Raw genomic sequence first — 113,309 nt, 5'->3', positions numbered from 1 at the left:
ACGGCCATGTCGACGTACTCGGCTACGTTGGCGCCTACACCTTCGCCCAGCACCTGCAACAGCGCTTGCCCAAGTACGAGAAGCACTTCAAGAACTACGCCAAGGTCGAGCAGGTCGACTGGCGCCTGCTGGCAGCCATCGGCTACCAGGAATCGATGTGGCAGCCGGAAGTCACCTCCAAGACCGGCGTACGCGGCCTGATGATGCTGACCCAGCGCACCGCCCGGGCCATGGGCGTGTCCAACCGCCTGGACCCTAGGCAGAGCATCCAGGGCGGCGCCAAGTACTTCATGAAGATCAAGGAAGAGCTTGACGACAGCATCAAGGAGCCGGACCGCACTTGGTTTGCCCTTGCCGCCTACAATGTCGGTGGCGGCCACCTGGAAGACGCCCGCATCCTGGCCAGGCGCGAAAAGCTAAACCCGAACAAGTGGCTGGACGTGAAGAAGATGCTGCCGCGGCTGGCTCAGAAGCAGTGGTACCGGCAGACCAAGTACGGCTATGCCCGTGGTGGCGAGCCGGTGCATTTCGTGGCCAACATCCGCCGTTACTACGACATCCTCACCTGGGTGACCCAGCCGCAGCTCGAAGGCCAGGTGGCCGAGGGCAACCTGCATGTGCCCGGGGTCAACAAGGACAAGCCAGCGGATAAGTCGTCGCCGATGTAAGCCAGTAGGTCTCTTCGCGGGTAAACCCGCGCCTACAAGAATTGCGCAGAGCCTGAGCGGGCTTGCCCGCGAAGCGGCCGGTGCAGCTCAAGCCTTGGCCCGGCGGGCCTTGAAGAAGTCGCTGAGGATCTGCCCGCACTCTTGCGCCAGCACCCCGCCCTCCACCATCACCCGGTGATTGAGAAAGCCTTGGCCAAAGAACTGCCCTTGGCTCTGCACGATCCCCGCCTTGGGTTCCAGCGCGCCAAACACCACGCGCATCACCCGCGAATGCACGATCAGCCCCGCACACATGCTGCACGGCTCCAGGGTCACATACAGAGTGCTGCCGGGTAGCCGGTAGTTGCTGGCCGACCTGGCTGCCGCCCTGATCGCCACCATCTCGGCGTGCGCGCTGGGGTCACTGTCGATGATCGGTCGGTTGAACCCCTGGCCGATCACCTGCCCATGCTGCACCAGCACAGCCCCCACCGGCACCTCGCCCAGCGCCGCGCCTTCGGCGGCCAAGGCCAGCGCCAGACGCATGAATTCCTGATCGCGGCTGCGATCGATGATCTGCGGGCGCATCAGACCACCGCGATCGCGGCCATCAGGCCGGTTTCCATATGGTCGATGACGTGGCAGTGAAACATCCACGTCCCAGGGTTATCCGCCACCAGCGCTACCTGGGCGCGCTCGTTCTTGCCCAGCAAGTAGGTGTCGGTGAACCACGGTTCCTTGATGTCGTGACGGTTGGAGGCGATCACCTTGAAGCTCATGCCATGCAAGTGGATCGGGTGCTGGTACTGGGTCATGTTCTTAAGCTCGAAGATGTAGCTCTTGCCCTTCTGCAACGTGGCGATGGGCCGGTCGGCACAGGTCTTGTCGGTAATATCCCAGGCCTGGCCGTTGATCTGCCACAAGCTCGGCGGTTTGCCCGCATCAGTGGTGACAGAGACACTGGCCGCCCACTCGAAATTGAAGTTCAGCTTTTCGGCATTCTCCAGGTCGGGCTCGGCGATCGGGTTGGGCGGCAACGCTGGCGGCCAGTCACTCGGCGCGTCGTTGCTGGCCACCGAACGCAGGGTGCCCAGGCGCACGAAACCGTCGCGCAGGGAGATATCCTCACCCGCCTCGGGAATGCGGATGGCCAGACAGATACGCATGCCCGGGCCTAACCAGTACTCATCCAGCGCACGCGGAGTCACCGGGTTGCCGTCGAGGGCATAGATTCTCGCCTCGCAATTGCCTTTGAGGTTGAGGCGGTAGGTCCAGGTGTTGTCCAGGTTCAGCAGGCGCACCCGCACCACCTGGCCGGCCGGTAGCTCGGTGATCGAGTCGGCCTGGCCGTTGATGGTGATCAACCGCCCGGCAGTGCCGTTGCGCGCGGCCTCGCGCGGGATGCTGAAAGGCAGCCATGCGCCCTGCTCGTCCACATGCCAGTTCTTCAGGCTCAGCGTGCGCTCATGCTGGAACCCAGTGGGCTCACGCTCCTCGACGATCAGCGGCCCGACCAGACCGCGGCCTAGCTCCTCGGAGCTGCTGACATGGGGGTGATACCAATAGCTGCCGGCGTCCGGCACGCGGAACTTGTAATCGAAGTATTCACCTGGTTTGACCGGCAATTGCGAAACGTATGGCACACCATCCATCTCCAGCGGCAGGCGGATGCCGTGCCAGTGGATGGTGGTTTCAACCGGCAGGTGATTGATGAAACGCACCCGCAACCAGGTGCCTTGGCGGACTCGCAGTTCCGTCCCTGGTGCTGAAGGGCCAAAGGCCCAGGCCTCGGTCTTGAACCCCGGCACCAGCTCCACTTCCAGTGGGGCGGCGATCAGCTCGTAGTCGTGCCCGGCATTCTCGTCCTCGACCTTGCCCAGCCAGTAGCGCACCGCGCCTCCGGCGCCCAGGCCTACCACAACCAAGCCAGTAAGGCCTTTGAGCATTTGTCGACGGGTAAAGGACATCGGTGCGGGTACCTCGTTTCTGCGCAATCAGTCTGCCAGCAGGGGCTGGCGATGAAGGGCGAATACGATACACCTGCATTTGCGAAAGATTAAGTGAAGTCTTGTCGCACGACCGGTTATTGGCCGCGATCGCCAGTGGCAACCCGCTCCCCCTCGGTACCAAACCAACGCCCTGGGGCTGACTTGCCGGATTCAGGGCGGGCTGCTTAAGTCTAAAAACGGGGTGCGCAGGTGCTGGCCTTCTGCCCGCCTATCGCTTCAGACAAGACGCCTGCTCTTTGAATGCGAAGGTAGACAGCATGTGGCACAAAAACTCATTACTGCATATCTCGCTCCTGCTCGCTGCAGGCCTGCTGCTGGCACCGAAGATCATCCTGATCGAGTTTTTCTCCCATCGATGGGTGGAGACGGGTATTTTCGATATTGCCCTGTACTTGCTTCAAGACGTGCTGCTTGTGGTCGCCCTCTATGTGATTGCCGCCAACACCATTACCAGAAACAAATTCAACTTCTATCTGTTGAGCATCGCCTCAGGCGCCTTGCTGCTGTTCCTGCTGGTGGACATGCGTGTTCGGGAGCTATGGCTGAAGCCACTGGACTGGCAACTGATAAGCTACAGCCTGCAAAACGCAAGCAACCTGACCTCCGGGGCCGAGGTGTTTCTCAAGCAAGCGGCCGGTTTCGGGCACACATTCAGGTTCATTGTCTTTGTGCTTTTTCTGGCTTACCTGGCGACCTGGTCTTTCGCTGGGCTGGCAACCTGCATCGCTTATAAAGAACAGCGCACCCGCACAGTAAAGAAAAGACAACACCTCTGGGCGTCACTGCTGGTGATCGGCGCCCTGCTCTTCGGCTCCATCCATGCCAAAGATGCGCGCTATCACCTGAACGAAAACATTGTCATCAGCCCGCTGGTCACGACACTCAGAAACACCACTTCCTTGACCGCAGCTCCGCATAGACCGCCCCTGCCATTCGAACAACCCGCCTACCCGCTGACCAACGTCAACGAAATCCGAAAACTTCAATCTCACCCCACGCCAGACTTCAAGAACCTGGTCTTCATCGTTCTGGAGTCGGTGCGCTGGAACAGCGTTTTTGCTCCCGGCATCAAAACCGCCGAGCGGTACCCCACCTTCGATAAGCTCGCTCGGGAGGGCATGCTCTTCAAAGCGTACGTCTCAGTGCCTCACTCGTCCAAAGGCTACCACGCGATCCTGACGGGGCTGCATGCCTACCCAGACATTGAAATCAAAGAGGCCATGTACCTGCTACAACCCAGCGTCATCCATGAGCTGAAGAACAGGAAAAACATGGAAGCCGTCGCCTTCAGCTCGCTGTACCTGCAGTTCGAAAACATGGAGGGCTTCCTGAAATCCATCGGTGTGTCGAATGCTTACGCAGTTTCGGAGCTCATTCCCGCCGAGAGTCGCTCACGAAATGCCAGTAGCTTCGGTGAAAGTGATGAACAGCTGTTTTCGTCCAGCATCTCTTACCTGGAAAACATCAAAAAGAATGGCAAAGGTTTCATCGCGCTCTACTTCCCAAGCGCAGCCCACTACCCCTACCAATGCAGCCAAGGCCCCCCATTACGGAGCGAGCTGGAAAAGTATGAAGACTGCATAGCCAAAACAGACAGCGTGCTGGGTGAAATGCTGACATCCTTCGACAAGCAAGGCCTTCTGGACTCGACATTATTCGTGCTCGTGGGTGACCACGGTGAGTCATTTGGTGAGCACGGTCTGTTCATTCACAACGCGTCCATGCACGAAGAGGAAGTGAGCGTACCCCTGATTTTCTGGAGTAATGGAAAGTCACTGCCCAAACCCGCCTCAACCACCAGTCACCACATCGATATTGCGCCCACGGTTGCCGATTTTTTTGATGTGACCGAATCCCCCCTCTCTGTACAAGGCATCAGCTTGTTGAGGGAACAGGGGAAACGCACATTCTTCATGTCCACGTTCTTTGACCAACTGGCGTCAGCCTTGGTGGAGCACCCGTACAAATACATATACGAATTCAGTTCGGACACCCTGACTAAATACAATCTTGAGGATGACCCGCAGGAAAAGCACCCGCAACGCGTGGAGGGTGATGAGTTCATCGCAGTGAGGAGCAGGCTGCTTTCCTATAACGCCTACCAGAAAGCGCTATTTGCCAGAAAGCCAGAAGAATAAGCAATCTGAACGAACAAGAACCAGAAAGCCCGCAATCATGCGGGCTTTCTGGTGTATCCGTCCTGCGGGTGCCAGCCTGAGCTGGCTACCCGATCACTCCCACTCGATAGTGGCAGGTGGCTTGCTCGACACGTCGTAGGTAACGCGCGAGATACCGTCGATTTCGTTGATGATACGACCGCTGACGGTTTCCAGCAGCTCGTACGGCAGGTGTGCCCAACGCGCGGTCATGAAGTCCACTGTCTCGACGGCACGCAGGGCCACGACCCAGGCGTAGCGACGGCCGTCGCCGACGACGCCGACCGACTTGACCGGCTGGAACACCACGAACGCCTGGCTGGTCTTGTGGTACCAGTCGGCCTTGCGCAGTTCTTCGATGAAGATGTGGTCGGCGCGACGCAGGATGTCGGCGTATTCCTTCTTCACTTCACCGAGGATACGCACACCCAGGCCAGGGCCCGGGAACGGGTGGCGGTAGACCATGTCGTACGGCAGGCCCAGCTCCAGGCCGATCTTGCGCACTTCGTCCTTGAACAGTTCACGCAGCGGCTCGACCAGCTTGAGGTTCATCTCCTCCGGCAGGCCGCCGACGTTGTGGTGCGACTTGATCACGTGGGCCTTGCCGCTCTTGGCGCCAGCCGACTCGATCACGTCCGGGTAGATGGTGCCCTGGGCGAGGAACTGGATGTTTTCCAGCTTGCTGGCTTCGGCATCGAACACGTCGATGAAGGTGCGGCCGATGATCTTGCGCTTCTTCTCCGGGTCGGCTTCGCCGGCCAGGTTGTCGAGGAACTGCTTTTCAGCGTCGGCGCGGATCACCTTGACGCCCATGTTCTCTTTGAACATGGCCATCACCTGGTCGCCTTCGTGCAGGCGCAGCAGGCCGTTGTCGACGAATACGCAGGTCAGCTGGTCGCCGATGGCACGGTGCAGCAGCGCGGCAACCACCGAGCTGTCGACGCCGCCGGACAGGCCCAGCAGAACGTTGGCCGAACCGACTTGCGCACGCACCTGGGCGATGGCGTCTTCAACGATGTTGGACGCCGTCCACAGGGCTTCACAGCCGCAGATGTCCTGCACGAAACGGGACAGGATGCGACCACCTTGCTTGGTGTGGGTCACTTCCGGGTGGAACTGCACGCCGTAGTAGCCGCGGGCGTCGTCGTACATCCCGGCGATCGGGCAGCTTGGGGTGCTGGCCAGAATGCTGAAGTTGGAAGGCATCTGGGTGACCTTGTCACCGTGGCTCATCCACACGTCCAGGCCCAGCACGCCATCGTCGTCAACGTGGTCTTCGATGCCATCGAGCAGGCGGCTCTTGCCGACAACGTCCACGCGGGCATAGCCGAACTCACGCAGGTCGGAACCTTCTACCTTGCCGCCCATCTGCTCGGCCATGGTCTGCATGCCGTAGCAGATACCCAGCACAGGCACATTCAGGTCAAACACAGCCTGCGGAGCGCGCGGGCTGTTGGCCTCGTGGACCGACTCGGGGCCGCCGGCGAGGATGATGCCGCGCGGGTTGAATTCGCGGATCGCTTCATCGTCCATGTCGAACGGGTGCAGTTCGCAGTACACGCCGATTTCGCGCACGCGGCGGGCGATCAGCTGGGTGTACTGGGAACCGAAATCGAGGATCAGGATGCGGTGAGCGTGAATGTCGAGGGCCATGACTCAATCTCGTCAGTGGAAATCGGAAACGACGCGGGGCTGTCATGACAGCCCCGCTTTATGTAGTAGCTGGAAGCCTCAGCCTACGCGGTAGTTAGGGGCTTCTTTGGTGATTTGCACGTCGTGCACGTGGGACTCGGCCATGCCGGCACCGGTGATACGCACGAACTCCGGCTTGGTGCGCATTTCTTCGATGGTTGCGCTGCCGGTGTAGCCCATGGACGAACGCAGGCCGCCCATCAGCTGGTGGATGATCGCGGCCAGGGCGCCTTTGTAAGGAACGCGGCCTTCGATGCCTTCCGGCACCAGCTTCTCGGCGCCGGCCGAGGAGTCCTGGAAGTAACGGTCGGACGAGCCCTGCGCCTGCGCCATGGCACCCAGCGAGCCCATGCCGCGGTAAGCCTTGTAGGAACGGCCCTGGAACAGTTCGACTTCACCCGGGGCCTCTTCGGTACCGGCGAACATCGAGCCCATCATCACGCAGGACGCACCGGCAACGATGGCCTTGGACAGGTCGCCGGAGAAGCGGATACCGCCGTCAGCGATCAGTGGCACGCCAGTGCCTTCCAGTGCTGCGGCGACGTTGGCGATGGCGCTGATTTGCGGCACGCCGACACCGGCAACGATACGGGTGGTGCAGATAGAGCCAGGGCCGATACCGACCTTGACCGCATCGGCACCCGCTTCGGCCAGGGCCTTGGCGGCAGCGCCGGTGGCGATGTTGCCGCCGATCACCTGCACTTGCGGGTAGGTTTCTTTCACCCAGCGTACGCGGTCGATCACACCTTTGGAGTGGCCGTGGGCAGTGTCGACGACGACGACATCAACGCCAGCCGCCACCAGGGCAGCAACGCGCTCGCCGGTGTCCTTGCCGGTGCCGACGGCGGCGCCGACGCGCAGACGACCCTGGTCGTCCTTGCTGGCCAGCGGGTAAGCCTTGGCCTTTTCGATGTCCTTGACGGTCATCATGCCCTTGAGGTTGAACTTGTCGTCAACGATCAGGACTTTTTCCAGGCGATGCTTGTGCAGCAGCTCGCGAACTTCGTTCTTGTCGGCGCCTTCGCGGACGGTGACCAGACGCTCTTTCGGCGTCATCACGTCGCGGACCTTGGCGTCCAGGCGATTTTCGAAGCGCACGTCACGGGAGGTGACGATGCCGACCAGGTCGCCGTTGGCCAGTACTGGCACACCGGAGATGTTGTTCAGGCGGGTCAGCTCGAACAGGTCGCGCACAGTGGCATCAGCGTCGATGGTGATCGGGTCCTTGACCACGCCAGCCTCGAACTTCTTGACCTTGCGCACTTCGCCGGCCTGTTGTTCGATGGTCATGTTCTTGTGGATGATGCCGATACCGCCTTCCTGAGCCATGGCAATGGCCAGACGCGCTTCGGTCACGGTATCCATGGCAGCGGAAACCAGCGGAATGTTCAGCTCGATGCCACGGGTCAAACGGGTCTTGAGACTGACTTCATTGGGCAGTACCTCGGAATAGCCAGGTACAAGGAGGATATCGTCGAAGGTCAGGGCTTCTTGGCTGATACGCAGCATCGCGGGGGCTCCCGGGCGGGAAAAATGGAAGCGCGCCATTATACTCATGCATGGCGCGCCGCTCAATGCAAAATAAGGGCCTTCGGTCAGGCTTGTGGCAGTTTTACCTGCACCACGGCCACTGGCTGGTCGAGCCAGTCGGCGAAGCTGTCGAGAAAGGCCTGGGTGAACCCGGCCTCGCCCCAGTTGTTGAAGATGAACCCCAGGTTGGAAAAGGCACATGGCTGCAGGTAAATGAAGCCATTGATGTCATCTTCGAAGCCGCACAGCGGGCAGGTAAAGTTGTCGCTCACCGCCGGCATCCACTCTTCCAGGCTTTCGAACAACGGCTCACCCACCTCGCGCCGGCACTCCGGGCAACCGGCTTCTTCGAGGAAGCCTTCGGTGGGGGTATAGATGCAGCGCTTGAGCATCACTTCCAGGCCGTTGACCGGCTCGCCGAAGGGCAGTTTTTCCGGGTGCAGGGCCACTTTGCGCGCCCCTGCCGCCAAGGCATGGCCCATGCGGTTGCCGGTGCGACCGCAGGTGGTCAGTTGCTCCTCGACGACTTTTTCGCGCACCAGCCAGCGCAGGATGGCGCGGGAGCGGGCTTCATGCACCGGGACGGTAGACAGCTTTGGAACGATGATGCTCTGGGTGTTCATGAACGGGACAAGCCTGAAAAACGCCGGTGATGACGCAATTCTACCGCTCAGGCGCTCAGGTAGCGACCAATCAGCGCCAGGCCGCTGGCCAGCACCAGCCAGGTGACCAGCCGTACGAACGCTTCGCGGGACAACCGGTTGGTCAACCGACGCCCTACCCAAAGGCCAATGAACATGACAGGCAGCAGGCAGGCGGCGAGCAGCAGCAGGCTTTGCTCGGCATAGACACCGGCGATCAGGAACAGCGACAGACGCACTATCGTACTGCAGCTGATCAGCGCGCTCTGGGTGGCGCGTACCTGTTCCTTCACCTCCAGCCGTGCACTCAGGTAAAGGGCATAAAGAAATCCACCGCTGCCGAACAAAGCCCCGAACAACCCGCCTGCCGTGCCCATCGGCACCGCCCAGAAGCCGGACAGGCTGGCTGGCCTCACTTTCACTGCCAGCCCGTAAAGTGCATAGGCGGTCACGAATAGCCCCATCAACAGCAGCAACAGGTCGGACTTCAGTTGCAGCAGGAACACCACGCCCAACGTACAACCCAAGGCCATGAAGGGCAGCAGCCGCAGCAATTCACTGCGTACCACATCCCGGCGTGACGGCAGCAGGTTGCCGAACGCGGCCACGAAATCCAGCAGCACCAGCAACGGGATGATGCGTGACAACGGCATGAAGTGAATCAGCACCGGCCCCGCCACCAGTGCAGTACCAAAGCCGGCGATGCCGAAGACGATGTAGGCCGCGGCAATGGCGAACAGGATCGGCAGCCAGTCAAGGCCGGAAAACGACAGTTGGGCAAGCATGGCAGCAGTTCCTGGGAAGACAGGCAAAGGTTAGCCAGCCATGAGCCATGCCGACTAATATGCCTTTATCCCCTAAGCCATCTCGAAAAGGCATGACATGACGTCGATCCGACAGTTGCGTTACTTCGTGGAGATCGCCGAGTGCGGCAGTTTCAGCAGTGCAGCCGAGCGACTGTACGTCGCCCAGTCGGCCCTTAGCCGGCAGATCAAGGAGCTGGAGCAGCAACTGGGCACGCCGCTGTTCGAACGCACGGCGCGCCTGCCTCGCCTGACGCTGGCCGGTCAGGCCTTTCTTGAACGGGCGCGACGCTTGCTGGCTGACCTGGCACAGGCTGAGCGGGTTACCCGTGACATTGGCCAAGGGTTGCAAGGCAGCTTGCGCCTGAACCATTCCAGCACCGTGCCGCTGACCGGCGGGCTTCTGGCTCGCCTGGGGAACTACCTGAAGCACAACCCAGGGGTTTCGCTGGAGATTGCGCAGCAGTCATCGGAAGCACAGCTGGAAGGCATTGCTGCCGGACGGCTGGATATCGGCCTGTTACGCTTGCCGGTGCTGCGCCAGCATGAAGGCGTGGTGCTGCATGAATTGTTCGACGAACCCTTGTTGCTGGCGGTCGCCGCTGGACACCCCTTGGCGGGTACTCAGCACGTGCAACTGGAGCAACTGAAGGAAGAACGCTTCATTTCCATCCCGCACCGGGATCGCGGTGGTTTGAGCTACTTGTCTGCCTCGTTGTGCATGGAGGCAGGATTCTTCCCGAAGGCGGCGCAGGTACTGTCGCGCAAGACCACGCAATTGCAGCTGATACAGGCGGGGTTTGGGGTGGCGTTGTTGCCAGCGTGCATGCGGCAGATCGCACCCGCTTCGGTCAGTTTCGTGGCGCTGCAAGGGGATTGCCAGAGCACAGTGGCGCTGGCCTGTCGCCGCGATGCGGGGCAGATAGCCAGGCAGTTCGTAACGGCCCTGCAGGGCTGAACCTTGTTCTTCGCCGGTGCACCCGCTCCAACAGGGCCCGGGACAGACAACCGGGGCCGATGTCATTTATGATGCCTGCCATGATCAAAGACCCTTTCGAACGACTCGGGCTGGACCGCGAGGTCCTTACCGTCAGCCAACTCAACGGCCGCGCCCGCGTGCTGCTGGAAGACGTTTTCCGCAGTGTGTGGGTGGAAGGCGAAATCTCCAATCTCGCCCGCCCGGCGTCCGGCCACATGTACTTCACCCTCAAGGACAGCGGCGCCCAGGTGCGTTGCGCGTTGTTCCGGCAGAACGCCACGCGGGTACGCCAGGCGCTGCGCGACGGCCTGGCGGTGCGGGTGCGTGGCAAGGTTTCGCTGTTCGAGGGGCGTGGCGACTACCAACTGATTCTCGACACCGTCGAGCCAGCCGGTGATGGCGCGCTGCGCCTGGCTTTCGAGGCCCTGAAGGAAAAGCTCGGTGCCGAGGGGCTGTTCAGCACCGAACGGAAGAAGCCGCTGCCGGCTCACCCGCAGCGCATCGGCATCATCACCTCGCCCACTGGCGCGGTGATCCGCGACATCATCAGCGTGTTCGGCCGCCGCGCGCCGCAGGTGGAGCTGAACCTGATCCCTACAGCGGTACAGGGTCGCGAAGCCATCGCGCAGATCGTACGCGCCATCCGCCTGGCCGACAGCCTCGGCTTCGATGCGCTGATCCTGGCGCGTGGTGGTGGTTCGCTGGAAGACCTGTGGTGTTTCAACGAGGAAGCCGTGGCGCGTGCCGTGGCCGCCTGCGTCACGCCAATTGTCAGCGCCGTGGGCCATGAAACCGACGTGTCGATCAGCGACTTCGTGGCTGACGTGCGCGCGCCCACCCCGTCGGCTGCCGCCGAGCTGCTGGCCCCTGACAACAGCGGCCTTCGGCAACGCCTGGATGGCCTGCAACGGCGCCTGCTACTGCGCATGCAGAACCGCCTGACCCACGACCGCCTGCGCCTGGAATCACTCACCCGGCGCCTGCGTCACCCAGGCGAGCGTTTGCGCCAGCAGGCCCAACGCCTGGACGACCTGGACATGCGCCTGCGCCGCGCGTTCATGCTCAACCTCAACCAGCGCCGCGAACGCCTGGCACGCCTGGACGCCCGCCTGGCCGCGCAGCATCCGGGGCGTAACCTGAAGCTGCTGAACCAGCGCCTGGACAGCCTGGCCGAGCGCCTGCCACGGGCCATGCGCGAGGTGCTCAAGGACCGTCGCCAGCGGTTCCAGGCCCAGCTGCAGACACTGCAGGTGGTCAGTCCGCTGGCCACCCTGGCCCGCGGATACAGCATTTTGCTGGATGAACAAGGCCAGGCCATTCGCAGCGCCGAACAGACCCGCAACGGCCAACGCCTGACCGCCCGCCTGAACGAAGGCGAGCTGCTGGTGCGGGTCGAAGACAACCACCTGACCCCGGTCACCCTCTCATTACTGGACTGACACATGCCCCGCATGCTCGCGCCCCTGCTTGCCCTTTCCCTGCTGCTGCTGGCCGGCGGCGCCCAGGGCAGCTACATCACCCGCACACTGAACAAACCGGTACCCGGCGGTGTGGCAGTCGTCGACCTGGGCCCCGCCGCCAACGCACCCAGCGCCCGTTTCGACGGCAAGCCGGTGCTGGTGGTGAAGGAGCAGGACAACTGGCTGGCCATCGTCGGCATCCCGCTGACCCAGAAGCCCGGCACTGCAGTGCTGAACCAGGGCGGGCGCACCTTGCCTTTCAGCGTAGGCAGCAAGAAGTACCCTGAGCAGCGCATCACCCTGAAGAACACTCGCCAGGTCAACCCGAACCCGGCCGACCTCAAGCGCATCGATCGCGAGCTGGCCGAGCAGATCAAGGCCTACCGCAGCTTCAGCCCGAACCTGCCGAGCAACCTGATTCTCGACAAGCCGGTCAACGGCCCGCTGTCGAGCAAGTTCGGCGTGCGCCGCTTCTTCAATGGCGAAGAACGCAACCCGCATGCCGGGCTGGACTTTGCGGTACCGGCGGGCACGCCGATCAAGACACCCGCCAATGGCAAAGTGATTCTGCTGGGGGATTATTTCTTCAACGGCCGCACGGTGTTCGTCGACCATGGGCAGGGCTTCATCAGCATGTTCTGCCACATGTCGAAGATCGATGTGCAGGTCGGGCAGCAACTGCGTCGTGGCGAGGTGGTCGGGCGCGTGGGCTCGACCGGGCGGGCGACCGGGCCGCATATGCACTGGAACGTCAGCCTGAACGATGCGCGGGTGGACCCGGCGATTTTCATTGGCGCGTTCCAGCCCTGAACGTTGCGCTGCCTGGGCCGGCCCATTCGCGGGTAAACCCGCTCCTACAAGGGGCCGCGTACCTGTAGGAGCGGGTTTACCCGCGAATGGGCCAGCACTGCTGGCATTAATTCGATTGTGTTGCGCCATCGAAAAATACCGCGCAAAAGCAACGAAGCACTCAGCCAAATAAAGCCATAAAATCTCGCTTAATGGCTTTTTTTAAGCATTCCTCTCAATTTTTCCCGAACGCTTGCCATCCCCCACCCCACTGGTTAAGTTTGAAGGCATGAAAACCTTCAGCACCCTCATCCTGCTCCGACAACATCGCAGCCTCTGCCTGGTCAGCGCCCGACTACCAGGCTGAATCGCGTCGCCTCGCCTCTTCATATCGTTATCGCTCGGCAGGCCCGATCTCGGCCGCACACAAAAGGATTGCTTCCATGACCATGCTCAAAGACCCTTCGAAGAAGTACCGCGCTTTCCCGACCATCGACCTGCCTGACCGTACCTGGCCGTCGAAGACCATCACCCAGGCACCTATCTGGTGCAGCTCCGACCTGCGTGATGGCAACCAGTCGCTGATCGAGCCGATGGACTCGGAGAAGAAACTGCGCTTCTGGAAGACCTTGGTGCAGGTTGGCGTGAAGGAGATCGAAGCCTCGTTCCCGTCTGCCTCGCAAACCGATTTCGACTTCGTGCGCACCCTGATCGAGGACGGCCACATCCCGGATGACACCACCATCCAGGTGCTCACCCAGGCACGTGAAGACCTGATTGCCCGCACCTTCGAGTCGCTGCGTGGTGCGAAGAAGGCCATCGTCCACCTGTACAACGCCACCAGCCCGTCGTTCCGCCGCATCGTCTTCAATCAGGACAAGCAAGGCGTGAAGGACATCGCGGTGAACGCGGCCAAACTGTTCGTCAAGTACGCCGCCCAGCAGCCGGAAACCCAGTGGACCTTCCAGTACTCGCCAGAAACCTTCAGCGCCACTGAAATGGAGTTCGCCAAGGAAGTCTGTGACGCGGTCATCGAGGTGTGGAACCCTACCCCTGAACACAAGATCATCCTCAACCTGCCGGCCACCGTGGAAGTGTCCACGCCAAATATCTACGCCGACCAGATCGAGTGGTTCTGCCGCAACATCAGCCGCCGCGACAGCGTGATCATCAGCCTGCACTGCCACAACGACCGTGGCACCGGTATCGCTGCCACCGAACTGGGCCTCATGGCCGGCGCCGACCGTACCGAAGGCTGCCTGTTCGGCAACGGCGAGCGTACCGGTAACGTCGACCTGGTGACTTTGGCTCTGAACCTCTACACCCAGGGCATCGACCCGTTGCTGGACTTCTCCGACATCGACGGCGTGCGCAAGGTGGTCGAAGAGTGCAACCAGTTGCCGGTACACCCACGTCACCCGTATGTGGGCGACCTGGTCCATACCGCGTTCTCCGGCTCGCACCAGGACGCCATCCGCAAGGGCTTCGCCAAGCAGCAGGATGGGGAACTGTGGGAGGTGCCTTACCTGCCAATCGACCCGGCCGACATCGGCCGCAGCTACGAAGCGGTAATCCGCGTCAACAGCCAGTCGGGCAAAGGCGGTATCACCTACCTGCTCGAGCAGGAATATGGCATCAGCCTGCCGCGTCGCATGCAGATCGAATTCAGCCAGGTGGTGCAGGGTGAGACCGACCGCCTGGGCCTGGAAATGACCGCCCAGCAGATCTACAGCCTGCTGCACAAGGAGTACCTCCAGGCCAACGCGCCATACGCACTGGTCAGCCATCGCCTGCAGGAAGAAAACGGCCACAGCGCCGTGGAAGTGGAAGTTGCCGGTGAAGGCGAAACCACCCTGCACTGGCGCGGCAAGGGCAACGGCGCCCTGGAAGCACTGGTGGCCGGCCTGCCGGTTGCCGTAGAGATCATGGACTACAACGAGCACGCCATTGGCGCTGGCACCAATGCCAAGGCCGCGGCCTACATTGAACTGCGTGTAGCCGGTGGCCGTCCGGTGCATGGCGTGGGTATCGATGAGAACATCACCACGGCCAGCTTCAAGGCCCTGTTCAGCGCGCTGAACCGCTCGCTGAGCCAGCAGGAAGCCAAGGCGGCCTGAAGCCTGGAATGAGGAATGAGAAAGCCCGCATCGTTTGATGCGGGCTTTTTTTGTGGGCCTGGACTGGCCTTTTCGCGGGTAAACCCGCTCCTACAAAGGCCTGCGCCCAATCACCAGTGTGTGTCCACCACCGATCAGGTGTAGGAGCGGGTTTACCCGCGAATACGGAGGCCACGGCAACGGTGAACGGCCAGGGATATTGGCCCGCAGACCCGGCCCATTCGCGGGTAAACCCGCTCCTGCAACGGCCTGTGTCCAACCCCCCGGTGCGTCCACCGCAGATCAGTGTGTAGGAGCGGGTTTACCCGCGAAAAGGCCAGCACAACCAATGCAAATATCCCAGGCAAAAAAAAGGGGCGCCGACCAAGCGCCCCACAAGCCGTAAAGCACACAACTGATTCAGTTGGCGTCCAGCAGCGCCATCGCCTCAGCACTGCACGCTTCGATCCGCGCCCAGTCACCGTTCTTGATCCAACTGCTGTCGAGCATCCAGGTCCCCCCCACGCACATCACGTTTGGCAGTGCCATGTAGTTGCGCACGTTGGCCGGGTTTACACCGCCGGTGGGACAAAAACGAATATCGCCGAATGGGCCACCAAAGGCCTTGATCGCCGCTACGCCGCCACTGATCTCCGCCGGGAACAACTTGAACCGGCGGTAACCCAAGGCATAGCCCATCATGATTTCGGACGGCGTACTGATGCCCGGCAACAGCGGAATTTCACTGTCCACGCCCGCTTCGAGAATGTCCTGGGTAATGCCTGGAGTAACGACGAACTGCGCGCCCGCAGCTTCAACCGCTGCGAACATGCTGCGGTCGAGCACGGTACCGGCACCGACACACAGCTCCGGGCGCTGCTCACGCAGCACCTGAATGGCCTTGAGGCCATGCTGGGAGCGCAGGGTCACTTCCAGGGTACGGATGCCGCCAGCGGCCAGGGCATCAGCCAGCGGCAGGATGTCTTCCTCACGAGCAATGGTGATTACCGGCAGGATGCGCGCCTTTTTGCAAATGGCGTCGATCCGCGCGGCTTTATCAGCCATCGAGAGCTTGGGCTGTGGGCGTTCAAGGGTGGTCATGACTGTGGATCCTTGGCTCATGGGCACCAGTAGATGTCCAGGGGGTCGTGAAGAAAAGCGCGAATCGGCATTTCAGTAAGGTCGTTGCCCGCCAGCGCGGCGCGCAGGGTAGCGAGTTTGCTCTGGCCTTGCACAGACAGCGCGATGAAGGCAGCACTGGCCAACAGCGAACGGGTCATCGACAGGCGCTGGTGCGGCACGCTCGGCGCCAGCAACGGCAGGCAGCGGCGTGGGCCGGCCGAGTCCAGGCCTGCTTCCAGGTTGGGACTGGCGGGGAACAGCGAGGCGGTATGGCCATCATCGCCCATGCCCAGCACCAGCACGTCGATCGGCGGTAGCTCGGCCAAGGCCTGATCAGCCTTGAGCGCAGCGGCATCAAGGTTCTCCGCCTGCTGGTACAGGCCAACGAAGCGGGCCTTGGCCGCTTCGCCCTTCAACAGGTGGCGGGCCAGCAGGCCGGCATTGCTGTCGGCGTGCTCCACCGGCACCCAGCGCTCATCAGCCGGGCTGACGATGACCTTGGCCCAGTCCAGGCGCTCGCTGGCCAGCTTCTCCAGGAACGGCACCGGGCTGCGACCGCCAGACAACACCACACAGGCCTGCCCCTTGGCGGCAATCGCAGTACGCAGGCGCTCAGCCACATCATGAGCCAAGGTCACGGACAGTGCCTTGGCATCCGCCAGTTCATGAGCCTTCACGGCCGCTGGCAGTTTCAATTCAGATATCCCCATACCACGCCCTCCCATCGCGTGTGATCAGTGCAATCGAGCTCATCGGCCCCCAGGAGCCCGCCGCGTATGGCTTGGGCGCGTCGCCCGCATTACGCCAACCGGCGATCAACTGGTCGCACCACTTCCAGGCATACTCGATTTCGTCCTTGCGCACGAACAGGTTCTGGTTGCCACGCATCACTTCGAGCAACAGCCGCTCGTAGGCATCCGGAATTCTTGCACTGCGCCAGGCATCGGAAAAATTCAGCTGCAATGGGCCACTGCGCAGTTGCATGCCCTTGTCCAGGCCCTGCTCCTTGGTCATCACCCGTAAAGAAATGCCTTCGTCCGGTTGCAGGCGGATGATCAGCTTGTTACCGATCTGCAAACGCTGTTCCGGGGCGAAGATGTAGTGCGGCGTTTCCTTGAAGTGAATGACGATCTGCGACAGTTTTTGCGGCATGCGCTTGCCGGTTCGCAGGTAGAACGGCACGCCCGACCAGCGCCAGTTACGGATGTCGGCGCGCAGGGCGACGAAGGTTTCGGTGTCGCTCTGGGCGTTGGCGTTGTCTTCTTCCAGGTAACCGGGCACCGGCTTGCCTTCGCTGTAGCCGGCAATGTACTGGCCGCGCACCACACTGGTGCTCAGGCCGTCGCCGGTGATCGGTGCCAGGGCCTTGAGCACTTTCACCTTCTCGTCACGGATGGCATCGGCAGACAGTTCGCTGGGCGGGTCCATGGCGATCAGGCACAGCAACTGCAGCAGGTGGTTCTGGATCATGTCGCGCAGCTGGCCGGCCTTGTCGAAATAGCCCCAACGGCCCTCGATACCGACCTTTTCCGCCACGGTAATCTCCACATGGGAGATGGAATTCTGGTTCCACTGGGTTTCGAACAGGCTATTGGCGAAGCGCAGGGCAATCAGGCTCTGCACCGTCTCTTTGCCCAGGTAGTGGTCGATGCGGTAGACCCGGCTTTCAGGGAAGAACCGCGCCACGGCATCGTTGACCCGGCGCGACGACTCCAGGTCGTGGCCAATAGGTTTCTCGAGCACTACCCGGGTGCGCGCAGCCAGCCCGACCTTGTCGAGGTTTTCGCAGATGGCCCCATACACCGCCGCCGCCGTGGCGAAGTAGGCGATCAGCGGCAGCTCACCCGGCAGTTGCTCGGCAAGGGCCTGATAGCCCTCGGGCTGAAGGAAGTCCAGATGCTGGTAACTCAGGCGGGCGAGGAAGCGACCCAGCGCGGCAGGCTCGATATCTGCCTCGGGCACGTGCCGGCGCAGGTGGGCTTCGATGCTGTCCAGGTGCTCCTGCGCACTGCCGGCCTCGCGGGCCAGGGCCAGCAGGCGGGTGTCCGGGTGCAACAGGTTGGCCCGGTCGAGCTGGTAGAGCGCAGGAAACAGCTTGCGCAATGCCAGGTCGCCGAGGGCGCCAAACAGGGCAAAGGTGCAAGGTTCGACACTGATTGCAGCCATGATGTTGGTTCTTTCCTAAAGTTGGTCTAGGAATACCGCTTTCACACACGGTTTTCAAGGGATAATGTAGTAAAAACCACAACATTACACACTAGTGTTACAGACAAGTGGTACGCCAACCGCACCGACAGTACGATAGACGACCGTGCAAAAAGCCTGCTGATCCCACAGCCGGCTGTCTTCCCGACCCAAGGACACACCCATGGACCGCGTGCGAAACCTCCTGGAACAGATCCAGGGCCGCCTCGACGAGCTGAACAAGGCCGAACGCAAAGTCGCCGAAGTCATCCTGCTCAACCCGCAACAAGCCACCCGTTTCAGCATCGCTGCGCTGGCCCAGGCGGCCAAGGTCAGCGAACCGACCGTCAACCGCTTCTGCCGCTCGTTCGGCGTCAGCGGCTACCCCGAACTCAAGCTGCAACTGGCGCAGAGCCTGGCCAGTGGTGCCGCCTATGTCAGCCGCGCGGTGGAGGCCGACGATGACCCGGCCGCCTACACCCAGAAAATCTTCGCCAGCGCCATCGCCTCGCTTGACAGCGCCTGCCAGCAACTGGACCCGCAGCAGGTCAGCCGCGCCGTGGACATGATGATCCAGGCCCGACAGATCCACTTCTTCGGCCTCGGAGCCTCGGCCCCGGTGGCCCTGGATGCGCAGCACAAGTTCTTCCGCTTCAACCTGGCCGTGTCGGCCCACGCCGATGTACTGATGCAGCGCATGCTGGCCTCGGTCGCCCACACCGGCGATCTGTTCGTGATCATTTCCTACACCGGGCGCACCCGCGAACTGGTCGAAGTGGCGCGCGTGGCGCGTGAAAACGGCGCTTCGGTACTGGGCCTGACCGCCGCAGGCTCGCCACTGGCCAATGCCTGCAGCCTGAGCCTGCACATCCCGCTGCCGGAAGATACCGACATCTACATGCCGATGACCTCGCGGATCATCCAGCTGACCGTGCTCGATGTGCTGGCCACCGGCATGACCCTGCGCCGCGGCGTGGACTTCCAGCCCCACCTGCGCAAGATCAAGGAAAGCCTCAACGCCAGCCGCTACCCGATCGAGGACGACGAACTCAATTGAGCCGGTGCGCCTGCAAACGTAGGTGCGCACGTTGCCCAGGCGCCAGGCTCAGGCCTTCGCCACTGCCGCTGGTCGCCTCGACGCAGACAAAACGCTGCGACTCGCGGCCAGTCACCCCCATCAGCGGGCGATTGCCAGGGTGCCAGACCACGGTGTCGTCGCTGTCACCGGTGTCGATGCACAGCTCGCGCTGCCAGGCCGGGTCCTGCAATTGCACCCGTGGCGTACCGGGGTAGACCTTCTGACAGCCGCCCTTGAGCTTCAGCGCGCCATCTTCACGGCAAGCCTGGCGGTTGAGGCGGTCGTAGCCTTCAATGTCTTCCAGCCCGGACAGCGCTATCTCGGACACATCACTGATGCGCCAGTACGCCAGCAGCGCATGGCTCAGCTGGCAGGGTTCGCTGTCCTGATGTTCGGTGCTCAGGCTCAGTTCCATACGGCTACCTAGCCGGGCATGCAAGTCGACCTGCCAGTCGCACAGGTCCAGCCGCCATTTCAGGGTCACGCCCTCCTCGTCCTCACGGCTGTCCACCAGTTTCCAGTCCAGCAGCCGCGCCCAGCCATGGTCCGGCCACAGGTCTTCGCTGGGGTGACAGCCATACCAGGGCCAGCACACCGGTACGCCACCGCGGATCGCCCCCACCTGCGGCCACTGTTCGGCGCACCACAGCCACGGCCGTTCACCCGCCGGTTGAAAGTGCAGCAACTGCGCGCCCTGGCGGCTGAACACCGCCTGGCAACGGGGATGATCGATGATCAGCACATCGCGCTGCTGGTAACGCTCCCATTCGAATGTCGGCCGTGGCCGCTGCGAGGAAAAGAAGCGATGGAGCGGATGTTCGGGCATGGTTCAGAGCTCTTGTTGTTCGAGATAGCGCTGTCTCGGCCTATCCCGGACACCCACTGCAGACCAGTGGGTGCCGGGAACCGAAAATGGATTGGCGTAAATTTACAACAAGTGCCCTCAGAATGACGACTGAATCTTCAAGCCAGCGACCAGCGCGTTATCCACCTCGTCCACCCCGCCCGGGCTCTTGATGTACTGCAGGTTGGGCCGCACGGTCAGCCAGTTGGTAACGTGGAAGCCGTAGTAGAGCTCTGCGTTGTACTCGGTGCGCTGCAGCGGCACGAAACCAGGGTTGTCGTAATCGTTGATGCCGCCCTGGCCGTTGAGCAACTCGGCGCGCTTCTTCACGTCGTCATTCACATGAATACGCGCCACACCGAAGCCGATGTCATCCTTGGGCCGAGCGTCGAAAGCGCCTTTGTAGACCAACCCCACCTGCTGGTAGTTGTCGACCACGTTGGTGGCCTTGTCATGCACGGTGAAGTTGGCGAACAGGCTGAGGCCACGGTTGACGTCGCCGCCGTGGGCGGTGACCTGCTGCTGCGCCACCACCCACCATCCGTGCTTGCTGGAGTGCGACTTGAAGGCTTCACCTGTCAGCGCCTGCGGGTTGCCGTTGACGTCGTCGAACACATCGTCAGCCTTGGCCGTGCTGTAGTAGTAACCCAGGCGGTACTCGCCCGGCAGGCCATTGACCTTGGGCGACCACACCGCTTCCACCGGCAAGATCGCACCCTTGGTACCACTGCCGCTGAGCTTGAAGCCGTTGCCGGTTTCCAGGTTGGAAGGGTTCTGCTCGAAGGCCCCGACCTGTACGAAGAACTCCGGGGTGATGTTGTACTTCACCCGCAGCGCCCACTGGCTGACCGGCCAGTTGTACCAGATGCCGCCCACCCAGTTGCCCACCTGCGAGCCGCAGAAGGCCAGGTTCTGGAAGTCGCAAGGGAAGCTGTTGAAGTCCTCGCCCTCGCCAAAGCGGCCAAATTTCACGTCCAGTGCGCCGTCGAAGTACTTCTGCTTGATCCACATCTGGGTCAGGCGCCAGGTCTGGCCACGGCCCCACACCTCCTGCACCGAGCTGAACTGCCCGGCGCGCGGGTCGCTGATGCGGTCGTTGGACAGGTTGCGACCGCTTCGCTCGGTGATTGCCAGCTTGAACTCGGCATCATGCCAGCCCAGTATCTTCTGCAAGTCCAGATGCGCGCCGAGGGCGAACTGGTCGCTGTAGCGTGCGGTCTTGTCGTCGTTGTAGCCGCCATGCAGGTTGCCAGCCACCTCGCCCACATAATCGAGGGTGAAGTCATAGCCCTTGTCCAGCAGCTCGGTCCGGGTGCCGCCCCAGTCGCCGGTCATCCATTTTGATTCGCTGGAAAAAGCCTCGGCAGCCTGTGTACCGCTGCTGCCTACAAGTGCAAGCAAGGCCAACGATCCCAGTGTATTGATGCGTTTGCGCTGTTCCATCCCTTTGCGTCCTCTTTTTTCTTATTGATGGTGTAGACGAGTCAACGGCCTTTGAAGTGAGCCACGTTGTCCTTTGCAGTTGCGCCAGTGCTGGCCAGGTGCAGGCGCTCGCCATTGTCGGCGTCGAACAGCAGCACCCGGGCCGGGTCGAATTGCAGGTTGAGGGTGTCACCCACCCGGCACACCACATCCGGTGCAAGGCGGCAGCACACTTTTGTCTGGTTGAGCGTGACGAACACCAGCAGGTCCGGCCCGGTGGGCTCTGTGACCTGCACCTCGGCGCGGATACCCGGCAAACCATTGCCATCAGCAGCGCCCAGGGCGATCTGCTCAGGGCGGATGCCGAGGATGATCTCGCGCCCCTCCAGCTCGTCAGCAGCCAGCCCCAAAGGCAGCTCGCAGCGTGCCTGGCCGCTGTCGAGCATCGCCAGCAAGCGGCCATCGTGCCTGGCCAGACGCACCGGAATGAAGTTCATCGGCGGCGAACCAATGAAGCTGGCCACGAACTGGTTGGCCGGGTCGTTGTAGATCTGCTGCGGGGTGCCGAACTGCTGGATGATGCCGTCCTTCATCACCGCCACCTTGTCGCCCAGGGTCATGGCCTCGATCTGGTCATGGGTGACGTACACCGTGGTGGTCTTCAGGCGCTGGTGCATCAACTTCATTTCGGTGCGCATTTCGACCCGCAGCTTGGCATCGAGGTTGGACAGGGGTTCATCGAACAGGTAGATCTTGGGTCGCCGCGCCAGTGCCCGGCCCATGGCCACGCGCTGCTGCTGGCCGCCGGACAGCTGCGCCGGCTTGCGCGCCAGCAAGTGTTCGATCTGCAGCAACTTGGCCACCCGCGCCACTTCCTCGTCGATGGCGGCCTGGGGCAGCTTGCGGATCTTCAGGCCGAACTCGATGTTCTCGCGCACACTCATGGTGGGGTACAGCGCATAGGACTGGAACACCATGGCGATATCGCGGTCCTTGGGGCTCATGCCGCTGACGTCCTGCTCGTCGATGAGGATGGCGCCGCCGGTGATCTGCTCCAGGCCGGCGATACAGTTCATCAGGGTCGACTTGCCGCAGCCCGACGGCCCCACCAGGATCAGGAACTCGCCATCCTTGATCGACAGCTGGATGTCCTTGAGGGTGTCCGGCAGGCCGCTGCCGTAGGTTTTGTTCACATTGCGAAGTTCGAGCGTTGCCATGGCTTACCCCTTGACCGCGCCGGCCGTCAGCCCGCGCACGAAATATTTGCCTGCCACCACATAGACCAGCAGGGTTGGCAGGCCAGCGATCATCGCTGCCGCCATGTCGACGTTGTATTCCTTGGCCCCGGTGCTGGTATTGACCAGATTGTTCAGGGCTACGGTGATCGGTTGCGAATCGCCGCTGGAGAACACCACGCCGAACAGGAAGTCGTTCCAGATCTGGGTGAACTGCCAGATCAGGCAGACCATGATGATCGGCGTGGACATCGGCAGGATGATGCGGCGGAAGATGGTGAAGAACCCGGCACCGTCCAACCGTGCGGCCTTGACCAGCGCGTCGGGGATGCTCACGTAGAAGTTGCGGAAGAACAGCGTGGTGAAGGCCAGGCCGTAGACCACATGCACCAGCACCAGGCCGCTGGTGGTGCTGGCCAGGCCAAGCTTGCCGAGGGTGAACGAGGCCGGCAGCAGCACGGTCTGGAACGGCAGGAAGCAGCCGAACAGCAGCAGGCCGAAGAACAGTTGCGAACCCCGAAAGCGCCACATCGACAGCACATAGCCGTTCAGTGCACCGATAGCGGTGGAGATCAACACCGCTGGCACGGTGATCATGATCGAGTTCCAGAAGTAACCGCTGACCGCTGCCCAGGCCTTGGCCCAGCCTATGCCGGTAATCACCGCAGGCCAGCTCAGCAGGTTGCCGGTGCTGATGTCTTCGGGGGTCTTGAAGCTGGTCAGCAGCATCACCACCAGCGGCACCAGATACAGCAGCACGGCGATCAGCAACACGGCATGGATGGCCATACGGCTGAGGCTGAGCACCGGCTTGTCGACAGGACTATGCATGGCGTTTGCTCCGCAGCTCCGAGTACAGGTAAGGCACGAGGATCGCCAGGATCGCCCCGAGCATGAGGATGGCGCTGGCCGAGCCTATGCCCATCTGGCCGCGGCTGAAGGTGAACGAATACATGAACATTGCTGGCAGGTCGGACGAGTAACCCGGGCCGCCGGCCGTCATTGCCGCCACCAGGTCGAAGCTCTTGATGGCAATGTGCGAGAGGATCATCAGCGCGCTGAAGAACACTGGGCGCAGGCTGGGCAGCACTACAGTCCAGTAGATGCGCGGCAAGCTGGCACCGTCGATCTGTGCGGCGCGGATGATCGATTGGTCAACGCCGCGCAGGCCGGCGAGGAACATGGCCATGATAAAGCCCGAGGCCTGCCACACGGCGGCGATCACCAGGCAGTACACGACCCGGTCAGGGTCGATCAGCCAGTCCAGGCGAAAGCCCTCCCAGCCCCAGTCACGCAACAGCTTGTCCAGGCCCATACCGGGGTTGAGCAGCCATTTCCACGCGGTGCCGGTGACGATCATCGACAACGCCATGGGGTACAGGTAAATGGTGCGAATGAAGCCCTCACGGCGGATGCGCTGGTCCAGCAGCACCGCCAGCAACACACCGATGGCCAGGCTGATGGCGATGAACAGGCCGCCGAACAGAAGCAGGTTCTTGCTCGCCACCCACCAGCGGTCGTTGTCGAACAGACGGGCGTATTGCGCAAGGCCCGCCCACTTGTAGGTGGGCAGAAAGGTCGAGGTAGTGAAGGACAACACGAAGGTCCAGAGGATGTAGCCGTAGAAGCCCACCAGCACGATGAACATGCTGGGTGCCAGCACCAGCTTGGGCAGCCAGCGCTGAAGCGCGTCCAGGGGTGAGGCCCGCAGTTGGGCGGTGGTCGTAGTCATGTCTTGGATCCCGAGGTAGTGGCGGTGCTGCGCACCGCTTCGCGGGCAAGCCCGCTCCCACAGGTCCGGCGTCATGACCAGGAACAGTGGTGAGCAGGGCCCATCTGGGAGCGGGCGTGCCCGCGAACAGCCGTTACTGGGCAGCCTTGATCGCCGCCGCCAGCTTCTTCGCCGCATCGGCCGGGTCGGCCTTGGGGTCGTTGATGTAGTTGGTCACCACATCGAAGAACGCGCCCTGCACGGCCAGCGTGGTGGCCATGTTGTGCGCCATGCTCGGTTGCAGGCCGCCAGTTTTGGCGTCGGCCAGGAAGTCCTTGGCAGAGGTTTGAGCACAGGCATCGAAACCATACTTGCCCATGTCGGCAAGCATGTCGTTGCGTACCGGGATCGAGCCCTTGTTGGTGCTGAAGACCTTCTGGAAGTCCTCACCCAGCACCTTGCGGGCGATGTCCTGCTGGCCAGCAGAGGTGCCAGCGTTGTTCTGCTTGAACACCACCAGCGAGTCGATGTTGTACAGGAAAGCCTTGTCGGTGCCGGGGAACGGCACGCACTGGTAATCCTTGCCGGCGGTTTTCTTCGCCAGGGTCCATTCGCTCTTGGCCCAGTCGCCCATGATCTGCATGCCGGCCTTGCCGTTGATGACCTTGGCGGCTTCCAGGTTCCAGTCCTGGCCCTTGCCGTCCGGGTCCATGTAGGTGGCGACCTTCTTCAGCTCGGTCAGCGCCTTGACCATGTCCGGGCCGGTCAGGGCCGTGTTGTCGAGGTCGACCAAGGCCTTCCTGTAGCCATCGACGCCCATCACCGACAGCACCACGCTTTCGAACACGGTGCTGTCCTGCCAGGGTTGGCCACCATGGGCGAGCGGGATGAAACCGGCAGCCTTGAGCTTGTCGGCGGCGGCGTAGAATTCGTCGAGGGTGGCGGGCGCCTTGTCGATGCCGGCCTTCTTGAACACTTCGGGGTTGATCCACAGCCAGTTGATGCGGTGGATGTTCACCGGTACGGCAACGTAGTCACCGTCGTACTTCACGGTGTCGGCCACTTTCTTGTCGAGCAGCGAGTCCCACTTTTCGTCCTTGGCCACATCCTTGAGCACATCGGTGTCGAGCAAGCCGGTGGCCGCCCAGTCCTGGATGTCGGGGCCTTTGATCTGCGCGACACCGGGCGGATTGCCTGCGACGGCGCGGCTCTTCAGCACGGTCATGGCCGTGGCACCACCGCCACCGGCGACGGCGCCGTCCTTCCAGATGAAGCCGTCTTTTTCGACCTGGGCCTTGAGCACATCGACCGCCGCTTTTTCACCACCGGAGGTCCACCAGTGCACCACTTCGACGCTGCCTTTGGCGTCAGCAGCCTGGGCACCCAGGGGGATCAAGGAGGCAAAAGAAATTGCGGCAGCGAAACGGAGCGTGGAATTCATCGAGGCACCTTTCTTGTTGTTATGCCATGCAAGTCGATCGCTTGCGTTGCATGAAGTCTAAACAGCGCGCTCGCCTCGTCAGGTAACGAAGCGATGCGTGAATGTCATCGTTTGGTTACATTGCCGCCCAGGTTGCTGGCCAAGCTGGGTGCCAGGGGCAAACCTGGCAACAGCAGCGCCTGGTAGGCGTGATAGAGGTCGGGCTTGCCCGGCCAGAGGGTGCCCGCCGGTTGATTGTGCGCATCGAGTTCGTGGTGCCAGCTGCCGCCGACGGGGTCGATGAAATGATTGGCGATAAAGCCCCAGCAGCAGCGGTACCACTGTTCGTAATGCGCCTCGCCGGTGCGTTGCAACAGGGCTGCCGCAGCGGCGCAGGCCTCGGCGTGCACCCAGTGCAGTCGTGCATGCACCACCGGGCGATCAGCCCAGTCCAGCGTATAGACGAAACCCGGGGCGCCATCGACGCCCCAGGCCTGTTGGCAGGCCGTGTCGAACAATGCGCGGGCACTGTCCGGCAACCATTGCGGGGCGTACAGGCCGGCCCGTTCAAGGCTGGCTTCCAGGTGCAGCAGCAACCGCGCCCACTCCAGCGCATGCCCGGGTGTAGTGCCATAAGGCCGGAAGGGGTCGGCCGGGTGTTCGAGGTTGTAATCCGGCATCGGCTGCCAATGGGGATCGAAATGTTCGATCACCCGATAACTGTTGGCGGCAGCATGGCCATGGATGATGCGTTCGGCAATGCGCAGGGCGCGTTGCAGCCACAGGCCGTTGCCGGTGGCATCTGCCAAGGCCAGAAAGGCCTCGGTCGCGTGCATGTTGCTGTTGGCGCCCCGGTACGGCTCGGGGAGCTGCCAGGCGCGGGAGAAGGTTTCCCGCAGGGCACCTTCTTCTTCGCTCCAGAAATGCGCTTCGATCACCTGGGTTGCGTCTGCCAGTAGCGTGCTAGCGTCGACAGCGCCCGCCACCGCTGCTGAGCTGGCGGCCAGAGCGACGAAGGCATGCAGGTAGGCCGCCTTGCCGCTATCGTCGTGGCCGTCGGGGTGGGCGAACCAACCGCCGTGGGTGGCATCCTGCATGGCACCACGCAGTGCTGCCACACCGTGCTCGGCATAGGCCAGGCTGCCAGGAATGCCCTGCAGGTGGGCCAAGGCGAAGCAATGGGTCATGCGGGCGGTGTTCATGGTTTCGGCACGGGCACCGGGGGCGAGTTGCCCGTTGGCATCCAGGTTACCGAAACCGTCGGGTAGTTTCGCGGCCTTGGCAAAGGCCAGCAAGCGCTGTGCTTCGGCCAGGCGCCAAGCGTGGTGGGCCGGGGCATTGAGCCAACTGTTAACGGACAGGTTGAGGGGGGTCATGGGCCAGCTTGATCCTTGCCAGTCTTTTGCGAATTCTAGCCAGTGGGGTCATGGCGGATGTCACGAAGGACGGCGGGATTGTCACCGGGCAGTGACATTTCGGGTGGCTGTACGGGCCTCTTCGCGGGTGAACCCGCTCCCACAAAGACCGCACAGCCTTCCAAGTTTACGCTGTACCTGTGGGAGCGGGCTTGCCCGCGAAGAGGCCCGCACAGGCCCCCAAAAAACTCAATCCATACCCCGCGGCAGATAGAGGGTCACCCGCAGCCCGCCCTCGCGCAGGTTCAGCAAGCTCACCTCCCCCCCATGGCTATGGGCGATGTTGCGCGCAATGCCCAACCCCAGCCCATACCCCTGCTGCTGCCCGGCCAGACGGAAATGCGGCTCGAACACCTGTTCCAGCTGCTGCTGCGGTACCCCGGGCCCCTGGTCATCCACCTGCAGCACAAAGCCCTCCGCCCCGTCGATGATGCGCAGCCGCGCCCGTTCGCCGTACTTGATGGCGTTGTCGATCAGGTTGCCGATGCAGCGACGCAATGCCAGCGGCTTGCCCGGGTAAGGCGCCAGCGCCTGGCCCTCGACGGTGATGCGACCATCGCCCAGGTAAGGCTCGACCAGAATCTCCAGCACCTGATTAAGGTCGACCGGCTCGATGTTTTCGTGGATGTCGGTGTCCTTTACACACTGCAAGGCGCCTTTGACCAGCAACTCCAGCTCATCCAGATCCTGACTGAACTTGGCCTGAAGGCGCTCGTCCTCCAGCAGTTCCACACGCAGACGCAGGCGGGTGATCGGCGTGCGCAGGTCATGGGAAATGGCGCTGAACAGCTGACTGCGTTCGGTCAGGTAGCGGCTGATTCGCTCTCGCATACTGTTGAACGCCCGGCTAACCTCGACCACTTCACTGCCACCCGCTTCAGCCAACGGCGCCACATCGGCGCCCAGCGACATTTCCCGCGCGGCCCGCGCCAGCCGTTTGAGCGGCCAGCTTTGCCAATGCACCAGCAAGCCGATGAACAGCAGCAGCAAGGTTGTGGTGAGCACGATGAAACCGATCTGCTGCCGTGGCAGGCGTTCGGCCTCCAGGCTGGTATAGGGTTCGGGCAGCAGCGAGGCGATGTACAACCACTCACCCTCACCCAAGCGGATCTGCGTCACCAATACCGGCGGGTTGAGTGGCTCCAGGGTCAGCGAGTAATGCGCCCAGGAGCGGGGCAGCTCGTCGAGCTTCAGGCCACTGTTGAAGATACGCAGGTCGTCGGGGGCGACGAACGCCACGGAAACTTCCATCTGCGAACCCAGGCGCTCGTGCAGCACCTGCTGGAACACATCGATCACTGCCTGCTTGCGTGGGGTGACAGGCAGTACCGGCATGTCCAGCGGCCTGGCATTGAGTGACACGAAAAAACGTGTGCCACCCATGCTGCGCAACTGGTCGAGCACCATGGGCCGATAGGCGACCGGCAGCGAGCGGAAATAACTGACACTCGCGCTCATCGAATGGGCCAGGCTGCTGGCGCTGGCACGCAGGCCCTGCAACTGGCTGGCACGCAACTGGGCAACCCAGATGATGCTCGACAAGCCCTGGGCCAGCAGCACCACCATCAGGGTCAGCAGCAGCATGCGCCCCAGCAAGGAGCGTGGCAGCAGGCGCCAGCGCCGCTCAGGGAGCACTGCAGACATGCGCCGCCAACAAGTAGCCACTGCCTCGCACGGTGCGAATCAGCCGGGGAGGTTTGTCGATATCGCGCAGGCGCTGGCGCAGACGGCTGACCGCCATGTCGACGATACGGTCCAGCGGCATCGGTTCGCGGCCACGGGTGGCGTTGCCGATGGTGTCGCGGTCGAGAATCTGCTGCGGATGGTCGAGGAACAGCTTGAGCAGGGCGAAGTCGGCACCGGAAAGAATCACCTCTTCGCCGTCGTGATGGAACAGGCGGTGGCTGACCGTGTCCAGGCGCCAGTCGTCGAAGGCCAGCACGGCGCTGCCCGGCGCCGTCTGGCCGAACTCGGTGCGGCGCAACAAAGCCTTGATTCGCGCTTGCAGTTCGCGGGGGCTGAACGGCTTGCCCAGATAGTCATCAGCGCCCAGTTCCAGGCCAATGACCCGGTCAGCCTCGTCGGAGCTGGCGGTGAGCATGATGATAGGTACGCGCGCCTGGCGTGGGTGCTGGCGTACCCAGCGGCACAAGCTGAAGCCGTCTTCGTCGGGCAACATGACGTCAAGAATGACCAGGTCGCAGGGCGTGGTTTCCAGCGCACGGCGAAAGCCCTTGCCGTCAGCCTCGGCATGCACCTGGAAGCCGGAGCGGCTCAGGTAGGTTTGCAGCAGTTCACGGATTTCCTGGTCGTCGTCGACCATCAGGATCGATTTGCCGGCAGTGCTCAAGGTGGTCCTTCCTCTTGTTGATTACAGGTCTTTTTGCCTGCTGTCGGGTATTGCCATCGGGGCCGCCAAGTGGCCCCATCAGTGATCCAACGCCTGCTGCAACGCTACACCGGCCCCCTCCAACCCGGAAAACTCCGCCGTCACCAGCCACACCGGCACCCCGGCAAAATAGCCACTCATACACCCCTTGTCGGCAAAACTCGCGGCAAACCCGCTACGCAAGAACAGCTCGGCAAAGCGCGGAATCACACCGCCAACAATATAGACCCCGCCTCGCGCGCCCAGCGTCAGCACATTGTTACCCGCCACTCGCCCAAGGAAACGGCAGAACTGCTCGACCACCGCCAGCGCCCGTGGCTCACCGCCCAGTGCCGCATCGGTGATATGCGCCGGGGTCTTGTGCCTGGGCGTGTCGCCGTCCAGCGCACAGATCGCCTGGTACAGCCGCACCAGGCCACCACCACTGAGCACGGCCTCGGCGCTGACATGACCGATCTGACTGTGGATCTGCTGGTGGATTGCCGCTTCGCGAGCATTGCCTACCGGCAGGTCAACATGCCCGCCTTCACCCGGCAGGGCCTTCCAGTGCTGTTCGCCCAGACGCAGCAGCGAGCCTACCCCCAAGCCAGTACCTGGCCCGATCACCAGTGCCAGCCTCGAGGGGTCGGCCTGGCCGGGGCACACTTCGCGAAACTCCCCTTCGCGCAGACGGGTCATGCCCAGCGCCATCGCGGTGAAATCATTGATCAACAACAGTCGCTCGACCTGCAAGGTCTTGCAAAATGCCGTGCGGCTCAGGCGCCAGTGATTGTTGGTGAAGCGGAATTCATCGCCATCGACCGGGCCGGCCACCGCCAGGCACACCGCCGCCAGGCCGCCACGGGCGATACCCTGGCTTTCCATGTAAGCCTCGATGGCCTGCTCAGGGTTGGTGTAGTCCGCGGTGGCGAAAACGTTTACCTCATGCAGCTGGTTGTCACGCCACAACGCAAAACGGGCATTGGTGCCGCCAATATCACCAACCAGCAGGTGCTTCATTTGAGGTGCTCCAGGGCCGAAGTAAAGGCACTGGCGCCCTGCTCTGCCGGGCTGAACGCCATGCGCATGAAGCCGAACAGCTCGCGCCCACACCCCAGGTCGTTGCCCTGGGGCGCAGGCGGCAGCTCACGGCTGGCCAGTTCTTCAGCCGACACCATGATCCGCAACGTGCCTTCGACACCGTCGACTCGCACAATATCACCATCACGCACCCGCGCCAGCGGGCCGCCGTCGTATGCCTCCGGGCAAACGTGAATGGCCGCGGGGATCTTGCCCGAGGCACCGGACATGCGCCCGTCTGTCACCAGCGCAACCTTGAAGCCACGGTCCTGCAGCACACCGAGGAACGGGGTGAGCTTGTGCAGTTCCGGCATGCCATTGCAACGCGGGCCCTGGAAGCGCACCACCGCGACAAAGTCGCGCTCCAGCTCGCCGGCCTTGAACGCGTCGGCCAGCGACTGCTGGTCCTGGAACACCCGCGCCGGGGCCTCGACCACCTGGTGCTCGGGGGCGACGGCAGACACTTTCATCACGCCACGGCCCAGGTTGCCTTCCATCACCCGCAGGCCGCCTTCGGCCGAGAATGGCCGCGACACCGGGCGCAGGATGCTTTCGTCCAGGCTCTGTTGCGGTCCTTCGCGCCACACCAGCTTGCCATCGTCGAGGAAGGGTTCCTGGGTGTAGCGGCGCAGGCCATGGCCGGCTACGGTGTTGACATCTTCGTGCAGCAGGCCGGCGTCGAGCAGCTCACGAATCAGGAAGGCCATGCCGCCGGCAGCCTGGAAGTGGTTGATGTCGGCCTTGCCGTTGGGGTAGACGTGCGACAGGGTCGGCACCACTTCGGAGAGGTCGGCCATGTCCTGCCAGGTCAGCTGGATACCTGCAGCCTGGGCGATCGCCGGGATGTGCAGGGTGTGATTGGTCGAGCCGCCGGTAGCGTGCAGCGCGACGATGGAGTTGACCAGCGCCTTCTCGTCGACGATTTCGCCCAGCGGCATGAAGCTGCCGCTGGCCTTGGTCATACGCGTCACCTGCTGCGCAGCCTCGGCGGTGAGTGCGTCACGCAGCGGCGTGTACGGGTTGACGAACGAGGCGCCCGGCAGGTGCAGCCCCATCACTTCCATCACCAACTGGTTGGTGTTGGCGGTGCCGTAGAAGGTGCAGGTGCCGGGGCTGTGGTAGGAATTCATCTCGGACTCCAACAGCTCTTCGCGGCTGGCCTTGCCTTCGGCATAGCGCTGGCGCACATCGGCCTTCTGCTTGTTGGAGATGCCGGAAACCATCGGCCCACCCGGGACGAAGATGGTCGGCAGGTGGCCGAAGCGCAACGCGCCCATCATCAGGCCGGGGACGATCTTGTCGCAGATGCCCAGCATCAGTGCTGCGTCGAACATGTTGTGCGACAGCGCTACCGCCGTGGACATCGCGATCACTTCACGGCTGGCGATAGCCAGCTCCATGCCCGGCTCGCCCTGGGTCACACCGTCGCACATGGCCGGCACGCCACCGGCAAACTGGCCGACCGAACCGACCTCGCGCAGGGCCTGCTTGATCTGCTCAGGGAAATGCAGGTACGGCTGGTGGGCAGACAACATATCGTTGTAGGCCGAGACGATGGCCACGTTGGCCGCGTTCATCAGGCGCAGAGTCTGCTTGTCTTCGCTGCCGCAACCGGCCACGCCATGGGCGAAGTTGGCGCACTGCAGGCTGGCACGCATGGGGCCTTCACTGGCCGCGCCACGAATCAGCTGCAGGTAGCGTTCGCGGGTGGCTCGGCTGCGTTCGACCAGCCGCTGGGTGACCTCAAGGATGCGCGGATGCATGTACTGGACTCCAGGCTAATTGTAAGGGCGGTTTACCGGGCATTTCCCCTCCAAACGATTGCGGCCTAGGCTCAAGTTTAGGAGCCCGCTGCATCGGTGGAGGCACGACGCCCAACCACTCGTTGTATATTTAAACAAAATACTGCCACTAAAAAGGCTTGTTTTCTATCAGCCAGTGAATAATCTTGTAATTCCAACAACAAAACCGTTTCAGTGAAGCTCCTTTGTGCCACAGGTTTCACTCGGACTGCCAGAGGTACTGCCATGACCCTTCGCATCGCCATCAATGGATTCGGCCGAATCGGGCGCAACGTCCTGCGCGCACTGTATACCCAAGGCTACCGCCAGGACCTGCAGGTCGTCGCCATCAACGACCTGGGCGACAGCACCATGAATGCCCACCTGCTCAAGTACGACAGTGTCCACGGCACCTTTGACGCAACCGTCGAGGCCGACCACGAAAGCCTGACGGTCAACGGTGACCGCATCGCGGTCAGCGCCATTCGCAATCCGGCCGAACTGCCCTGGAAGGCCGAGGCGATCGACGTGGTGTTCGAATGCACCGGGCTGTTCACCGACCGCGCCAAAGCCGCTGCGCACCTGGCCGCCGGGGCGGGCAAGGTGATTGTCTCGGCGCCGGCCAAGGGCGCCGATGCCACCGTGGTGTACGGGGTCAACCACGACATCCTGCGCGCCTCGCACCAGGTCATTTCCAATGCCTCCTGCACCACCAACTGCCTGGCGCCGATCGCCCAGGTGCTGCACCGGGAGTTCGGCATCGAGCAAGGCCTGATGACCACCATCCACGCCTACACCAACGACCAGGTGCTGACTGACGTGTACCACAGCGACCCGTACCGCGCGCGTTCAGCCACCCAGTCGATGATCCCGAGCAAGACCGGTGCCGCCGAGGCCGTGGGCCTGGTGCTGCCGGAACTGGCCGGCAAGCTGACCGGCATGGCGGTGCGGGTGCCCGTCATCAACGTGTCGCTGGTGGACCTCACCGTCAACCTCAAGCGCGAAGCCACGGCGGAGCAGGTCAACCAGCTATTCCTCGAGGCCAGCAAACATTCCAAGGTATTGGGCTATAACGCCCTGCCATTGGTTTCCTGCGATTTCAACCACAACCCGCTGTCGTCGATCTTCGATGCCAACCATACCCGGGCCAACGGACGGATGCTCAAGGTGCTGGCCTGGTATGACAACGAGTGGGGGTTCAGCAACCGCATGCTGGATAACTGCCTGGCGCTGCACCGGGCTGGCTGACGCGACCCGTGTGGGAGCGGGCTTGCCCGCGAAGCCAACGCCGTGGTGGATGGCACGGGCTTCGCCCGTGTTCGCGGGCAAGCCCGCTCCCACAGGGATGGCGCCAGCTTTTAGAAATTGAGCAAGACAGTTGCTCCCAAAGAAGCAAACGACATCCAGCGACTACAATCTTTACCTTTTCCTGATAATTCCACACTTGACCTGCCGCACGGATGATAAGCATTATCATTAACCTTTCGTCGGCCAGGTCCCCCCGTGAGTCAGTCCCGGTTCAACTCCGTCTTCCTCGTGCAGCGCCTAACCCTGCTGCGTACCCTGCAGCGCATGGTCGGTAATCCCAGCACGGCCGAAGACCTGCTGCAGGAAACCTACCTGCGGGTGTCCCGCGCGCTGGGCGAGCGGCCCATCGAGCATATCGAGCCGTTCGTGTTTCAGACCGCGCGCAACCTGGCACTGGACCACCTGCGCGCACGCCGGGTGCAGGCACGCATGCTGGTCGACGACGTGCCCGACGAAGTGCTGCACAGTGTCGCCGCGCCCGCCACCAGCAGTGAGGATGCCGCCCACGCCGAGCAGTTACTCAAGCACCTCAGCGTCAGCCTCAATCAACTGAGCGAACGCCAACAGCGCATTTTCATCCTCAGCCGCCTGCATGGCGCCACCTATCTGGAAATCGCCGAACAACTGAGTGTTTCGCCCAGCACGGTACAAAAGGAACTGAAACTGATCATGGCAATCTGCATGGGTGTTGCCGACCGACTCAAGTAAGCTGAGCGCAGGCGAACGGCGACGCAAAGCCCTTGCCACACCCCGTCTTAGCCTTGATCATTCGCAAAAAACCATTCAAGGATTCACCGTGACCGACCGCCCTGCCCCTCGCCCGTCACCTGCCCGGCTCAGCGCCCGAGCTCGTGCCATGGACGAGGCGCTGGACTGGCTGGTGCGCCTGCAATGCGCAGATGCCGCAGACACCCAGGCCTTTGAAGCCTGGCTGAGCGCCGCGCCAGAAAACGCCGAGGCCTATGTCGAAGCCGAGGCGCTGTGGAACGGTACACCGTTGCACAAGGTGGCCACGCACATGCACCAGCAGCAACGCCGCTCATGGCGCGGGCGCCTGCGCAGCCACTGGAAACCCCTGGCCACCGCAGCGCTGCTGGTGGTCGGGCTGTTCACCGTCGGTAACCTGCCCATGCGCCTGCAAGCGGACCACCTGACCGTGGTCGGCGAGCGCCAGCGCCTGCAACTGGAAGACGGCGCAAAAGTGCTGCTCAACACCAATTCGGCATTTGCCAGCGAACGCCAGGACGGCCGCCAGGTCGCCCGCCTGCTGCAGGGCGAGGCTTATTTTCAGGTTCCCGACGGCGCGCATCTGCCGCTGGAAGTGAAAGCCGGGCCTTTGCGCGCACAGGTGCGCGACACCGACTTTGCCGTGCGCTACCTTGACGGCGAGGCCCAGGTGCGGGTGCAACGCGGCGATGTCGACCTGCAGGGGGAGCGCGACCAGCGCATCCGCCTGAGTGCCGGCGACAGCATCAGCGTCGGCCCCCAGGGCTTTGGCCAACGCCAGCGCCCCGACATGCACAAGGACCTGGCCTGGATCGACGGCCGCCTGGTGTTCGAGAACTGCCCGTTGAGCCAGGTCCTGGCCGAAGTACAGCGGTACTACCCGGGCTGGATCATCAACCGCAATGCGCAGTTGGAAAACGTCGCCGTCACCGGTAACTACCGTCTCGACCAGCCGCTGGAAACCCTGCGCGCACTGGCCCACATCACCTCGGCACAACTGCATGAGTACCCGGCGCTGGTCATCCTGAACTGACCCCTGAATTATTTTTACGCGATCGCACTCGCCCGCCCGTCTCGTTATAGCCAATGCAACTGATTCTTGTTTAGAGACGAGAACAGCCATCACCTATAACAGCCCGCGCGTCTGGGAGCGCTTCCGATGTCCACTGGTCCTACCCGCTCGTCCAACCTTCCCCGCCGTACAGGACAACTGTCCCTGTTGACCCTTGCCCTGCTCGCCAGCGGTGCCTGCAGCCTGCCGGCGCTGGCCGCCGAGCCGGCACAGGCCAGCAGCCCGCGTATGGGCGACTACCGCTTCAGCATCGGCCAGCAACCGCTGGTGTCGGCGATCAACGCCTTCAGCCAGGTCACCGGCTGGCAGGTCGGCTTCAGCGCCGAGCTGGCCGACGGCGTGGCTTCGCCAGGCGTACAGGGTTCGCTGCCGCCAGATGCTGCCCTCAAGCGCCTGTTGCGGGGTACCGGGCTGAGTTTTCGCAAGATCAGCAACGGCAATGTGGTACTGGAGCGCCAAACCGCAAGCAACGTGATCGCCCTGCAGCAGGTGACCGTCAGCGCCACCCGCAGCGCACAGGACGTCAGCCAGGTACCGAGCACTGTCAGCGTGCAGACCCGTGAGCAACTGGACCGGCAGAACGTGAACAATATCCAGGATCTGGTGCGCTACGAGCCGGGGGTGTCGGTATCCGGAACCGGCCAACGCAGCGGGCTGAACGGCTACAACATCCGGGGTATCGACGGCGAGCGGATCCTCACCCAAGTCGACGGCGTGTCGATCCCCGACAGCTTCTTCTACGGCCCCTACGCCCAGACCCAGCGCAACTATGTCGACCCGGAAATCGTCAAGCGTGTGGAAATCCTCCGTGGCCCGGCCTCGGTGTTGTATGGCAGCAACGCCATCGGCGGTGCGGTGAGCTACTTCACCCTCGACCCGGACGACATCATCAAGCCCGGCAAAGACGTGGGTGCACGCCTGAAAACCGGCTACAGCTCGGCCGACGAAAGCTGGCTGACCTCCGCCACCGTCGCCGGCCGCCAGGGTGACTTCGACGGCCTGCTGCACCTGAGCCAGCGCAACGGCCACGAGACCGAAACCCACGGCAGCCACAGTGGCGACGGCCTGTCGCGCACCGAAGCCAACCCGATGGACGTGCGCACCACCAACGTGCTGGCCAAGCTGGGCTGGAACTACGCCGACGACGCGCGCCTGGGGCTCACCTACGAGCGCTACAAGGATGACCGCGACCAGAACATCCTCAGCGCGGTGGGTGGGCCGTTCATTCCGGGCTTCGGTGGCATGAACTCGTACCGCATGCGCCAAGGCAACGACACGATCACCCGTGAACGCTTCGGTCTCAATCATGAATTCGACCTCGATAGCGTGGTCGCAGATCACGTCAAATGGAGCCTCAACTACCAGATCGCGAAGACCGACCAACGTACCGATGAGCTGTATGTCGCCTCGGGACGCCAAGTGTTTCGGGACCGGCAGACGACCTACAAGGATCGCCAGTGGGTATTCGACGCCCAATTCGACAAGGCCTTCAGCATCGGCCAAACCGATCACCTGTTCACCTACGGCACCACACTCAAACAGGAGAAAGTCACGGGTTCACGGAGCGGCACCGGCACTTGTCTGAACATCGGTGGTACCTGTACCGCCATCGGACAGGACAGCGCGCGTGACGGACAGGCCTTGGTCAGCGACTTCCCGGACCCCACCGTGAATACCTACAGCCTGTTCGCGCAGGATGAAATCCGCTGGAACAACTGGACCTTCATGCCCGGCGCGCGCTACGACTACACCCGTATGGAGCCCAAGTTCACCGAGGCATTCCTGCGTGGTCTGGAGTCCAGCGGTACGGCGCCTGCCTCCCAGGATGATTCGGACAAGAAGTGGCACCGCGTCTCGCCCAAGTTCGGCCTGACCTACGCCTTCAACGACAACTACACCTGGTACGGCCAGTATGCAGAAGGCTTCCGCACTCCGACCGCCAAAGCCATGTATGGCCGCTTCCAGAACCTGGACCAAGGCTACCGCGTGGAGGGCAACCCGGACCTTGAGCCTGAAAAGAGCAAAAGCTATGAAACCGGCCTGCGTGGCAACTTCGACGCCGGCAACTTCGACGTGGCAGTGTTCTACAACAAGTACCGTGATTTCATCGACGAAGATGCCGTGCAAAGCGCCAACCTGGAGCAGACCTTCCAGGCCAACAACATCAAGCACGCCACCATCAAGGGTGCCGAATTCAAGGGCCGCCTGAACCTCGACCACTTCGGCGCAGCGCAGGGCCTCTATGCCCAAAGCTCGATTGCCTACACCTATGGTCGTAACGATGACACCGGTCAACCGTTGAACAGTGTCAACCCGCTCAAGGGCGTATTCGGCCTGGGCTACGAGCAGCAGCACTACGGTGGCTTGCTGAGCTGGACGCTGGTCAAGCGCAAGACCCGTGTCGACGACAGTACCTTCTATTCGCCTGACGGTTCCACCTCGAAGTTCCGCACCCCGGGCTACGGCGTGCTGGACCTGACCGGCTACTACAAGGTCACCGACGACGTCACCATCAACGCAGGGCTGTACAACCTGACCGACAAGAAATACTGGCAGTGGGATTCGGTGCGCAGCTACGACGGCCAGGGTGAGGCGGCTGTGACCCAGCCGGCCAACATCGACCGCCTGACCATGCCGGGGCGCAACTTCGGTATCAATGTGGTTTGGGATATCTGAGGCGTTACGTCTGTACCGGCCTCTTTGCGGGCACGCCCGCGCCCACAGGAACATCACAGGTCTTGGACCTGTGATGTTCCTGCAGGAGCGGGTTTACCCGCGAAGAGGCCGGTACTGGCAACACAAATACCGGCTTTTTTTACTGTCCCGCTTTCGCTGCTTCGTCTTGTATCTAGACCCCTCTTTCCAAGGACTGCCCCATGACCGAACGCCCAGCCCTGCGCTCCCAGCGCCTGAACCAGATCACCCACGCCCCGCACGCCGAGCTGGATGCCCTGGTCAAATCCCACGCGCCTTTTGACAGCCGCGAAAGTTTCGCCCGCTTCGTCGTCGCCCAGTACCTGTTCCAGTCCGAACTGCAGGCCCTGTACAACGACCCTCAACTGATCGCCATCGTCCCTGATCTGGCTGAGCGCTGCCGTGCCGACCAGGCCCGCCTGGACCTCGCCGACCTCGACACCGAAGTACCGGCGGCGGTGCCGGGCGCCGTGGGCAAGCCGAGCCTGGGCGAGGCAATGGGCTGGATCTTCGTCTCCGAAGGCTCCAAACTGGGCGCTGCGTTTCTGATCAAGCGTGCCGTGGCCCTGGAACTGTCCGACAGCTTCGGTGCCCGTCACCTGGGCGAGCCCGTCGGTGGCCGTGCCGAAGGCTGGAAGCAGTTCACCCGCATCCTCGATGGCCTGGCGCTCTCGCCTGAAGAGGAAGCGGCTGCCGAACGCGGTGCAGTGGCCGCCTTCGAGCGCTTCACCGAGTTGCTCAAGCACGCCTACGCTGCGGATGCCGCGCTGGTCTGATACGCCGTAGCCGGCCACCCCTTCGGTGGCCGAACCGTTTTATGCAGTGAGAACATGACCCAACCAGCCCGCTCGAAACTCGCCCGCCTGTTGTATGGAATCCTGGCCTACGTGAGCCTCGGGGTGGGCCTGGTCGCCATTGTGATTCCTGGTTTGCCGACCACCGAGTTCATCCTGCTGGCCGCCTGGGCCGCCACGCGCAGTTCACCGCGCCTGTCGGCATGGCTGGAGAACCACCGGCTGTTCGGGCCAATTCTGCATAACTGGCGCAACGGCAAGGTGATTCAGCGCCGGGCCAAGGTCAGCGCAACCATCAGCATGCTGCTGTGTGCGGGCCTGATGCTGACCTTTCTGGAACACCACTGGCCGGTATTCCTGGCAATCGCCGGGATGACCTTGGGCAACCTGTGGATCTGGTCACGCCCGGAGCACGCCTGCCCTGCCCCGTCACAAGCTCAGCAGCCCTGAATACAGGGCATAGGCCGCCAGCGCGGCACCCACCAGCACGGCGGCGAAAATCAGCTTTTCCCAGGCAGTGAACAACGTCTGCCCCTGCTCATGCTTGGCCCTCGCGAACAAGATGACGCCGGGGGCGTACAGCAGCGCCGAAAGCAGCAGGTACTTGAGCCCGCCGGCATACAGCAGCCACACGGCATACAGCAGGGCAACCAGCGCCACCAACAAGTCCTTGCGCCGCAACCTCGGCTGCCCGGCATAGGTTTCTGCGCGCATCGCCAGCAGCACGGCATACGCCGCAGACCACAGATAGGGTACCAGGATCATCGACGAGGCCAGGTAGATCAGACTGGTGTACGTACCGGCCGAGAACAGCGTAATCAGCAGGAAACCCTGAATCATGCAGTTGGTCAGCCACAGGGCATTGGCCGGCACATGGTTGGCGTTTTCCTTGGCCAGAAAGCGCGGCATGGTCTTGTCCCGCGCCGTGGCGTAAAGGATCTCGGCACACAGCAGCGCCCAAGACAGCAATGCGCCAAGCAGCGAGACCGCCAGGCCGAGGCTGATCAGCAAGGCGCCCCAGGGGCCGACGATATGCTCCAGCACCGAGGCCAGTGAGGGGTTCTGCAGCCCGGCCAGTTCCGGTTGGGTCATGATGCCCAGCGACAGCACGTTGACCAACACCAGCAGCGCCAGCACACCCAGAAAACCGATGACCGTGGCCTTGCCCACGTCTGACCGACGCTGAGCGCGCCCGGAATACACGCTTGCGCCTTCTATGCCGATGAACACGAATACGGTCACCAGCATCATATTGCGCACCTGCTCCAGCACGCTGCCGAATTGTGGGTTGCTCAAACCCCAGATATCCCGGGTGAAGATATCGGCGCGGAAGGCAAATGCAGCGATCACCACGAAAATCAGCAACGGCACCACCTTGGCCACTGTGGTGACCTGGTTGATGAAGGCCGCCTCCTTGATGCCGCGCAACACCAGAAAATGTACCGACCACAACAGCAGCGAGGCACAACCGATGGCGATGGGTGTGTTGCCTTCGCCGAACACCGGGAAGTAGAAGCCCAGCGTGCTGAACAGCAGCACGAAATAACCGACGTTGCCCAGCCAGGCGCTGATCCAGTAGCCCCAGGCCGAGGAAAAGCCCATGTACTCACCAAAGCCGGCCTTGGCGTAGGCATACACCCCCGAGTCCAGTTCCGGCTTGCGGTTGGCCAGGGTCTGGAACACGAAGGCCAGGGCCAGCATGCCGACCGCGGTGATCGCCCAGCCGATCAGCACGGCGCCCACATCGGCACGCGCGGCCATGTTCTGCGGCAGCGAGAAGATACCACCGCCAATCATCGACCCGACCACCAGCGCGATCAACGCGCCCAGGCGCAGCTTCTGTCCCGGTTCGCTCATGAGCCTCCCTTTTTCAAACCTTGTCATGCGTTTGAAACAGCCTTGCGGGCTATATCAATATGGTTACTTATACTGAAGCCGTACATTCAACCTCTATCACTAATAACTGCTTTGTCTATGTACCTGCTCTCTCAAAACTAGCAGCAGTCTGGCAACTGGAAAAGAAACTGATAAAACTCGAATTTCTGGTGAAAAATTTGCGAAAGCGACAAAAGCGGCTAATTTCAAGCATCGCAGGCTGAACAGAGCGTTTGCTCTAGAAGGACATGGAGGTGCCAGCATTCAAGGCCTGCAGCTCAAGCTGTCGGCACTCTCCAGGAGCACCCGTGAAGGAAATTTCCTTCCTTTACGGCGCCTTAAACTGACGCAAGTCAGCTCAAGGCAAAGGCGTCGGATCTATTCTGTCGTCAACTTTCTCCTGGCAGGAGTTGTTAAATGTCTGATTCATCCGGAAAACTAAAGCTCGGCGCGTTAGTTGCACTTGTCGTCGGCTCGATGATTGGCGGCGGTATCTTCTCGCTGCCGCAAAACATGGCCGCCAGCGCAGGGGTCGGGGCCGTGCTGATCGGCTGGGCGATCACTGCGGTCGGCATGCTGACCCTGGCCTTTGTGTTCCAGACCCTGGCCAACCGCAAGCCTGATCTGGATGGCGGGGTGTATGCCTATGCCAAGGCCGGCTTCGGCGACTACATGGGCTTTTCCTCGGCCTGGGGCTATTGGATCAGTGCCTGGCTGGGCAACGTCGGCTACTTCGTGCTGCTGTTCAGCACCTTGGGCTACTTCTTCCCGATTTTCGGTGAAGGCAACACCCCGGCCGCCATCATTGGCGCGTCGATCCTGTTGTGGGCGGTGCACTTCCTGGTACTGCGCGGCATCAAGGAAGCGGCCTTCATCAACCTGGTCACCACGGTGGCCAAAGTGGTGCCGCTGGTGCTGTTCGCCCTGATCTGCCTGTTCGCCTTCAGGCTCGACATCTTCACCGCCGATATCTGGGCGGTGGGCACGCCAGAGCTTGGCAGTGTCATGAACCAGGTGCGCAACATGATGCTGGTCACCGTGTGGGTGTTCATCGGCATCGAGGGCGCGAGCATCTTCTCGGCGCGGGCGGAAAAACGCACCGACGTGGGCAAGGCAACGGTGATCGGCTTCGTGACCGTGCTGCTGTTCCTGGTGTTGGTCAACGTGCTGTCGCTGGGCATCATGACTCAACCGGAACTGGCCAAGCTGCAGAACCCGTCGATGGCTGCCGTGCTGGAGCATGTGGTCGGCCACTGGGGGGCGGTGCTGATCAGCGTCGGCCTGGTCATCTCGCTGCTCGGGGCGCTGCTGTCGTGGGTGCTGCTGTGCGCCGAGATCATGTTCGCCGCCGCCAAGGACCACACCATGCCGGAGTTCCTGCGCCGCGAGAACGCCAAACAGGTACCGGCCAACGCCCTGTGGCTGACCAACGCCATGGTGCAGATCTTCCTGGTCATCACGCTGTTCTCAAACAGCACCTACCTGTCTCTGATCTACCTCGCCACCTCGATGATCCTGGTGCCCTACCTGTGGTCGGCAGCCTATGCGTTCCTGCTGGCATTGCGCAGCGAAACCTACGAACAGGCCCTGGCCGAACGCAAGAAGGACCTGCTCATCGGTGGTATCGCCCTGCTGTACGCCGTCTGGCTGCTGTACGCCGGTGGCGTGAAATACCTGCTGCTCTCGGCCCTGCTCTACGCACCTGGCGCGATCCTGTTCGCCAAGGCCAAGCGTGAGGTGGGCCAACCGGTCTTCACCAACGTGGAAAAGCTGATCTTCGCAGCCGTGGTCATTGGCGCCCTGGTGGCAGCCTTTGGTCTGTATGACGGCTTCCTGACCCTTTGACCCACGTCTTCGATCAATTGGAGGAATGAAACCATGTCCGCTGAAAAACAGAAGTACGGTGTCCACTCCGAAGCCGGCAAACTGCGCAAAGTGATGGTTTGCGCCCCGGGCCTGGCGCACAAGCGCCTGACACCGAGCAACTGTGACGAACTGCTGTTCGACGATGTGATCTGGGTCGACCAGGCCAAGCGTGACCATTTCGACTTCGTCACCAAGATGCGCGAGCGTGGCGTGGATGTGCTGGAGATGCACAACCTGCTGACCGATATCGTTCAGAACAAAGAGGCGCTCAAGTGGATCCTCGACCGCAAGATCACCCCTGACACCGTCGGCGTAGGCCTGACCAACGAAGTGCGCAGCTGGCTCGAAGGCCTGGAGCCACGCCACCTGGCCGAGTTCCTGATCGGCGGCGTGGCAGGTCAGGACCTGCCGCAGAGCGAAGGCGCCGAAGTCGTGAAGATGTACAACGACTACCTGGGCCACTCCAGCTTCATCCTGCCACCACTTCCCAACACCCAGTTCACGCGCGACACCACCTGCTGGATCTACGGCGGCGTGACGCTGAACCCGATGTACTGGCCGGCGCGTCGCCAGGAAACCCTGTTGACCACCGCCATCTACAAGTTCCACAAGGAGTTCACCGAGGCCGACTTCCAGGTGTGGTATGGCGACCCGGACAAGGACCATGGCAATGCCACGCTCGAAGGCGGTGATGTGATGCCGATCGGCAATGGCATCGTGCTGATCGGCATGGGCGAGCGCACCTCGCGCCAGGCCATCGGCCAACTGGCGCAAAACCTGTTCGCCAAGGGCGCCGTCAAGGAAGTGATCGTCGCCGGCCTGCCAAAATCTCGCGCCGCCATGCACCTGGACACTGTATTCAGCTTCTGCGACCGCGACCTGGTCACGGTCTTCCCGGAAGTGGTGAAAGAGATTGTGCCATTCATCATCCGCCCGGACGAAAGCAAGCCTTACGGTATGGATGTACGCCGCATCAACAAGTCGTTCATCGAAGTGGTGGGCGAGCAGCTGGGCGTCCAGCTGCGCGTGGTCGAAACCGGCGGCAACAGCTTCGCCGCCGAGCGCGAACAGTGGGATGACGGTAACAACGTGGTGGCCATCGAGCCGGGCGTAGTCATTGGCTACGACCGCAACACCTACACCAACACCCTGCTGCGCAAGGCCGGCATCGAGGTCATCACCATCAGCGCCGGCGAACTGGGCCGGGGCCGGGGCGGCGGCCACTGCATGACCTGCCCGATCGTGCGCGACCCGATCGACTACTAACGACCATCACGCCCGGCCGCACCCATGAAGTGCCGGCCGGGACATCACCGAACTCAAGGAGAAACTGTCATGGCGTTCAATATTCACAACCGCAACTTGCTCAGCCTGGAACACCACACCACCCGTGAGTTGCGCTACCTGCTGGACCTGTCCCGCGACCTCAAGCGGGCCAAGTACACGGGCACCGAGCAGCAGCACCTGAAGGGCAACAACATTGCCCTGATCTTCGAAAAAACCTCCACCCGTACCCGTTGCGCCTTCGAAGTTGCGGCCTATGACCAGGGCGCCAACGTCACCTACATCGACCCCAACTCTTCGCAGATCGGCCACAAGGAAAGCATGAAGGACACCGCCCGTGTGCTCGGGCGCATGTATGACGCCATCGAGTACCGTGGCTTCAAGCAGGAAATCGTCGAAGAGCTGGCCAAGTTCGCCGGCGTCCCGGTGTTCAACGGCCTGACCGACGAATACCATCCGACCCAGATGATCGCCGACGTGCTGACCATGCGTGAGCACAGCGACAAGCCGCTGCACGACATCAGCTACGCCTACCTGGGCGATGCCCGCAACAACATGGGCAACTCGCTGCTGCTGATCGGCGCCAAGCTGGGCATGGATGTGCGCATCGCCGCGCCCAAGGCACTGTGGCCACACGACGACCTGGTCGAGCGCTGCAAGCAGTACGCTGAAGAAAGCGGCGCACGCATTACCCTCACCGAAGACCCGAAAGCCGCGGTCAAGGGGGTCGACTTTGTCCATACCGACGTGTGGGTATCGATGGGCGAGCCGATCGAAGCCTGGGGTGAGCGCATCAAGCAGCTCAAGCCTTATCAGGTGAATGCCGAACTGATGAAGTCCACCGGTAACCCACGGACCAAGTTCATGCACTGCCTGCCGGCATTCCACAACTCCGACACCAAGGTAGGCAAGCAGATCGCCGAACAATACCCGGACCTGGCAAACGGTATCGAAGTGACCGACGACGTGTTCGAGTCGCCAGCGTGCATCGCCTTCGAGCAGGCGGAAAACCGCATGCACACGATCAAGGCGATCCTGGTATCGACCCTGGCTGATCTGTAAGGGCTGACTCGATAGCGCGGCCGCCCCGCCCTTGTGTGTGTGTGTAGGAGCGGGTTCACCCGCGAATGCGTCGGCAGCTCCAACAGCTTTACCTGGGCTGACGCATTCGCGGGTAAACCCGCTCCTACACCTGGGAGCGGTGCGATCCGAGAGCAGCGTCACCTCTTTCATCAAAGGACATTCCACATGCGTATCGTTGTTGCATTGGGCGGCAACGCCCTGCTACGTCGCGGCGAGCCCATGACCGCTGACAACCAGCGCGCCAATATCCGCACCGCCACCGAACAGATCGCCAAGATTCACCCTGGCAACGAACTGGTCATCGCCCACGGCAACGGCCCTCAAGTGGGTCTGCTGTCGCTTCAGGCCCTGTCGTACAAGCCAGACGAGGCCTACCCGCTAGACGTGCTGGGTGCCGAGACCGAGGGCATGATCGGTTACATGATCGAACAGGAACTGGGCAACCTGCTGGACTTCGAGGTGCCCTTCGCCACCTTGCTGACCCAAGTGGAAGTGGACGCCAACGACCCGGCCTTCAAGGATCCGACCAAGTTCATCGGCCCGGTCTATAGCAAGGAAGAGGCCGAGCGCCTGGCCAAGGAAAAAGGCTGGGTGGTCAAGGCCGACGGCGACAAGTACCGCCGCGTGGTAGCCAGCCCGAAACCCAAGCGCATCTTCGAAATTCGCCCGATCAAGTGGCTGCTGGAAAAAAGCAGCATCGTGATTTGCGCAGGCGGTGGCGGCATCCCCACCCTGTACGATGAAAACGGCAAGCTCAAAGGCATCGAGGCGGTGATCGACAAAGACCTGTGCTCGGCGCTGCTGGCCGAGCAATTGGAAGCCGACCTTCTGATTATCGCCACCGACGTCGATGCAGCCTACATTGACTGGGGCAAACCGACGCAGAAGGCCATCGCCCAGGCCCACCCGGACGCGCTGGAAACGCTGGGGTTTGCCGCCGGCTCCATGGGGCCGAAGGTGCAGGCCGCCTGCGACTTTGCCCGCAACACCGGCAAGGTAGCGGTGATCAGTTCGCTGGAGAACATCGAAGACATCGTCAAAGGCAAAGCCGGCACTCGGGTTTCCACCGAGAAGCCGGGCATCAGCTACCGTTGAATGCAGCAGGCGGGCTTACGCGGCCCGCCATTTTCGACCTTCCAAAGGAGATAGCCATGGCCCAGTATCACTCCGGTCATGTACACATCGAGCGCACTGCGCTGAACCACGCCGACCACAGCTATGACCTGAACATCGAGTACGAGGCCGTGTCGGACCCCAAGGAAGGCAGAGGCATTCAATTCCACATGCATGGCAGCATCGAAGGCAAGACGGTGGAAGAAAAGTTCTTCCTCGCCAAGGACCAGGTCTTGCCCAGCTTCCTCATGCTACTGACCCGCAAGGCGCAGTCGTATCTGGCGCCGCCGAAGAAATTCGAGACCCTGAGTTCGCCGCACAAGCTCTATGACCATATGTTTGCGGACATTCGCGAAAAGCTCGATGTGAAATCGGGCGACCCGATCAAGCCTGAACATCTGGAGTGACCCTTTTCGCGAGCAAGCCCGCCCCTACAGCAGCAATCCTGTGGGAGCGGGCGCGCCCGCGAATGCGCCACCGCCAACCTTGGGCCTGCCCCCCGTCTCAGGGCATACTGGCGGCCTCCATCGCCAACTGTCCGAACCCCATGCGCATCCACGTCAGCTTCATCGACCGCGTCGGCATCACCCAGGAAGTACTCGCCCTGCTCGGTGCCCGCAACCTCAACCTGGACGCCGTGGAGATGGTCCCGCCGAACGTCTACATCGACGCCCCCACCCTCAGCCCCGCCGTACTCGAAGAACTGCACGACGCGCTGTTCGAAGTACACGGCGTGCAATCGGTGGACGTGGTCGACATCCTCCCAGGCCAGCGCCGCCACCTGCAACTCGATGCCCTGCTGGCCGCCATGAGCGACCCGGTGCTGGCGGTGGACAGCGCAGGCCTGGTGCTGTTGGCCAACCCGGCGCTGATCGAACTGTGCGGTCGCGAATCTGCCGGGCGCTCGGTGGGTGAACTGTTTGGCGACCCCGCACTGCTGCAAGCGCTGCTGGACAACAACTTCCATCTGCCCATGCGCGAAATGCAGCTGAACGGCCATAGCCTGCTGCTGGACGCCATGCCGATCACCAACGCCGGTGGCCTGCTGACGCTGTACCCACCCTCGCGCATGGGCGAACGCCTGTCGGCCCTGCACCACGATCACGCCGAGGGCTTCGATGCCTTGCTGGGCGAGTCGCCGGCCATCCGCACCCTCAAAGCCCGCGCCTTACGCGTGGCGGCGCTCGATGCGCCGCTGCTGGTGCATGGCGAGACCGGCACCGGCAAAGAACTGGTAGCCCGCGCCTGCCATGCTGTCAGCAGCCGCCACGCGGCACCGTTCCTGGCCTTGAACTGCGCAGCACTGCCCGAGAGCCTGGCCGAAAGCGAACTGTTCGGCTACGCACCCGGGGCCTTTACCGGCGCGCAACGAGGTGGCAAGCCTGGGCTGATGGAACTGGCCAACCAGGGCACAGTGTTCCTCGATGAAATAGGTGAAATGTCACCCTACCTGCAGGCCAAGTTGCTGCGTTTTCTCAGCGATGGCAGCTTCCGCCGGGTGGGTGGCGACCGCGAAGTGAAGGTGGATGTGCGCATCATCAGTGCCACCCACCGCGACCTGGAACGCATGGTCGCCGAAGGCAGTTTCCGCGAAGACCTGTTCTACCGTCTGAACGTGCTCAACCTGGAGGTACCACCGCTTCGCGACCGTGGCCAGGACATCCTGATGCTGGCGCACTTCTTCATGCAGCAGGCGTGCACACAGATCCAGCGCCCAGCCTGCCGGCTGACCCCATCCACCCATTCGGCACTGCTGGCCAACCCTTGGCCGGGCAATGTGCGCCAGTTGCAGAACGTGATCTTCCGCGCTGCTGCCATCTGCGAGGGTAACCTGGTGGATATCGGCGACCTGGACATCGCCGGCACCTCGGTGGCACGTGGGCAAGATGGCGAAGTGGCCAGCCTCGAGCAGGCCGTGGGTAATTTCGAGCGCGAACTGTTGCAGCGCTTGTATGCCAGCTACCCGTCAACACGGCAACTGGCCGGACGCTTGCAAACTTCGCACACGGCTATTGCCCAGCGGCTGCGTAAATATGGAATACCCGGAAAACCATGACGGCTGTGGTCAAAACCCGTAATTGAATCGGAATTTTCCTGGCCGCTCAGCCGCATTTGACTGGTGTGCTCTCCGTAAAAGGGTGACATTGTAATTTCACATGTCACCCTGAACTAAGAGCCCCCGATGTTTGAACTGGTGAAGGGTTTGCCAATGGTTCAGAACACCATGGGTATCGGCCAGGCAACAAGACTGGGGCTCGCCCCACTGATGGGCCTACCCTGGCATTACCCTGGTTCATTGCGGGTTAAGCAATTTCAAAAGTCCCTTGAGTGACAGGGCAGGCAATCAGAAAGTCGTTCTGAGTTGTGTGGGGCCTGCCAGTACAGCCTACCAACGCAGCATGCGGGGCCCCCACCAGGCACCGATCACCGTCGGAACAAGCATGCCAAGGACATACCACACACCCCAGAACGGTACGCCCATTTCCGGACAATGCAGGCAGTAGACCACCGTTGCAGTCGAACCCGCCAGCAGGCCACCAGCAGCACCCGCTAACCGTAACCGGGTGGGCGCCAGGCCTTTCAGCTCCCAGAACACGGTGACAAAGGTCGGCACCGACAGCAATGCGATATTCAGTGCGCAGGTACGCCATGTGCGCCCGAACAACAGGTCGGCGCGCGCATCCACAGGCGCCCCAGCGATACTGATGGCCGCCCCGCACCAGACCAGCAGCAGTGGCAAGCCAAGCATCGTCCAGCCTGCAGCGCCCTTCCCTCCTGGCCTGGCCAAGCGGCTCGTCAACCACAGCCCGATCAACGCCAAGCTGGTCGGAAAGGCGACTTTGCCCCAGAACAGCGGGGTTTGTGCGACCTCTGTGATATCACTGCGTACACCGTAAAGGGTAATAGTCAGCAGCAGTGCTGCGGTCAGCCCGCCCAGCACAGCCACTGCCATCCGCCTGCCAACGGCGTGGCGCGGCACTGGCCCTTCGCCTGCGGCCAGCAAGGCAATCAAATCGTCAGTCTTCATGGTTGTTGGCTCCTCCAATCAGCCTGGATAGCGCTTTCAGACCTCGATGTATCCCAACCTTTACCGCTGAACTGGAAAGCCCGGTAAGTTGTGCCGTCTCTTCGACAGACAACCCCTCCAGCTTGACATGAACAATCGGCAGTCGTTGCCGCTCTGGCAGTTGCTTGAGCAGCTTGGTCAGGTCTCGGCTGGCCTCGGCTGATTCAACCTCCGAGATGGCAAACAGTTGCGCATCATCGTCCAGAACATCATGCCGGGCTTCGCGACGTGAAACACTTCGCAGATGATCCGCCAGTTTGTAACGGGCGATCGCATGCACCCAGGCCGTCAAAGGCTGCTGTGCCTGGTAAGTGTGACGCGCGTTATGCACTGCCAGCAGCACATCCTGCACCATGTCCTCTATCTCGGCCGGCCGCCTGCTCAGACGGCTGCGCAGAAACGCACGTACATGCAGCGCAAGCGTGCCGAGAAAATCCTGATAGGCCAGCTGGTCGCCTGTCAGCCCTCGAAGCAACAGTGCTTTCAACCGGGCCTCGCGAGCCTCGAGCTCATCCTGTGAGTTAGTTCGCTGCATGGGCCGCCTGGGTTACACCCTGAATACAATTGACTTGATTCATCCGCTCCCGGCGTGTGGCACGCAGGTGCTGCAAATATGCCATGCCCTTGGCTTCGACATCAGCTTGGGAAGACACGCCCTGAAAAAAATTCGCCCAAGGCTGTAACCCTTTTTACGCGAGGCACGAATTACTCCATGAGCCGCCGGTATAGACCACGGCCACACTCTCAGGAGATTGACCCATGAAAACCCTCGCCCTCACCACCGCAGCGCTCGCTCTTGCCTCGCTTGCAGGCGTCGCCATGGCGGCCGACAGCACGCAACCCGCAGGCAGTGGCACTGCCATGGAAAAATGCTACGGCGTCGCCATGGCAGGAAAGAACGATTGCAAGGCCGGCGCCGGCACCAGCTGCGCCGGCAGTGCGAAGAAAGACTACGACGGCATGCACTGGAAAAACGTCCCCGCCGGCACCTGCACATCGATCAAGACACCTGCCGGCATGGGCTCGCTGACACCTATCAAATCTTGATCAGGGGAAACCGACCATGAACGCAGACGCACGAATGGGCGCCGGAATCAGCCTGAAGGCCGAGCACTACGACCAGGCGCTGGCGTGCAATCTCGAAGGGCTCTGGTTTGAAGTTCACCCGGAGAACTACATGGTCGGTGGCCCTCGCCTTGCCTGGCTGAACCGCATCGCAGAGCAGCACCCGGTCTCATTGCATGGTGTGGCACTTTCGCTGGCGGCTGACGCGCCCCCTGATCAGGCGCATCTGCAGCGTCTGCGCGCACTGTGCGATCAAATCGAACCGGTACTTGTATCAGAGCACCTGGCCTGGTCCACCTGGCAGGGGCACTACCATCCAGACCTGCTGCCATTTCCGCGCAGCAACGAGGCTCTGAACCGCATCGCTGAAAACATCCAGCGATGCCAGGAGGTATTGGGCCGGCGGATATCCATCGAAAACCCCAGTCATTACCTGCAACTGCAGGGCCATGACTGGGACGAGATCGACTTTCTTGGCGAACTGACACGCCGCACGGGTTGTGGCCTGCTGCTGGACATCAACAACGTCTATGTGAGTGCTCACAATCTGGGGTTCTCGGCAACTGCCTACCTGGACCGCTTTCCAGCGCAAACCATCACAGAAGTTCATCTGGCCGGGCACAGCGATGATGACCAAGGCAGCCTGTTGATCGACTCTCATGATGCGCAGGTGGCGGAGCCTGTGTGGGCGCTGTACCGCCAACTGGTTTCCCGTGTCGGCCCGCGCCCGACACTCATTGAACGTGACGACAAGCTTCCCCCGTTCACCGAACTGCTTGCTGAACGGTCCATCGCACAGTCGATCATGACTTGCCCAGGTGCATTGCCATGAACCTTTCCCTTGGTCAGTTCCAGCACGCATTCATCGAGGCACTCTATTCCCGCCCTGCTCCCCAGCTTTCGGGAGTGACCGAACAAGCGGCGTTCGCGGTTTATCGCAACACGGTGCTGGCCGGCTGCGTGGAAGCACTGCGCGCAAACTTTCCGAGCGTGTGCACACTCGTCGGGCGCGCCTGGATGGATGAGACCGCGGCAGTCTATGCGCGGCAATTTCCCCCCAGCGATCCCCGGCTGATCTGCTACGGCGCAACCTTTCCGGATTTCCTCGAAGACATTCAGTCACAGCATGCTGTGCCGTATCTGGCGGATGTCGCGCGCCTGGACCTGCGTTGGACAGAAGCCTTCAGCGCGCCGAACGAACCGTGCCTGAACCTTGTCGAGCTGGCAGGCATGACCCCCAGCGATCTGGATCACGGTTACCTGGCCCCCCGTGCCAGTGCCCGTTGGTACTGGTGCGAAGCGCATCCTGTGTACACCCTGTGGCGCTGCGCCCGCGAACAGCTTGCCTGGCCCCATGACCAGCCATGGGTGGGCGAAGGGGTACTGTTTGTCGGGACCGCTGATGGCATATGCCATCAGCCGCTGGGGAAAGGTGGCCATGCGTTCCTCAAGGCCTGTGCGGCCGGACAGTCGCTGATGCAGGCCTCCGACCTGGCGCGACACGCTGAAACCGACCTGGACTTCACCGAGATGCTCGGGCGCCTGATGACAGCCCAGGCTTTTCGCCCACTCGCCTTCACAGGAGAACACCACCATGGCTAGTGCCGATTTCACGCCCCCAGCCAGCAGCCTGCGGCGCGCCTGGAACCACGTTGCGCAGAGCATCGAGCGCCGGTTGAGCGATGACCTGTTGTGCCTGGTCGCCCGGCTCGGGATCGCTTCGATATTCTTTCTTTCCGGGCGCACCAAAGTGGAAGGTTTCCTCACCCTCACACCCGGCACCTACGAGCTGTTCCGCACCGAGTACGCGCTGCCGCTACTCTCGCCCTGGCTTGCAGCGCACCTGGCCGCCTACGCTGAGCACTTGTTCCCGCTATTGCTGGTGCTCGGGCTGATGACCCGGCTATCGGCGCTGGCACTGCTGGGCATGACGTTGGTGATCGAAGTGTTCGTCTACCCCGATGCGTGGCCCACCCACCTGACTTGGGCAGGGCTCTTGCTGCTCCTGATCGCCCGTGGCGCCGGTGCGTTTTCGCTGGATCATCTGCTGAAAATGAAATGACCGAAGGCCAATGGGCACCTGCCCTGTTCATGCATCAACCGTATCGTTTTCGCTACGATGTATCGAAAACGATACAGTCCCGCCTCGACGTGGGTGCACAAGGGTTTGATGCTCAAACCCTTTTCCTCCCATGAGCACATGTAACGATATCATTCCACAGAAAAGATAAGGCTTTACCCGATATTCACGTAACATATTGATAAACAAGCATTTTTGTAGATTGGCCGCATTATTGCTAAAGGAATCCTACCCTAAGAGCGCGGCGCCACCGCGCCCAACGCCCTGCTTCCCGAGGATTCCCCATGAGCGAGTTGCGTTTCACTGAAGATCACGAATGGCTGCGCGTCGAAGCCGATGGCAGCGTCACCGTGGGCATCACCGCCTACGCCCAGAATGCCCTTGGCGACGTGGTTTTCGTGCAACTGCCAGAGTTGCAGCAGTATGAGAAAGGCAGCGAAGCGTCCACCGTCGAATCGGTCAAGGCCGCCAGCGGCGTGTACATGCCACTGACGGGTGAAGTGGTCGAGGTCAACGGCCAGCTTGAAGACAGCCCTGAACTGGTCAACGAAGACCCGATGGGCGAAGGCTGGTTCTTCCGCTTCATCCCTGCCGATGCAGAAGCCGTGACCGCTCTGCTCGACCAGGACGCCTACGACCGCCTGCTCAAAGCCAACGACGACGCCTGAGGACACCCGCCATGACCATTAACCTCGGCACCGCCAACGAATTCATCGCCCGTCACATAGGCCCGCGCGCCGCTGACGAACAGGCCATGCTCACTGCACTGGGCTTCGACTCGCTGGACGCCATGACCGCTGCGGTCATCCCCGACAGCATCAAAGGCACCAGCGTGCTTGGCTCGCACGACGGCCAGAGCGAGGCCGATGCGCTCGCTGCACTCAAGGCCATCGCTGGCAAGAACCAGCTGTTCAAAAGCTACATCGGCCAGGGCTACTACAACACCCACACTCCGGCACCGATCCTGCGCAACCTGCTGGAAAACCCGGCCTGGTACACCGCCTACACCCCGTACCAGCCAGAAATTTCCCAGGGCCGCCTGGAAGCGCTGCTGAACTTCCAGACCCTGATCAGCGACCTCACCGGCCTGCCGATCGCCAACGCCTCCTTGCTCGACGAAGCCACCGCTGCGGCCGAGGCCATGACCTTCTGCAAGCGTCTGTCGAAGAACAAGTCCAGCCATGCCTTCTTTGCCTCCGTGCACTGTCACCCGCAAACCCTCGACGTGCTGCGCACCCGTGCCGAGCCGCTGGGTATCGAGGTTGTGGTTGGCGACGAGCGCGAGCTGGGCGATGTCAGCGCCTTCTTCGGCGCCCTGCTGCAATACCCGGCCAGCAACGGTGAAGTGTTCGACTACCGCGAGGTCGTGCAGCGTTTCCACGCTGCCAACGCTCTGGTCGCCGTAGCGGCAGACCTGCTGGCCCTGACCCTGCTGACCCCACCGGGCGAATTCGAGGCCGACGTGGCCATCGGCAGCGCCCAGCGCTTCGGCGTGCCACTGGGCTTCGGTGGCCCGCACGCGGCTTACTTTGCCACCCGCGACGCGTTCAAGCGCGACATGCCTGGCCGCCTGGTCGGCGTGTCGATCGACCGCTTCGGCAAAACCGCCCTGCGTCTGGCCATGCAGACCCGCGAGCAACACATCCGCCGTGAAAAGGCCACCAGCAACATCTGCACCGCCCAAGTGCTGCTGGCCAACATCGCCAGCATGTTCGCCGTGTACCACGGCCCTGCCGGCCTCAAGCGCATTGCCGAGCGTACCCATGCGCTGACCGCGATCCTCGCCGCCGGCCTGAAGGCGCTGGGCGTACAGGTGGTAGGTGCCAGCGCCTTCGACACCCTGACCCTGGCCACCGGCAGTGCCACTGCCAGCCTGCATGACAAGGCACGCGCCCAGGGCATCAACCTGCGTCAGATCGATGCCGCCCATGTGGGGCTGTCTCTGGACGAAACCAGCACTCAGGCTGACGTCGAGTCGCTGTGGCAGCTGTTGGGTGGCGAGCAGGCACAGCCTGACTTCGCCGCACTGGCCACCAGCACCGGTTCCCTGCTGCCTGCTGCCCTGCTGCGCCAATCGGCCATCCTCGAACACCCGGTGTTCAACCGCTACCACAGCGAAACCGAGCTGATGCGCTACCTGCGCCGCCTGGCCGACAAGGACCTGGCGCTGGACCGCAGCATGATCCCGCTGGGCTCGTGCACCATGAAGCTGAACGCCGCCAGCGAAATGATCCCGGTCACCTGGGCCGAGTTCGGCAACCTGCACCCGTTCGCCCCCGCCGAGCAGAGCCAGGGCTACCTGCAGATGACCACCGAACTGGAGGCCATGCTGTGCGCGGCCACCGGCTATGATGCCGTGTCGCTGCAGCCCAACGCCGGCTCGCAGGGCGAATATGCCGGGCTGTTGGCGATCCGCGCCTACCACCGCAGCCGTGGTGAAGGCCACCGCGATATCTGCCTGATCCCGTCGTCGGCCCATGGCACCAACCCGGCCACCGCACACATGGCTGGCATGCGTGTAGTGGTTACCGCCTGTGACGCCCGTGGCAACGTCGATGTCGAGGACCTGCGCGCCAAAGCCATCGAGCACCGCGAACGCCTGGCTGCAATCATGATCACCTACCCGTCGACCCACGGTGTGTTCGAGGAAGCGATCGGCGAAATCTGCGCGATCATCCACGACAACGGCGGCCAGGTGTACATCGACGGCGCGAACATGAATGCCATGGTCGGGCTGTGCGCGCCAGGCAAGTTCGGCGGCGACGTTTCCCACCTGAACCTGCACAAGACCTTCTGCATTCCGCATGGTGGCGGCGGCCCGGGCGTTGGCCCGATTGGCGTCAAGTCGCACCTGGCGCCGTTCCTGCCAGGCCATGCACAGCTGGAAAACACCCAGGGCGCGGTATGCGCTGCGCCGTTCGGTAGTGCCAGCATCCTGCCAATCACATGGATGTATATCCGCATGATGGGCGGTGCCGGCCTCAAACGTGCCTCGCAAATGGCAATCCTCAACGCCAACTACATCGCCCGCCGCCTGGAAGAGCACTATCCTGTTCTGTATACCGGCGGTAACGGCCTGGTGGCTCACGAGTGCATTCTCGACCTGCGCCCACTGAAGGACACCAGCGGCATCAGTGTCGACGACGTGGCCAAGCGGTTGATCGACTTCGGCTTCCACGCCCCGACCATGTCCTTCCCGGTGGCTGGCACGCTGATGATCGAACCGACCGAAAGCGAGTCCAAAGAAGAACTGGACCGCTTCTGCAACGCGATGATCCAGATCCGCGAAGAAATCCGCGCGGTAGAGGACGGTAGCCTGGACAAGGACGACAACCCGCTGAAAAACGCACCGCACACTGCGGCTGAGCTGGTTGGCGAATGGACCCATGGCTACAGCCGCGAGCAGGCGGTATACCCGCTGGCGAGCCTGGTGGAAGGCAAGTACTGGCCGCCGGTCGGCCGGGTCGACAACGTGTTCGGCGACCGCAACCTGGTATGCGCCTGCCCGTCGATCGAGAGCTATCAGGACGTCTGATAGCCCCTCCCCGCCACCTGGCTTGGGTGGCGGGCTCTGTGTAGGAGCGGGTTTACCCGCGAATGCGATGGTGGCTGTACCGCCGCATTCGCGGGTAAACCCGCTCCTACAGGGCTCAACGTCCACCCAACACCCTGGCAGGAGGTCCACATGTCACTGAGCGTCTTCGACCTGTTCAAGATCGGCATCGGTCCCTCCAGCTCCCACACGGTCGGCCCGATGCGTGCCGCTGCGCGGTTTGCCGAAGGGCTGCGCCGTGATGGCTTGCTTGCCGGCACCGCCAGCGTCAGGGCCGAGCTGTATGGCTCATTGGGCGCCACAGGCAAAGGCCACGGCAGTGACAAAGCCGTGCTGCTGGGCCTTGAAGGCGAACACCCGGACATTATCGACACCGACAGCATTCCCGCCCGCCTGCAGGTCATCCGCGACAGCGGACGCATCAACCTGCTGGGCGAGCACAGCATTGCGTTCATCGAAAAGCAGCACCTGGCGATGATCCGCAAGCCGTTGGACTACCACCCCAATGGCATGATCTTCCGCGCATTCGACGACGCAGGCCTGCAAATCCGAAGCCGCGAGTACTACTCGGTAGGCGGTGGTTTCGTGGTCGACGAGGACGCTGCCGGCCACGACCGCATCGTCGAGGACACTACGGTGCTGGCCTATCCGTTCAAGACCGCCAAGGAGCTGCTCGGCCACTGCACCGCGCATGACCTGTCGGTGAGCCAGGTCATGCTGGCCAACGAGACCGCCTGGCGTCCGGAAGCAGAAACCCGAGCCGGGCTGCTGCGCATCTGGCAGGTGATGCAAGATTGCGTCACAGCAGGTTGTCAGCATGAGGGCATATTACCGGGAGGGCTCAAGGTCAAACGCCGCGCGCCGGCCCTGTACCGCCAACTGAGCGGCCACCCGGAAGCCAGCCTGCGTGACGCCCTGTCAGTGCTCGACTGGGTCAACCTCTACGCCTTGGCGGTGAACGAGGAAAACGCCTACGGCGGTCGTGTGGTTACCGCCCCAACCAACGGCGCAGCGGGCATCGTCCCGGCAGTCCTTCACTACTACATGCGCTTCGTGCCGGGTGCCAGCGAGGACGGGGTGGTGCGCTTTCTGCTCACCGCTGCAGCCATCGGCATCCTGTACAAGGAAAACGCCTCCATCTCCGGCGCCGAAGTGGGCTGCCAGGGCGAGGTCGGCGTGGCCTGCTCGATGGCCGCCGGGGCGCTGTGCGAAGTGATGGGCGGCAGCGTGCAGCAAGTGGAGAATGCCGCCGAAATAGGCATGGAACACAATCTGGGCCTGACCTGCGACCCGATCGGCGGCCTCGTACAGGTGCCCTGCATCGAGCGCAATGCCATGGGCTCGGTGAAGGCCATCAACGCGGTACGCATGGCCCTGCGCGGCGACGGGCAGCACTACGTGTCGCTGGACAAGGTCATCCGCACCATGCGCCAGACCGGCGCCGACATGAAAAGCAAATATAAAGAGACCGCCCGTGGCGGCCTGGCCGTCAACATCATCGAATGTTGACCCGACAATGACAGCAAGGAGTCATCGATGTCCGAAACACTGCTCAAGACCCCACTGCACGCTCTGCACCTGGAACTGGGTGCGCGCATGGTGCCGTTCGCCGGCTACGACATGCCGGTGCAGTACCCGCTGGGCGTGCTCAAGGAACACTTGCACACCCGCGAGCAGGCCGGCCTGTTCGACGTCTCGCACATGGGCCAGATCATTCTGCGTGGCGCTGACGCTGCCAAGGCGCTGGAAAGCCTGGTACCGGTGGATATCATCGACCTGCCGGTGGGCATGCAGCGCTATGCCATGTTCACCAATGAGCAAGGCGGCATTCTCGACGACCTGATGGTTGCCAACCTGGGCGACGATGCCCTGTTCCTGGTAGTCAACGCCGCCTGCAAGGAGCAGGACCTGGCTCACTTGCAAACGCACATCGGCAGCCGTTGCGAGGTGCAGCCGCTGTTCGAGGACCGTGCCCTGCTCGCCCTGCAAGGCCCGGCGGCAGTCAACGTGCTGGAACGTCTGGCTCCAGAAGTGGCCGGCATGACCTTCATGCAGTTCCGCCGGGTAAAGCTGCTGGACGTGGACTGTTTCGTCAGCCGCTCGGGTTACACCGGCGAAGATGGCTACGAGATCTCGGTACCGGTGAGCGCTGCCGACGCCTTGGCCCGCCGCCTGCTGGCCGAACCGGAAGTACAGCCGATCGGCTTGGGCGCACGCGACTCGCTGCGTCTGGAAGCCGGCCTATGCCTGTATGGCCACGACATGAACGGCGAGACTACGCCGATCGAAGCCAGCCTGCTGTGGGCGATTTCCAAGGTGCGCCGTGCCGAGGGTGCACGTGCTGCCGGCTTCCCTGGTGCCGAGGCGATCTTCGCCCATCTGCGCGATGGTGTGGCGCGCAAACGTGTTGGCCTGTTGCCACAGGAGCGTACGCCTGTTCGTGAAGGTGCGGAAATTGTCGACGCAAACGATAAACCGGTAGGTAAAGTATGCAGCGGGGGCTTTGGCCCGACACTCGCTGCACCTGTCGCAATGGGTTATATCGATAGTGAACATGCGGCACTCGACACTGCACTGTTTGCCGTGGTGCGTGGAAAGAAGGTGGCCTTGAAAGTCAGCAAAATGCCTTTCGTGACACCACGTTACTACCGTGGCTGAAACGGCTTTGTGAAGGTTTTGGGCAGCGTCGACATATTCGTTTTCGAACCTGCCCAATAACTTTTGAACATGGCGCCAGGCCAGGCGCCATGCCGTTTCCGACAAATCGGTCGGTTATCGGCAAGCGGCCAGTTTTCCATACGACCAAGGGCTTGTTTTTCGCTCGGGAGTTGGCGTAGAGTCACTGCACTGTGTTTGCATGGGTCGCAACAGTTCGTGACCTGGGCCAGTAGCCGAGATTTGCTACAACCCGTTTGACGTCTCTTACTTCCTGCAACCCAGCCCAGTAATCTTTCGCTTACAAAAAAGTGCGAAAGAAACTGTCATCAAAATTTAAGTTTCATAGGAAATAAGACAATGGCTGAGCGTCAGAAGGGTACCGTCAAGTGGTTCAATGACGAAAAAGGTTACGGCTTCATCACCCCAGAAAGCGGTCCGGATCTCTTCGTGCACTTCCGCGCTATCGAAGGCAACGGCTTCAAGAGCCTGAAAGAAGGCCAGCAAGTAACCTTCGAAGCAGTCCAGGGCCAGAAAGGCATGCAGGCTGACAAGGTTCAACCTGTCTGAATCCAGCACCAGACTTTGAAAAGCCCCTGCCAAGTGCAGGGGCTTTTTTTTGCCCGTAGAATAGTAGGCTCGTCTTTCGGAGCGTCCTGCATGTCAAAGCCTCTACTCACACCCCAGGGGGATTTTCCGCCGGTCGGCCTGGGCCGGCGCCTGGCAGCGATGTTCTATGACTTTTTACTGTGCACCGCGTTGCTGATCGTGACCGCCGGCGCCTACAAGATGATTCAAATGTCGATCATCGGTGAAGCACGCATGCGCGAGCTGACCGAGGCTGGCGCACTGGATGGCGACCCACTGCTATCTACGGTATTGCTGTTTGCCCTGTTCGGCTTCTTTGCCAAGTTCTGGACCCACGGTGGGCAGACGCTGGGTATGCAGGTATGGGGCGTTCGGGTGCAGAATGCCGATGGCTCGGCCATCAGCCTGTGGCAGGCGCTGTTGCGGTTTGTCGTGTCGATCGCCTCGTGGCTGTGCCTCGGGCTGGGTTTTGTCTGGGTGCTGATCGACAAGCGCAAGCGCGGTTGGCATGACATCTATTCGGAAAGCCAGCTGGTGCGGGTGCCTAAACAGAAGAAATAAGCCAGAGGATTGGCGTTGCCGGTTCGGGCCCTTTCTTGATGCTTGCGCGGTACCTGTAGGAGCGGGTTTACCCGCGAAGAGGCCGGAATAGATCAACACCCATGAAAAAGCCGACCCTGAGGTCGGCTTTCTTGTGTACCTCAGGCTATTAGCCTGCCCGGCGCAACAACCACAGGCCGGCCAAGGCACAGATGCCCCCCGGTATCACTACCGCCAGCAGCGGCGGGAAGCCGAATACCTGGCTCGAAGGCCCGAGCAGGTCCTGGCCAATGCGAAACACGAAGCCCACCAGTACACCCGTGAACACACGCTGACCAAGGGTTACCGAACGCAGCGGGCCAAAGATGAACGAGATCGCCATCAGCACCAGGGCCGCCGTTACCATCGGCTGCAGCACCTTGGTCCAGAACGCCAGCCAGTAGCGGGAGTTGTTCAGGCCCTGGTCAGACAGGTAGTGGATGTAGTCCCACAACCCGGTAATCGAAAGCGACTCCGGCGCGAGGATCACGGTATTGAGCAGTTCTGGCGTGAGCGAAACATCCCAGCGTTCCTCCGGCGCGCTGACCACCTCGGTGTGGTCGCCACGGAAGTAGGTGGTACGCACATCAGCGAGCAGCCAGTGGTCGTTCTGGTACTGCGCACGGCGGGCAAAGCTCGAGGTGACAATCTTGCGCTCGCTGTCGAAGCGGTAGCGGGTCACGCCCAGCAGCAGGCCATTGGGCTGCACGGCGTTGATGTGCACGTATTCCTCGCCCTGGCGGTGCCACATACCGCGCTTGGAACTTTGTGCTTCACCACCACCTTGGGCCAGGGAACGGTCGGCCTGGGCCTTGTTCTCGGTCACCGGAGCCACATATTCGCCAATCAGCAGACCAACCAGCATCAGCACCAGCATCGGTTTCATCACCGCCCAGACGATACGACCGATGGACACGCCAGCCGCACGCATGATGGTCAGCTCGCTGCTGCTGGCCAGACTGCCCAAGCCGATCAGGCAACCGATCAAGGCGGCCATTGGCAGCATTTCATACAGCCGCCGAGGTGCGGTAAGCAGGACATAGTTGCCCGCTTCCATCAACGTGTAGGTGTCACTCAGGTCGCCCATCTCATCGATGAAAGCGAAAAGCGAAGCCAGGCCGAGGATGATCCCCAGCACAGCCAGAATGGCCAGCAGAACGCTCTGGCCGATGTAGCGATCGAGCTTAGCCATGGGCCACCTCCGCACGGCGGGCGGCGCGTTTGAGGCGCAGCGGCTCCCAGTACATCAGGCCAAGGCCGATCAGCAGGAACAGGCCGTGGACCCACCACATGCCCAGGGCGATCGGCAGTTTGCCCTTCTCGAGGGCGCCGCGTACGGAAATCAGCATTGTCAGGTAGGCCATGTACAGAAGAATTGCCGGCAGCAGCTTGAGGAAGCGGCCCTGGCGCGGGTTGACCCGCGACAGCGGCACCGCCAGCAGGGTGACGACGAACACCAGGATCGGCAGCGACAGCCGCCATTGCAGCTCGGCACGCTCACGCAGGCCCTCCTTGCCGATCAGTTCGGAAGTGGGAAGCGCTTCGCGCTCGGTCACTTCCTCGGCGACTTCCGGCTTGGGCAGCAGCACGCCGTAAGTGTCATATTTGATGGCGCGGTAGTCGGCCTGGCCCGGGTTGCCGTCGTAGCGGTAACCGTTCTCCAGGACCAGGTAGCGGTTGCCGTCGGCCTGGATTTCCTGGTGGCCCTTCTCGGCGACCAGCACCGACGGGGCGCGGTCCTTGGTCTTGTCCTGGTTGAAGCGCTTCTCGGAGATGAACACCCCGCCCAGGTTGATACGGTCATCCGACAACTGCTCGGTATAGGTTACCCGCGAACCATCACGCAAGGTCTGGAAGCGGCCTGGCACCAAGGTGTCGAACTCGGTCAGGGCGTCCTGCTGGCTGATGATCTGCTGCACCTGGGCCACGCCCAGCGGGGCCAGGCTCAGGCTCAGCCAGGCCACCAGCAGGGCAACCAGGGCAGCCGGTGCCATGGTCATGCCCAGCAGGCGCTGCTGGCTCATGCCCGTGGCCGACAGTACGGTCATCTCGCTTTCCAGGTACAGGCGCCCGTAAGCCAGGAGGATGCCGAGGAACAGCCCCAGAGGCAGGATCAGTTGCAGGAAGCCTGGCAAGCGGAAGCCCATGATCAGGAACAACACGCCCGGGTCGAGCACGCCCTGGGCAGCCTGGGCCAGGTACTTGATGAAGCGCCCGCTCATGATGATCACCAACAGCACAGCGCTGACGGCGCTCAAGGTGACCAGGACCTCGCGGGACAGATAACGAAAGACGATCAAACCAGACACTCCTGGGTTGTCAGGGCTGACAGCCATGCAATGGCGCCAAACAATGACTTAGTACATCCAAGACCAATGCCGGTTCGCCAAAGGCGAACCTCCATGTAAAGTGCGCGCATTATCCTGTGATTGACCGCCCCTGTCACTTGGCCGCGTACGAAGGCGCACATCGGGGTTGTCAGCACGCTTGCCACAGGCTCAAACTGGCAGCTTTTCCGCTGGTGCGCGACGACGCGGCCAGGCCCGTCCAGAGCGCTGGAACACACAGCGCCATTCGTATCGATCATTCGGGGATCCTGTCATGGAACTGGTTGTAAAAAGCGTAGCTGCTGCATCCGTAAAAACCGCCACCCTGGTCCTTCCGGTAGGGGAAAACCGCAAGCTCGGCGCTGTTGCCAAGGCTGCCGACCAGGCCTGCGAAGGGGCCATCAGCGCCGTGCTCAAGCGCGGCGACCTGGCCGGCAAGCCGGGCCAGACCCTGCTGCTACAGAACCTCCCGGGCCTGAAGGCCGAGCGCGTGCTGCTGGTAGGTAGCGGCAAGGAAGAAGCCATGGGCGACCGCGCCTGGCGCAAACTGGTGACCAGTGTCGCTGGCGTGCTCAAGGGCCTGAACGGCACTGACGCAGTGCTGGCCCTGGACGATATCGCGGTCAGCAACCGCGACGCCCATTACGGCAAGTACCGCCTGCTGGCCGAAACCCTGCTGGACGGCGAGTATGTGTTCGACCGCTTCAAGAGCCAGAAAGCCGAGCCGCGCGCGCTGAAAAAGGTCACCCTGCTGGCCGACAAAGCCGGCCAGGCCGAAGTCGAGCGCGCGGTCAAGCATGCCAGCGCCATCGCCAGCGGCATGGCCTTCACCCGCGACCTTGGCAACCTGCCGCCTAACCTTTGCCACCCAAGCTTCCTGGCCGAACAGGCCAAAGACCTGGGCAAGGCGCACAAGGCCCTCAAGGTTGAAGTGCTGGACGAGAAAAAGATCAAGGACCTGGGCATGGGCGCGTTCTACGCCGTGGGTCAGGGCAGCGACCAGCCACCACGCCTGATCGTGCTCAATTACCAGGGCGGCAAAAAGGCCGACAAGCCTTTCGTGCTGGTGGGTAAAGGCATTACCTTCGACACCGGCGGCATCAGCCTCAAGCCAGGCGCCGGCATGGACGAAATGAAGTACGACATGTGCGGCGCCGCCAGTGTGTTCGGCACCCTGCATGCAGTGCTCGAACTGCAACTGCCGATCAACCTGGTGTGCCTGCTGGCCTGCGCCGAGAACATGCCAAGCGGCGGTGCTACCCGCCCGGGTGACATCGTCACCACCATGAGCGGCCAGACCGTGGAAATCCTCAACACCGATGCTGAAGGCCGCCTGGTGCTGTGCGACACCCTGACCTACGCCGAGCGCTTCAAACCGCAGGCGGTCATCGACATCGCCACCCTGACCGGCGCCTGCATCGTCGCCCTGGGCAACCACACCTCCGGCCTGATGGGCAACAACGACGACCTGGTCGGGCAGTTGCTCGATGCCGGCAAGCGCGCCGACGACCGTGCCTGGCAGTTGCCGCTGTTCGATGAATACCAGGAACAACTGGACAGCCCGTTCGCCGACATGGGCAACATTGGTGGGCCGAAGGCCGGTACGATCACCGCTGGCTGCTTCCTGTCGCGCTTCGCCAAAGCCTACAACTGGGCGCACATGGACATCGCCGGTACCGCCTGGGTCAGTGGCGGCAAGGACAAAGGCGCCACTGGCCGCCCGGTACCTCTGCTGACCCAGTACCTGCTGGACCGCGCTGGCGCCTGACGCCGTGAATCCGGTGGTGCCTTGCGCGCCACCGGCCGGCGATTCCCACCATGAGCAAAGTCGACTTCTACATTCTGCCCACCGACTCGCTGTCGGCGCGGCTCGATTTCGCCTGCAAGCTCTGCGAGAAGGCCTGGCGCCTCGGCCACCGGGTCTATCTGCACTGCCAGGATGCAGAACAGCGCAGTGAACTGGACCAACGCTTGTGGCGCTTCAAGGGCGAGGCCTTCGTGCCCCACGACCTGGCCGAGGAGCATGCCGATACTGGCGTGGTTCTGGGCCTGGCCGACGACGCAGGTAAGCACTGCGGTCTGCTGATCAACCTCGGCGCCAGCGTGCCGGGCTTTGTCGGGCAGTTCGAGCGGGTGGCCGAAATCGTCGTTGAAGAGCCCGCTATCCGCCAATCAGCCCGAGAGCGATTCCGTTTCTACCGTGAACAGGGCTATGCTCTGCAAGACCACCGCTTACAGCGACTTTGACGACGATGGACAAGCCCTCCCCTTTGCCCGATTCCGCCCACCTGCTCGATGACCTCGAGTCGATCCGTCAGCTGCTTGGCGACGCCGACCTGCAACCGCCGCTGCTCACCGAGACGGTAGAGCAGATTCCGTTGCTGCTGGACGAAACCGCCAGCGCCCCCGCGGCGCCCGCCGAACCGGTCGCTGCCGAACCCGAGGACGACCCGCAGGCCCGCCGCCAGGACACCCTGCTGCACCTGGAAAGCGAGCTGCGTGCCGCAGCGCAGATGATCATGCAAGACGTGATCAACGACTTCACCCCGCATATCGAGAACGAAATCAAGCGCCGGCTGGATGCGCGGATCGAGCGGCTGATCAAGCGTTCCGAGTAGAACCGGGCAGCGGTGTCGCCTACTTCGCGGGCAAGCCCGCTCCCACAGGTTCGAAGCCTGCGCTTTGCCCGCGAGGCAGGCGACACTGTTCCGACAGTTGTCAGCAGCTTGTCGCCTGCGGCCCCCAGCTTGGTTATACTTCCCGGCTTTCCCGAATAAATGCACAGGGTCCCGCCGCGCATGGATAAGACCTACCAGCCGCACGCAATCGAAACTTCCTGGTACAACACCTGGGAGTCCGAGAACTATTTCGCTCCACAAGGTGCAGGCGAGTCCTACACCATCATGATCCCGCCGCCGAACGTGACCGGCAGCCTGCACATGGGCCACGGGTTCAACAACGCGATCATGGACGCCCTGATCCGTTTCCGCCGCATGCAAGGCCGCGATACCCTGTGGCAGCCAGGCACCGATCACGCGGGTATCGCCACGCAGATGCTGGTCGAGCGCCAACTTGAAGCCAAAGGCCAGAACCGTCATGACCTGGGCCGCGAAAAGTTCCTGGAAAAGGTCTGGGAATGGAAGGATCAGTCCGGTGGCAACATCAGCCGCCAGATTCGCCGCCTGGGCTCGTCGGTAGACTGGAGCCGCGAGCGCTTTACCATGGACGATGGCCTGTCCGAAGCAGTGAAAGAAGCGTTCGTGCGCCTGCATGAAGACGGCCTTATCTACCGCGGCAAGCGCCTGGTCAACTGGGACACCAAGCTGCACACAGCCATCTCCGACCTCGAAGTGGAAAACCACGACGAGAAAGGCCACCTGTGGAACCTGCGCTACCCGCTGGCCGACGGCGCCAAGACCGCCGAAGGCCAGGACTACCTGGTGGTTGCCACCACGCGTCCGGAAACCCTGCTGGGTGACGCCGCCGTGGCAGTCAACCCGAACGACGAACGCTACCAGGCACTGATCGGCAAATTCGTCGAGCTGCCATTGGTCGGCCGCCGCATCCCGATCATCGCCGATGACTATTGCGACCCCGAGTTCGGTACCGGTTGCGTGAAGATCACCCCGGCCCACGACTTCAACGACTACGAAGTCGGCAAGCGTCACAACCTGCCGCTGCTGAACATCTTCGACAAGAATGCCTTCGTGCTGGCCAACGCCCAGGCCTTCAACCTCGACGGCAGCGTCAACGAGCAGGTCGACACCCAGCTGCCGGCCCAGTACGCCAACCTTGACCGCTTTGTCGCGCGCAAGCAGATCGTCGCCGACCTGGACGCCCAGGGCCTGCTGGTCAGCATCGACGACCACGCCCTGAAAGTGCCGAAAGGCGACCGCTCCGGCACGGTCATCGAGCCGTGGCTGACCGACCAGTGGTACGTTTCCACCAAGCCGCTGGCAGAACCTGCCATCGCCGCCGTGGAAGATGGCCGCATCCAGTTCGTGCCCAAGCAATACGAGAACATGTACTTCTCCTGGATGCGTGATATCCAGGACTGGTGCATCAGCCGCCAGCTGTGGTGGGGCCACCGTATTCCGGCGTGGTACGACGAGGCTGGCCAGGTCTACGTCGGCCGCAGCGAGGAAGAAGTACGCACCAAGCACAAGCTGGGCGCCGACGTGGTCCTGCGCCAGGATGACGACGTACTCGACACCTGGTTCAGCTCGGGCCTGTGGACGTTCTCCACCCTGGGCTGGCCGGAACAGACCGAATTCCTCAAGAAGTTCCACTCCACCGACGTGCTGGTGACTGGCTTCGACATCATCTTCTTCTGGGTTGCGCGCATGATCATGCTGACCATGCACCTGATCAAGAACGAAGACGGCACCCCGCAGGTACCGTTCAAGACCGTGTACGTGCACGGCCTGGTACGTGACGGCCAGGGCCAGAAGATGTCCAAGTCCAAGGGTAACGTGCTGGACCCACTGGACATCGTCGACGGTATCACCCTCGACGCCCTGCTGGAAAAACGCACCAGCGGCATGATGCAGCCCAAGCTTGCCGAGAAGATCGCCAAGCAGACCAAAGCCGAGTTCCCCGAAGGTATTGCCAGCTACGGCACCGACGCCCTGCGCTTCACCTTCTGCTCGCTGGCCTCGACTGGCCGCGACATCAAGTTCGACATGGGCCGCGTCGAAGGCTATCGCAACTTCTGCAACAAGATCTGGAACGCCGCCCGCTACGTGCTGGACAAGGGTGAAGACTGTGGCCAGAACGGCGAAGCCTACGAGCTGTCGCTGGCCGACCGCTGGATCATCTCGCAACTTCAGCGCACCGAAGCCGAAGTAACCCGCCAGCTGGAGCAGTTCCGCTTCGACCTGGCCAGCCAGGCGCTGTACGAGTTCATCTGGAACCAGTACTGCGACTGGTACCTGGAGCTGTCCAAACCGGTACTGTGGGACGAAAACGCCCCGGTAGAGCGCGCCCGCGGCACTCGCCGCACCCTGGTGCGCGTACTGGAAGTGGCACTGCGTCTTGCGCATCCGTTCATGCCGTTCATCACCGAAGAAATCTGGCAGCGCATCGCGCCGCTGGCCGGCATCGACGGCAAGACCATCATGCTGCAGCCATGGCCAGTGGCCAACGAAGCACGCATTGACGCCGCTGCCGAAGGCGACATCGAGTGGCTGAAAGAACTGATGGTCGGCCTGCGCAATATCCGTGCCGAAATGAACATCGGCCCAGGTAAGCCGCTGCCGCTGTTCCTGAAGAACGCCAACGCCGACGACCAGCGCCGCCTGCAGGAAAACGAAGCGCTGCTGAAGAAGCTCGCCAAGGTCGAGTCGTTCACCGTACTGGGTGATGCCGACGAAGCGCCGCTGTCGGCCACCGCCCTGGTAGGTGACCTGCAAGTGCTGGTGCCAATGGCCGGGCTGATCGACAAGGATGCCGAGCTGGCGCGCCTGAACAAGGAAATCCAGCGTCTGCAAGGTGAAGTGCAACGTGTTGGCGGCAAGCTGTCCAACGCAGCCTTCGTCGACAAGGCCCCGCCTGCGGTGATCGAGAAAGAACGCGCCAAGCTGGCCGAGTCTGAACAGGCCCTGGCCAACTTCACCGAGCAGCATGCGCGGATTGCTGCGCTGTAATCACTAGAGAGACCGTCGGGGCCGCTGCACGGCCCTTTCGCGACACAAGGCCGCTCCCACAGGACGGCGCCAACCCTCAAGGCGCCACCCTCCTGTGGGAGCGGCCTTGTGTCGCGAAAGGGCTGCATAGCAGCCCCAGGTTCTTCAAGCCACCGCTCGTATAGGGCTGGACACTGCCATGACCCCGAACAAACCCACCCTGCACCCGCGCAACCGCCACCAGGGTCGCTACGACTTCCCCAGCCTGATCAAGGCCCACCCTGATCTGGCCCGTTTCACCATCACCAACCCCCACGGCAAGCCCAGCATCGACTTTGCCAACCCCGAAGCCGTACGCGTGTTCAACCGTGCACTGCTCAAGGCCCAGTACGGCATCCAGCACTGGGACATCCCGGCCGATTACCTGTGCCCGCCCATTCCTGGCCGTGCCGACTACATCCACGTAGCCGCCGACCTGTTGGCCGATGACAATGCCGGCGACGTCCCAAGGGGCGCCCAAGTGCGCGCGCTGGACATCGGCGTGGGGGCCAACTGCATCTATCCACTGCTGGGCCACAGCGACTACCGCTGGCGCTTCCTCGGCTCAGACATCGACCCGGTGGCTCTGGCCTCGGCCAAGGCTATCGTCCAGGCCAATGGCCTGGGCAAAGCCATTTCCCTGCGCCAGCAGGCCAACCGAGCGCACATCCTCAGCGGCCTGCTGCAGGAGGGCGAACGCTTCGACCTGACCCTGTGCAACCCGCCCTTCCATGCCTCACGCGACGAAGCCACCCGCGGCAGCCAGCGCAAATGGAAGAACCTCGGCAAGCAGGACCCCAAACGCAAGCTGCCGGTGCTGAACTTCGGTGGCCAGAACAATGAACTGTGGTGCGAAGGCGGAGAAATCCGCTTTGTCACCCAGCTGGTTGGCGAAAGCGTGCAGTACGCCGAACAGGTGCTGTGGTTCACCAGCCTGGTGTCCAAGGCCAGCAACCTGCCAGGAATCGAAGCCGCACTGAAGAAATCCGGCGCCAAGGCCGTGCGCATCATTGAGATGGGCCAGGGACAGAAACAGAGCCGCATGGTCGCCTGGAGCTTCCATGACGACGCCGCACGCCAGACCTGGCACGCCCAGCGTAAATCACAGGCATGAAAAAACCGCGCCCGGGCAAGCCGGGCGCGGTTTCGTCAAAACAACAATTACTTGTTGATGGCGTCGGTCAGCACTTTGGCTGGAACGAACTTGACGACTTTCTTGGCAGCGATTTCGATGGCAGCGCCAGTCGAAGGGTTGCGGCCGGTACGGGCAGGACGCTCGGAGACTTTCAGCTTGCCGATGCCTGGCAGAGTGATTTCAGCGCCGTTTTCCAGTTGGTCGGCAACGATCTGGCCCAGTTGCTCCAGAGCATTCTTGGCGGTGGCTTTTGGCGCGGCGATCGATTCGGCGATGTCGGCAATCAGTTGGTCTTTGGTCAATGCCATGGTGGTGTTCCTTCCCTATCAAATTCGATGGTTATGCAGCGAACTACGACGTTATCGGGCCAGCCCCTTGAAATGGAGGGCCGCGCCAATCGCGTATGTAGATACGAAAATCGGCGTTTGGTTCGACACGGCGAAAGCGTGCTGCCAGCAATGCGCCACACGAGGGGCGCAAGACCGCGCAAAACTACCACAGGAATGGATAAATATCCGCTTCGCACTTTGATTAAATGCAGGTTTTTCGGGGGTTTCAGCTGAAAAACCACAAAATTGAACAAAAAACGAACAACAGACATATCTGCCAACATACGGCCACTGCATCACCTCAGGTCTAGGTTAAACTTGGCAACTTTTGCAGCTCGCCGAGAATTCCATGCCAATCCGTCATTGCATCGTTCACCTGATCGACAAAAAGCCCGATGGCAGCCCCGCCGTGCTGCATGCTCGTGACTCCGAACTGGCTGCCTCCGATGCCATCGAAAACCTGCTGGCCGACCTCAATGACAGCTACAACGCCAAGCAAGGCAAGGCCTGGGGCTTTTTCCACGGCGAATCGGGGGCCTACCCGCTGAGCGGCTGGCTGAAGCAGTACCTGGATGAAGAAAAGGACTTCACCGCCTTCAGCCGCGTGGCTGTCGAGCACCTGCAGAAGCTGATGGAAGAGTCCAACCTGTCCACCGGCGGCCACATCCTGTTTGCCCACTATCAGCAAGGCATGACCGAGTACCTGGCGATCGCCCTGCTGCACCATAGCGAAGGCGTGGCGGTGAATGCCGAGCTCGACGTGACCCCTTCGCGTCACCTCGACCTTGGCCAGCTGCACCTGGCAGCACGCATCAACCTGTCGGAGTGGAAGAACAACCAGAACTCCAGGCAGTATATTTCGTTCATCAAGGGCAAGAACGGCAAGAAGGTGTCGGACTACTTCCGCGACTTCATCGGCTGCCAGGAGGGCGTCGACGGCCCGGGCGAAACCCGCACCCTGCTCAAGGCCTTCAGCGATTTCGTCGAAAGTGAAGACCTGCCGGAAGAATCTGCCCGCGAAAAGACCCAGACCCTGGTCGAGTACGCCACTACCCAGACCAAGCTGGGCGAGCCGGTGACGCTGGAAGAGCTGTCCAGCCTGATCGACGAGGATCGCCCCAAAGCGTTCTACGATCACATCCGCAACAAGGACTACGGCCTGTCGCCGGAAATTCCTGCTGACAAACGCACACTCAACCAGTTCCGCCGTTTCACCGGGCGTGCCGAGGGGCTGTCGATCAGCTTCGAGGCGCATCTGCTGGGGGACAAGGTGGAGTATGACGAAGCGGCGGGGACCTTGATCATCAAGGGGCTGCCAACAACGTTGGTGGATCAGCTGAAGCGCCGCAAGGACTGATATCCCCCAAGCCGCCAAAGGAGGCCACCAGTGCCTCCTTCGCCGACTTGCGCAGCCGTTTCACCAACCGCTCCTGGCGCAGCGCCGCGCTCTTGTCCGGCCACTGCTCCACATAGACCAGTGCCTGGGCCGGGCTGGTCTTGAAATAGCGGGCGCCCTGCCCTTTCTGATGCGCGGCGAACCGACGCTGCGGGTCATCGCTGATGCCGCAATACAACGAGCCATTGGCTGCCCTTACCAGATAAACGAACCAGGGCTTACCAACAGCAGGTTCGACGACTTCACTCACCCTGGGCCTGCTGGAATGCGCGCAACCCCTTGAATGCCTGCAGGCGGACCTTGTTCTGCATCAGCGGCGACCACCCCAGCAGCATTCCAGGAATACCCAACGCTTGCCGCGACCAGCGCCACAGGTCAAAGGTGTCGTCATGCTGGCAAATCAGCCCATCACGAATGACAAAGCGTGCCTGGATATCGTTGACCACAATACGCCCGGTCTGGCTGAACAGGTAGGTAGCCACCCAGTGCGCGCTGCCACTGTGCTCATCTGCGCGTATGCTGTCGAATGTCAGGGTGAAGTCCTTGGCGCGAGTAGTGAGCATCCGCCACATATCGCCTGCGTCCTTGCCGCGCAGGGTGCCGAACACCGGGTCGCTGAAAACGATATCGTTGCTGTAGCAGGCCAGCATGGCGTCGGCATCCAGGCGCTGGAAGGCCTGGTAGAAACGGGTGATCAGGGCGCGGTTGGCATCGCTCATGGGGGGCTGGTCCGTCCTAGGTTCGAAAGCTGCACGATAATCTGCCCCGGTGGCTTATGCCAGTACCGTCCTCTTGGCGGGTAAGAGGACGGTACTGCAAAACAGGCCTCAGACTTTCTCGCTGGTCACCTGCACATGCAGCGCCCGCCCGGCCCCCAGACCGAACACGATGGCGCCGACGCCCAGCACCGCAAAAATCCAGCCCAGGGCCGCCCAGCCGCCAGTCAGGTCATGCACCAGGCCCACCGCAAATGGCCCCATCGAAGCCAGGGTATAACCCACCCCTTGGGCCATGCTCGACAAGTTCGCCGCCACGTGGGCATCCTTCGAACGCAGCACGATCAAGGTCAGCGCCAGGGCAAAGGTACCGCCCTGCCCCAGGCCCAGCACAATGGCCCACCCCCACAGTCCGGAAAGTGGCGCATACAGGCAACCGAACAGCCCCGCCAGCGTACCGGACATGACCACCACGATCGCCAGCCGCTGGTCCTTGCCGCGGGTGGCCAGCCAGGGGGCGCTGAGCGAGCTGATCAACTGCACGATTACCGACCCTGACAGCACCAGCCCTGCCTCGGTCGGGCTGAGGCCGCGGCCGATCAGGATCGATGGCAACCAACCGAACACGATGTAAGCCAGTGATGACTGCAGGCCCATGTACAGGGTCACCTGCCAGGCCAATGGATCACGCCACAGGCCTCGCACGCGATAGGCCACCTTGTGCAGACCATGCCCCTGGCGGGCCTGTGGCAGCCACACCAGCATGGCCAGCAAGGCCGGCAGCACCCAGAAGCCCAACCCTAGTGCCCAGCTGCCGTCGAAATGCTGGGCCAAAGGTACGGTGGCACCCGCGGCCATGGCAGCGCCCAGGCATAATGCCATGGTATAGACGCCGGTCAGCGTGCCAGCGTGCTGCGGAAAGTCGCGCTTGACGATACCCGGCAACAACACGCCGATAATGCCGATGCTGGCCCCCGCCATCAGGCTGCCGAGGAACACCCCAATAGCCCCAAAGGTGCTTCGTACCACGAGGCCAAGTGCCAGGGTGACGAGGATGCCAAGAATCACCCGCTCGCTGCCAAAGAGCCGCGCCAGCACCGGCGCCAAGGGAGCAAACAGGCCCAGGCAGAGCACCGGCAAGGTGGTCAGCAATCCAGCCTGCGAAGCATTCAGCCCCAGGCCTTCAGATACTTGGCCCAGCACCGGCGCCATGCTTGACAGTGCCGGGCGCAGGTTCAGGGCCACCAGCACCAGGCCCAGCAGCAACAGCCAGGGCCGCCGCAGCACCACAGCCTGCTGCTGGACCTGCTCGTCGTCAGCTTCAGCGTCGATCAGCAGCTCATCGAGATCCCGCTCGTCCGACGGGGTATTACGGGTGATGGATTCAGCCATGGCCTTCTCGGTGTCAGGATTCAATGAGGGTACGGCTCAGGCGCTTGGCCCGTTCAGCGTCATGCTGCTCGATGGCGTCGAGGATCTGCCCATGCAAGTCGAACGTAGCCTGGCAGCGCGGAACGGTCGCCATATTGTGTTGCAGAGCGGCAGCCACGACCCCGGAAAAGTAACGGTACAACTCGCTTAATGCCGGGTTGTGGGCGGCATCGACCAGCCGCTGGTGGAACACCAGATCGCAGGCCACATAGGCATCGACATCGCCGTGAAAATGCCCGGCACTGCCTTCCAGAGCATCCCGTAGCGCTTGCAGGTCGGTATCGGTACGGCGCAAAGCTGCCAGGCCGACGGCCTCCGCCTCGAGGATATGGCGGGTTTCACGGGCCTGATCGGGCGTACACCGGGACATCGCATGCACCGCCTGCAGCGGGTCCTGGGCAGTGCGCAGGTAGCTGCCGTCGCCCTGGCGAATTTCCACCAGGCCACTGAACGCCAGCACGCGCATGGCCTCACGCACGGTGTTGCGGCTGATGCCCAGTTGCAAGGCAAGCTCTGGCTCGGTAGGCAGGCGCTGACCGACCTGCCAATCGCCCAGCACGATGCATTCGCGCATGCGCTCTACGGCCAACTCCACCAGGGAGCGCTTGGTCAGCTCTGTATTCATGCCACTCAACCAATCATCCGACGAATTGGTGCAGCTTACTGGATTGCAGGCAAAAACGTAAACCACCTGGTATTTCTGCCAGTTGTGGGCATGCCACTTTGTTGCAACGCTCGTTGCGTGCTTTCAAGGATGCGCCAACATGCGACTGGCGAGTTTGCTGTTACTGCTGTTCCTGACCCTGCAGCCAGGCTGTGACACGGCCCGGCACCCGAGCCGCCCTAAAACCCTGCTCATCGGCCTTGACGGCGTACAGTTGCAGCAATACCTGCAACTGGGCGATGCGACCAACCTGAAACAGCGTCTGCACTACGGCAAGGCTTACGCCGGGGGGGTCAATGGTAAATCCAGCGAGCAACCCACCTTGAGCGGTCCAGGCTGGATCACTTTGCTGACCGGGGTATGGAGCAACAAGCATGGCGTTAAATCGGACGACGACTCGCAACGGGTAAACCCGGCGTTTCCGAGCCTGTTCAAGCGGCTACGCCTGGCCTACCCCAATGCCTACCTCTCCAGCATCGTCAACGGGTCGCCCATCAACACGGCATTTCTGCTGGAGGACGCCCATGACGCCGATGTACGCGAAAGTGGTTTGCCAGATGAACAGGTGATTGAGCGTACGTTGCAGATCCTCGACGACACACCTGCTGATTTCACGTTCATTCAACTGGACGAACCTGACCAGATCGGCCATCACAGGGGTTATGGTGAGCGCTATGCGCAGGCGTTGCGCAAGGCCGACAGCGAGATCGGACGGCTGTTGGACAAGGTAGACCAGCGTCGTCGCATGTTCCCGCAGGAAGACTGGCTGGTAATCGTCAGTACCAACCATGGCCGCGATTATTGGGGGAAAGGCCATGGTGGTGCTTCGGAGCAGGAAAAGCGTATTTTCATCGCCAGCAACAAGCCGTTGAATGAGGAGCTGACCGAGCTGAGCATTCCCGTGGAGATGCCTGGACCCGGCAACCTGTACGGGCTACCCGCGCAGACCTCGGTAGCGCCTGCGGTGCTGCGCCACATGGGCCTCAAGCTGCAGCCGGAATGGCTATTGGACGGCACGCCTTTACTGGGTGATACCGGCGTACGCAAGGCGCGGGCCGACGAGAACAAAGGACGGCTTCGCTGGAACAGCAACGCCAATGGCTATCTGACCATTATCAAGAACGGCCATGTGGTTGCCCAGGTTGCGGCCAGAGACGAGCAATGGACCGATCCGGAGGGCATGGACAAGCAGAACGATTATGTACTGGTGCTTGATGGTACACCGGCGGCGGTGCGCAACAGGCCGGCAGCCAAGTCGTTTGTGATCGAAGGCCACCGCTATTAAGCCCTTGAAGCAACTGTTCTGTCGCTTCTCAAGGGCTGGCGCGATCCCCGTAGGAGCGGGTTCACCCGCGAAAGGGCCGGACCTGCTGGCCAATTACCACCCGCCATTCACCGTTGCCGCCGCTACCGTATTCGCGGGTAAACCCGCTCCTACGCCGGATCGGGGGTGGACACAGCTCGGTGGTTTGGCGCAGGCCGCGTGTAGGAGCGGGTTCACCCGCGAAAGGGCCGGGCCTGCTGGCCAATTACCACCCGCCATTCACCGTTGCCGCCGCTACCGTATTCGCGGGTAAACCCGCTCCTACGCCGGATCGGGGGTGGACACAGGTCGGTGGTTGGGCACAGGCCGCGTGTAGGAGCGGGTTCACCCGCGAAAGGGCCGGACCTGCTGGCCAATTTCACCAGCCGTTCACCGTTGCCGCCGCTACCGTATTCGCGGGTAAACCCGCTCCTACGATGGACGCGCACAGGCTGTTGTAGGAGCGGGTTCACCCGCGAATGGGCCGGGCCTGCTGGCCAATTTCAACCGACCGTTCGCCGCTGCCGCCGCTACCGTATTCGCGGGTAAACCCGCTCCTACACGTCAGCTCAACGCATCCAGCAGTGCCTGGTTCATTTCCGGCGTACCGATGGTGATCCGCAGGAACTGGGCAATACGCGGCTGCTTGAAGTGCCGCACGATCACGCCCTGCTCGCGCAAGCGTGCCGCCAGCTCGCCAGCATCCTGCTGGGGGTGGCGGGCGAAGATGAAGTTGGCAGCCGACGGCAGCACCTCAAAGCCCTTGGCCTGCAACTGCCCGACCAGTTCCTCGCGGCTGTCTATCACCTTGCGGCAGGTTTCCTCGAAATACTCACGGTCTTCGAACGCCACCGCCGCGCCGACGATAGCTGCACGGTCCAGCGGATAGGAGTTGAAGCTGTTCTTGATCCGCTCCAGCGCTTCGATCAGGTCCGGGTGCCCTACCGCCAGGCCAACTCGCAGACCCGCCAGCGAGCGCGACTTCGACAGCGTCTGGGTAACCAGCAGGTTATCGTAGCGGTCCACCAGGCTGATCGCCGTTTCACCACCGAAATCGATGTAGGCCTCATCCACAACCACCACCGAATCACGGTTGGCCTGCAGCAACTGCTCCACCACCTGCAACGGCATCAGGCAACCGGTCGGCGCGTTGGGGTTGGGGAAGATGATGCCAGCGTTGGGCTTTTTGTAGTCCTCGATGCGGATCTGGAACTGCTCATCCAGCGCCACCTGTTCGAAGGCAATGCCGTACAGCCCGCAGTAGACCGGGTAGAAGCTGTAGCTGATGTCCGGGAACAGCAGGGGCGCATCGTGCTGGAACAGGCCATGGAAGATGTGCGCCAGCACCTCGTCCGAGCCGTTGCCGACAAACACTTGCGCCGGCGTCACGCCGTAGTACTCGGCCACCGCTTGCTTGAGACGGTCACCGTTCGGGTCCGGATACAGGCGCAGGTTATCGTTAAGCTCGCCGCGCATGGCCTCCAGCGCCTTGGGTGACGGGCCATAGGGGTTTTCGTTGGTGTTCAGCTTGACCAGGCGCGCCAGCTTGGGTTGCTCGCCCGGCACGTAAGGCACCAGGCCCTTGACGAAGGGGCTCCAGAATCGACTCATGCTCAGTTCCCCTTGTCTTGGGTCAGGATACGGTATTCGGCACTACGGGCGTGGGCAGTAAGCGACTCGCCACGGGCCAGGACCGAGGCAGTGTGGCCCAGCTCGGACGCGCCCTGCTCGGAGCAGAAGATGATCGACGACCGCTTCTGGAAGTCATACACCCCCAGCGGCGACGAAAAACGCGCGGTACCTGAAGTGGGCAGCACGTGGTTAGGGCCAGCGCAGTAATCGCCCAGCGCTTCGCTGGTGTGGCGGCCCATGAATATCGCGCCAGCGTGGCGAATGTGTGGCAGCCAGGCTTGCGGGTCGGCCACCGACAGCTCCAGGTGCTCCGGTGCGATGCGGTTGGCCACTTCCATGGCCTGCTGCATGTCTCGCACCTGGATCAGCGCACCACGGCCATTGATCGACTTCTCGATGATATCGGCACGCTCCATGGTCGGCATCAGCTTGTCGATGCTGGCGGCCACGCGATCGAGGAAGGCGGCATTCGGGCTGACCAGGATGGCCTGGGCGTCTTCGTCGTGCTCGGCCTGGGAGAACAGGTCCATTGCGATCCAGTCCGGGTCGGTCTGGCCGTCGCATACCACGAGAATTTCCGAGGGGCCGGCGATCATGTCGATGCCTACCTGGCCGAACACGTGGCGCTTGGCGGTGGCAACGTAGATGTTGCCCGGACCGACGATCTTGTCCACCTGCGGCACGCTTTCAGTGCCGTAGGCCAGCGCAGCCACGGCCTGGGCACCACCGACGGTGAACACCCGGTCGACACCGGCGATGCAGGCAGCCGCCAGCACCAGTTCGTTGACCTCACCCCGCGGGGTCGGTACTACCATCACCACTTCAGCCACGCCGGCAACCTTGGCCGGGATGGCGTTCATCAGCACCGACGACGGATACGACGCCTTGCCGCCCGGCACATACAGGCCAGCACGGTCCAGCGGGGTGACCTTCTGGCCGAGCACGGTGCCGTCGGCCTCGGTGTACTGCCAGGAATCCTGCTTCTGCCGCTCGTGATAGATGCGCACACGGTTGGCGGCCTTTTCCAGGGCTTCGCGCTGGACCGGGGTGATACGGGTCAGCGCCAGCTCCAGGCGCGCGCGATTGAGGATCAGGTCGTCAATCGACTTGGCGTCAACACCATCGAAGCGCTGGGTGAATTCCACCAGCGCCGCATCACCGCGTTCACGCACGGCCTTGATGATGTCGAGCACGCGCTGATTGACCGCGTCATCGGACACACTTTCCCAGCTCAGCAGATGATCCAGATGTCGGGCGAAATCCGGATCAGCAGCGTTGAGACGGGCAATTGCAGTGGACACGGTCATGGCGAGGGCCTCGTAATATTAGCGAATGCTCAGGCGCCCTAGGGGATTGCGCGAAAAGTGCCTGCGCGACGATCATGCTACGTTAAAAACAGGCTCGGAATGCTCATTTGCAACCAGCAAAGTCGGGCGCGACCCCGGCCGTTCCTCGCCTGTTTTCGTTCTTGCATGATCGCCGCTCGGCGACTTTTCGCACAATCCCAAGCTACCAGTCCATCCGCGCGGGCACCCGAGAAAAATGGCTATGACGCGGATAGACGGGCGCGACAGCGAAGGCCGCGCGCAGCAGGTAGAGCGTTAGCCGCGGTGTCGCGATTCGACCGCTCCGCGCAGCGTCTCGATCAGGCTCTGGATGCGGGCGTGCTGCATTTTCATGGAGGCTTTGTTGACCACCAGGCGCGAGCTGATCGTGGCGATCAGTTCCTGGGGTTCCAGGCCGTTGGCACGCAGGGTGTTGCCGGTGTCGACCACGTCGATGATCTTGTCGGCAAGATTGATCAGCGGTGCCAGCTCCATCGAGCCATACAGCTTGATGATGTCGACCTGGCGACCTTGTTCGGCGTAGTAACGCTTGGCTACGTTGACGAACTTGGTGGCCACGCGCAGGCGCCCTTTGGGCTCGGCTGCGCCGACTACGCCTGCGGTCATCAGCTTGCATTGGGCAATCTGCAGGTCCAGGGGCTCATACAGGCCCTGGCCGCCGTACTCCATCAGCACGTCCTTGCCGGCCACACCCAGGTCGGCGGCCCCATGCTCGACATAGGTCGGCACGTCGGTGGCACGCACGATCAGCAGGCGCACGTCGTCCTGCGTGGTAGGGATGATCAGCTTGCGGCTCTTGTCCGGGTTTTCGGTCGGCACGATGCCGGCCTCGGCCAGCAACGGCAAGGTATCGTCGAGAATACGGCCTTTGGAAAGCGCGATGGTCAACATTGGAACGTCGGTCCTTAAGCGGCTGCTGCCGGCCAGGTCATCGACCTGGCCGCATTCAATTCAAAAGGTGCGTCCTTGCACCCGCGGGCATTAGCCCGGTACGCGGCGGATTTTCGCGCCGAGCATCTGCAGTTTTTCCTCGATGCACTCGTAACCACGGTCGATGTGGTAGATGCGATCGATCAGGGTATCGCCTTCGGCAACCAGCGCCGACAGCACCAGGCTGGCGGAAGCACGCAGGTCGGTGGCCATGACCGGGGCACCCTTCAGCGCCTTGACGCCAGTGACGATGGCAGTGTTGCCTTCGACCTGGATCTGCGCGCCCATGCGGTGCATTTCGTAAACGTGCATGAAGCGGTTTTCGAAGATGGTCTCGATCACCGCGCCAGTGCCTTCGGCAATGGCATTCAGCGAGATGAACTGCGCCTGCATGTCGGTCGGGAACGCCGGGTACGGGGCGGTACGCAGGTTGACGGCTTTCGGCCGCTTGCCATGCATGTCCAGTTCGATCCAGTCTTCGCCGGTGGTGATATCGGCACCCGCTTCCTTGAGTTTTTCCAGCACGGCTTCAAGGATGGTAGGGTCGGTGTCCTTGACCTTGACACGGCCACCGGTCACGGCAGCGGCGACCAGGTAGGTACCGGTCTCGATGCGGTCCGGCATCACGCGGTAGTTGGCCGAATCCAGTCGTTCGACACCATCGATGGTGATGGTATCGGTACCTGCGCCCTGAATGTTCCCGCCCATGGCGTTGATGAAGTTGGCCAGGTCGACCACTTCAGGCTCACGCGCGGCGTTCTGCAACACGCTGCGGCCCTTGGCCAAGGCAGCTGCCATCATGATGTTCTCGGTACCGGTCACGCTGACGGTGTCGAAGAAGAAGTGCGCGCCACGCAGGCCGCCTTCAGGCGCCTTGGCCTTGATGTAGCCGCCTTCCACTTCGATCTTCGCCCCCATGGCCTCAAGGCCACGGATGTGCAGATCGACCGGGCGCGAGCCAATGGCGCAACCGCCAGGCAGGGCCACTTCGGCTTCGCCGAAGCGCGCAACCATCGGGCCCAGCACCAGGATCGAAGCGCGCATGGTCTTGACCAGTTCGTATGGCGCGACCAGGGTTTTGATGGTGCGCGGATCGATCTCCACCGACAGCTTTTCGTCGATCACAGGCTCAATGCCCATACGCCCGAACAGCTCGATCATGGTGGTGATGTCGTGCAGGTGCGGCAGGTTGCCCACGGTGACCGGGCCATCGGCCAGCAGGGTCGCTGCCAGAATCGGCAGGGCTGCGTTTTTCGCGCCCGAAATGCGGATCTCGCCGTCAAGGCGAGCGCCGCCAGTAATAATCAGTTTGTCCATTGGAGTCTCGCCGCCAAGTTGGCTCAGGTGCGCTCAGCCCAGGCTGCGCTGCTGAAAAATTTCATGGTTACCGCATGGATGCTGCCATTGGCGATCCACGGATTCAGGTGAGCATAGATCGCCTGCTGGCGTTTGACCGGACTCAGGCCAGCCAACTCGTCGCTGATCACGTTCAACTGGAAGTTGCAGCCTTCGCCTTCAACTTCGACCCGGGAACCCGGCAATTTCTCTTCAAGGAAGCTCTTAACTTCTACGGCCTGCATGCTCAACCTCAATCGGCGCCCGATGCGCACGGGTCGGCCATCATACAAAAAAGCCCCTCGCCTGCGAAGCCCAACGAAGGCTTCGCTGACCGAGGGGCCATCATCCGTGCCTGGCCACTAGCTTGCCAGCACTTCATCGAGATCATAGACCTCGGCAATTTCCCGCATGTCGTCGGGCATGCTACGCACCTCGCACGCCTTGCCGGTGGCCTGAGCATCACGAATGTACGCAAGCAACAGCGACAGGCCGACACTCGACGACTTCTCGACAGCCGAGCAATCAAGCACCAGCCGCGGCTCGCGCGAGCCATCGATCAGCACCTTGCCTTGCTTGCGCAAGGCCGGGCCGCTGCGGTAATCCAGCACGCCAGCCAGACGCAGCACGCCCGGCTCGGCCATGCTTACAGCAGCCTCGCTCATTTGACGCTCTTCTCTGGCGAGTTGTCGGCAGTCTGCTTGGCCTTGGCCACTTCGCCGGCCCAGCCGTCGATGGTCTTGTCCAGGTCGTTGCCGTTGCGCTGCATGGCATCGGCGAACTGGTCACGGAACAGCTTGCCGATGTTGATGCCGTTGACGATCACGTTACGCACCTTCCACTCGCCGCCAATGTTCTGCAGGGTGTACTGCACGGGGTACACGGCACCGTTGTTGCCGGTGACCTTCATGCCGACACTGGCGCGCTTGCCGTCATCGGCCTTAGCCGGGTCGACGGTGATGCCCTGGTTGTTGTATTCGAGCAGGGCATTGCCATAGAACTGCATCAGGCTGCGCTTGAAGTTCTCCTGGAAGCGCTGCATCTGCTCCGGGGTCGCCTTGCGGGAGTATTTCACGGTCATGATGCTGCGCGAGATACCGTCAGCATCCACCACCGGGCCGAGAATGCGGTTGAGCGAGTCATAGAAGGCGTTGGGGTTGGACTTGTACTGCTCCTTGTTGGCCTTGAGGTCACCGAGCAGTTCATTGGTGGTGCCCTGAACCACATCGTGCGGTGTCTGCGCAGCCAGGGCCAGCAGGGGGAAGGCCGCCAGTAGCACTAGCAGGCCACGTCGCAGGATCGAAATCATGGATACTCCTTAATTAGCCGGTTGCGCTTCTTTCGGTTCCTTGCCAACAGAGTTGAGCAGGAACTTGCCAATCAGATCTTCCAGCACCAGTGCCGACTGAGTGTCATGGATGGTTGAGCCATCCTTGAGGACATCGTCTTCACCGCCCACGCTGATGCCGATGTACTTCTCACCAAGCAAACCGGCGGTCAGGATCGAGGCAGTGGAGTCGGTCGGCAGGTTATCGACCGACTTGTCCAGTTGCAACGTCACCCGACCGGTGTAGGAATCACGGTCCAGATCGATGGCGGTGACCTTGCCGATGGTCACACCGGCCATGGTCACCTTAGCTCTGACCGTCAAACCGGCGATATTGTCGAAGTAAGCATAAACTTTATAGGTATCAGTGGTCGGGCTGGCCGACAGCCCGCTGACACGCAGGGCCAGCAGCAGCAGCGCCAGGATCCCGGCCAGGAGGAACAGGCCGACACCGATTTCCAGGGTGCGGTTTTGCATCAGAAATCTCCAAACATCAAGGCGGTCAGAATAAAGTCCAGACCCAGCACTGCCAACGAGGCATAGACCACGGTCTTGGTGGTTGCACGGCTGATCCCTTCTGAGGTGGGCTCACAGTCGTACCCCTGGAATACGGCGATCCAGGTCGAGACGAAAGCAAACACCAGGCTCTTGACCAGCCCGTTGAGCACGTCGTCAGTGAAAGAAACGCTGTTCTGCATGTTGGCCCAGAACGAGCCCTCGTAGACGCCCAGCCAGTCCACCGCCACCCACGAACCACCCCAGATACCGACCACGCTGAAGATCAGCGCCAGCAACGGCAGCGAGATGAAACCGGCCCACAAGCGTGGTGCAACGATGTACTTGAGCGGGTCGACACCGATCATTTCCAGGCTCGACAGCTGCTCGGTAGACTTCATGTTGCCGATTTCAGCGGTCAGCGCGGAACCGGCACGGCCGGCAAACAGCAATGCCGTTACCACCGGGCCAAGTTCACGCAGCAGGGTCAGGGCGACCATCTGCCCTACCGCCTGCTCCGAGCCGTACTTGGTCAGGATGCTGTAGCCCTGCAGCGCCAGCACCATGCCGATGAACACCCCGGACACGACGACGATCGCCAGCGACAGCACACCGACCGAGTACAACTGCTTGGTCAGCAGCTGGAAACCGCCGCCAATGCCACCGCGACCGACCAGCGCATGGAACAGGAACAGGCACGAACGCCCGAGCACGGCCAGCACGTCGATTGCCGAGCGGCCCAGCAGGCGGACACGTTCGAGTAAGGATTTTCTGCGCATCAACGCGCCCCCAGCAGGTCGGCGCGGTAGTCAGGCGCGGGAAAGTGGAAGGGAACCGGGCCGTCCGGATCGCCTTTCATGAATTGGCGGATCCGTGGATTGTCCGAGCCCATCAGCTCATCAGGCGTCCCCTGGCCCAGCACCTGACCGTCACCTACCACGTAGATGTAATCGGCGATGCTGGCGGTTTCTGCCAGGTCATGGGAAACCACGATGCTGGTGATGCCCAAAGCATCGTTGAGCAAGCGAATCAGGCGCACCAGTACCCCCATGGCGATCGGGTCCTGGCCGACGAACGGTTCGTCGTACATGAGGATCTGCGGGTCCATGGCAATCGCCCGGGCCAGTGCCACACGGCGCTTCATGCCACCGGACAGCTCGTCGGGCATCAGGTCGATGGCACCGCGCAGGCCCACGGCCTGCAGCTTCATCAACACGATGTCACGGATCATCTCGTCCGACAGCTGAGTATGCACGCGCAGCGGGAACGCAACGTTCTCGAACACATCGAGGTCGGTGAACAACGCGCCGCTCTGAAACAGCACGCCCATCTGCTTGCGGGCGTCGAACAGGTCGCTGCGCGACAGCGTCGGCAGGTTCTGCCCGGCAACCCATACCTCACCGCTCGCGGGGCGCAACTGCGCGCCCATCAGGCGGAGCAACGTGGTCTTGCCGCAACCCGATGGCCCCATGATGCCGGTGACCTTGCCGCGCGGGATGCTGATGTCGACGTTGCTGAAAATGCTGCGCGAACCGCGTTTGAAGGTCACACCCTTCAACTCGACCGCGTAGGCGCTATCCACACTCATCTAGACTCCTTGCTTATGCAGCCTCGTCCTAATGGACGCCGGCCTCCATCTGGAAGGCACAAGCACCCCTGACAGGCCGAATAGCGGCGAACTATAGCACCGCTGACAGCGCCGCCCCAAGGCCGGGCAACCAGCCGTTCAGCCCCGCGACAGACTTTGGTGGTATTTGCTGCAGTAATCGAGGAGGTGAGGGTTTTCATCATTGCGCGTATAATCGTCGCCTTTTCATCAGGCATTGCTTTTTCGACATGAGCCAATCCAGCGAGCTGATCCAATCCGCCCAACGCACTCTGCGCCTGGAACTCAAGGCCGTGGAGGCCCTTTTGGCGCGCATCGACGACAATTTCGTCAAAGCCTGCGAACTGATTCTGTCCAGCAAGGGCCGGGTCGTCGTGGTCGGCATGGGCAAGTCCGGGCACATCGGCAACAAGATCGCCGCGACCCTGGCCAGCACCGGCACCCCGGCGTTTTTCGTACACCCGGCCGAAGCCAGCCATGGCGACATGGGCATGATCACCCGCGACGATGTCATCCTTGCCCTGTCGAATTCCGGCAGCACTGCCGAAATCGTCACCCTGCTGCCACTGATCAAGCGCCTGGGTATCAAGCTGATCAGCCTGACTGGCAACCCAGACTCGCCGCTGGCCCAGGCCGCCGAAGTCAATCTTGACGCCCGCGTCGAGCAAGAGGCCTGCCCGCTGAACCTGGCCCCCACTTCCTCGACAACCGCATCGCTGGTGCTGGGCGACTGCCTGGCCATCGCCCTGCTTGAAGCCCGCGGCTTCACTGCCGAGGACTTTGCCTTCTCACATCCCGGGGGAGCGCTGGGCCGCCGCCTGCTGCTGAAGGTCGAGAACGTGATGCACGCCGGCGACGATCTGCCTCAAGTACCACGCGGCACCCTGCTCAAGGACGCGCTGCTGGAAATGTCCCATAAAGGTTTGGGCATGACCGTGATCGTCGAAGCCGACGGCAAGCTGGCCGGGATCTTCACCGACGGTGACCTGCGCCGCAGCCTGGACCGCAACATCGATGTGCACACCACTCTGATCGACCAGGTCATGACCGTTCATGGCAAGACTGCGCGTGCCGACATGCTCGCCGCCGAAGCCCTGAAGATAATGGAAGACCACAAGATCAACGCTCTGGTGGTGGTGGACCGTGAAGACCGCCCTACCGGTGCCCTGAACATGCATGACCTGCTGCGCGCCGGCGTAATGTAAAGGAGCGATGGAATGAACCAGGACCTCATGCAACGCGGCAAAGGCATCAAGCTGGCAGTGTTCGACGTGGACGGCGTGCTCACCGACGGGCGCCTGTATTTCCTCGAGGATGGCAGCGAATTCAAGACGTTCAATACCCTCGACGGCCAGGGCATCAAGATGCTCATGGCCTCGGGCGTGACCACCGCGATCATCAGCGGGCGCAAGACCCCAGTGGTCGAACGCCGGGCCAGGAACCTCGGTATCCCGCACCTCTTCCAAGGCCGGGAGGACAAATTGGTGGTACTTGACGGCCTGCTCGCCGAACTGGGCCTAAGCTATGATCAAGTGGCTTACCTGGGCGACGACCTGCCCGACCTGCCGGTGATTCGCCGGGTGGCTCTGGGCATGGCCGTAGCCAACGCCGCACCATTCGTACGCCAGCATGCCCACGGCGTGACCCAGGCACGTGGCGGCGAAGGCGCGGCCCGTGAATTCTGCGAACTGATCATGCACGCCCAGGGCACCCTGGACGCTGCCAACGCCAACTACCTGTAAGGCTGCCCATGCTCAGCAAGAAAGCCCGAAACATTGTGCTGCTCGGGGCGATAGCCGCCCTGTTGGTAGCCATTGGCTACTGGAATGTCAGCCCCGAAAGCTTCCTCGACAAGCCCGTGGCCCAAGTCGATGAAAGCGCCATCGACTACTACGCGATCAACGCCCACAGCGTGCAGTTCCTGCCCGACGGCAAGCTGCAATACGAAATGACCGCCGACAGGATCGAACACCTCAAGACCAGCGAAATCACACAAGTGACCACACCGGACCTGCACCTGTACCGCGGCACTGCGTACCCGTGGCATGTGCAGAGCACACGCGCCGAGGTCAATCCGGACGGTACCGAGGTCGAACTGATTGACAAGGTACGGATTGCCCGCACCGATGAAAAGCAGCGTGAAACCATCATTACCAGCTCACGCATGACCGTGTTCCCGCAGAAGCAATATGCGCAGACCGAGCAAGCCGTTAGAATCGACGGCGCCGGAGGCACAACTACGGGCAAAGGCATGAAAGCGTATTTGAAAGAAGGCAAGATGGACTTGCTCTCTAACGTAAGAGGACAGTATGAGGCTCGTTAAAACCCTCCCCCTTTTGCTCAGCCTGAGCGCAGCACTGGGAAGCGCGAGCGCCCTCGCCCTGCCGAATGACCGTGACCAGCCTATTCGCATCCAGGCCGACAACGCCCACCTGGATGACAAGCAAGGCGTGGCCACTTACACCGGCGACGTGATCATCACCCAGGGTTCGATGATGATCAAAGGCAACACCGTGACCATTACCCGCTCCGCCTCCGGCGATATCGACGTAGTGACCTCGGTGGGCAACCTGGCCTACTTCGAGCAGCAGCAGAGCGCAGCCAAGCCAGACAAGATGAAAGGCTGGGGCGTGACCATCCAGTACCAGGCGCAGAAGGACCTGGTAATTCTCACCGACCGCGCCAAGGTCGAGAACGAAGGCAACACCACCGAAGGCGAGAAGATCGTCTACAACACCCAGACCCAGGTGGCGACCGCCGGTCGCGGTAGCAACGTGACAACACCCCGTCAGCGTATCGACATGGTGATCCAGCCCAAGAAGAAGGCCGAGTAAATGGCAACCCTCAAAGCCCAGCACCTGGCAAAGAGCTACAAGGGGCGGCAGGTAGTACGTGATGTCAGCCTGTCGATCGACAGCGGCCAGATCGTCGGCCTTCTCGGCCCCAACGGCGCCGGCAAGACCACTTGCTTCTACATGATTGTCGGTCTGGTCCAGGCCGAACAGGGCCGCGTACTGATCGACAGCCTCGATGTGAGCTACCAGCCCATGCACGGCCGCGCGCGCGCCGGCATCGGCTACCTGCCCCAGGAAGCCTCGATCTTCCGCAAGCTGTCGGTAGCCGACAACATCATGGCCATCCTCGAGACCCGCAAGGACCTCGACCGGGACGGCCGCCGCAAAGAGCTGGAAAGCCTGCTGCAGGAGTTCCACATCAGCCACATCCGCGACAACCTCGGCATGAGCCTGTCCGGTGGCGAACGCCGCCGTGTCGAGATTGCCCGCGCCCTGGCGACCGCACCCAAATTCATCCTGCTGGACGAACCGTTCGCCGGTGTCGACCCGATTTCAGTCGGCGACATCAAGCAGATCATCCACCACCTCAAGGCCAAAGGTATCGGTGTACTGATTACCGACCACAACGTGCGTGAAACCCTGGATATCTGCGAGACCGCTTACATCGTCAACGATGGCCGACTGATCGCCGAAGGCGACGCTGAAACCATCCTGGCAAACGACCTGGTCAAAGAAGTTTACCTGGGCCACGAGTTCCGCCTCTGACCCGAAAAGCGCCTGAAGTACTGGCAAGCAAGCCGTGAGACTGCGGGTAAAGTTGTTACGGTACTCTAGGCAAACGCTACAATTTAAGGCATAAAACTTGCTTGATCTGGCGCTCCGGCGCCCTCGTGTAGTGGATGGCGCATGCGCGCCGGCGAACAAGGTATTAAGCCCCTGCCATGAAACCATCGCTCGTCCTAAAAATGGGCCAGCAACTGACGATGACACCTCAGTTGCAACAGGCCATCCGCCTGCTCCAGCTCTCTACCCTGGACCTCCAACAGGAAATCCAGGAAGCGCTGGAGTCCAACCCGATGCTCGAACGTCAGGAAGACGGCGAAGACTTCGACAACAGCGACCCGATGGCCGACAACGCCGAGAACAAACCGGCCGCCGAAGTTCAGGACAACAGCTTCCAGGAAAGCGCCGTCAGCGCCGACAATCTGGAAGACGGTGAGTGGAGCGAGCGCATCCCCAACGAGCTCCCGGTCGATACCGCCTGGGAAGATATCTACCAGACCAGCGCCAGCAGCCTGCCGAGCAACGATGACGACGAGTGGGACTTCACCACCCGTACATCGGCCGGCGAGAGCCTGCAAAGCCACCTGCTGTGGCAGTTGAACCTGGCGCCGATGTCCGATACCGACCGCTTGATTGCCGTGACCCTGATCGACAGCATCAACGGTCAGGGCTACCTGGAGGACACACTCGAGGAAATCTGCGCCGGTTTCGACCCGGAGCTGGATATCGAGCTGGACGAGGTCGAAGCAGTACTGCACCGCATCCAGCAGTTCGAGCCGGCTGGCGTCGGCGCCCGCAACCTCGGTGAATGCCTGTTGCTGCAACTGCGCCAACTACCCGCTACAACTCCGTGGATGACCGAAGCCAAGCGCCTGGTCACCGACTTCATCGACCTGCTCGGCAGCCGTGACTACAGCCAGCTGATGCGGCGGATGAAAATCAAGGAAGACGAACTGCGCCAGGTCATCGAGCTGGTGCAAAGCCTTAACCCGCGCCCGGGTTCGCAGATCGAGTCCAGCGAGCCCGAGTACGTGGTGCCCGACGTCATCGTGCGCAAGGACAGCGACCGTTGGCTGGTAGAACTGAATCAGGAAGCCATCCCACGCCTGCGCGTCAACCCTCAATACGCCGGCTTCGTTCGCCGTGCCGACACCAGCGCCGACAACACCTTCATGCGCAACCAGCTGCAGGAAGCGCGCTGGTTCATCAAGAGCCTGCAAAGCCGCAACGAGACCCTGATGAAGGTCGCCACGCAGATCGTCGAGCACCAGCGCGGCTTCCTCGACCACGGCGACGAAGCGATGAAGCCGCTGGTGCTGCATGATATTGCCGAAGCAGTAGGCATGCACGAATCGACCATCTCACGGGTTACCACGCAGAAATACATGCACACCCCGCGTGGCATCTACGAACTGAAATACTTTTTCTCCAGCCATGTCAGCACCTCCGAAGGCGGAGAATGCTCGTCCACGGCGATCCGCGCGATCATCAAGAAACTGGTTGCAGCGGAAAATCAGAAAAAGCCATTGAGTGACAGCAAGATCGCTGGTTTACTGGAGGCACAAGGCATCCAGGTAGCCCGTCGCACCGTCGCCAAGTACCGCGAGTCACTCGGCATCGCACCGTCGAGCGAGCGCAAGCGACTGATGTAGCCCCTGAGATGTGCCACAGCATTTTCGTGGCAGGTGCAAGACCTGCCTCTTTATGCACGGGCAACAAAGGAGAAGCTGTATGCAAGTCAATATCAGTGGACAGCATGTAGAAGTCACCCAGCCACTGCGCGATTACGTGCTTGAAAAGCTCGCCCGCGTGGAGAGTCACTTCGACAAGATCACCAACGTGCAGGTAATCATGAAAGTCGAGAAGCTTCAGCAGAAGGTCGAGGCGACCCTGCAGATTCCCGGCGGCGAAGTGGTAGCCAACGCCGAACACGAAGACATGTATGCAGCGATCGACGCCCTGGCCGACAAGCTCGACCGCCAACTGAAAAAACACAAGGAAAAACAGCAAAGCCTGCTGCAAGGTGCAGCTGCCCGCTGATCCCCCTCATCCATGATCCGACTTGAAACCATCCTGACCCCCGGCCGTTCCCTCGTGAACGTGCCGGGCGGCAGCAAGAAGCGCGCCCTGGAAAAGGTCGCCACTGTCATCGCCGACCAAGTGCCAGAACTGGAGATGCAGGACGTCTTCGAAAAACTGGTAGCCCGGGAAAAGCTCGGTTCTACCGGTTTCGGCAATGGCATCGCCATCCCGCACTGCCGGCTTGAAGGATGCTCCGCTCCCGTCAGCGCCCTGCTGCACCTGGAAGCCCCTATCGATTACGACGCTATCGATGGCGCGCCGGTTGACCTGCTGTTTGTGCTACTGGTGCCCGAAGCGGCCACCGATGCCCACCTTGAACTACTGCGTCAGATCGCCAGCATGCTCGATCGCAAGGAAGTCCGTGATCGGCTGCGTGCGGCCACCAGCAATGAGGCCCTGTTCCAGGTTGTCCTGGACGTACAGAACGAGCACTGAACATGCGCCTGATCATCGTCAGCGGCCGGTCCGGCTCCGGCAAGAGCACCGCCCTCGATGTCCTGGAAGACAGCGGTTTCTATTGCATCGACAATTTACCCGCCGGGCTGCTGCCGCAGTTGGCGGAAAATGCACTGATCAACACCGATTTGCTGCAGCCCAAGGTGGCGGTGTCTATCGATGCGCGCAACCTGCCCAGCCACCTGACGCGCTTCCCCGAACTGCTTGAAGAAGCCCGCGCCCGGCACATCCAGTGTGACGTGTTGTACCTGGATGCCGATGAAGAGGTCCTTCTCAAACGTTTCTCGGAAACCCGCAGGCGGCACCCCCTGACCAACGCCAACCGCTCGCTCGCGGAAGCGATCCGCGTGGAAAGCGAATTGTTGGGCCCTATTGCCGACCTGGCCGACCTGAAGATCGACACCACCAACCTGAACCTGTACCAGTTACGTGACTCGATCAAGCTGCGCCTGCTGAACCAGCCCGAGCCCGGCACAGCGTTTCTGGTCGAGTCGTTCGGTTTCAAGCGGGGGATGCCGGTCGACGCAGACCTGGTTTTTGACGTGCGCTGCCTGCCCAACCCCTACTGGAAGCCAGAGCTGCGTGAGCACTCGGGTCTCGATCAACCCGTGATCGACTACCTGGCCGCACAACCGGATGTCGAAGACATGTACAACGACATCTCCAGCTACCTGCTCAAGTGGTTGCCCCGCTTCGCTGCCAGCAACCGCGCCTACGTAACCATCGCCATCGGCTGCACTGGCGGCCATCACCGTTCGGTGTACATCACCGAGCGCCTTGGTCGACAGTTGCAGAAAACCCTGAAAAACGTCCAGGTCCGCCATCGCGACCTCTAGCCCAAGGATCCGCCCCACGATGCCCGCCCGCGAAATCATCATCATCAACAAGCTGGGTCTGCATGCCCGGGCGGCAGCCAAGTTCGTCGGTGTGGCCGGCCGCTTCCCCTGCCAGGTGCGGGTCGGTCGCGCCCCGGACAAGCTGGTGGATGGCAAGAGCATCATGGCGGTGATGATGCTGGCAGCAGGCAAAGGCACCCAGGTGCACCTGCATACCGAAGGCGAGCAGGACAGCGACGCCATGGATGCACTGGTCGAGCTGATCAACAACTTCTTTGACGAAGGCGAATAGCCCCCCACACACCTGCGCTTGCATCAGGACATCGCGGTATCCATCACCATCATCAGACAGAAACCTGTACACAGCCCCAGGCTGGCCAGACGATGATGGCCGTTGCTGCGCGATTCTGGAATGATTTCCTGGGTGACCACCAGCAACATCGCCCCCGCTGCACAGGCCAGCCCCAGCGGCAGCAGCAGTTCGGCAACATTCACCAGCCAGGCACAGATCAACGCCGCCAGCGGCTCGACCAAGCCTGAGGCTGCGCCGATCAGGAAGGCCTTGAAGCGCGGCATGCCCGCCCCTGCCAGCACCAGCGCGATCACCAGCCCCTCAGGCACATCCTGCAAGGCAATGCCCATGGCCAGGCTGTCGGCGTCGGCCATGCCACCCCCGGCCGACACACCAATGGCCATACCTTCGGGGATGTTGTGGGCAATTATGGCAATCACGAACAGCCAGATGCGCGCTGCGATCACCGGCTGGTTTGCCGTGCCCACCAACGCCTCCGGCGAAGCCCAGGATACCTTGAGGTCGACCAGGAACAGGCACAACGCCCCGAACATCAGGCCAAAACTGACCAGGCCACCTGCCCCCCAAGGGCTGAAGCCAATAGACTGAGCCGCCGCCAGGCCCGGCATGATCAGGGAAAACGCGGTGGCCGCCAGCATCACGCCAGCACCGAAGCCCAATAGCGTATCCGCCAGCGCCACCGGCATATTGCGAATGACCAGTACCGGTACTGCGCCCAGTGCCGTACCCAGTGCGCACAAAGCACCGCCCTCCAGGGCGCGCAGCATGCGCGGGTCGAGGTCTAGCCAGGCGAGGCCCCGCGCCACCAATAACGCGGCGCCAGCCAGCAAAAGCAAAGTCCCAAGCGCCAGGCGGAACAGGCGCACACTGCTGACAGACATCACCTCAGAGCGCATACCGGTCCGACTCACTTCAGGGCTTCGAGGTAACGACGTTCAACTTCCACCCAGTCAATGACGTTGTAGAAGGCACCGATGTATTCCGGACGACGGTTCTGGTACTTGAGGTAGTAAGCGTGCTCCCACACGTCCAGGCCGAGGATCGGCGTATTGCCGTGCATCAGCGGGCTGTCCTGGTTGCCGCTACTCTCCACCATCAAGGTTTTTTGCGGCGTCACGCTGAGCCAGGCCCATCCGCTGCCGAAGCGGGTCAACGCGGCTTTGGTGAAAGCCTCCTTGAAAGCCTCGAAGCCGCCAAGTTGTGCAGTGACGGCTTGCGCCAGTTGGCCCACAGGCTCGCCACCGCCCTGAGGCGACATGACAGTCCAGAACAGGCTGTGGTTGGCGTGACCACCGCCGTGGTTGGTCACGGCGCCACGCAGGTTTTCCGGCAGTTGCTTGACGGCAGCGACCAGTTTTTCCACCGGCCATTCGGCCCACTCGGTACCTTCGAGGGCGGCATTGAGGCCGTTCACGTAAGTCTGGTGATGCTTGGTGTGGTGGATTTCCATTGTCTGGGCATCAATGTGTGGTTCCAGCGCATCGTAGGCGTATGGCAATGCAGGCAAGGTATGGGGCATGTCAGTGAATTCCGTAGGCATGGGTTCTGGGTGTTACATCCGGCTGGGCAGCGAGCTCGCTGGCCCCGGCGCTGTGGCGGTTGAGCAAGCGCTCGGTACGCGGGTACTGGCCATACTCGGCAATGAAACTCAGCAGCTCGGTGTAAGTGCGCGCACTGTGGCGCAAGGCGGCATCACGCAGCGCCTGAGGCAGGCGCACTTCCTGGCAGGCCTGCAGCAGTCGCTGGTGAGCAGCGCACAGGTAGTCGGCGCTTTCATGCGGCTGGTCAAGGCGCAGGTGCAGGTCAGCCAGGTTGTGGTGGGCGATGACGAATGCAGCCACCGCTTCGTCCACGTCATGCCAGCGCTCGAACAGCACCTGGGCCAACGCCAAGGCTTGCAGGTAGTGTTCCCGGGCGTCCACCAGCTCGCCTTGTTCGAATAGGCGGTTGGCGGTTTCCGTGGTGCGTTTCCAGTGCTGCATGGTTGTCTCCTGGGCGGGGACGCAGGGTCAGATACCGCCGGCGGTGAGTTTTTCCGGGTCCAGCAGCGCTTCAAGCTGGTCGCGGGACAGGTTGGTGTGCTCCAGCGCCACATCGATGATTGGACGACCCTGCTTGTAGGCGGTCTTGGCGATTTCGGCGGCCTTGAGGTAGCCGATGATCGGATTCAACGCCGTGACCAGAATCGGGTTGCGCGCAAGGGCTTCCTTGAGTTTGTCTTCGTTGACCTTGAAGGTGGCGATGGCTTTGTCGGCCAGCAAGCGGCTGACGTTGGCCATCAGTTCGATGCTTTCCAGCAGGTTACGGGCGATCACCGGCAGCATCACGTTCAACTCGAAGTTACCGGACTGGCCGGCGACGGCGATGGTCGCGTCGTTGCCAATCACTTGGGCGGCGACCATGGCAGTGGCCTCCGGGATCACCGGGTTGACCTTGCCTGGCATGATCGAAGAGCCCGGCTGCAGAGCTTGCAGCTCGATTTCGCCCAGACCGGCCAGCGGGCCGGAGTTCATCCAGCGCAGATCGTTGGCGATTTTCATCAACGCCACAGCGGTGGTCTTGAGCTGGCCAGACAACGCCACGGCAGTGTCCTGCGAGCCGATCAGGGCGAACAGGTTCTGGCCGGGCGTGAACTCGATCTTGGTCAGGCCACTGAGCTGGCGAGCGAAACCGACAGCGAACTGCGGATGGGCGTTGATGCCAGTACCCACGGCGGTTCCGCCCTGGGCCAGCGCCTGCAAGCGCGGCAGCACCCCTTCGATGTGCGCCTTGGCAGCATTGATCTGCGCTGCCCAGCCATCCAGCACCTGGCTCATGCGCACGGGCATCGCGTCCATCAGGTGAGTACGACCGGTCTTCACGAATTGATGTACTTGTGCCGACTTGACCTCGATCACCTGTACCAGGTGCGCCAGGGCTGGCAGCAACTGCTCGTGCAGGGCCAACGCGGCGCTGACGTGGATGGTGGTCGGAATGATGTCATTGCTGCTCTGGCCACAGTTGACGTGGTCATTGGCATTGACCGACTCACCCAGTACATGGGTAGCCAAGGTGGCGATCACCTCATTGGCGTTCATGTTCGAACTGGTACCAGAGCCTGTCTGGAACACATCCACCGGGAAGTGCTGGATGAAGTCCTCGGCCAGCAGTTGCTCGACAGCCTTGACGATAGCCTGGCCCTGCCCGGCAGACAGTTGCTCCAGTTCGACGTTGGCCTTGGCCGCAGCGGCCTTGGCCAGCAACAAGGCACGAATGAACTGGGCCGGCATACGCTGGCCGCTGATCGGGAAGTTGTCGACCGCGCGCTGGGTCTGGGCGCCGTAGAGGGCCTGGGCCGGCACCTGCAGCTCACCCATGCTGTCACGCTCGATACGGGTATCACTCATCATCAAATCCTTGCATCAGTTCATCGGGAGAAATCGAAGGCAGCAGACGGCAATTGGCCAACTGCAGGGCGTAGGGTTGCCAGCGTTGGTTCTGTTCCTGGCGGTCGAGGTTGCGCAGGTCCAGCAGAGGGCGCCACGCCTGATCCAGGCACAGGCAACGCCAATGCCAGGGGAGCATGCGATCGCAGGCGGTATCCAGCAGCAGGCGAAACGCTGTCAGCGCCACCGTCCATGGCGAGGTTTCGGTGCAACACACCAGATAGCGGCCTTCGGCCAGGTAATGCTCGATCAGGCGCGGCTCGTCGGGGTCGAGCGCACAGCGAATGCGCCGGCTGAGCCAGCGCCAGTTTTCCAGGTAGGGCAGTTCGCGGAGGACGGATTTCATGAACATCATCGCCGGGTTACTGGATAATGATATTCATTATTAAGTGATAAACAGAATCACTTCAAGAAAAAGGTGATGAAATAAAAACCCGGCGCGAGGGCCGGGTCTTTGGATTTGCAGAGAAGGTGTAGTGCTGTGCCGGCCTCTTCGCGGGTAAACCCGCTCCTACAACGGCCTGTGTCCCCGCCCCGATGTGCGTCCACTACCGTGTAGGAGCGGATTGATCCGCGAAAGGGCCGGCGCAGGCTAAAGATCAGCTACCAGCAACGGTCATCCGCTCGATCAGCACCGAGCCCGTATGAATGTTGCTACGGGTTTCAAGATCGCTGCCAATCGCGACAATCTGCTGGAACATGTCCTTCATGTTTCCGGCGATGGTGACTTCCTGCACGGCATGCTGAATCTCGCCATTCTCGACCCAGAACCCCGCCGCACCACGGGAATAGTCCCCCGTCACCATGTTCAAGCCATGCCCCATCAGTTCGGTCACCAGCAGCCCGCGCCCCATGCGGCGAATCAGCGCGGCCTGATCTTCGACACCGTGGCTGACGAACAGGTTGTGCACGCCACCGGAATTGGCAGTACTCGGCAAACCCAGCTTGCGCCCGGAGTAGGTGCCCAGCAAGTACGACACCAGCTCGCCTTTTTCGACAAAAGGTTTGGCATAGGTGGCCAGGCCATCACCGTCGAACGCAGCACTGCCCAACGCACGCGGAATATGCGGGCGCTCGTCGAGGGTCAGCCAGGAAGGGAACAGGCGCTGGCCAATGGTACCCTCCAGGAACGACGACTTGCGGTAGAGGTTGCCGCCGGAAATGGCCGACAGGAAGCTACCGAACAGGCCACCGGCCAATTCGGCCGAGAACAGCACCGGTACCTCGCAAGTCGGCACCGGCCGGGCGCCAAGGCGGTTGGCGGCACGCTGGGCAGCGCGCACGCCGATGCTGCGCGGGTCGGCCAGTAGGTTGCCTTGGCGGTTCACGTCGTACCAGTAGTCACGCTGCATCTGCCCGTCGCCTTCGGCAATCATCACGCAGCTCAGACTGTGCCGGGTCGAGGCGTAACCACCGATGAATCCATGGCTGTTGCCATACACGCGGCAGCCTTGGTGGGTATTGAGGGTGGTGCCATCGGCGTTGAGGATGCGCGGGTCGGCGTCGAAGGCCGCGGCCTCGCAGGCCAAGGCCATTTCAATGGCCTTCTCGGGCTCGATATCCCAGTCGTGGTACAGGTCCAGATCAGGGATTTCACGCGCCATCAGTGCCGCGTCGGCCAAGCCCGAGCATTCATCCTCGGAGGTGTGCCTGGCAATTGCCAGCGCTGCGGCGACGGTCTCGCGGATCGCCTCCGGGCCACTGGCCGAGGTGCTGGCCGAACCTTTACGCTGGCCAGCATAGAGGGTGATACCAAAGCCCTGGTCGCGGTTGAACTCGACCGTTTCGACCTCACGCTGGCGTACGGTGGTGGACAGCCCCTGCTCCAGCGACACCGCCACTTCGCAGGCACTGGCCCCCTGACGACGCGCCTCGGCGATGATCGCCTCGACCTGTTCCTGCAATGCTGGCAGGTCTCTCGGACCTACGCTCTGGACTGCACTCATGGTTCTCTCCACTCAAATTCTGCGTACGGCTTGGGGTCATTCTACGACCGGGCCGGACAAGCGGCCCCCGACTGGTTATCATGGCGGCGTTTTCTAGCGGACTGCCACCATGGTTGATTCAAACGACGACGCCTTCGACGGCGAAAAAAGCAAAACCCAGATCAAGCGCGAACTGCATGCGCTGGTCGAACTCGGCGAGCGGCTTACCACGCTCAAGGCCGATACCTTGGCGCGCCTGCCATTGACCGACGAGCTGCGCAAGGCACTGGCCGAGGCCAGCAAGCACACCGCTCATGGCGCCCGTAAACGCCACATGTCGTTCGTCGGCAAGCTCATGCGCGTGCAAGACCTCGATGCCATCCACGCCTTGCTCGAGCAGATGGACAGCTCGACTCGCCAGTACAACGAACGCTTCCACAGTTTGGAGCGCTGGCGTGACCGGTTGATCGACGGTAACGACGAAGACCTCGAGCGCTTCGTCAACGAGTACCCCGACACCGACCGCCAGCAACTGCGCTCGCTGGTGCGCCATGCCCAGCACGAGAAGGCGCGGAACAAGCCGCCTGCCGCCGCGCGCAAGGTGTTCAAGTACATTCGCGACCTCGACGAGTTGCAACGCGGACTACGCTGACAGGCTGGGCCCCTGTGAGAGCGGGCATGCCCGCTCCCACAACGACTCCCGAAGCCATCAAGCGCCCGTACCGCCTACGGTAATCGCATCCAGCTTCAAGGTGGGTTGCCCCACCCCGACCGGCACCGACTGCCCGTCCTTGCCGCACGTCCCTACCCCGCTGTCCAGTGCCAGGTCGTTACCGACCATCGAAACCCGGCTCATCGCCTCGGGACCATTACCGATCAAGGTTGCGCCCTTCACCGGCGCGGTAATCTTGCCGTCCTCGATCAGGTAGGCCTCACTGGTGGAGAACACGAACTTGCCGCTGGTGATATCCACCTGCCCACCACCGAGATTGGCGCAGTAGATCCCCTTCTTCACCGACGCGATGATCTCCTGCGGGTCGCTTTCGCCGGCACGCATGTAGGTGTTGGTCATGCGTGGCATCGGCAGGTGCGCGTAAGATTCACGGCGGCCGTTGCCGGTCACTGCCATGCCCATCAGGCGCGCGTTCAGCTTGTCCTGCATGTAGCCCTTGAGCACACCATTCTCGATCAGCGTGGTGCATTCGGTCGGGGTGCCTTCGTCGTCCACGCTCAGAGAACCACGGCGGCCTTCAAGGGTGCCATCGTCAACGATGGTGCACAGGCTCGACGCCACTTTCTCGCCAATGCGGCCGCTGAATGCCGAGCTGCCCTTGCGGTTGAAGTCGCCTTCCAGGCCATGGCCAACAGCCTCGTGCAACAGCACGCCCGACCAGCCCGGGCCCAACACCACCGGCAAGGTACCGGCCGGCGCCGGGATCGCTTCCAGGTTCACCAGGGCCTGGCGCAGAGCCTCGCGGGCATAGCCCATCACCCGCTCTTCGGTGAAGAAGCGGTAATCGGTACGCCCGCCACCGCCCTGCCCACCGCGTTCGCGACGGCCATTCTGCTCGACGATGACGCTGACATTGAAGCGCACCAGCGGACGTACGTCGGCGGCCAGGCTGCCATCGGCCGCAGCAATCAGAATACGCTCCCAAACCCCAGCCATGCTCACGCTGACCTGCTGAATGCGCGGGTCCAGGGCACGGGTGGCGGCATCGACACGTTTAAGCAACTCGACCTTTTCGGCACGACTGAGCACGTCCAGCGGGTTGTCCGCGGCATACAGGGCGGCCACCTCCTGGCTGCGGAAGGCTTGCACCGTGCCGTTCTGCCCGGCACGGGAAATCGAACGGGCAGCACGGGCTGCCGAGGTCAGCGCTTCAAGGTTGATCGCGTTGCTGTAGGCGAAGCCGGTTTTTTCGCCGGACTGGGCACGCACGCCCACGCCCTGGTCGAGGTTGAAGCTGCCCTCTTTGACGATGCCGTCTTCCAGCGCCCAGGTTTCCGAGATCTGGCCCTGGAAATACAGGTCGGCGGCGTCGATGCCGGGGCCAGCCAACTCACCCAGCACGCTCTGCAGGCTGTCCAGGGTCAAGCCGCCTGGGGCCAGGAGCTGCTCGCTGACGGTGGATAACATCTGGCTCATAGTCACTCCGAGGTGTGCGCAGGCCGCAACGCGCCCTGCGAAAAAAAGCGCCGGTGCGATACCACCGGCATGCACGCCCGAATGGACGCTTGTTCTTCAATGTCGCGCTCGGCAAGCAGTACCGCTTCACCTTGCGCCTGTTCTGCGAGAATGCGCCCCCAAGGGTCGACGATCGCCGCATGACCATGGGTTTCCCGTGGACCGGGGTGGGCGCCGCCCTGTGCCGCAGCCAGCAGGTAACACTGGGTTTCGATGGCCCGGGCACGCACCAGCACCTCCCAGTGTGCTGCGCCGGTCACTGCAGTAAAAGCTGCCGGTGCGGTGATCAGCTCCGCGCCGGCAGCGCGCAGCGCGCTGTACAGTTCGGGAAAGCGCAGGTCGTAACACACGCTCAGCCCCAGCCGCCCGACCGGCGTATCAGCCACCACTACCTGAGCACCCTGTGCGTAGTCATCCGACTCGCGGTAACGGCCCCGGTTGTCGGCCACGTCCACGTCAAACAGGTGCAGCTTGTCATACCGTGCCGCCACCTCGCCGTGTTCATCGATCAGCAACGAGCACGCATGGGCCTTGGCATCGGGCTGGCCGGCCGGTGGCAAGGGCAAAGTACCGGCAACAATCCATAACTTGAGGTCGCGGGCGGTGCGTTTCAACCATGGCAGAATGGGCCCTTGCCCCAAAGCCTCGGCACGGCCGATGGCAGCAGCGTCCTTGCGCCCCATGGCGGCAAAGTTCTCCGGCAGCACCGCCAACCGCGCGCCGCCCAACGCGGCCTGCTCCAACAGGGCACCGGCACGCTGCAGGTTGGCCTGCACGTCGTCCTGGCTGACCATCTGGATTACCGCTGCCTTCATGGGTACTCCTAGCGGGATTTCTCGAAAGGTTTCACAAATGTGATTCTAGGCTCTTTCCACGGCCCTTCGACACGGTAGTGCACGCTGGCAAAGCGTGACACGCGGTCACCGATCAGCCGATCGACCAGGAACAGCGCACCGCCCACAGCCGGCGCGCCGACGATCAACGCTGCCAGCGGCAGGTTGTTGGTCACCGGCAGGCTCACCTGCAAGTCAGCATCGACCCGGTCGCTGACCATGTCCAGCGTGCCGTCGAGCTCGAAGTTGCTCGACGGGCCGGTCACGGTAATCGGATTGCGGGTCACGTACACGCCACTACTGGCCACCAGCAAGCCCTTGACCCGGTCATAGGCCAGGCCCTTGTCAAACAGGTCGGAAAAGTCCAGACGCAGGCGCCGGCCAATCGAGTTGAAGTTGAGCAGGCCGAACACCCGCAGTGCTTGTGCGCTGCCTTCGACCTCGACGAACTGGCCGCTGCGCAGCGCGGCATCCATGCTGCCCGAGAAGCGTTTCAGGCCCACCGCGGCGGGCGAGCCCGGCCAGCGGCCATCCACATCCAGGCGGAAGTCGCGGCTGGTCACAGTCGGGGCAAAGCCCCAGGCCTTGAGCACATCCGCCAGATTCTTGCCGTCAAGGCGCCCTTTGTACCAACTGCTGGTTTTGCCCGTTTCACCTTCCCAGCCACCGCCGCCATCGATGCGCAACCCCTTCAGATCGAGGTCGATATCACTGGCTTTAACGCCACGTGCGGTCGGCCGCAGCTTGATCGAGGCGCTGCCGTAAAGATCGTCACCGCGATAGAGCTTGTCGATGCTCAGGTCCAGTGCCGGGACTTTGCGCGGATCGAACGAGGCCAGCGGGTCGGGGCCGTCTTCAGCCTGCTGCTCAGCGGCGCTGGCGGCAGGCAGGCGCAAGGTCTGCATGCGCACGGCCATGGGCACGCCCTTGGCATCCGGAACGCGTGCGTTACCGATGACTTCCTTGCTGTCGAGGCGCAAATCCCAGGCCGGGCCGGCCCGGGCCAGGCGAACCACGGCCTGGTTCAGATCCATGCCGAAGACTTTCAACTGGCCGATGCTCAGGTCGACGCTTTGCAAGTTCTGCCGCGCGCTGCCACCCGGGTCGTCGCCAGCCAGCCGGGCAGCCTGTTCCTGCCAGGGGGCCAGGTCCAGCGTCTCCAGTCGCCCGCGCACCCTCAGCCCTTGGCTGGCAGGTACCCGGGCGTCGCCTGTGCCCAGCACTAGCTCGCCACGGCCCTGAGTCAACTTCTCGGCCGGTGCGGCATAGGCGAAGCGGGCAAGGTCGGCGTAGGCGGCATCGAATTGCCGCTCCGGTCCCTGAAGGCTCATGTCGAAACGGCTGTCACGGGTATCTGCCGCCGCTTTGCCAAACGGAGCCGGCAGGTCGATGGCCAGGCCCTTGAGGCTGGAAGTGACACTCAGGTGGTTGTCCCGGCTCCCCAGACTGAGTTGCAACTGATACGGCAGGTCACCGGATGCCGGCAAAGCCTGGTTGAATTGCAGCCAGTCAGTCAGCGTCTTGAGCGATACCTGGCCATTGGCATTGATGCGGGTCTGCATCTGCCCAGCCTGACCTTCAGCGGTTATTCGAGCCGTTACCGGCTTGCCGAAGGCCTGTAGGCTGATGCCTTTGCCACTCAGACCCTTGTCGAAATCGAAGCTGAAGTCTCCCTTCAGGCGGCTCAACTCCAGGCTTGGCGGAGCAACTTTCAGGCGCGCATCGCTGGTGGTGAAGTCCACCTGCACTTTTGGGCGCTGCCCATGGGCCAGCGGGATATCGAGCTTGACCTTGCCCTTCAGCGGCCCCTCACCTTCCCAGCCGGCGAAAATTTCACCAGTGCCGATGGGCGCCTCCTTGAGAATCTTCAGGCCATCACCCAGGCTACCGTCGAAGTCGCCGTCCAGGTAAAGATGACTGTGCTGGTCACCGTCGACATGCGGGATATCCACTGTTACATCACTGACCTTGGTGTCGAGCAGCACGCCTCGCCGGGCCAAGATGCGCACGCCACTGTCCTCGATGAACACATCGCCATCCACATGCTGCACCTGTGGCCAACCGGGCTGGAAGTCCAGGGCGGCGTCATGCACCTTGAAGAACAGGCTGATGCTGCGCGCCTCCGGCGCTGCGCCATGGTTCAGCGAGCCCTGATACTGGAAGTAGCCCTGGTCCACAGCACCTTTGATGATCGCGCTGCGCAGCCATTCGTCGAGGGCCGGGCTGAGCACTTCGGGCAGATACTTGGCGGTATAGCGGCCATCGCCTTCGGTCAGGCCGACGCGCAGGTCCATGTAGTCCTCGCGGCCTTCCTCGAAGAACAGGCGAATCAGGAAGTCGCCGGCGATCTTGCCCTCTTCGCCCAGCACCTTGAGATAGGGCGCAATCAGGGTGAAACCGTCTTTGTCCAAGGTCCAGGTCAGGCGCGCATTCGCCTTCTGGTAGTGCCAGGGCTTGGCGAAGATCGGGTACAGATGCAGCATGAACGCATCGGTATCCAGGCGCAGCTCGCCGTGGCCCAGGTCACCGCTGATGCTGCCACTGACGTTACCGGCCGCCGGAGCGTTGTAATAAGCATCGAAGCCTACCTTCTCCAGGTTGGCCGCGAACTGCAGGCGCTGGTCACCCTCGGCCTTGGGCCTGACCTCGAGGCGCACATTGCGCAACGCACCGGTCACCTTCAAGCCATCGACCACATCCTTCACCTTGTCCGGCAATGGTGCCAGGGCGTCGATCAGCGGAGTCAGCGGAGTGAGGTCGAGACGGTCGGCCTGTAACTGCCAGCTTTCATCGGCTGCGTTCTGGCCAGGGCGCTGCTGCAACTGCAGGTGAGACTCCCAGCGGGCCTTGCCGAGGTCCATGGCCAACGAGTCGACGACCACATCGAAGCCTTGCTCCCGGCGCTGGAACCAGGCGCCCAAAGCGAGGTTATTCAGGTCGGCAGCCTTGCGCCCGGCATAGGCCCCCTGCAGCCTGGGTGCATTGAGCCTTACGACGGCCCGTTGCAACTGCCCCTTGCCCCAGCCGATCCAGAACTCACCGCCCGCCCGCAGGGTATCCGCATGCCACTGCCCCAACACCCTGGGTGGCAACCAATGTGCCCAGTCACTTTGCGGCAGGCTCACATAGGCTTGTACCTCGCCATCACGCCAAGCCTCGGCCGACATACGGCTGTTCAGGCTCAGCGCCAGGGGCTGGCCATCAGGCAGGGTCGCGCGCAAGTCCAATGCCTGACGTGTGGCACCGGCCTGCAGGCCAGCACTCACATAAGTCAGGGTCAGCGGGTCGCGCTGCCAGGGGTGCAGGGTGACCAGACTGTCGAATACATCGATGCGCCCCAACTGCCGCAGGCGCTGCAGCATGTCGGCAGGGTCCAGCGGCGCGTCGTCCTTCTTCGGCAGGCCCTCCAGGCTCCAGGCGCCCTGCTCGTTCTCGCGAAGGATCAGTTGCAGCCCGCCCAGCTGAATGCGCGCCAGGCGCACTTCACGGGCGGTGAGGCTGGCCCAGATGTCGGGCACTACCATGACGTCGTCAAGCCGCAGCGCCTTGGTGCCTTCGCCCAGTTGCAGGTCGCGCACCCGCAGCACGGGGGCCAACCCGCTCCAGTGCCCTTCCAGGGCACCGACATGCACGGGCAGGCCCAGCGCCTGCTCGGCCTTGCTTTCTAAGTCGGCACGGTACTCGGCGACCAGCGGCACCAGTTCACGGCCAAGGCTGACATACAGCGCCACCAATACGGCCAGCAGGGCACAAATGCCCAACCCCCAGCGGGTCAGAGCGACAAGAACGCGGTTCAGACGTCCCATGGCCATGGCCCTCCAAGTCGTTTATCCATGATGGCCCGTAGTGCCGGTTTTACCAGCCCGACGATACCGTGGCGTGTTTCAGAAGGCCTCAGAGCAGCACCACGTCGTACTGTTCCTGCGAATACATCGACTCGACCTGGAAGCGAATGGTTCGACCGATGAAGGCTTCCAGTTCCGCCACGTTGCCTGACTCCTCATCCAGCAGGCGGTCGACCACCTTCTGGTTGGCCAGCACACGGTAGCCTTCGGCCTGATAGGCGCGGGCCTCACGCAGGATCTCGCGGAATATTTCGTAGCAGATGGTCTCGGGCGTTTTCAGCTTGCCGCGGCCCTGACAGGCCAGGCACGGCTCGCACAGCACCTGCTCCAGGCTTTCCCGCGTGCGCTTGCGGGTCATCTGCACCAGGCCCAGTTCGGTGATGCCGATGATGTTGGTCTTGGCGTGATCGCGCTCCAGCTGTTTTTCCAGGGTACGCAGTACCTGGCGCTGGTGATCTTCGTCTTCCATGTCGATGAAGTCGATGATGATGATGCCGCCAATGTTGCGTAGGCGCAGTTGCCTGGCGATGGCGGTAGCGGCCTCGAGGTTGGTCTTGAAGATGGTTTCTTCGAGGTTGCGATGGCCGACGAAAGCCCCGGTGTTGACGTCGATGGTGGTCATCGCTTCGGCCGGGTCGACCACCAGGTAACCGCCGGACTTCAACGGCACCTTGCGCTCCAGGGCCCGCTGGATCTCGTCTTCGACGCCGTACAGGTCAAAGATAGGGCGCTCGCCCGGGTAATGTTCGAGGCGGTCGGCTATTTCCGGCATCAGCTCGCCGACGAACTGCGTGGTCTTCTGGAAGGTTTCCCGCGAGTCGATGCGGATCTTCTCGATCTTCGGGTTGACCAGGTCACGCAGGGTACGCAGGGCCAGGCCAAGGTCTTCATAAATGACCGTGGGCGCGCCACAGGTCTTGATCTGGGTGCCAATCTGCTCCCACAGGCGGCGCAGGTAGCGAATGTCCTGCAAGATCTCCTCGGCACGCGCGCCTTCGGCGGCGGTGCGCAGGATGAAGCCGCCGGCATCCTTGATGTTCTCGCTATCCATGCAGTCGCTGACCACCTGTTTGAGGCGATCACGCTCGGCTTCGTCCTCGATTTTCAGCGAGATACCGACATGACTGCTGCGTGGCATGTACACCAGGTAGCGCGACGGAATCGATAGCTGGGTGGTCAGGCGCGCCCCCTTGGTGCCGATCGGGTCCTTGGTCACCTGCACCACCAGAGCCTGGCCTTCATGTACCAGTGCGGTGATGTTCTCTACCGCCGAGCCTTCACGCTGGGAGATCTCCGAGGCATGGATAAATGCAGCGCGCTCAAGGCCGATGTCGACGAAGGCCGCCTGCATGCCTGGCAGCACACGCACCACCTTGCCCTTGTAGATATTGCCGACGATGCCACGGCGCTGGGTGCGCTCGACGTGCACTTCCTGCAGCACCCCGTTTTCCACCACCGCCACACGTGACTCCATCGGGGTGATGTTGATCAGGATCTCTTCACTCATGGCAGGCTCTCGTCAAAGGTTCTTTCTTATGATGGATGGCGTATGCACTGCTGGCTACTGCGGGTTTGTTACCTCTGGCGTATGCGCAAGCGATTGCCAGCAGGCGATGCCGAACTGGCCAAGCAAATCGGCCGTTTCACAGAGCGGCAAGCCGACCACCGCCGAGTAGCTGCCGGAAAGGCCGGTGACGAAAACCGCACCCAGCCCCTGCACGGCATAGCTGCCAGCCTTGTCTGCTGGCTCGCCGCTGGCCCAATAGCGTTGCGCTTCATCGGTGCCGATGGCGCGAAAGCGCACCTTGCTGGTAACGCAAAAACTGTGCACCCGCTGGCCATCGTCCAGAGCGACAGCGGTCAGCACCTGATGCTCACGGCCTGACAGGTCAGCCAGCATGGCCAAGGCATCTTCGCGGTTTTCCGGCTTGCCGAGAATACGACCATCGAGTACCACTGCGGTGTCAGCGCCGAGCACTACAGCCGGGCCATCGATGCTGGCCAGGCCGGCGGCAGCCTTTGCCCGGGCCAGGCGTTCGACGTAGGCAGGGGCGCTTTCGCTGGGTAGCGGAGTTTCATCGACGGGGGCACTGATGACGATGAACGGCACGCCGATCTGCGTCAGCAGTTCACGACGACGGGGCGAGCCGGAAGCCAGGTATAACGGGGTCATTCAGACATCTCCCTGTCAGCGGCGCGTTGCCGTCAGTTGATATGCAAGCGTCGACGCAGGTCGCGCAAGGCAAAGCTGATCCACGGCCAGAGCAAGGCACTGATCACCGCCGACCAGACCAGCGCCAGGGTGGGTAGGCGGTTGCCGGTCAGTGCGCTGAGCCACAACTGGATCAACTGGGCGATACCAAAGATCACCAGAATGACCAGGCTTTGCTGCCACATGGGGAACATGCGCAGACGCTGCTGCAGGGACAGCACCAGAAAGGTGATGAAGGTAAGAACCAGCGCATTCTGCCCCAACAGGGTGCCATACAGCACGTCCTCGGCCAGGCCCAACACGAACGCCGTGGTCATACCGACTTTGTTCGGCACGGCAAGGGTCCAGAACGACACCAGCAAGGCCAGCCACATGGGCCGGAACACCTCCATGAACTGCGGCATGGGGGAAACGCTGAGCAGCAGGCCGATGGCGAAAGTAAGCCAGATGATCCAGCCGTTATTGCGGCGTGATGCAGCCATCATTGCCTCCGGAGTTGAGCGGGTGCGGCCGGCGTGGCAGGTGCAGCAGACGGGACTGCTGGCTGCGCGACCGGAGTGGCCGGTGCTGCCGGTGTGACCGACGCGGCAGGCGTGCCAGCGGCGGGTGCGACCTGATCACTGGTAGCGGTCGGATGGCCAGCAGGTGCAGCGCCCTTGCGATCAGCCTCTTCCTGGGCAATGGCGGCATCGGTGGCGCGCTGCTCCGGGCTACGTCGGTCACTGAACACCAGCAGCATATAGCGGCTGCGGTTGAGTGCGGCGGTAGGGATGGCACGAACGATGGCAAAGGGCTGGCCGGAATCGTGGATCACTTCGTTGACCGTGGCCACCGGGTAGCCGGCAGGAAAGCGCTGCCCCATGCCGGAACTGACCAGCAGGTCGCCTTCCTTGATGTCGGCAGTGTCGGCCACATGGCGCAACTCCAGGCGTTCCGGGTTGCCAGTGCCGCTGGCGATGGCACGCAGACCGTTGCGGTTGACCTGCACCGGAATGCTGTGGGTGGTATCGGTCAGCAACAGTACCCGCGCGGTGTAGGGCATCAACTCTACGACCTGGCCCATCAGGCCGCGGGCATCGAGCACCGGCTGGCCCAGGAACACACCATCACGCTCACCCTTGTTGATCAGAATGCGGTGGGTAAACGGGTTGGGGTCGACACCGATCAGCTCGGCCACTTCAACCTTTTCGTTGACCAGCGCCGAAGAGTTGAGCAACTCGCGCAGCCGCACGTTCTGCTCGGTCAGGGCTGCCAGCTTCTGCAGGCGCCCCTGCAGCAGCAGGGCTTCGGTCTTGAGCTTCTCGTTTTCGGCAATCAGCTCGGTGCGGCTACCGAACTGGCCGGCCACACCTTGCCAGGCACGCTGCGGCAAATCGGTGATCCAGTACGATTCCATCAGCACCAGGCCCATCTGGCTGCGCACGGGTTTGAGCACGTCGAAGCGCGCGTCGACAACCATCAACGCGACCGACATCACCACAAGAACGAGGAGGCGAACGCCCAGCGAAGGGCCCTTGGAGAAAAGCGGTTTAATGGGCCGTTCCTCGTGGACGACTCAGGAGGTCATTGGACATGGAACAACGCACCAGCCTGGTTGCGGGTTGACGGATACGGTGCCCCAAACGGGCACCAGCGCAGCACATACAGGTAGCACTGTGTGTACTACCTGTAAACCGGGCGCTCGTGAACAGCGAGCGGGATCACTCGCTGGAGAGCAGGTCCATCGCGTGCTTGTCCATCATTTCCAGGGCGCGACCGCCGCCACGGGCGACGCAGGTCAGCGGGTCCTCGGCAACGATTACCGGCAGGCCGGTTTCCTGGGCCAGCAGTTTGTCGAGGTCACGCAGCAGCGCACCACCACCGGTCAGCACCAGGCCGCGCTCGGCGATGTCCGAAGCAAGCTCGGGCGGCGATTGCTCGAGGGCGCTCTTGACCGCCTGGACGATGGTCGCCAGCGATTCCTGCAGCGCTTCGAGCACTTCGTTGGAGTTCAGGGTGAAGGCACGCGGCACACCTTCGGCCAGGTTGCGGCCACGCACGTCGACTTCACGTACTTCACCACCTGGGTAGGCAGTACCGATTTCCTGCTTGATACGCTCGGCGGTGGATTCGCCGATCAAGCTGCCGTAGTTGCGGCGCACGTAGGTCACGATGGCTTCATCGAAGCGGTCACCGCCCACACGGACGGACTCGGCATAGACCACGCCGTTCAGCGAGATCAGGGCGATTTCAGTGGTACCACCACCGATATCGACGACCATCGAACCGCGGGCCTCTTCAACCGGCAGGCCTGCACCGATGGCAGCGGCCATCGGCTCTTCGATCAGGAACACTTCACGGGCACCCGCACCGAGGGCCGACTCGCGGATGGCGCGGCGCTCTACCTGGGTCGACTTGCACGGCACGCAGATCAGCACGCGCGGGCTTGGCTGCAGGAAGCTGTTCTCGTGAACCTTGTTGATAAAATATTGCAACATTTTTTCGCAGACGCTGAAGTCGGCGATGACGCCGTCCTTCATCGGACGAATGGCTGCAATGTTGCCAGGCGTACGGCCCAGCATGCGTTTGGCTTCGGTACCGACGGCGACGACGCTTTTCTGGTTGCCATGGGTACGGATGGCAACAACCGAGGGTTCATTCAGGACGATACCGCGCTCACGCACGTAAATAAGGGTGTTGGCAGTACCCAGGTCGATCGAAAGATCGCTGGAAAACATGCCACGCAGTTTCTTGAACATGGGAAAGTGACCCTGGGGAAAGCGTGGGTAAAAAAGTGCGGCAAACTCTAACAATGGCAGGGATTTTGGGCAAGGAGCCAATATGTTAAATTGGCTGTTTTTCCGAGCACGCCAGCAGAATTTCGCGGCCGTTAGACCGCCAGAAAGCTGACATGTTCCTCACTGCGGACCCAAATTCCGTTCTTTGTTTCCCTTGGAGATCCTCATGGCGCTTGAACGCTGCGACGTGGAAAAGATCGCCCATCTGGCCCGCCTGGGCCTGAATGATGGCGAACTGCCACGCATTACTGACGCCCTGAACAGCATTCTCGGCCTGGTCGACCAGATGCAAGCGGTCGATACCACTGGCATCGAGCCCCTGGCCCACCCGCTGGAGGCCAGCCAGCGCCTGCGTCCCGACCAAGTCACCGAAAGCAACCAGCGCGACGCCTACCAGGCCATTGCGCCGTCGACCGAAAGCGGTCTGTACCTGGTTCCCAAAGTCATCGAGTAAGGGATAGAGCCTGCCATGCATCAATTGACCCTGGCCGAGATCGCCCGCGGACTCGCCGACAAATCGTTTTCTTCCGAAGAGCTGACCGGCGCGCTACTGGCGCGCATCAAACAGCTCGACCCTCAGATCAACAGCTTCATCAGCATCACCGACGACCTGGCCCTGGGCCAGGCGCGTGCCGCCGATGCCCGTCGCGCTGCTGGCGAAACCGGCGCGCTGCTGGGTGCACCGATCGCCCACAAAGACCTGTTCTGTACCAACGGCGTACGCACCAGCTGCGGCTCGAAGATGCTCGACAACTTCAAGGCGCCCTATGACGCCACCGTGGTCGCCAAGCTGGCCGAAGCCGGCATGGTCACCTTGGGCAAGACCAACATGGACGAGTTCGCCATGGGTTCGGCCAACGAATCCAGCCATTACGGCGCGGTGAAGAACCCGTGGAACCTCGAGCACGTTCCAGGCGGTTCTTCCGGTGGTTCGGCCGCTGCAGTGGCCGCACGCCTGCTGCCCGCCACCACAGGCACCGACACCGGCGGCTCGATCCGCCAGCCCGCGGCACTGACCAACCTCACCGGCCTCAAGCCGACGTACGGTCGTGTGTCACGCTGGGGCATGATCGCCTACGCCTCCAGCCTCGACCAGGGCGGCCCGCTGGCCCGCACCGCCGAAGACTGCGCGCTGCTGCTGCAAGGCATGGCCGGTTTCGACGCCAAGGACTCCACCAGCATCGAAGAGCCGGTGCCGGACTACAGCGCCAACCTGAATGCTTCACTTCAGGGCCTGCGCATCGGCCTGCCGAAAGAGTACTTCGGCGCCGGTCTCGACCCACGCATCGCCGACCTGGTCCAGGCCAGCGTCAAAGAGCTGGAAAAGCTCGGCGCAGTGGTCAAGGAAATCAGCCTGCCGAACATGCAGCATGCCATTCCGGCCTACTACGTGATCGCCCCGGCCGAAGCCTCTTCCAACCTGTCGCGTTTCGACGGCGTACGCTTCGGCTACCGCTGCGAAGAGCCGAAAGACCTCACCGACCTGTACAAGCGCTCACGCGGCGAAGGCTTCGGCGCTGAAGTACAGCGCCGCATCATGGTCGGGACCTACGCCCTGTCGGCCGGCTACTACGACGCCTATTACGTGAAGGCGCAGCAAATCCGCCGCCTGATCAAGAACGACTTCATGGCCGCCTTCAACGATGTCGACCTGATTCTCGGCCCGACCACGCCAAACCCGGCCTGGAAGCTCGGCGCCAAGAGCAGCGACCCGGTTGCCGCCTATCTCGAAGACGTCTACACCATCACCGCCAACCTGGCGGGCCTGCCAGGCCTGTCGATGCCTGCGGGCTTCGTCGACGGCCTGCCGGTCGGCGTGCAACTGCTGGCGCCATACTTCCAGGAAGGCCGCCTGCTCAACGTCGCGCACCGCTACCAACAGGTGACCGACTGGCACACCCGCGCCCCCAACGGCTTCTGAGGAATTCACACATGCAATGGGAAGTTGTGATCGGGCTGGAAATTCACACTCAGCTCGCCACCCAGTCGAAGATCTTCTCCGGCAGCGCTACCACCTTTGGCTCCGAGCCGAATACTCAGGCCAGCCTGGTTGACCTGGGCATGCCCGGCGTACTGCCGGTGCTGAACGAGGAAGCCGTGCGCATGGCGTGCATGTTCGGCCTGGCCATCGATGCCGAGATCGGCAGGCGCAACGTGTTCGCACGCAAGAACTACTTCTACCCGGACCTGCCCAAGGGCTACCAGATCAGCCAGATGGACCTGCCGATCGTCGGCAAGGGCCACCTGGACATCGCACTGGAAGACGGCACCATCAAGCGCATCGGCGTAACCCGCGCGCACCTGGAAGAGGACGCCGGCAAGAGCCTTCACGAAGACTTCAGCGGTTCCACCGGCATCGACCTGAACCGTGCCGGCACCCCGCTGCTGGAAATCGTCTCCGAGCCTGACATGCGCAGCGCCAAGGAAGCCGTCGCCTACGTCAAGGCGATCCACGCGCTGGTGCGCTACCTGGGCATCTGCGACGGCAACATGGCCGAAGGTTCGCTGCGCTGCGACTGCAACGTATCGATCCGCCCGAAAGGCCAGACCGAGTTCGGCACTCGCTGCGAAATCAAGAACGTCAACTCGTTCCGTTTCATCGAGCGCGCGATCAACAGCGAAATCCAGCGCCAGATCGACCTGATCGAAGACGGTGGCAAAGTGGTGCAGGAAACCCGCCTGTACGACCCGAACAAGGACGAAACCCGCTCCATGCGCAGCAAAGAGGAAGCCAACGACTACCGTTACTTCCCCGATCCGGACCTGCTGCCGGTGGTCATCGAGGACAGCTTCCTCGAAACCATCCGCGCCGGCCTGCCGGAGCTGCCACCCCAGAAGGTCGAGCGTTTCCAGAGCCAGTACGGCCTGTCGGCCTACGATGCCAATGTCTTGGCTTCCAGCCGCGAACAGGCGGACTACTTCGAAGAAGTGGTGAAAATCGGGGGTGATGCCAAGCTGGCGGCCAACTGGGTCATGGTCGAACTGGGTAGCCTGCTGAACAAGCTGGGTGTCGAAATCGATCAGGCGCCGGTCAGTGCCGCGCAACTGGGCGGCATGCTGCTGCGCATTCGTGACAACACCATCAGCGGCAAGATTGCCAAGACCGTGTTCGAGGCCATGGCCGCCGGTGAAGGCGATGCCGACAGCATCATCGAGAGCAAAGGCCTGAAGCAGGTTACCGATACAGGTGCGATCGACAAGATGCTCGACGAAATGCTGGCAGCCAATGCCGAGCAGGTCGAACAGTATCGTGCAGCCGATGAGGCCAAGCGCGGCAAGATGTTCGGCTTCTTCGTCGGCCAGGCCATGAAAGCCTCCAAAGGCAAGGCCAACCCGGGGCAGGTGAACCAATTGCTCAAGGCCAAGCTCGAAGGGTGATGATTTTCCCCCTGTAATGCTGCGAGGGCTTCGCCCTCGTTCGCGGCTAAAACCGCTCCTACACAAGCCAGCGCTTTACCTGTAGGGGCGGGTTTACCCGCGAATGGCCGCACCGGAGAGCACCTGACTTGCTAAAACGATCCCTCGGCACCCTCGCCCTGTTTTCTTTCCTGGCCGGTTGCGCCAGCCATGACATCGACCCGCGCGGTTACGACCGGACGGGTACCGCGTCCTATTACGGGTCGCGCCACCACGGCAAACGCACTGCCAGTGGCGAACCATTCAACCAGCACAGCCTTACCGCCGCCCACCGCAGCCTGCCTTTCGGCACGCGAGTACTGGTGACCAACATGGCCAACCAGCGCAGTGTGGTGGTTCGCATCAACGACCGTGGCCCGCACACCCGGGGCCGCCTGATTGACCTGTCTCGCGCAGCAGCAGAAAAAATCGGCATGCTCCGTAGCGGAACAGCGCGCGTCCGGGTACAAGGGCTTAGCGACTGACGCGACAGGAGTCCGACCATTTTCGACCTGGCCACCCTTCCCACTTTTAGCCTGCTACAAATGGGCGTTGCCCTGCTGTTGCTGGTCGGCGGCGCCGAGCTACTGGTGCGCTCCGCTTTGCGCCTGGCGCAGCGCCTGCACGTTCGCCCGCTGATCATAGGCCTGAGCCTGGTGGCCTTCGGCAGCACCGCGCCACAATTGACCGTAAGCCTGCAGGCTGCCTACCAAGGCGCGCCGGATGTGGCAGTAGGCAGCGTGATCGGCAGCAACATCTTCAACGTACTGGTCATTCTCGGCCTGGCCGCGCTGATCATTCCGCTGCGGGTGTCACGCCAACTGGTGCGTCTGGACATTCCATTGATGATCGTCGCCAGCGGACTGGTGTATGCACTGTCCGCCAATGCCCGCCTGGGCAGGGTTGAAGGGGCACTGCTATTGCTGGGGCTGGCCGGTTACCTGGCAATACTCTGGCATCAGTCGCGCCACTATGCACGCACCTACCCTGCCCCGGACGCCACCAGGTCCGGGGCCGGGCGCTTCTGGTCAGGTACGCTGTTGCAGGTATTGGTCGGCCTCGGCCTGCTGAGCCTGGCGGGCCACTTGCTGCTGGAAGCTGCCATCGAGGTGGCCACCGACCTGGGCCTGTCCGAGCGCATCATCGGCCTGACGGTCGTCGCTATCTGCACTTCCCTACCGGAACTGGCCGCTGCGCTGATCGCCGCCTTGCGTGGCGAACGGGAGATCGCGGTGGGCACTGTAATCGGCAGTAACCTGTTCAACTTGCTGGCCGTACTGGGCCTGACCGCGCTGGTCACCCCGGAGCCACTGTCGATTTCGCCTAACGCGCTGTCTTTCGATCTGCCTGTAATGCTCGGCGTTGCCATACTGAGCCTGCCAGTGTTCTATTCCGGCTACCGCATCACTCGCGCCGAAGGCCTGGTGCTTCTTTGCCTGTACCTGGCCTACGGCCTGCATGTGGCGGCTTTTACCATGGGTATGCCGCTGGCTGGCCGCCTGGAGCGCTTGATGCTGTTCTATGTACTGCCGGTGCTCGCCACAGTGTTGCTGTACACCACCGTGCGCGCCTGGCGGAGGCAGCATTGAGGGGCATGGAAGGGGCACGCGTCAGGGCCGCCAGACGCATTCCTTTAGGCTTTCATCGCCTGTGAGATCGAGCGCCGCCCGCGCGGCGCTTCGCGGGTAAACCCGCTCCTACGTTTGTTTCGGGCCAATTATTCCTGTGGGATTTGCGCGCGAACGCTTTGGCGCATGCCTCGATATCGCGTCGTACAAACAAGGCGGTCGCGCGCGCCTGGCACAGAACGGTTTGTTTCGGGCCAATTATTCCTGCGGGATTTGCGCGCGAACGCTTTGGCGCATGCCTCGATATCGCGTCGTACAAACAAGGCGGTCGCGCGCGCCTGGCACAGAACGGTTTGTTTCGGGCCAATTATTCCTG

Annotated in this window: 106 protein-coding genes (1 of these 106 running past the window's edge); 52 read left to right on the top strand and 54 right to left on the bottom strand. The window is 62.1% G+C overall.

Translation table 11 applies throughout. The annotated features are described in order from the left end of the window. On the top strand, positions 1 to 668 hold the 3' portion of the coding sequence (mltF, locus tag ACYCCG_RS20755; RefSeq protein ID WP_209967765.1) for a membrane-bound lytic murein transglycosylase MltF. It extends 790 nt beyond the left edge of the window; only the last 668 of its 1,458 coding nucleotides appear in the window; its start codon lies off the left edge, out of view; its stop codon occupies positions 666 to 668. A gap of 87 nt (positions 669 to 755) precedes the next feature. Here the strand turns inward: mltF and tadA are convergent, their stop codons facing one another. Next, positions 756 to 1,235 carry a tRNA adenosine(34) deaminase TadA gene (tadA, locus tag ACYCCG_RS20750; protein WP_012051365.1) on the bottom strand — a complete coding sequence of 160 codons (480 nt, stop codon included), beginning with the start codon at positions 1,233 to 1,235 and terminating at the stop codon, positions 756 to 758. After that, positions 1,235 to 2,614, bottom strand: a complete 1,380-nt coding sequence (locus tag ACYCCG_RS20745) for a multicopper oxidase family protein (protein WP_459671601.1) — start codon at positions 2,612 to 2,614, stop codon at positions 1,235 to 1,237. Before ACYCCG_RS20745 ends, tadA begins: the two co-directional genes overlap by 1 nt. Before the next feature lie 299 nt (positions 2,615 to 2,913). Between ACYCCG_RS20745 and ACYCCG_RS20740 the strand changes: the two genes are divergently transcribed. Then, positions 2,914 to 4,794: an LTA synthase family protein gene (locus ACYCCG_RS20740; protein WP_339534996.1), complete on the top strand. Its 1,881-nt coding sequence runs from the start codon at positions 2,914 to 2,916 to the stop codon at positions 4,792 to 4,794. 93 nt (positions 4,795 to 4,887) lie between these two features. Here ACYCCG_RS20740 and guaA read toward each other — a convergent pair whose 3' ends face one another. From guaA to ACYCCG_RS20720, 4 genes are all read right to left on the bottom strand, one after another. Next, the gene (gene guaA, locus ACYCCG_RS20735; RefSeq protein ID WP_021781918.1) at positions 4,888 to 6,465 is read right to left on the bottom strand and encodes a glutamine-hydrolyzing GMP synthase; all 1,578 of its coding nucleotides are present in this window, start codon (positions 6,463 to 6,465) and stop codon (positions 4,888 to 4,890) included. A gap of 78 nt (positions 6,466 to 6,543) precedes the next feature. Next, complete coding sequence (gene guaB, locus ACYCCG_RS20730; RefSeq protein ID WP_003255025.1) at positions 6,544 to 8,013, bottom strand: IMP dehydrogenase; 1,470 nt, start codon at positions 8,011 to 8,013, stop codon at positions 6,544 to 6,546. An 86-nt stretch (positions 8,014 to 8,099) separates the two neighbouring features. Further along, positions 8,100 to 8,657: a sugar ABC transporter ATPase gene (locus tag ACYCCG_RS20725; protein WP_103463198.1), complete on the bottom strand. Its 558-nt coding sequence runs from the start codon at positions 8,655 to 8,657 to the stop codon at positions 8,100 to 8,102. 47 nt (positions 8,658 to 8,704) lie between these two features. Beyond that, positions 8,705 to 9,460: a sulfite exporter TauE/SafE family protein gene (locus ACYCCG_RS20720; protein ID WP_176683691.1), complete on the bottom strand. Its 756-nt coding sequence runs from the start codon at positions 9,458 to 9,460 to the stop codon at positions 8,705 to 8,707. A gap of 97 nt (positions 9,461 to 9,557) precedes the next feature. On the opposite strand from ACYCCG_RS20720, the gene ACYCCG_RS20715 reads away from it, so the two are divergent. The 4 genes from ACYCCG_RS20715 (at position 9,558) to leuA (ending at position 14,823) form a co-directional block, all read left to right on the top strand. Further along, positions 9,558 to 10,436 (top strand): LysR family transcriptional regulator, encoded by an 879-nt coding sequence (locus ACYCCG_RS20715; protein ID WP_339534993.1) that lies wholly within the window; start codon positions 9,558 to 9,560, stop codon positions 10,434 to 10,436. Between the two features lie 80 nt (positions 10,437 to 10,516). Continuing rightward, entirely contained in the window at positions 10,517 to 11,896 is a 1,380-nt protein-coding gene (gene xseA, locus ACYCCG_RS20710; protein WP_004575640.1) for an exodeoxyribonuclease VII large subunit, read from the top strand. A 3-nt stretch (positions 11,897 to 11,899) separates the two neighbouring features. Next, positions 11,900 to 12,727 (top strand): peptidoglycan DD-metalloendopeptidase family protein, encoded by an 828-nt coding sequence (locus tag ACYCCG_RS20705; RefSeq protein WP_459671596.1) that lies wholly within the window; start codon positions 11,900 to 11,902, stop codon positions 12,725 to 12,727. A gap of 422 nt (positions 12,728 to 13,149) precedes the next feature. Next, a complete protein-coding gene (gene leuA, locus ACYCCG_RS20700; RefSeq protein ID WP_209967775.1) occupies positions 13,150 to 14,823 on the top strand; it encodes a 2-isopropylmalate synthase in 1,674 nt (557 codons plus the stop codon). Positions 14,824 to 15,222: 399 nt separating this feature from the next. On the opposite strand, the gene ACYCCG_RS20695 is transcribed toward leuA, so the two are convergent. From ACYCCG_RS20695 to zwf, 3 genes are read right to left on the bottom strand one after another with little or no spacing between them, the layout of a single operon-like run. After that, the gene (locus ACYCCG_RS20695; RefSeq protein ID WP_003255037.1) at positions 15,223 to 15,903 is read right to left on the bottom strand and encodes a bifunctional 4-hydroxy-2-oxoglutarate aldolase/2-dehydro-3-deoxy-phosphogluconate aldolase; all 681 of its coding nucleotides are present in this window, start codon (positions 15,901 to 15,903) and stop codon (positions 15,223 to 15,225) included. A gap of 17 nt (positions 15,904 to 15,920) precedes the next feature. Then, the gene (pgl, locus tag ACYCCG_RS20690; RefSeq protein WP_459671593.1) at positions 15,921 to 16,634 is read right to left on the bottom strand and encodes a 6-phosphogluconolactonase; all 714 of its coding nucleotides are present in this window, start codon (positions 16,632 to 16,634) and stop codon (positions 15,921 to 15,923) included. Beyond that, entirely contained in the window at positions 16,621 to 18,090 is a 1,470-nt protein-coding gene (gene zwf / locus ACYCCG_RS20685; RefSeq protein WP_459671591.1) for a glucose-6-phosphate dehydrogenase, read from the bottom strand. The genes pgl and zwf overlap by 14 nt, the downstream gene beginning before the upstream one ends. A 211-nt stretch (positions 18,091 to 18,301) precedes the next feature. Between zwf and hexR the strand changes: the two genes are divergently transcribed. Further along, positions 18,302 to 19,165: a MurR/RpiR family transcriptional regulator gene (gene hexR / locus ACYCCG_RS20680; protein ID WP_209969915.1), complete on the top strand. Its 864-nt coding sequence runs from the start codon at positions 18,302 to 18,304 to the stop codon at positions 19,163 to 19,165. Here hexR and ACYCCG_RS20675 read toward each other — a convergent pair. From ACYCCG_RS20675 to edd, 11 genes are all read right to left on the bottom strand, one after another. Then, positions 19,158 to 20,012 carry a D-hexose-6-phosphate mutarotase gene (locus tag ACYCCG_RS20675; RefSeq protein WP_103463202.1) on the bottom strand — a complete coding sequence of 285 codons (855 nt, stop codon included), beginning with the start codon at positions 20,010 to 20,012 and terminating at the stop codon, positions 19,158 to 19,160. The two genes, hexR and ACYCCG_RS20675, sit on opposite strands and share 8 nt — an antisense overlap. A 117-nt stretch (positions 20,013 to 20,129) precedes the next feature. After that, positions 20,130 to 21,473: a carbohydrate porin gene (locus tag ACYCCG_RS20670; protein ID WP_459671589.1), complete on the bottom strand. Its 1,344-nt coding sequence runs from the start codon at positions 21,471 to 21,473 to the stop codon at positions 20,130 to 20,132. Between the two features lie 41 nt (positions 21,474 to 21,514). Beyond that, a complete protein-coding gene (locus ACYCCG_RS20665; RefSeq protein WP_209967782.1) occupies positions 21,515 to 22,669 on the bottom strand; it encodes an ABC transporter ATP-binding protein in 1,155 nt (384 codons plus the stop codon). Positions 22,670 to 22,672: 3 nt separating this feature from the next. After that, a complete protein-coding gene (locus ACYCCG_RS20660) occupies positions 22,673 to 23,518 on the bottom strand; it encodes a carbohydrate ABC transporter permease (protein WP_103470107.1) in 846 nt (281 codons plus the stop codon). Further along, entirely contained in the window at positions 23,511 to 24,419 is a 909-nt protein-coding gene (locus ACYCCG_RS20655; protein WP_339443803.1) for a carbohydrate ABC transporter permease, read from the bottom strand. Before ACYCCG_RS20655 ends, ACYCCG_RS20660 begins: the two co-directional genes overlap by 8 nt. A gap of 133 nt (positions 24,420 to 24,552) precedes the next feature. After that, positions 24,553 to 25,839 (bottom strand): ABC transporter substrate-binding protein, encoded by a 1,287-nt coding sequence (locus tag ACYCCG_RS20650; protein ID WP_339443804.1) that lies wholly within the window; start codon positions 25,837 to 25,839, stop codon positions 24,553 to 24,555. Positions 25,840 to 25,943: 104 nt separating this feature from the next. Continuing rightward, positions 25,944 to 27,194 (bottom strand): D-mannose isomerase, encoded by a 1,251-nt coding sequence (locus tag ACYCCG_RS20645; protein ID WP_209967784.1) that lies wholly within the window; start codon positions 27,192 to 27,194, stop codon positions 25,944 to 25,946. Positions 27,195 to 27,422: 228 nt separating this feature from the next. Further along, positions 27,423 to 28,877, bottom strand: a complete 1,455-nt coding sequence (locus tag ACYCCG_RS20640) for an ATP-binding protein (protein ID WP_459671584.1) — start codon at positions 28,875 to 28,877, stop codon at positions 27,423 to 27,425. Then, positions 28,858 to 29,583, bottom strand: coding sequence for a two-component system response regulator GltR (gene gltR, locus ACYCCG_RS20635; protein WP_459671582.1), 726 nt, complete (start codon positions 29,581 to 29,583; stop codon positions 28,858 to 28,860). Before gltR ends, ACYCCG_RS20640 begins: the two co-directional genes overlap by 20 nt. Positions 29,584 to 29,661: 78 nt before the next feature. Further along, entirely contained in the window at positions 29,662 to 30,621 is a 960-nt protein-coding gene (locus ACYCCG_RS20630; RefSeq protein ID WP_339443806.1) for a glucokinase, read from the bottom strand. Next, positions 30,618 to 32,444 (bottom strand): phosphogluconate dehydratase, encoded by a 1,827-nt coding sequence (gene edd, locus ACYCCG_RS20625; RefSeq protein WP_176683705.1) that lies wholly within the window; start codon positions 32,442 to 32,444, stop codon positions 30,618 to 30,620. The genes ACYCCG_RS20630 and edd overlap by 4 nt, the downstream gene beginning before the upstream one ends. 264 nt (positions 32,445 to 32,708) lie before the next feature. On the opposite strand from edd, the gene gap reads away from it, so the two are divergent. The 6 genes from gap (at position 32,709) to ACYCCG_RS20595 (ending at position 39,506) form a co-directional block, all read left to right on the top strand. After that, positions 32,709 to 33,710, top strand: a complete 1,002-nt coding sequence (gap, locus tag ACYCCG_RS20620) for a type I glyceraldehyde-3-phosphate dehydrogenase (RefSeq protein ID WP_014589858.1) — start codon at positions 32,709 to 32,711, stop codon at positions 33,708 to 33,710. 255 nt (positions 33,711 to 33,965) lie between these two features. Then, positions 33,966 to 34,478 carry an RNA polymerase sigma factor gene (locus ACYCCG_RS20615; protein WP_021781899.1) on the top strand — a complete coding sequence of 171 codons (513 nt, stop codon included), beginning with the start codon at positions 33,966 to 33,968 and terminating at the stop codon, positions 34,476 to 34,478. Between the two features lie 88 nt (positions 34,479 to 34,566). Further along, the gene (locus ACYCCG_RS20610; protein ID WP_209967794.1) at positions 34,567 to 35,529 is read left to right on the top strand and encodes a FecR family protein; all 963 of its coding nucleotides are present in this window, start codon (positions 34,567 to 34,569) and stop codon (positions 35,527 to 35,529) included. A 126-nt stretch (positions 35,530 to 35,655) separates the two neighbouring features. Beyond that, complete coding sequence (locus tag ACYCCG_RS20605) at positions 35,656 to 38,244, top strand: TonB-dependent receptor (protein WP_176683708.1); 2,589 nt, start codon at positions 35,656 to 35,658, stop codon at positions 38,242 to 38,244. Between the two features lie 200 nt (positions 38,245 to 38,444). Further along, positions 38,445 to 39,038, top strand: coding sequence for a biliverdin-producing heme oxygenase (locus tag ACYCCG_RS20600; protein WP_176683709.1), 594 nt, complete (start codon positions 38,445 to 38,447; stop codon positions 39,036 to 39,038). A gap of 54 nt (positions 39,039 to 39,092) precedes the next feature. Further along, entirely contained in the window at positions 39,093 to 39,506 is a 414-nt protein-coding gene (locus tag ACYCCG_RS20595) for a YbaN family protein (protein ID WP_021781895.1), read from the top strand. Here the strand turns inward: ACYCCG_RS20595 and arcD (ACYCCG_RS20590) are convergent. After that, positions 39,486 to 40,913, bottom strand: coding sequence for an arginine-ornithine antiporter (gene arcD, locus ACYCCG_RS20590; RefSeq protein ID WP_021781894.1), 1,428 nt, complete (start codon positions 40,911 to 40,913; stop codon positions 39,486 to 39,488). The two genes, ACYCCG_RS20595 and arcD (ACYCCG_RS20590), sit on opposite strands and share 21 nt — an antisense overlap. Positions 40,914 to 41,348: 435 nt before the next feature. On the opposite strand from arcD (ACYCCG_RS20590), the gene arcD (ACYCCG_RS20585) reads away from it, so the two are divergent. From arcD (ACYCCG_RS20585) to ACYCCG_RS20560, 6 genes are all read left to right on the top strand, one after another. Then, a complete protein-coding gene (arcD, locus tag ACYCCG_RS20585; RefSeq protein WP_176683711.1) occupies positions 41,349 to 42,776 on the top strand; it encodes an arginine-ornithine antiporter in 1,428 nt (475 codons plus the stop codon). Positions 42,777 to 42,809: 33 nt separating this feature from the next. After that, on the top strand, positions 42,810 to 44,063 hold the full coding sequence (arcA, locus tag ACYCCG_RS20580) for an arginine deiminase (protein ID WP_021781892.1): 1,254 nt from the start codon (positions 42,810 to 42,812) through the stop codon (positions 44,061 to 44,063). 69 nt (positions 44,064 to 44,132) lie between these two features. Further along, positions 44,133 to 45,143 (top strand): ornithine carbamoyltransferase, encoded by a 1,011-nt coding sequence (locus tag ACYCCG_RS20575; protein WP_003255074.1) that lies wholly within the window; start codon positions 44,133 to 44,135, stop codon positions 45,141 to 45,143. Between the two features lie 186 nt (positions 45,144 to 45,329). Continuing rightward, complete coding sequence (gene arcC, locus ACYCCG_RS20570; protein WP_339443809.1) at positions 45,330 to 46,259, top strand: carbamate kinase; 930 nt, start codon at positions 45,330 to 45,332, stop codon at positions 46,257 to 46,259. Between the two features lie 56 nt (positions 46,260 to 46,315). Then, the gene (locus ACYCCG_RS20565) at positions 46,316 to 46,684 is read left to right on the top strand and encodes a DUF5064 family protein (RefSeq protein WP_176683713.1); all 369 of its coding nucleotides are present in this window, start codon (positions 46,316 to 46,318) and stop codon (positions 46,682 to 46,684) included. A gap of 140 nt (positions 46,685 to 46,824) precedes the next feature. After that, on the top strand, positions 46,825 to 48,333 hold the full coding sequence (locus tag ACYCCG_RS20560) for a sigma-54-dependent transcriptional regulator (RefSeq protein ID WP_021781889.1): 1,509 nt from the start codon (positions 46,825 to 46,827) through the stop codon (positions 48,331 to 48,333). A gap of 330 nt (positions 48,334 to 48,663) precedes the next feature. Here ACYCCG_RS20560 and ACYCCG_RS20555 read toward each other — a convergent pair whose 3' ends face one another. Next, positions 48,664 to 49,305: a DUF1109 domain-containing protein gene (locus ACYCCG_RS20555; RefSeq protein WP_209967799.1), complete on the bottom strand. Its 642-nt coding sequence runs from the start codon at positions 49,303 to 49,305 to the stop codon at positions 48,664 to 48,666. Then, entirely contained in the window at positions 49,295 to 49,879 is a 585-nt protein-coding gene (locus tag ACYCCG_RS20550) for a sigma-70 family RNA polymerase sigma factor (protein ID WP_021781886.1), read from the bottom strand. The genes ACYCCG_RS20555 and ACYCCG_RS20550 overlap by 11 nt, the downstream gene beginning before the upstream one ends. Positions 49,880 to 50,103: 224 nt before the next feature. On the opposite strand from ACYCCG_RS20550, the gene ACYCCG_RS20545 reads away from it, so the two are divergent. The 10 genes from ACYCCG_RS20545 (at position 50,104) to ACYCCG_RS20500 (ending at position 59,846) form a co-directional block, all read left to right on the top strand. Then, positions 50,104 to 50,391: a BufA1 family periplasmic bufferin-type metallophore gene (locus ACYCCG_RS20545; RefSeq protein ID WP_209967801.1), complete on the top strand. Its 288-nt coding sequence runs from the start codon at positions 50,104 to 50,106 to the stop codon at positions 50,389 to 50,391. Between the two features lie 16 nt (positions 50,392 to 50,407). Then, the gene (bufB, locus tag ACYCCG_RS20540; protein ID WP_339443810.1) at positions 50,408 to 51,241 is read left to right on the top strand and encodes an MNIO family bufferin maturase; all 834 of its coding nucleotides are present in this window, start codon (positions 50,408 to 50,410) and stop codon (positions 51,239 to 51,241) included. Further along, entirely contained in the window at positions 51,238 to 52,011 is a 774-nt protein-coding gene (locus ACYCCG_RS20535; protein ID WP_459671572.1) for an HvfC/BufC N-terminal domain-containing protein, read from the top strand. Before bufB ends, ACYCCG_RS20535 begins: the two co-directional genes overlap by 4 nt. Then, positions 52,004 to 52,471, top strand: a complete 468-nt coding sequence (locus tag ACYCCG_RS20530) for a DoxX family protein (RefSeq protein WP_176683718.1) — start codon at positions 52,004 to 52,006, stop codon at positions 52,469 to 52,471. The genes ACYCCG_RS20535 and ACYCCG_RS20530 overlap by 8 nt, the downstream gene beginning before the upstream one ends. Before the next feature lie 302 nt (positions 52,472 to 52,773). Then, the gene (gcvH, locus tag ACYCCG_RS20525) at positions 52,774 to 53,157 is read left to right on the top strand and encodes a glycine cleavage system protein GcvH (RefSeq protein WP_003255087.1); all 384 of its coding nucleotides are present in this window, start codon (positions 52,774 to 52,776) and stop codon (positions 53,155 to 53,157) included. Positions 53,158 to 53,168: 11 nt separating this feature from the next. Beyond that, positions 53,169 to 56,024 carry an aminomethyl-transferring glycine dehydrogenase gene (gene gcvP, locus ACYCCG_RS20520; RefSeq protein WP_209967809.1) on the top strand — a complete coding sequence of 952 codons (2,856 nt, stop codon included), beginning with the start codon at positions 53,169 to 53,171 and terminating at the stop codon, positions 56,022 to 56,024. A gap of 150 nt (positions 56,025 to 56,174) precedes the next feature. After that, positions 56,175 to 57,551, top strand: coding sequence for an L-serine ammonia-lyase (locus tag ACYCCG_RS20515; RefSeq protein ID WP_176683720.1), 1,377 nt, complete (start codon positions 56,175 to 56,177; stop codon positions 57,549 to 57,551). A gap of 27 nt (positions 57,552 to 57,578) precedes the next feature. Beyond that, positions 57,579 to 58,700 (top strand): glycine cleavage system aminomethyltransferase GcvT, encoded by a 1,122-nt coding sequence (gene gcvT, locus ACYCCG_RS20510; RefSeq protein ID WP_209967811.1) that lies wholly within the window; start codon positions 57,579 to 57,581, stop codon positions 58,698 to 58,700. Between the two features lie 357 nt (positions 58,701 to 59,057). Then, positions 59,058 to 59,267, top strand: a complete 210-nt coding sequence (locus ACYCCG_RS20505) for a cold-shock protein (RefSeq protein ID WP_014589840.1) — start codon at positions 59,058 to 59,060, stop codon at positions 59,265 to 59,267. 90 nt (positions 59,268 to 59,357) lie between these two features. Beyond that, a complete protein-coding gene (locus ACYCCG_RS20500; protein ID WP_252458915.1) occupies positions 59,358 to 59,846 on the top strand; it encodes an RDD family protein in 489 nt (162 codons plus the stop codon). A 148-nt stretch (positions 59,847 to 59,994) separates the two neighbouring features. Here the strand turns inward: ACYCCG_RS20500 and lptG are convergent, their stop codons facing one another. Next, positions 59,995 to 61,056 carry an LPS export ABC transporter permease LptG gene (gene lptG / locus ACYCCG_RS20495; protein WP_209967813.1) on the bottom strand — a complete coding sequence of 354 codons (1,062 nt, stop codon included), beginning with the start codon at positions 61,054 to 61,056 and terminating at the stop codon, positions 59,995 to 59,997. Continuing rightward, positions 61,049 to 62,164: an LPS export ABC transporter permease LptF gene (gene lptF / locus ACYCCG_RS20490; RefSeq protein WP_004575655.1), complete on the bottom strand. Its 1,116-nt coding sequence runs from the start codon at positions 62,162 to 62,164 to the stop codon at positions 61,049 to 61,051. Before lptF ends, lptG begins: the two co-directional genes overlap by 8 nt. A 301-nt stretch (positions 62,165 to 62,465) precedes the next feature. Here lptF and ACYCCG_RS20485 point away from each other — a divergent pair, with 301 nt between their 5' ends. The 5 genes from ACYCCG_RS20485 (at position 62,466) to rlmF (ending at position 68,968) form a co-directional block, all read left to right on the top strand. Next, entirely contained in the window at positions 62,466 to 63,959 is a 1,494-nt protein-coding gene (locus ACYCCG_RS20485; protein WP_459671570.1) for a leucyl aminopeptidase, read from the top strand. Positions 63,960 to 64,009: 50 nt separating this feature from the next. After that, positions 64,010 to 64,438 (top strand): DNA polymerase III subunit chi, encoded by a 429-nt coding sequence (locus tag ACYCCG_RS20480; protein ID WP_459671569.1) that lies wholly within the window; start codon positions 64,010 to 64,012, stop codon positions 64,436 to 64,438. 5 nt (positions 64,439 to 64,443) lie between these two features. Next, positions 64,444 to 64,809, top strand: a complete 366-nt coding sequence (locus ACYCCG_RS20475) for a DNA polymerase III subunit chi (RefSeq protein WP_209967819.1) — start codon at positions 64,444 to 64,446, stop codon at positions 64,807 to 64,809. Between the two features lie 180 nt (positions 64,810 to 64,989). After that, on the top strand, positions 64,990 to 67,836 hold the full coding sequence (locus tag ACYCCG_RS20470) for a valine--tRNA ligase (protein WP_176683727.1): 2,847 nt from the start codon (positions 64,990 to 64,992) through the stop codon (positions 67,834 to 67,836). Positions 67,837 to 68,014: 178 nt separating this feature from the next. Next, on the top strand, positions 68,015 to 68,968 hold the full coding sequence (gene rlmF / locus ACYCCG_RS20465) for a 23S rRNA (adenine(1618)-N(6))-methyltransferase RlmF (protein WP_209967821.1): 954 nt from the start codon (positions 68,015 to 68,017) through the stop codon (positions 68,966 to 68,968). Positions 68,969 to 69,015: 47 nt separating this feature from the next. Here rlmF and ACYCCG_RS20460 read toward each other — a convergent pair whose 3' ends face one another. After that, positions 69,016 to 69,297, bottom strand: a complete 282-nt coding sequence (locus ACYCCG_RS20460) for an HU family DNA-binding protein (protein WP_003255106.1) — start codon at positions 69,295 to 69,297, stop codon at positions 69,016 to 69,018. 370 nt (positions 69,298 to 69,667) lie between these two features. Here ACYCCG_RS20460 and yejK point away from each other — a divergent pair, with 370 nt between their 5' ends. Further along, positions 69,668 to 70,675 (top strand): nucleoid-associated protein YejK, encoded by a 1,008-nt coding sequence (gene yejK, locus ACYCCG_RS20455; protein ID WP_021781869.1) that lies wholly within the window; start codon positions 69,668 to 69,670, stop codon positions 70,673 to 70,675. Here the strand turns inward: yejK and ACYCCG_RS20450 are convergent. The 4 genes from ACYCCG_RS20450 to ACYCCG_RS20435 all read right to left on the bottom strand — a co-directional run bounded on the left by ACYCCG_RS20450 (position 70,623) and on the right by ACYCCG_RS20435 (position 73,486). Then, positions 70,623 to 70,964 (bottom strand): GIY-YIG nuclease family protein, encoded by a 342-nt coding sequence (locus tag ACYCCG_RS20450; RefSeq protein WP_176683729.1) that lies wholly within the window; start codon positions 70,962 to 70,964, stop codon positions 70,623 to 70,625. The two genes, yejK and ACYCCG_RS20450, sit on opposite strands and share 53 nt — an antisense overlap. Then, a complete protein-coding gene (locus ACYCCG_RS20445) occupies positions 70,957 to 71,433 on the bottom strand; it encodes a nuclear transport factor 2 family protein (RefSeq protein WP_176683730.1) in 477 nt (158 codons plus the stop codon). Before ACYCCG_RS20445 ends, ACYCCG_RS20450 begins: the two co-directional genes overlap by 8 nt. A gap of 108 nt (positions 71,434 to 71,541) precedes the next feature. Further along, complete coding sequence (locus ACYCCG_RS20440; RefSeq protein WP_459671568.1) at positions 71,542 to 72,822, bottom strand: CynX/NimT family MFS transporter; 1,281 nt, start codon at positions 72,820 to 72,822, stop codon at positions 71,542 to 71,544. Positions 72,823 to 72,835: 13 nt separating this feature from the next. After that, complete coding sequence (locus ACYCCG_RS20435; RefSeq protein WP_339534971.1) at positions 72,836 to 73,486, bottom strand: FadR/GntR family transcriptional regulator; 651 nt, start codon at positions 73,484 to 73,486, stop codon at positions 72,836 to 72,838. Positions 73,487 to 73,625: 139 nt separating this feature from the next. On the opposite strand from ACYCCG_RS20435, the gene ACYCCG_RS20430 reads away from it, so the two are divergent. After that, positions 73,626 to 74,810 carry an alkaline phosphatase family protein gene (locus ACYCCG_RS20430; protein ID WP_459671567.1) on the top strand — a complete coding sequence of 395 codons (1,185 nt, stop codon included), beginning with the start codon at positions 73,626 to 73,628 and terminating at the stop codon, positions 74,808 to 74,810. A 582-nt stretch (positions 74,811 to 75,392) separates the two neighbouring features. Here the strand turns inward: ACYCCG_RS20430 and hisC are convergent. The 10 genes from hisC to ACYCCG_RS20380 form a co-directional block, all read right to left on the bottom strand. Further along, positions 75,393 to 76,439, bottom strand: coding sequence for a histidinol-phosphate transaminase (gene hisC, locus ACYCCG_RS20425; RefSeq protein WP_209967830.1), 1,047 nt, complete (start codon positions 76,437 to 76,439; stop codon positions 75,393 to 75,395). Positions 76,440 to 76,441: 2 nt separating this feature from the next. Then, a complete protein-coding gene (gene hisD, locus ACYCCG_RS20420; RefSeq protein WP_459671566.1) occupies positions 76,442 to 77,767 on the bottom strand; it encodes a histidinol dehydrogenase in 1,326 nt (441 codons plus the stop codon). 294 nt (positions 77,768 to 78,061) lie between these two features. Then, entirely contained in the window at positions 78,062 to 78,697 is a 636-nt protein-coding gene (gene hisG, locus ACYCCG_RS20415; protein ID WP_021781861.1) for an ATP phosphoribosyltransferase, read from the bottom strand. A gap of 90 nt (positions 78,698 to 78,787) precedes the next feature. Further along, positions 78,788 to 80,053 carry a UDP-N-acetylglucosamine 1-carboxyvinyltransferase gene (gene murA, locus ACYCCG_RS20410; protein ID WP_176683737.1) on the bottom strand — a complete coding sequence of 422 codons (1,266 nt, stop codon included), beginning with the start codon at positions 80,051 to 80,053 and terminating at the stop codon, positions 78,788 to 78,790. A 23-nt stretch (positions 80,054 to 80,076) separates the two neighbouring features. Beyond that, positions 80,077 to 80,316: a BolA family protein gene (locus ACYCCG_RS20405; RefSeq protein ID WP_003255121.1), complete on the bottom strand. Its 240-nt coding sequence runs from the start codon at positions 80,314 to 80,316 to the stop codon at positions 80,077 to 80,079. Positions 80,317 to 80,433: 117 nt separating this feature from the next. After that, positions 80,434 to 80,736 (bottom strand): STAS domain-containing protein, encoded by a 303-nt coding sequence (locus tag ACYCCG_RS20400; RefSeq protein WP_021781860.1) that lies wholly within the window; start codon positions 80,734 to 80,736, stop codon positions 80,434 to 80,436. Next, on the bottom strand, positions 80,733 to 81,380 hold the full coding sequence (locus ACYCCG_RS20395) for an MlaC/ttg2D family ABC transporter substrate-binding protein (protein ID WP_404702556.1): 648 nt from the start codon (positions 81,378 to 81,380) through the stop codon (positions 80,733 to 80,735). The genes ACYCCG_RS20400 and ACYCCG_RS20395 overlap by 4 nt, the downstream gene beginning before the upstream one ends. 9 nt (positions 81,381 to 81,389) lie before the next feature. Then, positions 81,390 to 81,875 (bottom strand): outer membrane lipid asymmetry maintenance protein MlaD, encoded by a 486-nt coding sequence (mlaD, locus tag ACYCCG_RS20390; RefSeq protein WP_003255124.1) that lies wholly within the window; start codon positions 81,873 to 81,875, stop codon positions 81,390 to 81,392. Continuing rightward, positions 81,875 to 82,672, bottom strand: a complete 798-nt coding sequence (gene mlaE, locus ACYCCG_RS20385) for a lipid asymmetry maintenance ABC transporter permease subunit MlaE (RefSeq protein ID WP_003255125.1) — start codon at positions 82,670 to 82,672, stop codon at positions 81,875 to 81,877. Before mlaE ends, mlaD begins: the two co-directional genes overlap by 1 nt. Next, positions 82,672 to 83,481 carry an ATP-binding cassette domain-containing protein gene (locus ACYCCG_RS20380; RefSeq protein ID WP_459671565.1) on the bottom strand — a complete coding sequence of 270 codons (810 nt, stop codon included), beginning with the start codon at positions 83,479 to 83,481 and terminating at the stop codon, positions 82,672 to 82,674. The genes mlaE and ACYCCG_RS20380 overlap by 1 nt, the downstream gene beginning before the upstream one ends. Before the next feature lie 248 nt (positions 83,482 to 83,729). On the opposite strand from ACYCCG_RS20380, the gene ACYCCG_RS20375 reads away from it, so the two are divergent. From ACYCCG_RS20375 to ACYCCG_RS20330, 10 genes are all read left to right on the top strand, one after another. Beyond that, a complete protein-coding gene (locus ACYCCG_RS20375; RefSeq protein WP_176683741.1) occupies positions 83,730 to 84,704 on the top strand; it encodes a KpsF/GutQ family sugar-phosphate isomerase in 975 nt (324 codons plus the stop codon). 12 nt (positions 84,705 to 84,716) lie between these two features. Further along, complete coding sequence (locus tag ACYCCG_RS20370; protein ID WP_176683742.1) at positions 84,717 to 85,241, top strand: KdsC family phosphatase; 525 nt, start codon at positions 84,717 to 84,719, stop codon at positions 85,239 to 85,241. 8 nt (positions 85,242 to 85,249) lie between these two features. After that, entirely contained in the window at positions 85,250 to 85,822 is a 573-nt protein-coding gene (lptC, locus tag ACYCCG_RS20365; protein ID WP_209967832.1) for an LPS export ABC transporter periplasmic protein LptC, read from the top strand. Continuing rightward, the gene (gene lptA, locus ACYCCG_RS20360) at positions 85,809 to 86,333 is read left to right on the top strand and encodes a lipopolysaccharide transport periplasmic protein LptA (protein WP_209967834.1); all 525 of its coding nucleotides are present in this window, start codon (positions 85,809 to 85,811) and stop codon (positions 86,331 to 86,333) included. Before lptC ends, lptA begins: the two co-directional genes overlap by 14 nt. Continuing rightward, positions 86,334 to 87,059, top strand: coding sequence for an LPS export ABC transporter ATP-binding protein (gene lptB, locus ACYCCG_RS20355; RefSeq protein ID WP_209967836.1), 726 nt, complete (start codon positions 86,334 to 86,336; stop codon positions 87,057 to 87,059). It begins immediately after the preceding gene. Positions 87,060 to 87,235: 176 nt separating this feature from the next. After that, complete coding sequence (locus tag ACYCCG_RS20350; protein WP_028697418.1) at positions 87,236 to 88,729, top strand: RNA polymerase factor sigma-54; 1,494 nt, start codon at positions 87,236 to 87,238, stop codon at positions 88,727 to 88,729. Positions 88,730 to 88,808: 79 nt separating this feature from the next. After that, complete coding sequence (gene hpf, locus ACYCCG_RS20345) at positions 88,809 to 89,117, top strand: ribosome hibernation-promoting factor, HPF/YfiA family (protein WP_003255135.1); 309 nt, start codon at positions 88,809 to 88,811, stop codon at positions 89,115 to 89,117. 12 nt (positions 89,118 to 89,129) lie between these two features. Then, positions 89,130 to 89,594, top strand: a complete 465-nt coding sequence (gene ptsN, locus ACYCCG_RS20340) for a PTS IIA-like nitrogen regulatory protein PtsN (protein ID WP_003255137.1) — start codon at positions 89,130 to 89,132, stop codon at positions 89,592 to 89,594. A gap of 2 nt (positions 89,595 to 89,596) precedes the next feature. Beyond that, positions 89,597 to 90,451: an RNase adapter RapZ gene (gene rapZ, locus ACYCCG_RS20335; protein ID WP_176683746.1), complete on the top strand. Its 855-nt coding sequence runs from the start codon at positions 89,597 to 89,599 to the stop codon at positions 90,449 to 90,451. Between the two features lie 19 nt (positions 90,452 to 90,470). Next, positions 90,471 to 90,743, top strand: a complete 273-nt coding sequence (locus ACYCCG_RS20330; protein WP_459671564.1) for an HPr family phosphocarrier protein — start codon at positions 90,471 to 90,473, stop codon at positions 90,741 to 90,743. A gap of 23 nt (positions 90,744 to 90,766) precedes the next feature. On the opposite strand, the gene ACYCCG_RS20325 is transcribed toward ACYCCG_RS20330, so the two are convergent. From ACYCCG_RS20325 to pmbA, 6 genes are all read right to left on the bottom strand, one after another. Then, the gene (locus tag ACYCCG_RS20325; protein ID WP_049586462.1) at positions 90,767 to 91,660 is read right to left on the bottom strand and encodes a ZIP family metal transporter; all 894 of its coding nucleotides are present in this window, start codon (positions 91,658 to 91,660) and stop codon (positions 90,767 to 90,769) included. Between the two features lie 11 nt (positions 91,661 to 91,671). Beyond that, positions 91,672 to 92,283 carry a superoxide dismutase gene (locus tag ACYCCG_RS20320; protein ID WP_176683748.1) on the bottom strand — a complete coding sequence of 204 codons (612 nt, stop codon included), beginning with the start codon at positions 92,281 to 92,283 and terminating at the stop codon, positions 91,672 to 91,674. 1 nt (position 92,284) lies between these two features. Continuing rightward, entirely contained in the window at positions 92,285 to 92,746 is a 462-nt protein-coding gene (locus ACYCCG_RS20315) for a hypothetical protein (RefSeq protein WP_176683749.1), read from the bottom strand. Positions 92,747 to 92,773: 27 nt separating this feature from the next. After that, positions 92,774 to 94,150, bottom strand: coding sequence for a class II fumarate hydratase (locus ACYCCG_RS20310; protein WP_459671563.1), 1,377 nt, complete (start codon positions 94,148 to 94,150; stop codon positions 92,774 to 92,776). Then, positions 94,143 to 94,544 (bottom strand): hypothetical protein, encoded by a 402-nt coding sequence (locus ACYCCG_RS20305; protein ID WP_012051310.1) that lies wholly within the window; start codon positions 94,542 to 94,544, stop codon positions 94,143 to 94,145. Before ACYCCG_RS20305 ends, ACYCCG_RS20310 begins: the two co-directional genes overlap by 8 nt. Before the next feature lie 244 nt (positions 94,545 to 94,788). After that, a complete protein-coding gene (gene pmbA, locus ACYCCG_RS20300) occupies positions 94,789 to 96,135 on the bottom strand; it encodes a metalloprotease PmbA (protein WP_176683751.1) in 1,347 nt (448 codons plus the stop codon). 109 nt (positions 96,136 to 96,244) lie between these two features. Between pmbA and yjgA the strand changes: the two genes are divergently transcribed. Next, the gene (yjgA, locus tag ACYCCG_RS20295) at positions 96,245 to 96,766 is read left to right on the top strand and encodes a ribosome biogenesis factor YjgA (protein ID WP_003255152.1); all 522 of its coding nucleotides are present in this window, start codon (positions 96,245 to 96,247) and stop codon (positions 96,764 to 96,766) included. A gap of 57 nt (positions 96,767 to 96,823) precedes the next feature. Here the strand turns inward: yjgA and tldD are convergent, their stop codons facing one another. From tldD to mreB, 8 genes are all read right to left on the bottom strand, one after another. Further along, positions 96,824 to 98,263: a metalloprotease TldD gene (tldD, locus tag ACYCCG_RS20290; protein ID WP_209967842.1), complete on the bottom strand. Its 1,440-nt coding sequence runs from the start codon at positions 98,261 to 98,263 to the stop codon at positions 96,824 to 96,826. Positions 98,264 to 98,265: 2 nt separating this feature from the next. Beyond that, on the bottom strand, positions 98,266 to 99,117 hold the full coding sequence (locus tag ACYCCG_RS20285; RefSeq protein WP_209967844.1) for a carbon-nitrogen hydrolase family protein: 852 nt from the start codon (positions 99,115 to 99,117) through the stop codon (positions 98,266 to 98,268). A gap of 8 nt (positions 99,118 to 99,125) precedes the next feature. Further along, positions 99,126 to 102,947 (bottom strand): YhdP family protein, encoded by a 3,822-nt coding sequence (locus ACYCCG_RS20280; protein WP_459671562.1) that lies wholly within the window; start codon positions 102,945 to 102,947, stop codon positions 99,126 to 99,128. Positions 102,948 to 103,029: 82 nt separating this feature from the next. After that, positions 103,030 to 104,487 carry a ribonuclease G gene (rng, locus tag ACYCCG_RS20275; protein WP_021781845.1) on the bottom strand — a complete coding sequence of 486 codons (1,458 nt, stop codon included), beginning with the start codon at positions 104,485 to 104,487 and terminating at the stop codon, positions 103,030 to 103,032. Between the two features lie 54 nt (positions 104,488 to 104,541). Next, positions 104,542 to 105,153: a Maf family protein gene (locus ACYCCG_RS20270; RefSeq protein WP_176683755.1), complete on the bottom strand. Its 612-nt coding sequence runs from the start codon at positions 105,151 to 105,153 to the stop codon at positions 104,542 to 104,544. Positions 105,154 to 105,185: 32 nt separating this feature from the next. Beyond that, a complete protein-coding gene (mreD, locus tag ACYCCG_RS20265) occupies positions 105,186 to 105,674 on the bottom strand; it encodes a rod shape-determining protein MreD (RefSeq protein ID WP_176683756.1) in 489 nt (162 codons plus the stop codon). Further along, positions 105,674 to 106,726 (bottom strand): rod shape-determining protein MreC, encoded by a 1,053-nt coding sequence (mreC, locus tag ACYCCG_RS20260; RefSeq protein ID WP_176683826.1) that lies wholly within the window; start codon positions 106,724 to 106,726, stop codon positions 105,674 to 105,676. The genes mreD and mreC overlap by 1 nt, the downstream gene beginning before the upstream one ends. A 166-nt stretch (positions 106,727 to 106,892) precedes the next feature. Continuing rightward, on the bottom strand, positions 106,893 to 107,930 hold the full coding sequence (mreB, locus tag ACYCCG_RS20255) for a rod shape-determining protein MreB (protein ID WP_003255163.1): 1,038 nt from the start codon (positions 107,928 to 107,930) through the stop codon (positions 106,893 to 106,895). Between the two features lie 205 nt (positions 107,931 to 108,135). On the opposite strand from mreB, the gene gatC reads away from it, so the two are divergent. The 5 genes from gatC (at position 108,136) to ACYCCG_RS20230 (ending at position 112,954) form a co-directional block, all read left to right on the top strand. Next, positions 108,136 to 108,423 carry an Asp-tRNA(Asn)/Glu-tRNA(Gln) amidotransferase subunit GatC gene (gene gatC / locus ACYCCG_RS20250; RefSeq protein WP_003255165.1) on the top strand — a complete coding sequence of 96 codons (288 nt, stop codon included), beginning with the start codon at positions 108,136 to 108,138 and terminating at the stop codon, positions 108,421 to 108,423. Between the two features lie 15 nt (positions 108,424 to 108,438). Continuing rightward, a complete protein-coding gene (gatA, locus tag ACYCCG_RS20245) occupies positions 108,439 to 109,890 on the top strand; it encodes an Asp-tRNA(Asn)/Glu-tRNA(Gln) amidotransferase subunit GatA (protein WP_176683757.1) in 1,452 nt (483 codons plus the stop codon). A gap of 11 nt (positions 109,891 to 109,901) precedes the next feature. Further along, positions 109,902 to 111,347, top strand: a complete 1,446-nt coding sequence (gatB, locus tag ACYCCG_RS20240) for an Asp-tRNA(Asn)/Glu-tRNA(Gln) amidotransferase subunit GatB (RefSeq protein ID WP_176683758.1) — start codon at positions 109,902 to 109,904, stop codon at positions 111,345 to 111,347. Positions 111,348 to 111,475: 128 nt separating this feature from the next. Next, entirely contained in the window at positions 111,476 to 111,850 is a 375-nt protein-coding gene (locus ACYCCG_RS20235) for a septal ring lytic transglycosylase RlpA family protein (protein WP_209967849.1), read from the top strand. Positions 111,851 to 111,910: 60 nt separating this feature from the next. After that, positions 111,911 to 112,954 carry a calcium/sodium antiporter gene (locus tag ACYCCG_RS20230; RefSeq protein WP_459671561.1) on the top strand — a complete coding sequence of 348 codons (1,044 nt, stop codon included), beginning with the start codon at positions 111,911 to 111,913 and terminating at the stop codon, positions 112,952 to 112,954. Positions 112,955 to 113,309 lie beyond the last annotated feature (355 nt).

The sequence above is a fragment of the Pseudomonas sp. VEM90 genome (assembly GCF_054611535.1).
This window is presented reverse-complemented; position numbering and strand designations above follow the sequence as displayed.

What these genes read in the sequence shown, in the direction of transcription:
- ptsN (WP_003255137.1), top strand. Translation starts at nt 89,130, where the DNA reads ATGATCCGACTTGAAACCATCCTGACCCCCGGCCGTTCCCTCGTGAAC.
- pgl (WP_459671593.1), bottom strand. Translation starts at nt 16,634, where the DNA reads ATGGGGATATCTGAATTGAAACTGCCAGCGGCCGTGAAGGCTCATGAA.
- murA (WP_176683737.1), bottom strand. Translation starts at nt 80,053, where the DNA reads ATGGACAAACTGATTATTACTGGCGGCGCTCGCCTTGACGGCGAGATC.
- ACYCCG_RS20230 (WP_459671561.1), top strand. Translation starts at nt 111,911, where the DNA reads ATGGGCGTTGCCCTGCTGTTGCTGGTCGGCGGCGCCGAGCTACTGGTG.
- ACYCCG_RS20310 (WP_459671563.1), bottom strand. Translation starts at nt 94,150, where the DNA reads ATGAGTGATACCCGTATCGAGCGTGACAGCATGGGTGAGCTGCAGGTG.
- ACYCCG_RS20535 (WP_459671572.1), top strand. Translation starts at nt 51,238, where the DNA reads ATGAACCTTTCCCTTGGTCAGTTCCAGCACGCATTCATCGAGGCACTC.
- ACYCCG_RS20325 (WP_049586462.1), bottom strand. Translation starts at nt 91,660, where the DNA reads ATGCGCTCTGAGGTGATGTCTGTCAGCAGTGTGCGCCTGTTCCGCCTG.
- ACYCCG_RS20470 (WP_176683727.1), top strand. Translation starts at nt 64,990, where the DNA reads ATGGATAAGACCTACCAGCCGCACGCAATCGAAACTTCCTGGTACAAC.
- hisC (WP_209967830.1), bottom strand. Translation starts at nt 76,439, where the DNA reads ATGAGTCGATTCTGGAGCCCCTTCGTCAAGGGCCTGGTGCCTTACGTG.
- pmbA (WP_176683751.1), bottom strand. Translation starts at nt 96,135, where the DNA reads ATGAGTGCAGTCCAGAGCGTAGGTCCGAGAGACCTGCCAGCATTGCAG.
- ACYCCG_RS20665 (WP_209967782.1), bottom strand. Translation starts at nt 22,669, where the DNA reads ATGGCAACGCTCGAACTTCGCAATGTGAACAAAACCTACGGCAGCGGC.
- gcvH (WP_003255087.1), top strand. Translation starts at nt 52,774, where the DNA reads ATGAGCGAGTTGCGTTTCACTGAAGATCACGAATGGCTGCGCGTCGAA.
- ACYCCG_RS20645 (WP_209967784.1), bottom strand. Translation starts at nt 27,194, where the DNA reads ATGACCCCCCTCAACCTGTCCGTTAACAGTTGGCTCAATGCCCCGGCC.
- ACYCCG_RS20460 (WP_003255106.1), bottom strand. Translation starts at nt 69,297, where the DNA reads ATGGCATTGACCAAAGACCAACTGATTGCCGACATCGCCGAATCGATC.
- tadA (WP_012051365.1), bottom strand. Translation starts at nt 1,235, where the DNA reads ATGCGCCCGCAGATCATCGATCGCAGCCGCGATCAGGAATTCATGCGT.
- ACYCCG_RS20550 (WP_021781886.1), bottom strand. Translation starts at nt 49,879, where the DNA reads ATGCAGCGAACTAACTCACAGGATGAGCTCGAGGCTCGCGAGGCCCGG.
- ACYCCG_RS20560 (WP_021781889.1), top strand. Translation starts at nt 46,825, where the DNA reads ATGCGCATCCACGTCAGCTTCATCGACCGCGTCGGCATCACCCAGGAA.
- tldD (WP_209967842.1), bottom strand. Translation starts at nt 98,263, where the DNA reads ATGAGCCAGATGTTATCCACCGTCAGCGAGCAGCTCCTGGCCCCAGGC.
- ACYCCG_RS20280 (WP_459671562.1), bottom strand. Translation starts at nt 102,947, where the DNA reads ATGGCCATGGGACGTCTGAACCGCGTTCTTGTCGCTCTGACCCGCTGG.
- ACYCCG_RS20530 (WP_176683718.1), top strand. Translation starts at nt 52,004, where the DNA reads ATGGCTAGTGCCGATTTCACGCCCCCAGCCAGCAGCCTGCGGCGCGCC.
- ACYCCG_RS20500 (WP_252458915.1), top strand. Translation starts at nt 59,358, where the DNA reads ATGTCAAAGCCTCTACTCACACCCCAGGGGGATTTTCCGCCGGTCGGC.
- arcD (WP_176683711.1), top strand. Translation starts at nt 41,349, where the DNA reads ATGTCTGATTCATCCGGAAAACTAAAGCTCGGCGCGTTAGTTGCACTT.
- bufB (WP_339443810.1), top strand. Translation starts at nt 50,408, where the DNA reads ATGAACGCAGACGCACGAATGGGCGCCGGAATCAGCCTGAAGGCCGAG.
- ACYCCG_RS20475 (WP_209967819.1), top strand. Translation starts at nt 64,444, where the DNA reads ATGGACAAGCCCTCCCCTTTGCCCGATTCCGCCCACCTGCTCGATGAC.
- arcC (WP_339443809.1), top strand. Translation starts at nt 45,330, where the DNA reads ATGCGTATCGTTGTTGCATTGGGCGGCAACGCCCTGCTACGTCGCGGC.
- gcvT (WP_209967811.1), top strand. Translation starts at nt 57,579, where the DNA reads ATGTCCGAAACACTGCTCAAGACCCCACTGCACGCTCTGCACCTGGAA.
- lptA (WP_209967834.1), top strand. Translation starts at nt 85,809, where the DNA reads ATGAGGCTCGTTAAAACCCTCCCCCTTTTGCTCAGCCTGAGCGCAGCA.
- ACYCCG_RS20270 (WP_176683755.1), bottom strand. Translation starts at nt 105,153, where the DNA reads ATGACCCCGTTATACCTGGCTTCCGGCTCGCCCCGTCGTCGTGAACTG.
- ACYCCG_RS20705 (WP_459671596.1), top strand. Translation starts at nt 11,900, where the DNA reads ATGCCCCGCATGCTCGCGCCCCTGCTTGCCCTTTCCCTGCTGCTGCTG.
- ACYCCG_RS20375 (WP_176683741.1), top strand. Translation starts at nt 83,730, where the DNA reads ATGAGCCAATCCAGCGAGCTGATCCAATCCGCCCAACGCACTCTGCGC.
- arcA (WP_021781892.1), top strand. Translation starts at nt 42,810, where the DNA reads ATGTCCGCTGAAAAACAGAAGTACGGTGTCCACTCCGAAGCCGGCAAA.
- ACYCCG_RS20675 (WP_103463202.1), bottom strand. Translation starts at nt 20,012, where the DNA reads ATGCCCGAACATCCGCTCCATCGCTTCTTTTCCTCGCAGCGGCCACGG.
- edd (WP_176683705.1), bottom strand. Translation starts at nt 32,444, where the DNA reads ATGCATCCGCGCATCCTTGAGGTCACCCAGCGGCTGGTCGAACGCAGC.
- zwf (WP_459671591.1), bottom strand. Translation starts at nt 18,090, where the DNA reads ATGGCTGCAATCAGTGTCGAACCTTGCACCTTTGCCCTGTTTGGCGCC.
- ACYCCG_RS20725 (WP_103463198.1), bottom strand. Translation starts at nt 8,657, where the DNA reads ATGAACACCCAGAGCATCATCGTTCCAAAGCTGTCTACCGTCCCGGTG.
- arcD (WP_021781894.1), bottom strand. Translation starts at nt 40,913, where the DNA reads ATGAGCGAACCGGGACAGAAGCTGCGCCTGGGCGCGTTGATCGCGCTG.
- ACYCCG_RS20565 (WP_176683713.1), top strand. Translation starts at nt 46,316, where the DNA reads ATGGCCCAGTATCACTCCGGTCATGTACACATCGAGCGCACTGCGCTG.
- ACYCCG_RS20395 (WP_404702556.1), bottom strand. Translation starts at nt 81,380, where the DNA reads ATGATTTCGATCCTGCGACGTGGCCTGCTAGTGCTACTGGCGGCCTTC.
- ACYCCG_RS20330 (WP_459671564.1), top strand. Translation starts at nt 90,471, where the DNA reads ATGCCCGCCCGCGAAATCATCATCATCAACAAGCTGGGTCTGCATGCC.
- lptB (WP_209967836.1), top strand. Translation starts at nt 86,334, where the DNA reads ATGGCAACCCTCAAAGCCCAGCACCTGGCAAAGAGCTACAAGGGGCGG.
- rng (WP_021781845.1), bottom strand. Translation starts at nt 104,487, where the DNA reads ATGAGTGAAGAGATCCTGATCAACATCACCCCGATGGAGTCACGTGTG.
- yjgA (WP_003255152.1), top strand. Translation starts at nt 96,245, where the DNA reads ATGGTTGATTCAAACGACGACGCCTTCGACGGCGAAAAAAGCAAAACC.
- ACYCCG_RS20605 (WP_176683708.1), top strand. Translation starts at nt 35,656, where the DNA reads ATGTCCACTGGTCCTACCCGCTCGTCCAACCTTCCCCGCCGTACAGGA.
- ACYCCG_RS20350 (WP_028697418.1), top strand. Translation starts at nt 87,236, where the DNA reads ATGAAACCATCGCTCGTCCTAAAAATGGGCCAGCAACTGACGATGACA.
- ACYCCG_RS20430 (WP_459671567.1), top strand. Translation starts at nt 73,626, where the DNA reads ATGCGACTGGCGAGTTTGCTGTTACTGCTGTTCCTGACCCTGCAGCCA.
- ACYCCG_RS20370 (WP_176683742.1), top strand. Translation starts at nt 84,717, where the DNA reads ATGAACCAGGACCTCATGCAACGCGGCAAAGGCATCAAGCTGGCAGTG.
- ACYCCG_RS20720 (WP_176683691.1), bottom strand. Translation starts at nt 9,460, where the DNA reads ATGCTTGCCCAACTGTCGTTTTCCGGCCTTGACTGGCTGCCGATCCTG.
- ACYCCG_RS20575 (WP_003255074.1), top strand. Translation starts at nt 44,133, where the DNA reads ATGGCGTTCAATATTCACAACCGCAACTTGCTCAGCCTGGAACACCAC.
- ACYCCG_RS20600 (WP_176683709.1), top strand. Translation starts at nt 38,445, where the DNA reads ATGACCGAACGCCCAGCCCTGCGCTCCCAGCGCCTGAACCAGATCACC.
- ACYCCG_RS20745 (WP_459671601.1), bottom strand. Translation starts at nt 2,614, where the DNA reads ATGTCCTTTACCCGTCGACAAATGCTCAAAGGCCTTACTGGCTTGGTT.
- ACYCCG_RS20305 (WP_012051310.1), bottom strand. Translation starts at nt 94,544, where the DNA reads ATGATGTTCATGAAATCCGTCCTCCGCGAACTGCCCTACCTGGAAAAC.
- ACYCCG_RS20695 (WP_003255037.1), bottom strand. Translation starts at nt 15,903, where the DNA reads ATGACCACCCTTGAACGCCCACAGCCCAAGCTCTCGATGGCTGATAAA.
- hpf (WP_003255135.1), top strand. Translation starts at nt 88,809, where the DNA reads ATGCAAGTCAATATCAGTGGACAGCATGTAGAAGTCACCCAGCCACTG.
- ACYCCG_RS20435 (WP_339534971.1), bottom strand. Translation starts at nt 73,486, where the DNA reads ATGAATACAGAGCTGACCAAGCGCTCCCTGGTGGAGTTGGCCGTAGAG.
- guaA (WP_021781918.1), bottom strand. Translation starts at nt 6,465, where the DNA reads ATGGCCCTCGACATTCACGCTCACCGCATCCTGATCCTCGATTTCGGT.
- ACYCCG_RS20480 (WP_459671569.1), top strand. Translation starts at nt 64,010, where the DNA reads ATGAGCAAAGTCGACTTCTACATTCTGCCCACCGACTCGCTGTCGGCG.
- lptC (WP_209967832.1), top strand. Translation starts at nt 85,250, where the DNA reads ATGCTCAGCAAGAAAGCCCGAAACATTGTGCTGCTCGGGGCGATAGCC.
- ACYCCG_RS20285 (WP_209967844.1), bottom strand. Translation starts at nt 99,117, where the DNA reads ATGAAGGCAGCGGTAATCCAGATGGTCAGCCAGGACGACGTGCAGGCC.
- ACYCCG_RS20650 (WP_339443804.1), bottom strand. Translation starts at nt 25,839, where the DNA reads ATGAATTCCACGCTCCGTTTCGCTGCCGCAATTTCTTTTGCCTCCTTG.
- ACYCCG_RS20505 (WP_014589840.1), top strand. Translation starts at nt 59,058, where the DNA reads ATGGCTGAGCGTCAGAAGGGTACCGTCAAGTGGTTCAATGACGAAAAA.
- ACYCCG_RS20655 (WP_339443803.1), bottom strand. Translation starts at nt 24,419, where the DNA reads ATGACTACGACCACCGCCCAACTGCGGGCCTCACCCCTGGACGCGCTT.
- ACYCCG_RS20380 (WP_459671565.1), bottom strand. Translation starts at nt 83,481, where the DNA reads ATGAGTGTGGATAGCGCCTACGCGGTCGAGTTGAAGGGTGTGACCTTC.
- hisG (WP_021781861.1), bottom strand. Translation starts at nt 78,697, where the DNA reads ATGTTGACCATCGCGCTTTCCAAAGGCCGTATTCTCGACGATACCTTG.
- ACYCCG_RS20400 (WP_021781860.1), bottom strand. Translation starts at nt 80,736, where the DNA reads ATGAGCGAGGCTGCTGTAAGCATGGCCGAGCCGGGCGTGCTGCGTCTG.
- gap (WP_014589858.1), top strand. Translation starts at nt 32,709, where the DNA reads ATGACCCTTCGCATCGCCATCAATGGATTCGGCCGAATCGGGCGCAAC.
- leuA (WP_209967775.1), top strand. Translation starts at nt 13,150, where the DNA reads ATGACCATGCTCAAAGACCCTTCGAAGAAGTACCGCGCTTTCCCGACC.
- ACYCCG_RS20485 (WP_459671570.1), top strand. Translation starts at nt 62,466, where the DNA reads ATGGAACTGGTTGTAAAAAGCGTAGCTGCTGCATCCGTAAAAACCGCC.
- mreD (WP_176683756.1), bottom strand. Translation starts at nt 105,674, where the DNA reads ATGGCTGCATCACGCCGCAATAACGGCTGGATCATCTGGCTTACTTTC.
- ACYCCG_RS20545 (WP_209967801.1), top strand. Translation starts at nt 50,104, where the DNA reads ATGAAAACCCTCGCCCTCACCACCGCAGCGCTCGCTCTTGCCTCGCTT.
- hisD (WP_459671566.1), bottom strand. Translation starts at nt 77,767, where the DNA reads ATGACCGTGTCCACTGCAATTGCCCGTCTCAACGCTGCTGATCCGGAT.
- ACYCCG_RS20715 (WP_339534993.1), top strand. Translation starts at nt 9,558, where the DNA reads ATGACGTCGATCCGACAGTTGCGTTACTTCGTGGAGATCGCCGAGTGC.
- ACYCCG_RS20315 (WP_176683749.1), bottom strand. Translation starts at nt 92,746, where the DNA reads ATGCAGCACTGGAAACGCACCACGGAAACCGCCAACCGCCTATTCGAA.
- gatA (WP_176683757.1), top strand. Translation starts at nt 108,439, where the DNA reads ATGCATCAATTGACCCTGGCCGAGATCGCCCGCGGACTCGCCGACAAA.
- yejK (WP_021781869.1), top strand. Translation starts at nt 69,668, where the DNA reads ATGCCAATCCGTCATTGCATCGTTCACCTGATCGACAAAAAGCCCGAT.
- ACYCCG_RS20640 (WP_459671584.1), bottom strand. Translation starts at nt 28,877, where the DNA reads ATGTCTGCAGTGCTCCCTGAGCGGCGCTGGCGCCTGCTGCCACGCTCC.
- rapZ (WP_176683746.1), top strand. Translation starts at nt 89,597, where the DNA reads ATGCGCCTGATCATCGTCAGCGGCCGGTCCGGCTCCGGCAAGAGCACC.
- ACYCCG_RS20555 (WP_209967799.1), bottom strand. Translation starts at nt 49,305, where the DNA reads ATGAAGACTGACGATTTGATTGCCTTGCTGGCCGCAGGCGAAGGGCCA.
- ACYCCG_RS20515 (WP_176683720.1), top strand. Translation starts at nt 56,175, where the DNA reads ATGTCACTGAGCGTCTTCGACCTGTTCAAGATCGGCATCGGTCCCTCC.
- gcvP (WP_209967809.1), top strand. Translation starts at nt 53,169, where the DNA reads ATGACCATTAACCTCGGCACCGCCAACGAATTCATCGCCCGTCACATA.
- ACYCCG_RS20670 (WP_459671589.1), bottom strand. Translation starts at nt 21,473, where the DNA reads ATGGAACAGCGCAAACGCATCAATACACTGGGATCGTTGGCCTTGCTT.
- ACYCCG_RS20405 (WP_003255121.1), bottom strand. Translation starts at nt 80,316, where the DNA reads ATGCAGGCCGTAGAAGTTAAGAGCTTCCTTGAAGAGAAATTGCCGGGT.
- mlaD (WP_003255124.1), bottom strand. Translation starts at nt 81,875, where the DNA reads ATGCAAAACCGCACCCTGGAAATCGGTGTCGGCCTGTTCCTCCTGGCC.
- xseA (WP_004575640.1), top strand. Translation starts at nt 10,517, where the DNA reads ATGATCAAAGACCCTTTCGAACGACTCGGGCTGGACCGCGAGGTCCTT.
- ACYCCG_RS20595 (WP_021781895.1), top strand. Translation starts at nt 39,093, where the DNA reads ATGACCCAACCAGCCCGCTCGAAACTCGCCCGCCTGTTGTATGGAATC.
- mlaE (WP_003255125.1), bottom strand. Translation starts at nt 82,672, where the DNA reads ATGCGCAGAAAATCCTTACTCGAACGTGTCCGCCTGCTGGGCCGCTCG.
- ACYCCG_RS20320 (WP_176683748.1), bottom strand. Translation starts at nt 92,283, where the DNA reads ATGCCCCATACCTTGCCTGCATTGCCATACGCCTACGATGCGCTGGAA.
- mreB (WP_003255163.1), bottom strand. Translation starts at nt 107,930, where the DNA reads ATGTTCAAGAAACTGCGTGGCATGTTTTCCAGCGATCTTTCGATCGAC.
- ACYCCG_RS20630 (WP_339443806.1), bottom strand. Translation starts at nt 30,621, where the DNA reads ATGAAGCACCTGCTGGTTGGTGATATTGGCGGCACCAATGCCCGTTTT.
- lptG (WP_209967813.1), bottom strand. Translation starts at nt 61,056, where the DNA reads ATGGCTAAGCTCGATCGCTACATCGGCCAGAGCGTTCTGCTGGCCATT.
- ACYCCG_RS20440 (WP_459671568.1), bottom strand. Translation starts at nt 72,822, where the DNA reads ATGGCTGAATCCATCACCCGTAATACCCCGTCGGACGAGCGGGATCTC.
- gatB (WP_176683758.1), top strand. Translation starts at nt 109,902, where the DNA reads ATGCAATGGGAAGTTGTGATCGGGCTGGAAATTCACACTCAGCTCGCC.
- guaB (WP_003255025.1), bottom strand. Translation starts at nt 8,013, where the DNA reads ATGCTGCGTATCAGCCAAGAAGCCCTGACCTTCGACGATATCCTCCTT.
- rlmF (WP_209967821.1), top strand. Translation starts at nt 68,015, where the DNA reads ATGACCCCGAACAAACCCACCCTGCACCCGCGCAACCGCCACCAGGGT.
- ACYCCG_RS20740 (WP_339534996.1), top strand. Translation starts at nt 2,914, where the DNA reads ATGTGGCACAAAAACTCATTACTGCATATCTCGCTCCTGCTCGCTGCA.
- gatC (WP_003255165.1), top strand. Translation starts at nt 108,136, where the DNA reads ATGGCGCTTGAACGCTGCGACGTGGAAAAGATCGCCCATCTGGCCCGC.
- ACYCCG_RS20445 (WP_176683730.1), bottom strand. Translation starts at nt 71,433, where the DNA reads ATGAGCGATGCCAACCGCGCCCTGATCACCCGTTTCTACCAGGCCTTC.
- ACYCCG_RS20660 (WP_103470107.1), bottom strand. Translation starts at nt 23,518, where the DNA reads ATGCATAGTCCTGTCGACAAGCCGGTGCTCAGCCTCAGCCGTATGGCC.